At 37.4% G+C, this 115,343-nt stretch carries 96 protein-coding genes, 1 tRNA gene and 1 other RNA gene (2 of these 98 cut by a window edge); 67 read left to right on the top strand and 31 right to left on the bottom strand.

Annotated elements, in window-relative coordinates:
* From ABN217_RS07020 to lpxC, 18 genes are all read left to right on the top strand, one after another.
* Positions 1 to 776, top strand: the 3' end of a protein-coding gene (locus tag ABN217_RS07020; RefSeq protein WP_197268959.1) for an AMP-dependent synthetase/ligase. Its footprint begins 1,030 nt before the window's first position; only the last 776 of its 1,806 coding nucleotides appear in the window; its start codon lies off the left edge, out of view; the stop codon is at positions 774 to 776.
* A gap of 222 nt (positions 777 to 998) precedes the next feature.
* Positions 999 to 2,006 carry a catabolite repressor/activator gene (gene cra, locus ABN217_RS07015; RefSeq protein WP_072069275.1) on the top strand — a complete coding sequence of 336 codons (1,008 nt, stop codon included), beginning with the start codon at positions 999 to 1,001 and terminating at the stop codon, positions 2,004 to 2,006.
* Between the two features lie 684 nt (positions 2,007 to 2,690).
* Positions 2,691 to 3,149, top strand: coding sequence for a division/cell wall cluster transcriptional repressor MraZ (gene mraZ, locus ABN217_RS07010; protein ID WP_072069274.1), 459 nt, complete (start codon positions 2,691 to 2,693; stop codon positions 3,147 to 3,149).
* Between the two features lie 3 nt (positions 3,150 to 3,152).
* Positions 3,153 to 4,100 carry a 16S rRNA (cytosine(1402)-N(4))-methyltransferase RsmH gene (gene rsmH, locus ABN217_RS07005; RefSeq protein ID WP_082151796.1) on the top strand — a complete coding sequence of 316 codons (948 nt, stop codon included), beginning with the start codon at positions 3,153 to 3,155 and terminating at the stop codon, positions 4,098 to 4,100.
* Positions 4,101 to 4,418, top strand: coding sequence for a cell division protein FtsL (gene ftsL / locus ABN217_RS07000; RefSeq protein WP_082151795.1), 318 nt, complete (start codon positions 4,101 to 4,103; stop codon positions 4,416 to 4,418).
* Positions 4,419 to 4,429: 11 nt separating this feature from the next.
* A complete protein-coding gene (ftsI, locus tag ABN217_RS06995; RefSeq protein WP_196554003.1) occupies positions 4,430 to 6,226 on the top strand; it encodes a peptidoglycan DD-transpeptidase PBP3 in 1,797 nt (598 codons plus the stop codon).
* Entirely contained in the window at positions 6,213 to 7,700 is a 1,488-nt protein-coding gene (murE, locus tag ABN217_RS06990) for a UDP-N-acetylmuramoyl-L-alanyl-D-glutamate--2,6-diaminopimelate ligase (RefSeq protein WP_349439307.1), read from the top strand. The genes ftsI and murE overlap by 14 nt, the downstream gene beginning before the upstream one ends.
* Complete coding sequence (murF, locus tag ABN217_RS06985) at positions 7,697 to 9,079, top strand: UDP-N-acetylmuramoyl-tripeptide--D-alanyl-D-alanine ligase (RefSeq protein ID WP_349459247.1); 1,383 nt, start codon at positions 7,697 to 7,699, stop codon at positions 9,077 to 9,079. Before murE ends, murF begins: the two co-directional genes overlap by 4 nt.
* Positions 9,073 to 10,155, top strand: a complete 1,083-nt coding sequence (gene mraY / locus ABN217_RS06980) for a phospho-N-acetylmuramoyl-pentapeptide-transferase (RefSeq protein ID WP_023581493.1) — start codon at positions 9,073 to 9,075, stop codon at positions 10,153 to 10,155. The genes murF and mraY overlap by 7 nt, the downstream gene beginning before the upstream one ends.
* 1 nt (position 10,156) lies before the next feature.
* Positions 10,157 to 11,467: a UDP-N-acetylmuramoyl-L-alanine--D-glutamate ligase gene (murD, locus tag ABN217_RS06975; protein ID WP_349459246.1), complete on the top strand. Its 1,311-nt coding sequence runs from the start codon at positions 10,157 to 10,159 to the stop codon at positions 11,465 to 11,467.
* Positions 11,467 to 12,660, top strand: a complete 1,194-nt coding sequence (gene ftsW, locus ABN217_RS06970; protein WP_072069269.1) for a cell division protein FtsW — start codon at positions 11,467 to 11,469, stop codon at positions 12,658 to 12,660. The genes murD and ftsW overlap by 1 nt, the downstream gene beginning before the upstream one ends.
* Complete coding sequence (murG, locus tag ABN217_RS06965; protein WP_197268962.1) at positions 12,657 to 13,739, top strand: undecaprenyldiphospho-muramoylpentapeptide beta-N-acetylglucosaminyltransferase; 1,083 nt, start codon at positions 12,657 to 12,659, stop codon at positions 13,737 to 13,739. Before ftsW ends, murG begins: the two co-directional genes overlap by 4 nt.
* A gap of 41 nt (positions 13,740 to 13,780) precedes the next feature.
* Positions 13,781 to 15,244 carry a UDP-N-acetylmuramate--L-alanine ligase gene (gene murC / locus ABN217_RS06960; protein ID WP_072069267.1) on the top strand — a complete coding sequence of 488 codons (1,464 nt, stop codon included), beginning with the start codon at positions 13,781 to 13,783 and terminating at the stop codon, positions 15,242 to 15,244.
* Between the two features lie 5 nt (positions 15,245 to 15,249).
* Positions 15,250 to 15,606 (top strand): hypothetical protein, encoded by a 357-nt coding sequence (locus ABN217_RS06955; RefSeq protein WP_196554009.1) that lies wholly within the window; start codon positions 15,250 to 15,252, stop codon positions 15,604 to 15,606.
* A 1-nt stretch (position 15,607) separates the two neighbouring features.
* Positions 15,608 to 16,393, top strand: coding sequence for a cell division protein FtsQ (gene ftsQ / locus ABN217_RS06950; RefSeq protein ID WP_115350670.1), 786 nt, complete (start codon positions 15,608 to 15,610; stop codon positions 16,391 to 16,393).
* 45 nt (positions 16,394 to 16,438) lie between these two features.
* Positions 16,439 to 17,695 (top strand): cell division protein FtsA, encoded by a 1,257-nt coding sequence (gene ftsA, locus ABN217_RS06945; protein ID WP_006533748.1) that lies wholly within the window; start codon positions 16,439 to 16,441, stop codon positions 17,693 to 17,695.
* Between the two features lie 70 nt (positions 17,696 to 17,765).
* Positions 17,766 to 18,932 carry a cell division protein FtsZ gene (gene ftsZ, locus ABN217_RS06940; RefSeq protein ID WP_072069264.1) on the top strand — a complete coding sequence of 389 codons (1,167 nt, stop codon included), beginning with the start codon at positions 17,766 to 17,768 and terminating at the stop codon, positions 18,930 to 18,932.
* A gap of 98 nt (positions 18,933 to 19,030) precedes the next feature.
* On the top strand, positions 19,031 to 19,948 hold the full coding sequence (lpxC, locus tag ABN217_RS06935) for a UDP-3-O-acyl-N-acetylglucosamine deacetylase (RefSeq protein WP_036913397.1): 918 nt from the start codon (positions 19,031 to 19,033) through the stop codon (positions 19,946 to 19,948).
* 34 nt (positions 19,949 to 19,982) lie between these two features.
* On the opposite strand, the gene ABN217_RS06930 is transcribed toward lpxC, so the two are convergent.
* Positions 19,983 to 20,498, bottom strand: a complete 516-nt coding sequence (locus ABN217_RS06930) for a DUF721 domain-containing protein (RefSeq protein ID WP_196554010.1) — start codon at positions 20,496 to 20,498, stop codon at positions 19,983 to 19,985.
* A gap of 45 nt (positions 20,499 to 20,543) precedes the next feature.
* Here ABN217_RS06930 and secM point away from each other — a divergent pair, with 45 nt between their 5' ends.
* Positions 20,544 to 21,071 carry a secA translation cis-regulator SecM gene (secM, locus tag ABN217_RS06925; protein ID WP_115350669.1) on the top strand — a complete coding sequence of 176 codons (528 nt, stop codon included), beginning with the start codon at positions 20,544 to 20,546 and terminating at the stop codon, positions 21,069 to 21,071.
* 99 nt (positions 21,072 to 21,170) lie between these two features.
* Complete coding sequence (gene secA, locus ABN217_RS06920) at positions 21,171 to 23,879, top strand: preprotein translocase subunit SecA (protein WP_115350668.1); 2,709 nt, start codon at positions 21,171 to 21,173, stop codon at positions 23,877 to 23,879.
* A gap of 108 nt (positions 23,880 to 23,987) precedes the next feature.
* Here secA and cueR read toward each other — a convergent pair whose 3' ends face one another.
* The 4 genes from cueR to ABN217_RS06900 form a co-directional block, all read right to left on the bottom strand.
* The gene (cueR, locus tag ABN217_RS06915) at positions 23,988 to 24,437 is read right to left on the bottom strand and encodes a Cu(I)-responsive transcriptional regulator (protein ID WP_115350667.1); all 450 of its coding nucleotides are present in this window, start codon (positions 24,435 to 24,437) and stop codon (positions 23,988 to 23,990) included.
* Between the two features lie 110 nt (positions 24,438 to 24,547).
* Positions 24,548 to 27,037 (bottom strand): heavy metal translocating P-type ATPase, encoded by a 2,490-nt coding sequence (locus ABN217_RS06910; RefSeq protein ID WP_196554011.1) that lies wholly within the window; start codon positions 27,035 to 27,037, stop codon positions 24,548 to 24,550.
* A 277-nt stretch (positions 27,038 to 27,314) separates the two neighbouring features.
* The gene (gene hpmA, locus ABN217_RS06905; protein WP_349459245.1) at positions 27,315 to 32,048 is read right to left on the bottom strand and encodes a calcium-independent hemolysin HpmA; all 4,734 of its coding nucleotides are present in this window, start codon (positions 32,046 to 32,048) and stop codon (positions 27,315 to 27,317) included.
* A 33-nt stretch (positions 32,049 to 32,081) separates the two neighbouring features.
* Positions 32,082 to 33,767, bottom strand: coding sequence for a ShlB/FhaC/HecB family hemolysin secretion/activation protein (locus tag ABN217_RS06900; RefSeq protein WP_197268965.1), 1,686 nt, complete (start codon positions 33,765 to 33,767; stop codon positions 32,082 to 32,084).
* An 827-nt stretch (positions 33,768 to 34,594) separates the two neighbouring features.
* Here ABN217_RS06900 and tnaC point away from each other — a divergent pair.
* The 4 genes from tnaC to mutT all read left to right on the top strand — a co-directional run bounded on the left by tnaC (position 34,595) and on the right by mutT (position 38,049).
* On the top strand, positions 34,595 to 34,699 hold the full coding sequence (tnaC, locus tag ABN217_RS20645) for a tryptophanase leader peptide (RefSeq protein ID WP_071788547.1): 105 nt from the start codon (positions 34,595 to 34,597) through the stop codon (positions 34,697 to 34,699).
* Positions 34,700 to 34,814: 115 nt separating this feature from the next.
* Entirely contained in the window at positions 34,815 to 36,218 is a 1,404-nt protein-coding gene (locus ABN217_RS06895; RefSeq protein WP_072069257.1) for a tryptophanase, read from the top strand.
* Between the two features lie 72 nt (positions 36,219 to 36,290).
* Positions 36,291 to 37,541: an aromatic amino acid transporter gene (locus ABN217_RS06890; RefSeq protein WP_196554015.1), complete on the top strand. Its 1,251-nt coding sequence runs from the start codon at positions 36,291 to 36,293 to the stop codon at positions 37,539 to 37,541.
* 106 nt (positions 37,542 to 37,647) lie between these two features.
* The gene (mutT, locus tag ABN217_RS06885) at positions 37,648 to 38,049 is read left to right on the top strand and encodes an 8-oxo-dGTP diphosphatase MutT (RefSeq protein WP_196554016.1); all 402 of its coding nucleotides are present in this window, start codon (positions 37,648 to 37,650) and stop codon (positions 38,047 to 38,049) included.
* Positions 38,050 to 38,117: 68 nt separating this feature from the next.
* Here mutT and yacG read toward each other — a convergent pair whose 3' ends face one another.
* From yacG to ppdD, 6 genes are all read right to left on the bottom strand, one after another.
* The gene (yacG, locus tag ABN217_RS06880; RefSeq protein WP_196554017.1) at positions 38,118 to 38,330 is read right to left on the bottom strand and encodes a DNA gyrase inhibitor YacG; all 213 of its coding nucleotides are present in this window, start codon (positions 38,328 to 38,330) and stop codon (positions 38,118 to 38,120) included.
* Positions 38,331 to 38,384: 54 nt separating this feature from the next.
* Entirely contained in the window at positions 38,385 to 39,137 is a 753-nt protein-coding gene (zapD, locus tag ABN217_RS06875) for a cell division protein ZapD (protein WP_072069254.1), read from the bottom strand.
* The gene (gene coaE / locus ABN217_RS06870) at positions 39,130 to 39,753 is read right to left on the bottom strand and encodes a dephospho-CoA kinase (RefSeq protein WP_196554018.1); all 624 of its coding nucleotides are present in this window, start codon (positions 39,751 to 39,753) and stop codon (positions 39,130 to 39,132) included. The genes zapD and coaE overlap by 8 nt, the downstream gene beginning before the upstream one ends.
* A 233-nt stretch (positions 39,754 to 39,986) precedes the next feature.
* Complete coding sequence (locus tag ABN217_RS06865; protein ID WP_197268967.1) at positions 39,987 to 41,186, bottom strand: type II secretion system F family protein; 1,200 nt, start codon at positions 41,184 to 41,186, stop codon at positions 39,987 to 39,989.
* On the bottom strand, positions 41,183 to 42,283 hold the full coding sequence (locus tag ABN217_RS06860; protein WP_231619266.1) for an ATPase, T2SS/T4P/T4SS family: 1,101 nt from the start codon (positions 42,281 to 42,283) through the stop codon (positions 41,183 to 41,185). Before ABN217_RS06860 ends, ABN217_RS06865 begins: the two co-directional genes overlap by 4 nt.
* A gap of 84 nt (positions 42,284 to 42,367) precedes the next feature.
* Positions 42,368 to 42,811, bottom strand: coding sequence for a prepilin peptidase-dependent pilin (gene ppdD / locus ABN217_RS06855; protein ID WP_196554020.1), 444 nt, complete (start codon positions 42,809 to 42,811; stop codon positions 42,368 to 42,370).
* Positions 42,812 to 43,022: 211 nt separating this feature from the next.
* Between ppdD and ampD the strand changes: the two genes are divergently transcribed.
* From ampD to ABN217_RS06805, 10 genes are all read left to right on the top strand, one after another.
* Positions 43,023 to 43,565, top strand: a complete 543-nt coding sequence (ampD, locus tag ABN217_RS06850) for a 1,6-anhydro-N-acetylmuramyl-L-alanine amidase AmpD (RefSeq protein ID WP_072069249.1) — start codon at positions 43,023 to 43,025, stop codon at positions 43,563 to 43,565.
* A 325-nt stretch (positions 43,566 to 43,890) separates the two neighbouring features.
* On the top strand, positions 43,891 to 44,661 hold the full coding sequence (gene pdhR, locus ABN217_RS06845) for a pyruvate dehydrogenase complex transcriptional repressor PdhR (RefSeq protein WP_072069345.1): 771 nt from the start codon (positions 43,891 to 43,893) through the stop codon (positions 44,659 to 44,661).
* A 163-nt stretch (positions 44,662 to 44,824) separates the two neighbouring features.
* Positions 44,825 to 47,491 carry a pyruvate dehydrogenase (acetyl-transferring), homodimeric type gene (gene aceE, locus ABN217_RS06840; protein ID WP_072069248.1) on the top strand — a complete coding sequence of 889 codons (2,667 nt, stop codon included), beginning with the start codon at positions 44,825 to 44,827 and terminating at the stop codon, positions 47,489 to 47,491.
* Between the two features lie 12 nt (positions 47,492 to 47,503).
* Positions 47,504 to 49,369, top strand: coding sequence for a pyruvate dehydrogenase complex dihydrolipoyllysine-residue acetyltransferase (aceF, locus tag ABN217_RS06835; protein WP_197268968.1), 1,866 nt, complete (start codon positions 47,504 to 47,506; stop codon positions 49,367 to 49,369).
* A gap of 201 nt (positions 49,370 to 49,570) precedes the next feature.
* Positions 49,571 to 50,998 carry a dihydrolipoyl dehydrogenase gene (gene lpdA, locus ABN217_RS06830; RefSeq protein WP_072063363.1) on the top strand — a complete coding sequence of 476 codons (1,428 nt, stop codon included), beginning with the start codon at positions 49,571 to 49,573 and terminating at the stop codon, positions 50,996 to 50,998.
* A gap of 506 nt (positions 50,999 to 51,504) precedes the next feature.
* Positions 51,505 to 54,102, top strand: a complete 2,598-nt coding sequence (gene acnB / locus ABN217_RS06825; RefSeq protein WP_197268969.1) for a bifunctional aconitate hydratase 2/2-methylisocitrate dehydratase — start codon at positions 51,505 to 51,507, stop codon at positions 54,100 to 54,102.
* 135 nt (positions 54,103 to 54,237) lie between these two features.
* Positions 54,238 to 54,609 (top strand): YacL family protein, encoded by a 372-nt coding sequence (locus ABN217_RS06820; protein ID WP_196554023.1) that lies wholly within the window; start codon positions 54,238 to 54,240, stop codon positions 54,607 to 54,609.
* 92 nt (positions 54,610 to 54,701) lie between these two features.
* A complete protein-coding gene (gene mscS, locus ABN217_RS06815; protein ID WP_349459244.1) occupies positions 54,702 to 55,562 on the top strand; it encodes a small-conductance mechanosensitive channel MscS in 861 nt (286 codons plus the stop codon).
* A gap of 476 nt (positions 55,563 to 56,038) precedes the next feature.
* A complete protein-coding gene (argO, locus tag ABN217_RS06810; RefSeq protein ID WP_196554025.1) occupies positions 56,039 to 56,662 on the top strand; it encodes an arginine exporter ArgO in 624 nt (207 codons plus the stop codon).
* Positions 56,663 to 56,749: 87 nt separating this feature from the next.
* Positions 56,750 to 57,484, top strand: coding sequence for an oxidative stress defense protein (locus ABN217_RS06805; protein ID WP_072069241.1), 735 nt, complete (start codon positions 56,750 to 56,752; stop codon positions 57,482 to 57,484).
* Positions 57,485 to 57,555: 71 nt separating this feature from the next.
* Here the strand turns inward: ABN217_RS06805 and ABN217_RS06800 are convergent, their stop codons facing one another.
* Positions 57,556 to 58,455: a LysR family transcriptional regulator ArgP gene (locus ABN217_RS06800; RefSeq protein WP_109407438.1), complete on the bottom strand. Its 900-nt coding sequence runs from the start codon at positions 58,453 to 58,455 to the stop codon at positions 57,556 to 57,558.
* 161 nt (positions 58,456 to 58,616) lie between these two features.
* Here ABN217_RS06800 and rpiA point away from each other — a divergent pair, with 161 nt between their 5' ends.
* Together rpiA and serA are read left to right on the top strand one after the other, a co-directional pair.
* Positions 58,617 to 59,273, top strand: a complete 657-nt coding sequence (rpiA, locus tag ABN217_RS06795; RefSeq protein ID WP_072069239.1) for a ribose-5-phosphate isomerase RpiA — start codon at positions 58,617 to 58,619, stop codon at positions 59,271 to 59,273.
* Between the two features lie 272 nt (positions 59,274 to 59,545).
* A complete protein-coding gene (gene serA / locus ABN217_RS06790) occupies positions 59,546 to 60,796 on the top strand; it encodes a phosphoglycerate dehydrogenase (RefSeq protein WP_072069238.1) in 1,251 nt (416 codons plus the stop codon).
* A gap of 71 nt (positions 60,797 to 60,867) precedes the next feature.
* Here serA and ABN217_RS06785 read toward each other — a convergent pair whose 3' ends face one another.
* From ABN217_RS06785 to zapA, 6 genes are all read right to left on the bottom strand, one after another.
* The gene (locus ABN217_RS06785; protein ID WP_196554035.1) at positions 60,868 to 62,961 is read right to left on the bottom strand and encodes a type I secretion system permease/ATPase; all 2,094 of its coding nucleotides are present in this window, start codon (positions 62,959 to 62,961) and stop codon (positions 60,868 to 60,870) included.
* Between the two features lie 45 nt (positions 62,962 to 63,006).
* Complete coding sequence (locus tag ABN217_RS06780) at positions 63,007 to 64,368, bottom strand: HlyD family type I secretion periplasmic adaptor subunit (RefSeq protein ID WP_196554027.1); 1,362 nt, start codon at positions 64,366 to 64,368, stop codon at positions 63,007 to 63,009.
* A 2-nt stretch (positions 64,369 to 64,370) separates the two neighbouring features.
* The gene (locus ABN217_RS06775; protein ID WP_197268971.1) at positions 64,371 to 66,431 is read right to left on the bottom strand and encodes a peptidase domain-containing ABC transporter; all 2,061 of its coding nucleotides are present in this window, start codon (positions 66,429 to 66,431) and stop codon (positions 64,371 to 64,373) included.
* Between the two features lie 122 nt (positions 66,432 to 66,553).
* The gene (locus tag ABN217_RS06770; RefSeq protein WP_196554931.1) at positions 66,554 to 67,147 is read right to left on the bottom strand and encodes a 5-formyltetrahydrofolate cyclo-ligase; all 594 of its coding nucleotides are present in this window, start codon (positions 67,145 to 67,147) and stop codon (positions 66,554 to 66,556) included.
* A gap of 172 nt (positions 67,148 to 67,319) precedes the next feature.
* A non-coding RNA gene (gene ssrS / locus ABN217_RS06765) (6S RNA) lies at positions 67,320 to 67,503 on the bottom strand.
* 110 nt (positions 67,504 to 67,613) lie between these two features.
* Entirely contained in the window at positions 67,614 to 67,943 is a 330-nt protein-coding gene (gene zapA / locus ABN217_RS06760) for a cell division protein ZapA (RefSeq protein WP_036934918.1), read from the bottom strand.
* Between the two features lie 176 nt (positions 67,944 to 68,119).
* Here zapA and ABN217_RS06755 point away from each other — a divergent pair, with 176 nt between their 5' ends.
* The 7 genes from ABN217_RS06755 (at position 68,120) to gcvP (ending at position 77,624) form a co-directional block, all read left to right on the top strand.
* Entirely contained in the window at positions 68,120 to 68,698 is a 579-nt protein-coding gene (locus ABN217_RS06755) for a YecA/YgfB family protein (protein ID WP_072069235.1), read from the top strand.
* A 51-nt stretch (positions 68,699 to 68,749) separates the two neighbouring features.
* Positions 68,750 to 70,060, top strand: a complete 1,311-nt coding sequence (gene pepP, locus ABN217_RS06750; protein WP_109407432.1) for a Xaa-Pro aminopeptidase — start codon at positions 68,750 to 68,752, stop codon at positions 70,058 to 70,060.
* A gap of 13 nt (positions 70,061 to 70,073) precedes the next feature.
* A complete protein-coding gene (gene ubiH / locus ABN217_RS06745) occupies positions 70,074 to 71,246 on the top strand; it encodes a 2-octaprenyl-6-methoxyphenyl hydroxylase (RefSeq protein ID WP_197268972.1) in 1,173 nt (390 codons plus the stop codon).
* A gap of 201 nt (positions 71,247 to 71,447) precedes the next feature.
* Complete coding sequence (gene ubiI / locus ABN217_RS06740; RefSeq protein WP_196554929.1) at positions 71,448 to 72,683, top strand: FAD-dependent 2-octaprenylphenol hydroxylase; 1,236 nt, start codon at positions 71,448 to 71,450, stop codon at positions 72,681 to 72,683.
* Positions 72,684 to 73,097: 414 nt separating this feature from the next.
* Positions 73,098 to 74,192 (top strand): glycine cleavage system aminomethyltransferase GcvT, encoded by a 1,095-nt coding sequence (gene gcvT / locus ABN217_RS06735; protein WP_196554928.1) that lies wholly within the window; start codon positions 73,098 to 73,100, stop codon positions 74,190 to 74,192.
* Positions 74,193 to 74,226: 34 nt separating this feature from the next.
* Positions 74,227 to 74,619: a glycine cleavage system protein GcvH gene (gcvH, locus tag ABN217_RS06730; RefSeq protein ID WP_196554927.1), complete on the top strand. Its 393-nt coding sequence runs from the start codon at positions 74,227 to 74,229 to the stop codon at positions 74,617 to 74,619.
* A 128-nt stretch (positions 74,620 to 74,747) separates the two neighbouring features.
* On the top strand, positions 74,748 to 77,624 hold the full coding sequence (gene gcvP / locus ABN217_RS06725) for an aminomethyl-transferring glycine dehydrogenase (protein ID WP_196554926.1): 2,877 nt from the start codon (positions 74,748 to 74,750) through the stop codon (positions 77,622 to 77,624).
* A gap of 68 nt (positions 77,625 to 77,692) precedes the next feature.
* Here the strand turns inward: gcvP and ABN217_RS06720 are convergent, their stop codons facing one another.
* Both ABN217_RS06720 and ygfZ read right to left on the bottom strand, forming a co-directional pair.
* The gene (locus tag ABN217_RS06720; RefSeq protein WP_196554925.1) at positions 77,693 to 78,295 is read right to left on the bottom strand and encodes an HD domain-containing protein; all 603 of its coding nucleotides are present in this window, start codon (positions 78,293 to 78,295) and stop codon (positions 77,693 to 77,695) included.
* 27 nt (positions 78,296 to 78,322) lie between these two features.
* The gene (gene ygfZ / locus ABN217_RS06715) at positions 78,323 to 79,309 is read right to left on the bottom strand and encodes a tRNA-modifying protein YgfZ (RefSeq protein WP_196554924.1); all 987 of its coding nucleotides are present in this window, start codon (positions 79,307 to 79,309) and stop codon (positions 78,323 to 78,325) included.
* A 263-nt stretch (positions 79,310 to 79,572) separates the two neighbouring features.
* Here ygfZ and sdhE point away from each other — a divergent pair, with 263 nt between their 5' ends.
* Positions 79,573 to 79,848 (top strand): FAD assembly factor SdhE, encoded by a 276-nt coding sequence (sdhE, locus tag ABN217_RS06710; protein ID WP_036938885.1) that lies wholly within the window; start codon positions 79,573 to 79,575, stop codon positions 79,846 to 79,848.
* Positions 79,849 to 80,308: 460 nt separating this feature from the next.
* Entirely contained in the window at positions 80,309 to 80,716 is a 408-nt protein-coding gene (locus ABN217_RS06705) for a protein YgfX (protein WP_196554923.1), read from the top strand.
* Between the two features lie 16 nt (positions 80,717 to 80,732).
* Here the strand turns inward: ABN217_RS06705 and fldB are convergent, their stop codons facing one another.
* On the bottom strand, positions 80,733 to 81,251 hold the full coding sequence (gene fldB, locus ABN217_RS06700; RefSeq protein WP_196554922.1) for a flavodoxin FldB: 519 nt from the start codon (positions 81,249 to 81,251) through the stop codon (positions 80,733 to 80,735).
* 108 nt (positions 81,252 to 81,359) lie between these two features.
* Between fldB and xerD the strand changes: the two genes are divergently transcribed.
* From xerD to ABN217_RS06660, 8 genes are all read left to right on the top strand, one after another.
* Entirely contained in the window at positions 81,360 to 82,298 is a 939-nt protein-coding gene (gene xerD, locus ABN217_RS06695; RefSeq protein ID WP_115350651.1) for a site-specific tyrosine recombinase XerD, read from the top strand.
* A gap of 33 nt (positions 82,299 to 82,331) precedes the next feature.
* On the top strand, positions 82,332 to 83,039 hold the full coding sequence (gene dsbC / locus ABN217_RS06690) for a bifunctional protein-disulfide isomerase/oxidoreductase DsbC (protein WP_072069225.1): 708 nt from the start codon (positions 82,332 to 82,334) through the stop codon (positions 83,037 to 83,039).
* A 9-nt stretch (positions 83,040 to 83,048) separates the two neighbouring features.
* The gene (gene recJ, locus ABN217_RS06685; protein WP_349459243.1) at positions 83,049 to 84,782 is read left to right on the top strand and encodes a single-stranded-DNA-specific exonuclease RecJ; all 1,734 of its coding nucleotides are present in this window, start codon (positions 83,049 to 83,051) and stop codon (positions 84,780 to 84,782) included.
* 172 nt (positions 84,783 to 84,954) lie between these two features.
* Positions 84,955 to 86,053 (top strand): peptide chain release factor 2 gene (gene prfB / locus ABN217_RS06680; RefSeq protein ID WP_099074846.1). Its coding sequence is split into 2 segments (ribosomal slippage): positions 84,955 to 85,029 and positions 85,031 to 86,053, totalling 1,098 coding nucleotides; the frame shifts between segments, so codons are not numbered across the junction.
* An 8-nt stretch (positions 86,054 to 86,061) separates the two neighbouring features.
* Entirely contained in the window at positions 86,062 to 87,576 is a 1,515-nt protein-coding gene (lysS, locus tag ABN217_RS06675) for a lysine--tRNA ligase (RefSeq protein ID WP_072069223.1), read from the top strand.
* A 179-nt stretch (positions 87,577 to 87,755) separates the two neighbouring features.
* Positions 87,756 to 87,829 (top strand) — tRNA-Gly (locus ABN217_RS06670).
* Between the two features lie 112 nt (positions 87,830 to 87,941).
* Complete coding sequence (locus ABN217_RS06665) at positions 87,942 to 88,094, top strand: hypothetical protein (RefSeq protein ID WP_340893491.1); 153 nt, start codon at positions 87,942 to 87,944, stop codon at positions 88,092 to 88,094.
* A gap of 622 nt (positions 88,095 to 88,716) precedes the next feature.
* Positions 88,717 to 90,267 carry a methyl-accepting chemotaxis protein gene (locus tag ABN217_RS06660; protein ID WP_340893490.1) on the top strand — a complete coding sequence of 517 codons (1,551 nt, stop codon included), beginning with the start codon at positions 88,717 to 88,719 and terminating at the stop codon, positions 90,265 to 90,267.
* 425 nt (positions 90,268 to 90,692) lie between these two features.
* Here ABN217_RS06660 and ABN217_RS06655 read toward each other — a convergent pair whose 3' ends face one another.
* From ABN217_RS06655 to ABN217_RS06645, 3 genes are all read right to left on the bottom strand, one after another.
* Positions 90,693 to 90,896: a hypothetical protein gene (locus ABN217_RS06655; protein WP_115350648.1), complete on the bottom strand. Its 204-nt coding sequence runs from the start codon at positions 90,894 to 90,896 to the stop codon at positions 90,693 to 90,695.
* A gap of 296 nt (positions 90,897 to 91,192) precedes the next feature.
* Positions 91,193 to 91,402 carry a sigma-S stabilization anti-adapter protein IraP gene (locus tag ABN217_RS06650; protein WP_072069219.1) on the bottom strand — a complete coding sequence of 70 codons (210 nt, stop codon included), beginning with the start codon at positions 91,400 to 91,402 and terminating at the stop codon, positions 91,193 to 91,195.
* Between the two features lie 520 nt (positions 91,403 to 91,922).
* A complete protein-coding gene (locus tag ABN217_RS06645; RefSeq protein ID WP_340893489.1) occupies positions 91,923 to 92,471 on the bottom strand; it encodes an NADPH-dependent FMN reductase in 549 nt (182 codons plus the stop codon).
* A gap of 441 nt (positions 92,472 to 92,912) precedes the next feature.
* On the opposite strand from ABN217_RS06645, the gene ABN217_RS06640 reads away from it, so the two are divergent.
* Together ABN217_RS06640 and ABN217_RS06635 are read left to right on the top strand one after the other, a co-directional pair.
* Positions 92,913 to 93,410: a YuaE family lipoprotein gene (locus tag ABN217_RS06640; RefSeq protein WP_231619267.1), complete on the top strand. Its 498-nt coding sequence runs from the start codon at positions 92,913 to 92,915 to the stop codon at positions 93,408 to 93,410.
* Between the two features lie 5 nt (positions 93,411 to 93,415).
* Positions 93,416 to 96,232: a sugar transporter gene (locus ABN217_RS06635; protein WP_196554917.1), complete on the top strand. Its 2,817-nt coding sequence runs from the start codon at positions 93,416 to 93,418 to the stop codon at positions 96,230 to 96,232.
* A gap of 59 nt (positions 96,233 to 96,291) precedes the next feature.
* Here ABN217_RS06635 and ABN217_RS06630 read toward each other — a convergent pair whose 3' ends face one another.
* A complete protein-coding gene (locus tag ABN217_RS06630) occupies positions 96,292 to 97,152 on the bottom strand; it encodes a T3SS regulon anti-activator ExsD domain-containing protein (RefSeq protein ID WP_231619268.1) in 861 nt (286 codons plus the stop codon).
* Between the two features lie 84 nt (positions 97,153 to 97,236).
* Complete coding sequence (locus tag ABN217_RS06625) at positions 97,237 to 98,073, bottom strand: helix-turn-helix transcriptional regulator (protein ID WP_164526531.1); 837 nt, start codon at positions 98,071 to 98,073, stop codon at positions 97,237 to 97,239.
* Positions 98,074 to 99,245: 1,172 nt separating this feature from the next.
* Between ABN217_RS06625 and ABN217_RS06620 the strand changes: the two genes are divergently transcribed.
* Both ABN217_RS06620 and ABN217_RS06615 read left to right on the top strand, forming a co-directional pair.
* Positions 99,246 to 99,761, top strand: coding sequence for a bactofilin family protein (locus ABN217_RS06620; RefSeq protein ID WP_231619269.1), 516 nt, complete (start codon positions 99,246 to 99,248; stop codon positions 99,759 to 99,761).
* A gap of 79 nt (positions 99,762 to 99,840) precedes the next feature.
* Positions 99,841 to 100,398 carry a GNAT family N-acetyltransferase gene (locus tag ABN217_RS06615; RefSeq protein WP_196554914.1) on the top strand — a complete coding sequence of 186 codons (558 nt, stop codon included), beginning with the start codon at positions 99,841 to 99,843 and terminating at the stop codon, positions 100,396 to 100,398.
* Here the strand turns inward: ABN217_RS06615 and ABN217_RS06610 are convergent.
* Complete coding sequence (locus ABN217_RS06610) at positions 100,376 to 100,726, bottom strand: nitrous oxide-stimulated promoter family protein (protein ID WP_115350641.1); 351 nt, start codon at positions 100,724 to 100,726, stop codon at positions 100,376 to 100,378. The two genes, ABN217_RS06615 and ABN217_RS06610, sit on opposite strands and share 23 nt — an antisense overlap.
* A 180-nt stretch (positions 100,727 to 100,906) precedes the next feature.
* On the opposite strand from ABN217_RS06610, the gene ABN217_RS06605 reads away from it, so the two are divergent.
* Positions 100,907 to 101,152, top strand: coding sequence for a DinI-like family protein (locus ABN217_RS06605; RefSeq protein WP_072069210.1), 246 nt, complete (start codon positions 100,907 to 100,909; stop codon positions 101,150 to 101,152).
* Positions 101,153 to 101,271: 119 nt separating this feature from the next.
* Here ABN217_RS06605 and ABN217_RS06600 read toward each other — a convergent pair whose 3' ends face one another.
* Positions 101,272 to 101,511: a YecH family metal-binding protein gene (locus ABN217_RS06600; RefSeq protein ID WP_072069209.1), complete on the bottom strand. Its 240-nt coding sequence runs from the start codon at positions 101,509 to 101,511 to the stop codon at positions 101,272 to 101,274.
* A gap of 110 nt (positions 101,512 to 101,621) precedes the next feature.
* Positions 101,622 to 101,837, bottom strand: coding sequence for a DUF465 domain-containing protein (locus ABN217_RS06595; RefSeq protein ID WP_115350639.1), 216 nt, complete (start codon positions 101,835 to 101,837; stop codon positions 101,622 to 101,624).
* Positions 101,838 to 102,089: 252 nt separating this feature from the next.
* Between ABN217_RS06595 and eco the strand changes: the two genes are divergently transcribed.
* Positions 102,090 to 102,581, top strand: coding sequence for a serine protease inhibitor ecotin (gene eco / locus ABN217_RS06590; RefSeq protein ID WP_196554912.1), 492 nt, complete (start codon positions 102,090 to 102,092; stop codon positions 102,579 to 102,581).
* Positions 102,582 to 102,668: 87 nt separating this feature from the next.
* Here the strand turns inward: eco and ABN217_RS06585 are convergent, their stop codons facing one another.
* On the bottom strand, positions 102,669 to 103,106 hold the full coding sequence (locus ABN217_RS06585) for a universal stress protein (RefSeq protein WP_023581562.1): 438 nt from the start codon (positions 103,104 to 103,106) through the stop codon (positions 102,669 to 102,671).
* A 535-nt stretch (positions 103,107 to 103,641) separates the two neighbouring features.
* Here ABN217_RS06585 and ABN217_RS06580 point away from each other — a divergent pair.
* Positions 103,642 to 104,556, top strand: a complete 915-nt coding sequence (locus ABN217_RS06580) for a cation diffusion facilitator family transporter (protein WP_349459242.1) — start codon at positions 103,642 to 103,644, stop codon at positions 104,554 to 104,556.
* A gap of 76 nt (positions 104,557 to 104,632) precedes the next feature.
* Here ABN217_RS06580 and ghrB read toward each other — a convergent pair whose 3' ends face one another.
* Positions 104,633 to 105,592: a glyoxylate/hydroxypyruvate reductase GhrB gene (gene ghrB, locus ABN217_RS06575; protein WP_349459241.1), complete on the bottom strand. Its 960-nt coding sequence runs from the start codon at positions 105,590 to 105,592 to the stop codon at positions 104,633 to 104,635.
* Positions 105,593 to 106,153: 561 nt separating this feature from the next.
* Between ghrB and galE the strand changes: the two genes are divergently transcribed.
* From galE to ABN217_RS06540, 7 genes are all read left to right on the top strand, one after another.
* On the top strand, positions 106,154 to 107,170 hold the full coding sequence (gene galE / locus ABN217_RS06570) for a UDP-glucose 4-epimerase GalE (protein WP_196554909.1): 1,017 nt from the start codon (positions 106,154 to 106,156) through the stop codon (positions 107,168 to 107,170).
* Between the two features lie 45 nt (positions 107,171 to 107,215).
* A complete protein-coding gene (locus ABN217_RS06565; RefSeq protein WP_196554908.1) occupies positions 107,216 to 108,271 on the top strand; it encodes a UDP-glucose--hexose-1-phosphate uridylyltransferase in 1,056 nt (351 codons plus the stop codon).
* A 129-nt stretch (positions 108,272 to 108,400) separates the two neighbouring features.
* Positions 108,401 to 109,561, top strand: coding sequence for a galactokinase (gene galK, locus ABN217_RS06560; protein ID WP_196554907.1), 1,161 nt, complete (start codon positions 108,401 to 108,403; stop codon positions 109,559 to 109,561).
* Complete coding sequence (galM, locus tag ABN217_RS06555) at positions 109,561 to 110,631, top strand: galactose-1-epimerase (RefSeq protein ID WP_196554906.1); 1,071 nt, start codon at positions 109,561 to 109,563, stop codon at positions 110,629 to 110,631. Before galK ends, galM begins: the two co-directional genes overlap by 1 nt.
* 181 nt (positions 110,632 to 110,812) lie before the next feature.
* Positions 110,813 to 111,823, top strand: coding sequence for a substrate-binding domain-containing protein (locus ABN217_RS06550; RefSeq protein WP_072069342.1), 1,011 nt, complete (start codon positions 110,813 to 110,815; stop codon positions 111,821 to 111,823).
* 326 nt (positions 111,824 to 112,149) lie between these two features.
* The gene (locus ABN217_RS06545) at positions 112,150 to 113,784 is read left to right on the top strand and encodes a sodium/sugar symporter (RefSeq protein ID WP_115350634.1); all 1,635 of its coding nucleotides are present in this window, start codon (positions 112,150 to 112,152) and stop codon (positions 113,782 to 113,784) included.
* Positions 113,785 to 114,038: 254 nt separating this feature from the next.
* A protein-coding gene (locus tag ABN217_RS06540; RefSeq protein ID WP_196554905.1) for an IreA family TonB-dependent siderophore receptor crosses the window boundary here: on the top strand, positions 114,039 to 115,343 show its 5' portion. 732 nt of this gene lie beyond the right edge of the window; 1,305 of the gene's 2,037 nt are visible here — the first part of the coding sequence; it begins with the start codon at positions 114,039 to 114,041; the stop codon falls past the right edge of the window.

The raw sequence follows: 115,343 nt of genomic DNA, 5'->3' as shown, positions 1-115,343 counted from the left end.
TAGGTGGACGAGTTCGCTTTTTACCAGCAGCTGGTGCGCGTTTAGATGATGCTGTTATTCGTTTCTTTTTAGCAACAGGCATTAATATTAAATACGGTTATGGTATGACAGAAACCTGTGCCACCGTTTCATGCTGGGAAGAAAATAAATATAAATTAGGCTCTATTGGTACACCATTACCTGGTGTTGAAGTTCGTATTGGGGCTGAAAATGAAATTCAAGTCCGTGGTAGCATTGTCATGAAAGGATACTTCAATAAACCAGAAGATACTGCGGCTGCTTTTACAGAAGACGGTTGGTTACGTACTGGTGATGCTGGTGCTCTTGATAGTGATGGAGCACTATTTATCACTGAACGTTTAAAAGACTTAATGAAAACGTCGAATGGTAAATATATTGCACCACAAATGATTGAAGGTACTTTAGGGCAAGACCGTTTTATTGAGCATATTGCGGTGATTGCGGATACACGTAAATTTGTTTCTGCGTTGATTGTGCCTTGTTTTGATGCACTTGAAGAACATGCCCGTGTGTTAAATCTAAAATATCATGATCGCATCGAATTATTACGTCATACTAAAATTAAAGAGCTATTTGATGAGCGTTTACGAGAAATGCAAAAAAACTTTTCGAGTTTTCATCAGGTTAAGCGCTTTACATTGCTTGCTGAAGGTTTTTCAATGGAATCAGGTGAGTTAACACCGACATTAAAACTTCGCCGTAAAATTATTTCAGAACGTTATCGAAATGAAATTGAATTGATGTATCAAGATTAAATTTAAGCGAGAAAAAGCACCTTTAAGGTGCTTTTTTCTTGTGAAATGACTGATTAATAGATAATGATGATTGAAATAATTGATAAAAGGCATTAACGGAAACGTTGACGCATACGGTTTTATCAGTAAATTGTGTTAAAATGCAAAATCAGATCAGCATAATGACTGAAGTTCATAGCAATATGTAATAAATAACACATTTAATAATTAAAAGAGGCTAATGTGAAACTGGATGAAATCGCCCGCTTGGCTGGTGTTTCACGAACAACAGCAAGTTATGTCATTAATGGTAAGGCGAAACAGTACCGTGTAAGTGACAAGACTGTTGAAAAAGTGATGGCGGTGGTCAGAGAGCATAATTACCACCCGAACGCTGTTGCCGCGGGATTACGTGCTGGTCGTACGCGTTCTATTGGTTTGGTTATTCCTGATTTGGAAAACACCAGTTATACCAGGATCGCAAATTACCTTGAACGACAAGCACGCCAACGTGGTTATCAGTTGCTAATTGCGTGTTCAGAAGACCAACCTGACAACGAAATTCGTTGTGTTGAGCATTTATTACAACGTCAAGTTGATGCCATTATTGTTTCAACGGCATTGCCACCAGAACACCCTTTTTATCAGCGTTGGGCTAATCGCTCATTACCGATTATCGCGCTGGATAGGGCATTAGAAAGTGAGCATTTTATCAGCGTTGTTGGTGACGACTTAGAAGACGCCAAAATGTTGGCAACTGAACTGAAAGCTTTTCCTTCGCAATCTGTACTTTACTTAGGAGCCCTTCCTGAACTCTCTGTGAGTTTTTTACGTGAACAAGGTTTCCGTAGTGTTTGGAAAGATGATCCTCGTGAAGTAACCTACCTTTACGCTAATAGCTATGAACGAGAAGCCGCAGCTGCTGCTTTCTCAGAATGGCTAAACAATAATCCAATGCCAGATGCATTATTCACAACTTCGTTTGCTTTATTGCAAGGGGTTATGGATGTGACATTACAACGAAGTGGCCGTTTACCAACACAGTTGGTTATTGCGACTTTCGGTGATCATGAGTTATTGGATTTCCTTGAATGTCCTGTTTTATCTGTCGCTCAACGACATCGTGATATTGCAGAACGTGTATTAGAACTTGTTCTTGCCAGTCTTGAAGAAGAACAAAAACCGCAAGCGGGAATTACACGTATTCGTCGTGATTTATGTCGCCGAGGCAGTTTAGGACGCGCACGTTAATTTGATATTGCTTTGTCATAATTATCTGCATTTATACTCATCCCTGTTTTATTAAATTAAAACGGGGATGCTTTATTTGATTAAAGAATGTCGAATAGCTTAGAGAATATTAAATTTGAGATTAATCTTAAGCCTTTTTTTACTATTTCCCTCATTTTCATAAGTTTTTAGATTAAATTTTGACATGCATATAAGTGATATTGCTTAACTTTAATAAATAACAGATTTTACTTTAGAGAAAGTGAGAAGAAAATAAATAACTATCTGCATGATATTGAAATATTTTTTTAAGCCTTTCTATTTTTATTTATACAAAAGCACCCTCAAATGATTATGTTGGCTAAAGGTAAATGAACTGCAATAAATTAGTTTTTTATCATTAAAATTATCATTTACTCATTATGATTTCTTTATCTGGTTTTCTTCCTTGTAATCGTTATAAATAATTACTTTTCGTGATTAAAAATATAAAGTGAAAAATAACCGCTATTAATCATAGTGTTAATAATCCTTATTTCTTTTTTGTTGATAATTTAAACATTTCGGTGTGCTCATCATATTACTGTAAATATAAATAAAGCTTCCTACATCTGGCTTGACAACGTTTTCATACCATCCGTAAACTCTATTTGTGGGGATTTGTGGGATAATGTGGTGTAAATTATAAAGCTGAGGGTAATGAGGATGTTTCGTGGAGCAACACTCGTTAATCTTGACAGCAAAGGGCGAATAACAGTTCCTTCCCGTTATCGAACAACGCTGAGTGAGATTTCTGAAGGTCAAATGGTTTGTACCATTGATCTCAATCAGCCGTGTTTATTGCTTTATACACTTCCTGAATGGGAAAAGATTGAGTTAAAATTAGCGGCTTTGTCTTCCATGAACCCGGCCGAACGTCGAGTACAACGTCTGTTATTAGGACATGCCAGCGAATGCCAAATGGATAGTGCAGGACGTCTTTTGCTAGCTAGCACGCTAAGACAGCATGCGGGGCTAACCAAAGAGGTCATGTTAGTCGGTCAATTCAATAAATTTGAATTGTGGGATGAACAGGTCTGGTATAGCCAGATTGAAAAAGACATTGTTGCCGAGCAAACCTCACAGGAACCGTTATCGACACGACTATTGGATTTATCACTTTAAATAATGACAACAAATAATTTTAGCCATACCAGTGTACTACTGGATGAAGCAGTGAATGGCCTGAACATTAAGTCTTCAGGTATCTATATCGACGGAACATTTGGTCGCGGAGGCCACTCCCGTTTAATTTTATCGCAATTAGGTGAACAAGGTCGCTTGATAGCGATAGACAGAGATCCACAAGCTATTGCAGTTGCCAATGAAATAGATGATGCACGATTTTCTATCGTTCATGGACCTTTTTCAAATATTGAACAGTATGTCAATGAGTTAGGTTTAGCTGGGAAGATTGATGGTGTTTTGCTGGATTTGGGCGTTTCTTCTCCTCAGCTTGATGATCCTGAACGTGGTTTTTCTTTTATGCGAGACGGACCACTTGATATGCGTATGGATCCCACTTCAGGGCAATCTGCTGCGCAATGGCTAATGACAGCTGCAGAAGATGACATTACTTGGGTACTGAAAACATTTGGTGAAGAACGTTTCGCTAAACGTATTGCGCGTGCCATTGTTGCTCGTAATAAAACAGAAGAGCCGTTGACTCGAACTAAGCAGTTAGCTGATTTAATTAGTGAAGCAAGCCCAGTAAAAGAACGTCATAAGCATCCAGCAACACGAAGCTTTCAAGCAATTCGAATCTATATTAACAGCGAATTAGATGAAATTGAAAAAGCATTAAAAGGTGCAGTCTCCGTTTTAGCGCCAGAAGGGCGTTTATCTGTGATTAGCTTCCACTCATTAGAAGACCGATTAGTAAAACGGTTTATTCGTGATGAGAGCAAAGGGCCAGTTGTCCCTGCGGGTATTCCACTCACAGAAGCTCAGATAAAAGAGTTAGGAAGTGCTCGCTTATCAAGTATTCACAAGATGAAACCGACAGGTATAGAGGTGGAAGAGAACCCACGGGCACGAAGCTCTGTATTACGTGTAGCACAACGTATTGAGGAATAAATGTCTACAGAACGACACACACTACCTGGAGTTATAGGGCAGGATTTACTGCGTCATGGCAAGTTACCTGTATGTTTACTGATAGCCGTGATTATTTCTGCGGTGTATGTCGTGACGACAGCACACAAAACACGTTTATTGACAGCAGAAAAAGAGCGTTTAGTGCTGGAAAAAAATGTATTGGATATCGAATGGCGCAACCTCATTCTTGAAGAAAATGCACTGGCCGATCATAGCCGAGTAGAGCGTTTTTCAAGTGATAGTTTGGGGATGGTTCATGTTGATCCAACAAAAGAGAACATTGTGGTTACTAAATAATTAAGGCACGTATGAAATTTTCACGTTCGGCAAAAGCGAAAGCAAAGACCAAGTCAAATGCCAAACTGCGCAAGCCTGAAGAAAAAACAGGATTTGTGAGTTGGCGTTTTGCGTTGCTTTGCACAGGTATTGGTATCGCTTTAGCCGCGCTATTAATCCGTGTTGCCTATTTACAAATTATTAATCCAGATCCCCTTATTCGTGAAGGGGATATGCGTTCTTTACGTGTACAAAAAGTCCCAACTGCAAGAGGAATGATCAGCGATAGAATGGGAAGACCTCTTGCTGTCAGTGTGCCTGTGTATGCTATTTGGGCAGATCCTAAAGTTGTATTAGATGCCAATCCAGATATGACTGACTCTCGTTGGTTAGCGCTTGCTGACGCACTAAAAATCTCCGTCAGCCAAATCGAACAGAAAATTTCTACCGCACCTTCTGCTCGTTTTATCTATCTCGCTCGCCAAGTTAATCCTGAAATTAGTGATTATATTAGTAAATTGAAAATTACTGGGATTAACATGCGCCAAGAATCAAAACGTTATTATCCATCGGGTGAAGTAACTGCTCACATTATTGGTGTAACGAATATTGATGGTGATGGCATTGAAGGTGTCGAAAAAAGTTTTAACCAATGGCTAACCGGTGCTCCTGGTGAACGTGTCGTTCGTAAAGATGGCTTCAACCGTGTCATTGAAAATATTGCTCAAACAGATAGCCAAGCTGCTCATAACTTGATGTTAAGTATTGATGAACGCCTACAATCCGTGGTTTATCGAGAATTAACCAATGCCGTTATCAAGAATAAAGCAGAATCTGGAACTGCTGTTTTAGTTGACGTCAATACAGGCGAAGTATTAGCAATGGCGAATAGCCCATCTTATAACCCGAATAATTTAGCGGGAACGCCTAAAGATGCGATGCGTAATCGTGCTATCACCGATATTTTTGAACCAGGCTCTACAGTAAAACCAATGGTTGTGATGAGTGCACTGAACAATCATATCATTAAAGAAAATAGTGTTATTAATACAATTCCTTATCGCCTTAACGGACATCAAATAAAAGATGTAGCGCTATATCATGAGCTAACGATAACAGGAATATTACAGAAATCGAGTAACGTTGGTGTTTCAAGACTAGCGTTAGCGATGCCTGCATCTGAACTTGTGGATGTTTATTCACGTTTTGGATTCGGGAAGCCAACTAACTTGGGGCTAGTTGGTGAAAGTAGTGGCATATTTCCAATAAAAAAACAACGGTGGTCCGATCTTGAAAGGGCCACCTTCTCATTCGGATATGGGCTAATGGTAACGCCGTTACAACTAGCGCGTGTCTATGCAACGATTGGTAGTTTTGGTATTTACCGTCCTCTTTCAATTACAAAAGTTGATCCTCCTGTACCAGGAACGCGTGTCTTCCCTGAGCCAGTAATGAAAACCGTCGTGCATATGATGGAAAGTGTTGCATTGCCTGGTGGTGGTGGTGTAAGTGCGGCTATAAAAGGGTATCGCATTGCGATTAAAACAGGTACGGCGAAAAAAGTAGGGCCAGACGGAAAGTATATCAATCAATATATCTCTTATGCGGCGGGTGTTGCGCCTGCGAGTCGTCCACGTTTTGCGTTGGTTGTGATAATCAACGAACCTAAAGCGGGTAAATATTACGGGGGCGCAGTATCTGCACCGGTGTTTGGCACAATCATGGGCGCGGTTTTACGAACAATGAACGTAGAACCAGATGCATTGATGCCAGATGATAAAAATGAATTTGTAATTAAAAAAGAAGAGGATACAAGTGGCCGATCCTAACTTAAGTGACCTATTAGGGGCACTCGGGATACAAGCACCGTCATTGATGCTCAAAGACATGACACTCGACAGCCGAAAAGCGGCAAGCGGTGATCTTTTTATCGCCATTAAGGGTCATGAAACTGATGGTAGACGCTATATTCCTCAAGCAATTGCTCAAGGTGTTTCAGCGGTATTAGCGGAAGCACAAGATGTCGCAACGCATGGTGAAATTCGTGAAAGCCACGGCATACCTGTTATTTATATTGATAATCTCAATGCTGAGTTATCAAAATTAGCAGGATATTTTTATCATAAGCCTGCTGAAAAACTGAAATTAATTGGTGTTACTGGGACTAACGGAAAAACAACAACAACACAATTGTTAGCGCAGTGGGCACAAGGTTTAGGCGAAACCAGTGCTGTGATGGGAACGGTAGGTAACGGACTATTAGGTCACGTTGTTCCAGCCATGAACACCACAGGCTCTGCGGTTGATATTCAATTAGAGTTACAACAACTATTAAATAAAGGCGCGACATTTACAGCGATGGAAGTCTCTTCTCATGGCTTAGTGCAAGGTCGCGTTAGCGCTTTACCTTTTGTGGCGAGTGTGTTTACCAATTTAAGTCGTGATCATCTTGATTACCATGGTGATATGGCAAATTACGAAGAGGCAAAATGGTTACTGTTCTCCACACATCATAGTGGTGAAAAAATCATTAATGCTGATGATACTGTTGGTCAAAAATGGCTATCACGTTTGCCAGACGCTGTTGCAGTGACAATGGATAATAAATTGCCAGTAAATTGGCAAGGCCGCTTTGTTAAAACAACAGACATTAATTACCACGATGAAGGCGCGACTATTCGCTTTAGCTCAAGCTGGGGTGAAGGAGAAATTGAAAGTCCATTAATGGGGGCATTTAATGTCAGTAATCTATTATGTGCTTTAGCGACATTGTTAGCGCTGGAATATCCATTAGATGCTGTGATTAAGGCATCATCTGCACTCACTCCTGTTTGTGGTCGAATGGAAGTGTTTAGTGCTGATAATCGACCTACTGTTATTGTCGATTATGCTCATACTCCTGATGCGCTAGAAAAAGCACTCCAAGCCACTCGTTTACACTGCTCTGGTAAATTGTGGTGTGTGTTTGGTTGTGGTGGTGATAGAGATAAAGGTAAGCGCCCACTAATGGGTGCAGTTGCTGAAGAATTAGCAGATAAAGTTGTTATCACTGATGACAATCCACGTAGTGAAGAGCCACAAGCCATTATTCAAGATATTCTTTCTGGTTTAATGGATCCTGGTCGTGCAATTGCTATTGAAGGTCGAGCAGAAGCAGTGACTAACGTGATTATGCAAGCCGACGCTAATGATATGATTTTAGTCGCGGGTAAAGGGCATGAAGATTACCAGTTAGTCGGTTCACGTCGCCTTGATTATTCGGATAGATTAACCGTTGCACGGTTATTGGGGGTGATAGCATGATCCCTTTATCACTCGAAATCATTGCACAAGTCACTGATGGTAAGTTGAGTCATATTGCTCAAAGCCAAGCTAATCAGCTAACGATTAAGTCAATTTCCACAGATAGTCGCAATATCGATGAATATTGCCTCTTTATTGCATTAGCGGGTGAGCGTTTTGATGCGCATAACTTTATCGCTGATGTTAAAGAAAAAGGCGCTGTTGCTGTATTGGTCAGTCGTGAAATTGATATTGATTGTCCGCAAATCATTGTGAAAGACACTCGTTTGGCAATGGGGGCGGTTGCTACTCATATCCGTTCACTGAGCAATGCTAAAATTGTGGCATTAACAGGCTCTTCAGGAAAAACATCCGTCAAAGAAATGACGGCTTCAATTTTGCGTCATTGTGGTGAAACTTTATATACCCACGGTAATTTAAATAACGATATTGGTGTGCCACTAACACTGTTTCGTTTAACACCAGAGCATCGTTTTGCTGTTATTGAGCTAGGTGCAAACCATATTGGTGAAATTGCCTATACCGTGGATATGGTTAAACCAGATAGCGCCTTGGTAAATAATCTCTTTTCTGCTCATATTGAAGGTTTTGGCTCACTTGAAGGCATTGCCCAAGCAAAAGGCGAAATCTTTACTCATCTAAAAGAGCAAGGTACAGCCATTATTAATCTTGATAGTAATGGCTTACCTCTATGGAAACGCCATTTTAATGCGCGTCAAACGCAATGGTCTTTCTCTTTATCAGCTCAAAGCAATGCGGATTTTTATCCGACGGATATCGCTGTTAAGCAATTCACCACTAACTTCACCTTACATACACCAGAAGGTTGTGTTGAAGTCACTCTTCCATTGCCAGGGCGTCATAATATTGCCAATGCTTTAGCTGCCAGTGCACTGGCACTTTCAGCAGGTGCAACGCTTGATGCGGTTCGTCTTGGATTATCGACATTAAAAGCGGTACCAGGAAGATTGTACCCTGTGGAGTTAACCACAGGAAAAATGGTGCTAGATGATACTTATAATGCGAACGATGGTTCGATGATCGCGGGCTTACAAGTTTTATCACAATTGCCGGGATATAAGATTTTTGTTGCAGGAGATATGGCTGAGTTAGGTAAAGACTCAGAGAAATGTCACCGCGATGTGGGGCGTTTTGCACACAATGCAGGGATTGATAGTGTATTTACTGTAGGGGATCACAGTCACTTTATTAGTGATGAAAACCAAGGTGGTCAGCATTTTACATTTAAAGCCGACTTACTTGCTCAATTAATTCCATTATTACAGCAGCATGATGTTGTTTCAGTTTTAGTAAAAGGTTCACGAAGCTCCGCGATGGAAGATATCGTGAACGCATTAAAGGAGTGCTTTGAATGTTAGTTTGGCTAGCCGAATATTTGGTTAAATACCATACATTTTTTAATGTGTTTTCTTATCTGACATTCAGGGCGATTGTTGGTTTATTGACGGCATTAATTATTGCTTTGTGGATGGGGCCTCACCTCATCGCTTGGTTACAAAAAATGCAAATTGGGCAAGTGGTTCGTAGTGAAGGGCCAGAGTCTCACTTTAGCAAACGTGGTACACCAACAATGGGCGGGATTATGATCCTGTTCTCTATCTCCATTTCCACACTACTATGGGCAAGATTAGACAACCCCTATGTTTGGTGTGTGCTGCTGGTTTTAATTGGTTATGGCGTCATCGGCTTTGTTGATGATTATCGCAAAGTCGTTCGTAAAGATACCAAAGGCTTGATCGCACGTTGGAAATATTTCTGGCAATCCGTGTTGGCGTTAGTCGTTGCATTTAGTATGTATGCTATTGGTAAAGATACACCTGCAACACAGCTAGTCGTTCCATTCTTTAAAGATGTTATGCCTCAATTAGGCATGCTTTATATTTTATTGGCGTATTTTGTCATTGTAGGAACCAGTAACGCCGTTAACTTAACGGATGGTTTAGACGGCTTAGCTATAATGCCAACCGTTTTTGTGGCAGCCGGATTTGCTTTGGTTGCATGGGCGACTGGTAACGTTAATTTTGCAAGCTACTTGAAAATTCCTTATTTAATGCATGCTGGCGAATTAGTGATTGTCTGTACCGCCATCGTCGGTGCGGGTTTAGGTTTCCTTTGGTTTAATACTTACCCAGCGCAAGTCTTTATGGGAGATGTTGGTTCTCTCGCATTGGGTGGCGCGCTAGGTACGATTGCTGTGTTATTACGTCAAGAATTCTTATTAGTGATTATGGGCGGTGTGTTTGTTGTTGAAACACTCTCCGTTATTTTGCAAGTCGGTTCATTTAAATTACGTGGTCAACGTATTTTCCGCATGGCCCCAATTCATCACCATTATGAATTAAAAGGCTGGCCTGAACCTCGTGTTATTGTCCGCTTCTGGATTATTTCGCTGATGTTAGTACTTATTGGTCTGGCGACGTTAAAGGTACGTTAAGATGGCAAATTATCAGGGAAAAAAAGTTGTTGTTGTTGGGCTTGGAATAACAGGTCTTTCGTGCGTTGACTTTTTTATCCGTCAAGGTGTTACACCTAAAGTGATTGACACGCGCCAAAAACCAGGAGGCTTAGATAAGCTTCCTATTGATGTTGAATATCATACAGGCAGTTTTCACCAAGCATGGCTTAACGATGCAGATTTAATTATCTCAAGTCCTGGTATTGCCCTTTCAACACCTGAGCTTGTTGAAGCTGCAAGTTATGGTGTCGAAATTGTGGGGGATATTGAACTATTTTGCCGCGAAGCAAAAGCACCTATTGTGGCTATCACAGGCTCTAACGGTAAAAGCACAGTCACAATGCTTGTGGGTGAAATGGCAAAAGCGGATGGCATTCGTGTTGGTGTTGGGGGGAATATAGGTGTTCCTGCACTGACTTTACTAACTGAGCCTCATGATCTTTATGTATTAGAACTATCAAGTTTTCAACTAGAAACCACATATAGTTTAAAAGCGGCAGCGGCAACAGTCTTAAATATTAGCGAAGATCATATGAATCGCTATCCATTAGGATTGGAACAATACCGTGAAGCGAAATTACGTATCTATGATAATGCCAATACCTGCGTTTATAACCAAGATGACACACTCACATTACCTTTAGCGGGTAAAGATGGCCGTTGTGTCAGCTTTGGTGTAGGACAAGGCGATTATCAGCTTGATAACACGAACCGCGTCTTAAAAGTAAAAGGTGAAAAAGTTCTTTCAACGTCCGAAATGTATCTTTCAGGACAGCATAATTATACCAATGGACTTGCAGCATTGGCACTTGCTGATGCGGTAGGGATCACACGTAAAGCGGGATTGGGAGTACTGAAAAACTATCACGGCTTGGCTCACCGTTTTCAATTAGTTTATTCACATCAAAATGTACGTTGGATAAACGATTCTAAAGCAACTAATGTCGGTAGCACAGAAGCAGCCCTTCGTGGCTTAGACGTCGAAGGTACATTGCATCTTTTATTAGGAGGCGATGGAAAATCAGCCGATTTCACTGCTTTATTGCCTTATATCAGTGGCGGCAATATTCGTCTCTATTGCTTTGGACAAGACGGGCAAGCCCTAGCAAGTTTACGGCCAGATGTCTCTTTATTAACTGTGACAATGGAAGAGGCAATGCGTGCATTAGCCCCTACTGTTAAACCCGGGGATATGGTGTTGCTTTCACCTGCTTGCGCAAGTTTAGATCAATTTAAATGTTTTGAGCAACGTGGCGATGAATTTGCACGCTTGGCAAGGGAGCTTGGCTGATGAGCATATTCGCAATGCGAAGACTAAAACAGTGGTTAGTGGGCAGTTATCAAACTGAGAATACGGCGTTTGTACCGTATGATCGCACTTTGCTCTGGTTTACTTTCGGATTAGCGGTTATCGGTTTTGTCATGGTGACATCAGCTTCAATGCCAGTTGGTCAACGACTTGCAGAAGATCCTTTCTTATTTGCAAAGCGTGATGGGATTTACCTTATTGTGGCGTTTTGTATTGCGTTAGTCACTATGCGTATTCCTATGGCAATTTGGCAACGTTATAGCAGTTTAATGCTGTTTGGTTCAATACTACTTTTATTAGTGGTATTGGGCGTCGGAAGTTCGGTTAATGGTGCTTCACGTTGGATTGCTGTGGGTCCCTTAAACTTTCAACCTGCTGAATTATCAAAACTGGCTTTATTTTGTTACTTATCTAGCTACTTAGTTCGAAAAGTTGAAGAGGTCAGAAACAACTTTTGGGGTTTCTGTAAACCTATGGGTGTTATGTTAGTGCTGGCTGTTTTACTGTTATTGCAGCCAGACTTAGGTACCGTGGTCGTGTTGTTTGTTACCACATTGGCACTTTTATTTTTGGCGGGTGCTAAAATTTGGCAATTTTTAGCGATTATCGGCTCAGGTATTGCCGCTGTGGTTATGCTTATCATTGTTGAACCTTATCGTGTTCGCCGGATCACTTCTTTCTTAGAGCCTTGGGAAGATCCATTTGGTAGTGGTTATCAATTAACGCAATCTTTGATGGCATTTGGCCGAGGCGATTTGCTTGGGCAAGGTTTAGGAAACTCCGTACAAAAACTGGAATATTTACCAGAAGCACATACCGACTTTATTTTCTCCATTTTGGCAGAAGAACTTGGTTATATCGGTGTGGTTTTAGTGCTTTTAATGGTATTCTTCATCGCTTTTCGCGCGATGCAAATTGGGCGACGTGCATTGATGCTCGATCAACGCTTTTCAGGCTTTTTAGCGTGTTCAATCGGGATCTGGTTTACATTCCAATCATTGGTCAATGTAGGCGCGGCAGCAGGCATGTTACCAACGAAGGGATTAACTCTTCCTCTTATTAGTTACGGTGGTTCAAGTTTGATTATTATGTCAACAGCCATCGTGATGTTGTTACGAATAGATTATGAAACACGTCTAGCACAAGCTCAGGCGTTTGTAAGGAGCCCAAAATGAGCGAGCGTAGACGCCGTTTAATGGTAATGGCTGGTGGCACGGGCGGACACGTATTCCCCGGGCTAGCTGTTGCTCATTATCTACAATCCCAAGGTTGGGAAATCCGATGGTTAGGAACGGCGGATAGAATGGAAGCTGATTTAGTACCCAAACACGGTATTGATATTGAATTTATTCGCATTTCTGGCTTACGTGGTAAAGGTATTAAAGCATTAATAGCAGCGCCAATTCGTATTATTAAAGCTATTTTTCAGGCGCGTACCATTATGAAACGTTATCAACCTGATGCTGTACTTGGTATGGGCGGTTATGTTTCTGGCCCAGGTGGTGTAGCAGCTTGGATGTGTGGCATTCCTGTTATTTTACATGAACAAAATGGGATTGCTGGATTAACCAATCGTTGGCTATCCAAGATTGCTAAACGTGTATTGCAGGCTTTTCCTGGTGCATTTCCTAAAGCGCCTATTGTTGGGAATCCTGTACGTGAAGATGTGTTAGCGCTTGAAGCGCCATCGGTACGATTAAAAGAAAGATCCGGTCCCATTCGTGTGTTGATTATTGGTGGTAGCCAAGGCGCTCGAATTTTAAATCATACCTTGCCGGTGGTCGCTGGTTTGCTTGGTGAACATGTTACAATCTGGCATCAAGCTGGAAAAGGTGGCGAAAGTGATACAAAAACACGCTATCAGAATGAATTAGCAAAAAATTCAGTTAAATCTGAATATAAAGTTACTGAATTTATTGATGATATAGCGCAAGCTTACCAATGGGCTGATGTTGTTGTATGCCGTTCAGGTGCATTAACCGTCAGTGAAATTGCCGCTGCGGGATTACCCGCTATTTTTGTTCCCTTCCAGCACAAAGATAGGCAGCAATATTGGAATGCCCTGCCATTAGAAAAAGCAGGGGCTGCACGGATTATCGAGCAAAATGATTTAACTCCAGAAGTCATTGCACAAACCCTGAAGCAGTGGGATAGAGAAACATTGCTAGCGATGGCAGAAAAAGCAAAAAGTGTTGCGATTACGGATGCCACAGAGCGTGTAGCGAATGTGATAATCGAAGTGGCAAAAAAATAAACGTAACCTGTAACCATTAACTTAGAGTGAAGAAGTAAATAGTGAATACACAACAACTGGCAAAATTAAGATCGTTTGTGCCTGAAATGAGAAAAGTTAAGCATATTCACTTTATTGGCATCGGTGGTGCTGGTATGGGTGGGATTGCCGAAGTGCTAGCGAATGAAGGCTATGAAATCAGTGGTTCTGATTTAGCGCCGAATGCCGTTACACAACAGCTCGTTGCTTTGGGCGCAACTGTTTATTTTAATCACCGCCCTGAAAATATTCGTGGCGCTAGTGTTGTTGTGGTCTCGACTGCAATCAGTGCTGAGAATCCTGAAATTATTGCCGCGAGAGAGGCACGTATTCCAGTTATTCGTCGTGCTGAGATGTTGGCTGAATTAATGCGTTATCGTCATGGTGTGGCGATTGCAGGAACTCATGGTAAAACCACCACGACAGCAATGATTTCAAATATTTATGCACAAGCAGGATTAGATCCTACTTTTGTGAATGGCGGATTAGTTAAATCAGCAGGTACGCATGCTCGTTTAGGATGTAGCCGTTATTTAATCGCCGAAGCTGACGAAAGTGATGCGTCGTTTTTACATTTACAACCTATGGTGGCTGTCGTTACGAATATAGAAGCAGACCATATGGATACATATCACGGTAATTTTGACAATTTAAAAGAGACGTTTATTACCTTTTTGCACAATTTACCGTTTTATGGTCGTGCAGTGATGTGTCTTGATGATGATGTTATCCGTTCTATCATCCCTAAAGTTGGTCGTTATATTACGACTTACGGGTTTAGTGAAGATGCAGACGTTCGAATTACACATTATGAACAAAAAGGTGCTCAAGGCTTCTTCACTATTTCTCGTGAAGATATGCCTGATTTACAAGTTGTATTAAATGCGCCTGGTCGTCATAACGCATTAAATGCCACTGCAGCTGTGGCGGTTGCTACTGAAGAAGGTATTGCTGACGAACATATTTTAGCAGCATTACTTAACTTCCAAGGTACGGGGCGCCGTTTCGACTTCTTAGGTAATTACGGCCTTGAACATGTTAATGGTCAAGAAGGTGAGGTGATGTTAGTCGATGATTATGGCCATCACCCAACAGAAGTTGACGCAACGATTAAAGCAGCGAGAGCTGGTTGGCCAGATAAACGTCTAGTCATGATTTTCCAACCGCATCGTTATACGCGTACACGTGATTTGTATGAGGACTTTGCTACGGTTCTCAACCAAGTTGATATTTTATTATTAACAGATGTTTATTCTGCCGGAGAAACTCCGATTGCAGGTGCAGATAGTCGCTCACTTTGTCGAACAATTCGCCAGCGTGGCAAGCTAGATCCTATCTGGGTATCTGATGTCGATAATATTTCATCAATATTAGCGGGTGTATTAACAGATAATGATCTTGTTTTAGTTCAAGGTGCTGGAAATATTGGTAAAATAGCGCGTCGCTTAGCAGATACGAAACTACAGCCATCTTTAAGCGAGGATTAAGACGGATGTTTGAGCAAGTGAGCATCATTTATGGTGAAATAGGTAATCAACTCGCTGTAATGATGAGGTGTTATGAGAAAAATAGCACTGTATTGGCGAAAAAAATAAATGAGAATTCGCTTGCTCAAAACCATGTTGAGAAAAAATTTCAGTTAAAAAGTAAGAAAAATGCAGAAAAATTCGCAATTTCTTCTTTTAAAGTAAATAATTCTCAACAGATTGAACAATTTAGTGATTTAATTATCAAACCTAAAGGTGTTCATAAAGTATATATATGTAGGAAAAGTATTAATCGAAGGAACATCGGACAAAAGGATGGGCGATTCTCTGGTTTAAACGTTGCTCAGGAGTTAGTGGGTTAATATGTCACAAGCAGCGCTAAATATAAAAGAACACAAAGAGAAACAGCATTCTGACAGACCGAGTAATGGTACTTATTTATCAGGATTAATTTTTTTCTTATGTGTGATTGCCACTATTGTTTGGGGTGGAATACAAGTAGTTAACTGGATGAAAGATGCAAATCGTCTTCCTATCTCAAAACTTGTATTAACCGGTGAGAGGCATTACACAACAAATGATGATGTGCGTCAGGCGATTTTATCTTTAGGGCAGCCAGGCACATTTATGACACAGGATGTGAATATCATTCAGCAACAAATTGAGCGTATGCCATGGATTAGGCAAGTCACTGTGCGTAAACAGTGGCCTGATGAGCTTAAAATCCATCTGGTAGAGTATGTTCCCTTTACTCGCTGGAATGATACTTACTTTCTTGATAAAGAAGGGCGTGTTTTCAGCTTGCCAACGCAATTGGAAACCAAAGGTAATTACCCTTTGTTATATGGCCCTCAAGGAAGTGAAAAAATGGTGTTATCAGGTTATGTGGCAATGAGAGATCAACTTCTTGCAAGTAATCTGAATTTAAAAGCAGCGTCAATGTCTGCACGTCAAGGATGGCAATTAGTTTTAGACAATGATGTCCGATTGGAGTTAGGTCGTAAGGATAACGAAAAACGGATCGCTCGCTTTATTGAGTTGTATCCGATACTGCAACAAGAAACAGATAAACGAGTTGATTATGTTGATCTGCGTTATGACAGTGGTGGTGCAGTCGGATGGGCTCCTTTATTACTTGAGAATGAATAAACAAGACGTGGCAGATGACACGATGAAGGCGAAGGCAGAACAATAATGATCAAAGCGACGGACAGAAAATTAGTAGTTGGTCTTGAGATTGGTACGGCCAAAGTAGCCACCCTTGTCGGTGAGATCCTGCCTGATGGTGTTGTAAATATTATTGGGGTAGGAAGTTGTCCATCTCGAGGCATGGATAAAGGTGGCGTTAACGATCTTGAATCCGTCGTAAAATGTGTGCAACGGGCGGTAGATCAGGCTGAATTGATGGCTGACTGTCAAATATCTTCAGTATATTTGGCGTTATCAGGCAAGCATATCAGTTGCCAAAATGAGATTGGTATGGTGCCAATTTCAGAAGAAGAAGTGACTCAAGATGATGTTGATAGCGTGGTTCATACTGCGAAATCCGTCAAAGTAAAAGATGAACATCGGGTTTTACATGTTATACCGCAAGAGTATGCCATTGATTATCAAGAAGGGATCAAAAACCCTGTTGGATTGTCGGGTGTACGTATGCAAGCTAAAGTTCATTTAATTACCTGCCATAACGATATGGCAAAGAATATTGTAAAAGCAGTTGAACGCTGTGGATTAAAAGTGGATCAACTGATTTTTGCGGGACTAGCTTCAAGTTTCGCTGTATTGACAGAAGATGAACGTGAACTTGGTGTGTGTGTTGTTGATATTGGTGGCGGTACGATGGACATCGCCATTTATACTGGTGGAGCATTAAGACACACTCGCGTTATTCCTTATGCTGGCAATGTGGTAACAAGTGATATCGCTTATGCGTTTGGTACACCCCCAAATGACGCTGAAGCTATCAAAGTTCGCCATGGTTGTGCATTAGGCTCTTTAGTTGGTAAAGATGAAAATGTCGAAGTTCCTAGTGTCGGAGGCAGGCCACCAAGAAGTCTGCAACGACAAACTCTTGCTGAGGTGATTGAGCCTCGTTATACCGAATTGCTCAATCTTGTTAATGAAGAGATTTTAAAAGTTCAAGAACAATTACGCCAGCAAGGGATTAAGCATCATTTAGCTGCAGGTATTGTGCTAACAGGTGGTGCTGCACAGATTGATGGACTTGTTGAATGTGCTCAACGTGTTTTTCACACGCAAGTACGGATCGGTAAACCGTTAAATATTACCGGGCTAACAGATTATGCGCAGGATCCCTACTACTCAACAGCGGTTGGGCTTTTGCATTACGGTAAAGAATCCCACTTTGGTGAGGAAACAGAAACCGAAAAACGCTCTGCTGTCAGTGGTTTGTTTAAGAAACTTACCGGCTGGCTGAAAAGAGAGTTTTAATAATCAGACAAATTTAAAAAGAGGTCGTTTGAGCAAGCGACTCTGAGAAGGCACAAAACGGAGAGAAATTATGTTTGAACCTATGGAATTAACCAACGATGCGGTGATCAAAGTCATCGGCGTTGGTGGCGGCGGCGGTAATGCGGTTGAGCACATGGTTCGTGAACGTATTGAAGGCGTAGATTTCTTTGCAGTCAATACGGATGCTCAAGCGCTACGTAAAACAGCGGTCGGACAAACTATCCAAATTGGTAATGCCATTACGAAAGGCTTAGGTGCAGGTGCAAACCCTGAAGTGGGTCGTAATGCCGCAGAAGAAGACCGTGAAGCGTTGCGTGCAGCGCTTGAAGGTGCCGATATGGTCTTTATCGCAGCAGGTATGGGTGGTGGTACGGGTACAGGTGCCGCACCAGTTGTTGCTGAAGTTGCTAAAGAGTTAGGCATTTTGACCGTTGCTGTAGTAACTAAGCCTTTTAATTTTGAAGGCAAAAAACGTATGGCATTTGCGGAACAAGGTATTACTGAGCTATCAAAGCATGTTGACTCATTAATCACTATTCCTAATGACAAATTATTAAAAGTATTGGGTCGTGGAATTTCATTATTAGATGCGTTTGGCGCGGCTAATGATGTCTTAAAAGGTGCAGTTCAAGGTATCGCTGAGCTAATCACCCGCCCAGGTTTAATGAACGTTGACTTTGCTGACGTAAGAACCGTGATGTCTGAAATGGGTTATGCCATGATGGGCTCAGGTGCTGCTAAAGGTGAAGATCGCGCTGAAGAAGCTGCAGAAATGGCGATTTCAAGCCCATTATTGGAAGATATCGACCTGTCTGGTGCGCGTGGTGTGTTAGTCAACATTACCGCTGGCTTTGACTTGCGTCTTGATGAATTTGAAACAGTGGGTAATACCATTCGTGCATTTGCATCAGATAACGCGACTGTGGTTATTGGTACATCCCTTGACCCAGAAATGAATGATGAACTGCGTGTAACTGTCGTTGCAACAGGTATCGGCATGGACAAACGTCCAGAAATTACGCTGGTAACGAATAAGCAAAATCAGCAAAGCGCAATGGAGAATCGTTATCAGCAAATGCAAAATAGCATGTCTTCTTTTACTGCTGTAGAAGAAAGCAAGCCAGCAGCAAAAGCAGTTAACGAACAATCTACTCAGGCGAATAAAGAGCCCGATTATTTAGATATCCCTGCGTTCCTGAGAAAACAGGCTGATTAATCGCCAAAAAGATTGGCATCTCCGCTTTTTGTGCTAAACTGTCCTGCCAATTATAAGTATAATAATTGGTAGGACGGATAACATTGCGAGATAAAATGATGATCAAACAACGGACATTAAAACGAATTGTACAAGCAACTGGTGTGGGTCTTCACACGGGTAAAAAAGTTACGCTTACAATGCGTCCGGCGCCAGCAAATACTGGGGTCATCTACCGTCGTACTGATTTAAATCCACCGGTGGATTTTCCAGCAGACGCAAAATCAGTTCGTGACACTATGCTATGTACTTGCTTAGTTAACGAAGATGATGTGCGTATATCAACCGTTGAGCATTTAAACGCAGCACTGGCTGGTTTAGGCATTGATAATATCGTAATTGAAGTGAATGCACCTGAAATTCCAATTATGGATGGAAGTGCAGCACCTTTTGTTTTCTTGTTACTTGATGCGGGTATTGAAGAACTTCGTACTGCGAAGAAATTCATTCGTATCAAAGAAACAGTACGTGTAGAAGATGGTGATAAATGGGCAGAAATGCGTCCATACAATGGATTTAAATTAGATTTTACTATCGATTTTAATCATCCAGCCATTGATGCAAGTACACAGCGTTATAAATTAGATTTCTCTGCTGAATCCTTCATGAGCCAAATTAGTCGTGCTCGTACTTTTGGATTTATGCGTGATATTGAATATCTGCAATCTAAAGGATTGTGTTTAGGCGGAAGCTTCGATTGTGCGATTGTGGTTGATGACTATCGTGTTCTCAACGATGATGGACTGCGTTTTGAAGATGAATTTGTTCGTCACAAAATGTTGGATGCAATCGGTGATTTATTTATGTGTGGCTATAACATTATCGGTGAATTCACCGCGTTTAAATCAGGTCACGCATTAAACAATAAATTACTCCAAGCTGTATTAGCAAAAGAATCTGCATGGGAATTCGTCACATTTGAAGACGAAGCACAAATGCCAGTGGCATTTAAAGCTCCCTCAATGGTTTTTGCTTAATTTCAGCGATGGAAAGCACGTTAATTATCTCTAATTAACGTTCATCTTTGGTTGCACTTGTACTCTCTCCGGCAAGTGCAGCCAACCGCTCTAATTTCTCTCTTAACTTCTTCGGACTTTTCTGCGCCAAATACTTTAATGATTGAGCACTTTCTAAACTCAAGTGACGTTTCTTTGTAGGCTCTTGTTCTTTTAATGATGATATTAAAGATCTTTTTTCCGGTTTTATTCCTAAAGTCGGATTAATTTTGATGTCTATTGAGGATAAGGATGGTAAAATTTCTTGTCTTAATGCAGAAAGTAATGATGGAGTTTCATAACGTAATCGTGTTAACCAACTTGCGTTTGCTACTTCAATAATTAAAATAGCATTGCGATAATTTGCGACACGGCATTTATCTTGTAAAGGAACAGGCAAAAGAGCCATGACGGCGCGATTTAATTTTAGTAAAATCGTTGCACGCTGTTGTATGAGTTGTAATGTATTCTTATTGGAACCTTCAAGTTCTATGAAGATTTTTTCCAATGATTGTGGGTAACTATCCCGCATAGATTTTGACTCCACAAAATAAAAATTAATGAGCAACAAAGGTTAATGAGCATTATAAGTTTTTGGCGACAGTTTGGCAGGCGATATTTTTGGTCGCATCTGCTTTTAGGGATGGTAGCAGCAGGTATCGGAATACCTTCGCTGTTGTCTGCTCATGCCGAAAATCCACAGCAAACAGATACACCTTCTTCTCAAAATCGTCAAAGTCAGGCACTCATTGCGTTTGACAATTTATTCTTACGTCAAAGTGTACAGAATCCTGCCTCATCCTTCACCTTTAATTACTGGCAACAGCATGCAGTAAAAAATGTTATTAAACAGCTTTCTTTTGCGTTCACCATTAATTCTCCTGAATTGATGGTCAAAGCCAAAGATGAGCCGTCTCCGGTTTCCAATGTTGCAGAGGTCATGCTTGATACTCTGTATGCGTTATTAACAGACACATCATCAACCGCATTAACTCATTTGCCGCTTTCTGGCTATGCTTTAGCACAGAATACCACTTCTTATCATACCGGATTGTGGCTTGCACAAATCCGTGGGATCCGCGCTGGACCTTACCTAACCGCTTAATTGAGTCACTTAATCTAATAAGATTATGATTATCTCTGTGAATACATAAAACAGAGGCTTTTTTCGGCGTTTTCACGCCATAAATGAGAATAAAGATTTATGTTAGGTAAAATTGTAACCAAAATTTTTGGTAGCCGTAATGATCGTTCTATCCGCCGTATGCGCAAAGTCGTCGTTGAAATTAATAAACTAGAGCCTGAATTTGAAAAACTGACTGATGATGAGTTAAAAGCAAAAACAGATGAGTTTCGTGAGCGCTTAAAAAAGGGTGAAAAAGAGGAAGATATTTTACCCGAAGCGTTTGCAACTGTTCGTGAAGCAAGTAAACGTGTCTTTGGTATGCGCCATTTCGATGTGCAGCTAATCGGTGGCATGGTGCTAAATGAACGTTGTATTGCTGAGATGCGCACAGGTGAAGGTAAAACATTAACTGCAACATTACCGGCGTATTTAAATGCGTTATCAGGTAAAGGAGTTCACGTTGTTACCGTCAATGACTACTTGGCACAACGTGACGCTGAAAATAACCGTCCTTTATTTGAATTCTTAGGATTAAGCGTTGGCATCAACCTACCGAATATGGCACCACCAGTAAAACGTGAAGCCTATAACGCAGACATCACTTACGGTACTAACAACGAATTTGGTTTTGACTATCTACGTGACAACATGGCGTTTAGCCCACAAGAGCGTGTTCAACGTAAATTACACTACGCATTAGTGGATGAGGTTGACTCAATCTTAATCGATGAAGCGCGTACACCTCTGATCATTTCAGGCCCAGCAGAAGACAGCTCTGAGCTTTATATCCAAATGAACAAAGTGATCCCTCATTTGGTTTCTCAAGAAAAAGAAGATTCAGATACTTTCCAAGGCGAAGGTGATTACTCTGTTGATGAAAAAACGCGTCAAGTGAATATCACAGAACGTGGTTTGGTTAAGATTGAAGGATTATTAGCAGATGCGGGCATGATGAAAGAAGGCGAGTCTTTATACTCACCAGCTAATATTATGTTAATGCACCATGTGACAGCAGCATTGCGTGCTCATGCTCTGTTTACCAAAGACGTTGACTACATTGTTAAAGATGGTGAAGTTATCATTGTTGACGAACATACTGGTCGTACAATGCAAGGTCGTCGTTGGTCCGATGGTTTACACCAAGCGGTTGAAGCAAAAGAAGGTGTGAAGATCCAAAATGAGAACCAAACATTAGCATCAATCACATTCCAGAACTATTTCCGTTTATACGAAAAATTAGCAGGGATGACGGGTACTGCGGATACTGAAGCGTTTGAGTTTAACTCTATCTATCGTTTAGAAACGATTGTTATTCCAACTAACCGCCCAATGGTGCGTAAAGATCTACCTGACTTAGTTTATATGAATGAACAAGGTAAATTTGCAGCTATTATCGAAGATATTCGTGAGCGCACCAAGAATGGCCAACCTGTACTTGTTGGTACTATCTCAATTGAAAAGTCAGAAGAAATCTCTAATGCATTAACGAAGGCGAATGTTCACCATAACGTGCTGAATGCGAAATTCCACGCAATGGAAGCGGATATTATTGCTAACGCAGGTTTACCTTCAGCGGTAACTATCGCAACTAACATGGCAGGTCGTGGTACTGATATCGTGTTAGGGGGAAGCTGGCAAACTGAAGTGGCTAAACTTGAAGAGCCAACTGAAGAGCAAATTGAAGAAATCAAAGCCAAATGGAAAGAGCGCCATGACGCAGTATTAGCTTCAGGTGGTTTACATATCATTGGTACTGAACGTCACGAATCTCGTCGTATTGATAACCAGTTACGTGGTCGTGCGGGTCGTCAAGGTGATGAAGGTTCTTCTCGTTTCTATTTATCTATGGAAGACTCCTTAATGCGTATTTTTGCTTCAGATAAAGTATCTGGCATGATGCGTAAATTAGGTATGAATGAAACCGAAGCGATTGAGCATCCTTGGGTAACTAAAGCAATTGCAAATGCGCAACGTAAAGTAGAAAACCGCAACTTTGATATTCGTAAGCAATTGCTTGAATATGATGATGTAGCTAATGACCAACGTCGTGCAATCTACACTCAACGTAACGAATTACTGGATGTGGCAGACGTAAGCGAAACTATTGACAGCATTCGTCAAGATGTCTTCACTACAATGATCGACAACTACATTCCACCTCAATCATTGGAAGAAATGTGGGATATCGAAGGTTTAACGGCATGTCTACAAAAAGACTTTGATTTAAATTTACCAATCAAAGAATGGTTAGATAAAGAGCCTGAGTTACACGAAGAAACATTACGTGAACGTATTTTAGAAAAATCTATCGAAGTCTATAAAGCGAAAGAAGAAATCGTTAGTGCTGAAATGATGCGTAACTTTGAAAAAGGCGTGATGTTACAAACGCTAGATTCATTGTGGAAAGAACACTTGGCAGCGATGGATTACTTGCGTCAAGGTATCCACTTACGTGGTTATGCACAAAAAGATCCAAAACAAGAGTACAAACGTGAATCGTTCGCAATGTTTGCTAATATGCTGGAATCACTAAAATATGAAGTGATTAGCACACTAAGCAAAGTCCAAGTTCGTTTACCAGAAGAAGTTGAAGAGTTAGAACGTCGCCGTCGTGAAGAAGCAGAACGTCTGGCAAAACAACAGCAGTTAAGCCATGAAGTGACAAAAGAATCTCAAATGTCAGCGGTTGATGGTCAAGTGGCTGCAGGTAAAAAAGTGGGTCGTAATGAACCATGTCCTTGTGGATCAGGTAAGAAATTTAAACATTGTCATGGTCAATTAGGTTAATTGACGTATTGATAATAATAGCTATTTAATCTAGCTTTTAATAAGAAATCCCGCTGAGTTGGACTGGAGTAAGTTCATAATAAGCGGGATTTTTTTATCATAAATAAATTAGATTGAAGAACGAAGGTGAGAGAGATGGCTTTTGGTTGTGCCCTTTTCAGATGTCGCTTTGGGTGCTGCTAATCCTGCAATAATCGGGCAATCTGGATTATTGTCACCTTGGCAATCTTTTGCTAAATGTTCTAGTGTTTGTGTCATCTGCTGAAGTTCAGCTATTTTACGGTTAAGCTCTTCAATATGAGAAATGGCTATGGATTTCACATCTGCGCTAGCTCGTTCTCTGTTGTTCCATAAAACTAATAACGTTGATATTTGTTCGGTTGAAAAGCCAAGTGCCCGTGAATGGCGAATAAAACGAAAGCAAGCCACATCAGCTTCACTGTAATCTCGATAACCCGCATCAGTACGAATGGCTTTGGGAATTAAACCAATTTGTTCATAATAACGGATCATTTTGCTGGAAATACCGGATTTTTTTGCTGCTTGACCAATATTCATCATGTTTTCCTTATTAGAATAATGAAGCGTGCTTTTATAAGTAAAGGATAGTCGCTTTATATTATTGAGCCAGACTCGTATTGAGTCTGGCTATAGAGATAATCTATCTATTAATGATTTTTTATTGGTGCTTGAAAGCGTTTTAGTCTTAGTGCGTTACCTAATACAAACACACTGGAAAGTGCCATAGCACCGGCAGCAATAATTGGTGAAAGCAGCATGCCATTAATAGGGTAAAGCATGCCTGCTGCTACTGGAATTAATAATGCGTTATAGGCAAATGCCCAGAATAAATTTTGTTTGATATTACGAATGGTTGCTTGGCTTAAGGCAATGGCATCAACTACACCTCGTAAATCACCAGACATTAGCACCACATCAGCAGCTTCAATGGCAACATCGGTTCCTGTGCCAATTGCCAATCCAACGTCAGCTTGTGCTAGAGCAGGAGCATCATTGATACCATCACCAACAAAAGCAACTTTGGCACCTTTAAGACTAAATTGTTTTAATGCTTCCACTTTTCCATCAGGAAGCACTTCAGCGGCTATCTCATCAATATCTAACTGTTTTGCAATCGCTATTGCTGTTGCTTTATTATCACCGGTGATCATTGCGACTCTAAGGCCTAAGTCATGTAAGGCTTTAATGGCTTCTGGCGTTGTCTCTTTGATTGGGTCGGCAACGGCAATAATTGCAGCAAGGCGCCCATCAATCGCTGTATACAGCGGGCTTTTACCTTGTTCACCTAACTTTTGGGCTGATGAAATAAAGTGACTGACATCTAATCCAAGTTGCTTCATAAAACGATCAGCCCCTACAGATACCGTTCTTCCTCCCACTTTTGCACTGACACCAAAGCCAGGTACTGCTTCAAAGTTTTCAACTGTTTTGAGTGTTAACTCAGCCTCTTTAGCTGCATTTACAATCGCTTCTGCTATTGGATGTTCGGAATATGTTTCAATTGCTGCGACCAAACTTAAGACTTCGTTATATTCAAAACCTTCAGCTGGAATTAAATCTGTCAACTCAGGTTTGCCTTTGGTTAATGTGCCTGTTTTATCAAGTGCGACAACATTGACATCACGTAAGGCTTGTAAGGCTTCACCTTTACGGAAAAGAATACCCATTTCAGCCGCCCGACCTGTCCCAACCATAATGGATGTGGGGGTTGCTAAGCCCATTGCGCATGGACAGGCAATAATTAATACAGCAACGGCATTAATTAGCGCGAAAGTTAATGCAGGCTCTGGGCCAAAAGCTAACCAAATAAAGAATGTAATTGTGGCAATTAACATCACTGCAGGCACAAACCACATAGTGACTTTATCGACAAGTGCTTGAATAGGAAGTTTAGAACCTTGTGCTTCTTCCACTAAGCGAATAATTTGAGCCAAAACAGTATTTGAGCCAACTTTGGTTACTTTAAAACTAAAAGCACCTGTTTTATTAATCGTGCCACCAACAACGTCAGAGCCAATCTCTTTCGATACAGGAATGGGTTCACCAGTTATCATGCTTTCATCAACGTAAGAATTACCTTCAACAATTTCACCATCAACGGGTATTTTTTCTCCGGGGCGGACAAAAACGATATCACCCATTACAACCTGATCGAGTGGAATTTCTAAGGTTTGATTGTTACGAGATACACGCGCTGTTTTTGCTTGTAGACCCACTAAACGTTTAATTGCTTGGGAAGTATTTCCTTTTGCTTTAGCCTCAAGTGTACGACCTAATAAGATCAAGGTCACAATGACTACGGCTGCTTCAAAATAGATATTTGCTGTACCTGCGGGTAAAACTTGAGGAATAAAGGTTGATACCACAGAATATCCGTAAGCGGCTGCTGTACCGACAGATACCAATGAGTTCATATCTGGAGCACCACGTAATAATGCAGGTATTCCTTTTTGGAAAAAGCGTAAGCCGGGGCCAAACATAACAATGGTGGCAAGGATAAATTGAATATACCAATTTAATTGTTGGCCAAGTATTTGTGTCACCCAACCATGTACACCAGGAATAAAATGCGATCCCATTTCAATGATAAAAACGGGTAGGGTGAATATTGTGGCAATAAGTAATGCACGACGTAATGAGCGCTCTTCTTTTTGGCGACGCTCCTCACTGATATCACGAATATTATCTCGATTATCTGATAAACGACGTGGTTTATATCCAGCATGTACAACAGCGGCTTCTAAATCAGTGATAGATACTACACCAGATAAATGACGTACACGAGCACGCTCTGTGGCAAGATTAACGGTGGCTTCTAATACACCAGAAACTTGCGATAATGCTTTTTCAACACGACCAACACAAGAAGCGCAGGTCATTTCTTCAATCGCCAATTCGGTAATTTCTTCTGGTACTTTATAACCAGAATGCTCAATGGCAGTAACGGCAATGATAGGATTTGGCGTGTTAGTAAATGTGATATCAGCACGTTCAGTGGCTAGATTCACAACGGCATCTTGTATTTCAGGCACCGCTTTTAATGCTCGTTCAACACGACCAACACATGAAGCACATGTCATGCCTTCCACAGGTAAGCTCAGCCGATTGGCAGAGGATAACGTTGTCTTCGTATTCATTAAAATTCCCCTCTTAAATATGGTATGAAATAAAGCTTAGGCTTTACCATTAGGGGAAGGTCAAGGGTTGTATGTTAATTTGTTTTTTACAGTTTTGAACAATATTTTATTTTTAATTCAAATAATTATGTTTTCAAAGACTTTTGGAATATTAGAAAATGCAATTTTATAGGGGGAGAAAGGGCTAAAATGCAGAGAGATAAAAACCCCGCTTATTGTAATAACAAGCGGGGTTGGCTTACAAAAGAATAGGCATTACTCTTTTATCAGGTATCTATTACTTTTCAGAAATAGATGATTTTGTGTTTACAGTCTCATTGACTTTAACGGGGGATTTTAATGATAAGTCACCACCTGCAAGTTGTTTCACTAAATCAACGGCTGATGATTTAAGATCAAGATCTGCACCCGCTTCATAATGATGGCCTTCAATATTATTTAATTGAACGTTGCTACCACCTAAATCAACTTGTCCTTGCTCGCTTTTCACTTCAGCACCTGTAAGTTTAGTTGTGCCACTTACATTTAATGAAATGTCATTTTTGCTTGTTAAGGTTGAAGTTTGGGCAACTGCATCATTATCAATATGAGAAACTTTGATATCGGCATTAGCGGTATGACCTTCTGCGCCAGTAACGATATTTTTGATACTGTTACCTATTGTACCAACACCTTTATCAATTTTTTCTTTTGTCTCACCACTGATACCGGTTTTATCTGCAATAGTGGAAGAAAGAGAATTGTATTTATCAGAAATAACATCTGTTGCAGATTTAATTCCTGAATCAATAGTTTCTTTGATCGTATTTTCTAACAAGGATCCACCAGCTTTTGCTGTTTTATCAACTTGGCTAGATTTAGGATCATTGTTGTGGTTGTAACCCACATTTACATCAACATTAACATGACGGTTGCTATCTTTTTGGCTAGTCACTGTAAAGTCACCACCAATATTGCCCGTTACATTATCTGCAGAAACATTTGCACCAGAAAGAGCGAGGTTTTTATCGCTATTTACAGTTAATGTGCCTGTTTCTACGGAGGCATTTTGGTGAGTAGATTTTTGTTGATCTTCAACGTTTACTAAAACTTTGCCACCAATATCATGGATTGAGGTGGCTGGATTTTCTTCTGTCACTTCTTTTGGCGTGGTATTGGTTTGTTTACCATTTAAAGAAATATCAGTACCCCAATTGTTTTTGTAATCAGTTGATTGTGCTGATGTGAGTGTCGTATCTCCAGATTGAGACGTTAATTGTGTATCTTTGCTATTAACTTTAGTGCCTTGAAGACTAACTGAACTACCATTAACAGTTAAATTACCTTGGTTAGCGATTGTGCCACCTTCACGCGAGACGGTTTTTTCATCTTGCTTACCAATAGCAAATTCAGCGCCACCTAATCCATTGACAGAAGACGATTTTTCTTCCATTTTTTGGCCAAATCCTGCTTGTAATCCACCAGATAAGTTCTTACCTGTTTCAGTACGTTGAGATTCGGTAGCTTGGAAATCAACTTTGTTAGTTGCAGTCAGAGCAACATCATTTTCGCTGGTTAAATGAGTACCTTGTAAAGTCAGATTATGACCTGAATTTAACTCAATACCCTGAGAGCCATTTACTGAACCTGCTTTCGCTGTTGTCTGATCTTTTTGATGATTAGCACCACCTGCATTAAAGCCACCACCGTAATCTTTACTGTCTGGTGTTGTACCTACTTTCAGGTTTGCACTACCATTCACGTTATGTTGACTTTCAGAATGAGTATCTGTTGCTTGTGCAAGCGTTAAATCACCGCTAGCATTAATAACAGTTTTGCCATCTTGAGCATCAAACTTAGTGCCTTCATAATGTGCATCTTCGCGTACATTAATATTGATATTGCCAGCAGAGTTAAACTGGCTACCATCAGCTTTCGTTGTGGTTAGGCTTGTGTCAGAGGTTTTACCTTCACCTTTAATCGCTACGGTAATGTCGTTGCCAGTTTTTGTGCTGACGCCAACTTGACCTCCTCCCGTTGTTTCGTGGAAGGACTCTTGATGTTTATTTTGTGTCGCTTCACTGGTGTGAGTGTTAGCCGTTAGTGCAATATCACCTTGGGTAGATTGATAATGAGTTCCTTGATCATGTAACGTTTTATTGCTGTCAGTATTAATTTTACCCGCAGTAATTGATGTTGAAACCGCTTGGCTATCGTTTTGTGATTTTTGACTACCACCACCTTTAATACCGACTTCAACACCGACATTAGGTGCTTCTAAGTTACTTAAGTTAGCAAGATTACCAATGGCATCTTTAAAGGTAATTTTTTTATCTAAGTCGGTATTATTACCGGGTTTAGCTGTATCAATGCCATCTTCAACCGCTTTTTTAATTGGTTGAGTAACACCACTGTAATCAAGATTAACACCTACATCGACACCGATATTTAAGGTATCTGTTTTAGATGTTGCACTGTCATTTACAGCAAGGTGATTGATATTTTCACCTGATTCTTTATACACACCGTCAACTTTGTGTGATGCGCCTTGATGCGTCACATCATTATTTGCAGTAATGGTTAAATCACCTGCAACTTGAGTTTCGCTACCTTTATTTTTGGTGATCTCAGTTGTTGTATGCTGTTTATCATATTGGAAATCAGCTTTACTACCGATTTTATCAACACCACCAGTGTAGCTAAAACCACCTGAAATGGTTCTATCTGTACTGTCTGTTTCTTTTTTGTTTTCTGTTGAAACAAAAGCAATATTGTCACCAGAAACAGTGGCATTACCTGCAGTTGTTTTTAAATCAGAGCCTGCAAAAGTAACATCTTTATCTGCTTGAACTTTAACACTGCCACCACTAATAGTAGATCCTACTTGTTCAGTTTCAGTGCTGTTGTTTTTATTGGATGTATGAGTGATATGAAAACCTGCGCTATATTGCTTGTCTTCAACTTCTTTAGCATGACCGGTGATCTCTAATGATGTTTTTTCATCATTGATTTTTGTGATTTGCTGTGCAGATTTAACGTTGATGTCACCTAAAGACTCAATACCTAATTCATCGGCACTTTTAATTAAGCTACCAATTACATTAACATCTTTGCCACTGACCACAGTTAATTCTGCATCAGAAACTAATTCACTACCGGTTGAATGCTGTTGGTTAGTTTCATTCTTGTGGGAGTTTTTAGTGATGTTAAATGCAGTACCTGTACGTTCATCTGTTTTAGTGATGGTTTCGCTAATCGCATTATCAATAATAACATCACCTTGAGTCGTTTTAACAAAGGCACCTTGATTGCCCTTTACTTGACTACCTGTGACTTTGACACTGTTATCTGCTGCAAGTAACAGTTGTCCGTCAGCCGTTAATTGTGTTGAATGGCTGACTTCTTGTTTGTTGTTATTATTCTTATTATTACCACCGCCGATACCACCCCAAACAACATGATTGTCGGTTACTGTTTTATCATTGTTAGTCTTTTGAACATTAAGATTGATGTTCTCTTTAGCATTAACGACAACATTCTCATTAGAATGTAATTTTGCACCTTGAGCGGTAACTGAGCCTTCAGCATTTAAGCCTAGCGTTTTACCTGCGGTCAGTTCGCTGGCTTTTAAGGTTTCTGTTTGATGGCTATTGCTCCAACTACCTGTCTCTAGACGAGAAGTGTGGTTACGTTTATAACCATTTTCACTGCGATTTTCTTTTTCAACTAATCCATTGATATTAATATCTTTATTAGCATTAATTGCCAGAGTGTTACCTGCATTAACTTTTGCACCTTCAAGAGTGACATCACCTTGAGTTGCAGTTAGTGTGGCATTGTTCTTAGCATCAATATGGCTACCAGCTTGTTGTACCAATTCTTTTTCTTTAGTGACATCATACTGCCAAGAATAGAACCAGCGATTGTCGGTATCAGTCTCTTTTTGTTGTAGCTGTTTGCCATCAACAGTTAAATGAGCGCCTTGTAATAAAATATCATCACCCATTAAATCAGAGGCTTTGATTTGGTTTTTATTATCAGCAATTAATGTGATGTTTTTACCTTTTAACTCTGTTTTTGTCAGAGTTTGGCTTGAACCACTGTTATTAACTGCGATACCACCACGGTAATTTTGGTAGTTTTCACTGCCATCTTTGTCGAAATTATCGTAACGAACCTGACTATCCGTTTGAATATTATCAGCTTTTACGCTTAATTCATTATCAGAAACGAATTTACCTGTTAACTTAACACCACTTCCTTCTGCGGTATTAATAATACGAATACGACCAGATTGCATGCTTCCGAAGAAATAGCTATCTAGTGCAGAAGTTGGTTTTTGGGATGAAAGAATATCAAAACGTTGAGAGAAAGTATTTTGTCCTGTTAACGCTGAAATTTCAGCAGCAGTTATTTTTCCTTTACTATCAATACGTGGTGCAATTAAATCTAAAAGACCCGGAGCATATAAACCGTTTTTACCAATAGAAAGTAAATTGGTGTTATTAAGTGTGCTATATCCTTTTAACTCACCATTTTCAAATAGTGGATTACCCACGACTAAAGAAGAACGGCTTGTATTGATAAAACCACAACCATCACAAGTAATGCCATTTGGGTTAGATAAAACATATTCCGCAGCAATACCAAAGACTTCTTGCTGACCTAATAAGAATGATGGGTTACGACTAACAACCTCATTTAAAATTAAAGAAGCGGCTTGCCCATTTAAATTACTGTTGGCATTTAATTGCCCAGCAAGTTGTGATTGCCCAGCTTCTAAGGCGTTGTTAAATACTGCACCAGGTTTGCCTACATTAAAATCTTGATATTGGTTGTGAGAAATACCTTCACTATTTGGTGTAACGATATTAATGACTTGAGTACCACCATTGACTGATGAAACATTCGGTCCTTGAGTGCCCGAATCAGGAACAATACCGCCAGCATATGCATTTAATGATACGAAAATAATCGCTAAAGATGCAGCAAGCCTACCCGAAGGAGAGAGCTTGAAATTTTTTGAGTTCATAGAGTTTTCTCCGTTTATTGCTATGAGTGTGAATCAAAATAAATATGAAAATCTAACTAACACTTGAGTAGGGTCTTTGGTTTTATTGGAATTCGTTTGGTTGTAAAGCAAATGCCCCTTAGCGACTTCGATATCGAATTGTGCTTTTTGATATTGAAGATTTAAGCCTGAACTTAGTCCATAACCACTACGCCATCCTTCATAGTTGCCATGTTGTTGAACACGACCTGCATCTAGGCCAATTCGAGGGGTGATTGAAAAGGTATTTATTCGATAAGGATAAGAAAGGGTATTACGTAAATATCCTCCGTTATCACCAGAAAGTGTGCTTTGGTCAAAACCACGGATTGCATTTTTATCAGTTAAACTGAGCCATTCAACTCCGGGTAAGGTGTCAGGGCTGTATTGACCAATGAAAGCGCTATTGAATAAAAATGTAGGATCTGATAATGAAAAACGATGTTGCCAATTGGCAAAAAGCTTAACTTTTGTAAAGCGATAGTCATTACCACTCCCATTAGCAACATGAGGTGATCCGTCTGCACCAAACCAACCAATGGCTTTTTCTGCACTTAAATTCACACTCACAACGCCGTTGGAAATAATGTGTAAATGGTTGATGCCTAGCTCTACGGTAGTGAGTGCTGGGCTACTTAAATCTAAGCGGATTTGGCTGAAATAGTTACGTATTCGTTTATGTGTTACCTGCATGTTTAAGGTATCTATCTGTTTTTGACTACGATAAAAAGCGTAATCCCCCCTTAAACCTATTTGTGTGGTATTCCCGGATAAACGTACTGTACGTGTCTGTAATGATTGATGAAATTCGTACTCCGAATAGCTACCAAAAGTACTGAATGTCAATGCACCATAAGGTAAAGAATAGAGTAGGGTGTAAGCACGATTAAAACGTGTATTTGGGTTGTCTGTGGTGATGCTAGCATTTAAGCTGACAAAATCGGATAGCCCCAAGGGACTGTCTAAGCTTGCATTTGTTCGAACTAACCAGCGTCCTGAGTTTTTTTGCCCATAGTTATCACTTGAAATATTCAAGTGCCAAGGCGCTTGGCGCTGATTGGTGAGCTGAATAATTGAGCCACCTAATTGCCTACCCGGTAATATATCGAGTTTGACTTTATTGGATTGTAAACGGTTCGCTTGATCAAGCCCCTGATCAAGCTTTGACAGTTTTAACGGTTCTCCTTCAACATGAGGAAAAAGTAAAGCTGTGTTAACGCCTCGATCACTGCCCTGTATTTTTTCAATAAAGCCTTCAATAACATATAACCCAAGCTGTTGTTCTTCATTAGGTCGTAAAAATTGGATCCTAGCAGTGATATAGCCATGTTGAAGGTAGCGTTGAGTTAACTCTTTGACTAATCGGTTAACGTCAGCACTTTTTATACATTGCTCTGGTAATGGTGTTAATGAATCAAGATCTTTTTCATTGAGTAAGGTAATTCCTTGAACATAAACACCATTAATAGGCAAACAATGTTCTGATTCAGTAATAAATGTGGGGGTAGGTGAAACCTCTAATGCATTTTCTTGAAGTTGTTGATAGCGATTTTGTTCAATAAGTTGATTTATTTCACGTTGGCTATCTTGTAATGCGCGCCTCGATTCTCCCATCGAGCCTAAATAACCGGCGTCATTCGCTGTTAATCCACTGGTTGAAAATCCACTTAATAGTGTTAATAAAATAACTTTTTTTCTCATTTTACCTCAATATAAAGGTATTAATTCAAATATAAATAATATGACTTAAAAATAGTAAGATAATAATTAATGTTTTTATATTATCTTTAATTTAAAAATAATAAACACCACGCACTCTCAATATGAAAATAAATTTAAAATCGACGAAATAAAGATAAATTTTTATTTCTTCCAATATAAAATATCGACATAACTAATATGATTGATATCACCAAAAGAATTAATCAAACAAATGATTTAATTGAATGTTGTCTATGGTATTGATTTTCATGGTTATAATCTACCGTGTTATTTTTCTCTCTGTTTAACTTAACATCGATTTTTCTGTGTTAATTAATAAAATTTTATTTTTTCTTAAGAGATTATAAATAATGAGAGGATGTTCTAGTAAATGAAGTAATTTAAAGTAATCACTTTTCATTTGTTATTTTTAAGTTTATTAATGTTGCATTATGAAATAAAAATTCCATGAATTATTATTTCATTTTAATGAATAAAATAGGATTTATAAAAGTAAAGATATCATGTTTTTATTGTTAAATAATTAATCATGATTAAAAGTAAGGTTGTTGGGATTTTATTTTAATATTATGAAAGTGTAATATGAATACATGTATTACAACTTAATGATGCCAATAAAAATTTAAACTATAAAAAATAGTTTATTAAAATTTGAAGTAAGTGATAGTGATCACGTTAATATATTATTTGTCATAAATAGTGTGATAAATATCCAAAATATACTATTGTTATATTACTAATCGTGTTTAACTGTTATATAAATTAGCATGTAAATTGTACTATTTCCTGACTATAAGGGTTAAAGTATGTTCTCATCATTTAATGTTTTGATAATATTAAGAGGTTTCTTCAGATTGAAGAAATGGTTTAATATTGATTCTGAACTCGCCTTCTTCTTTCCTGAAAAATAATCCTTTTTTATATCCATATAAAATAATTTAATACTCTTTTTCCGTTTAATTTAAATGGGAAGATTATTTTATTTATTCGTAACTTTATAATTTAATATATATTAAAGGTATTATCATGGCTAAAAGAATTGTAGAACCATTCCGCATTAAAATGGTAGAAAAAATCCGTGTTCCTTCAAGAGAAGAACGTGAAGCTGCATTAAAAGAAGCTGGTTATAACCCATTCTTATTACCAAGTCATGCCGTTTATATAGATTTATTAACAGACTCTGGTACTAACGCAATGAGTGATCATCAATGGGCTGCGATGATAACAGGTGATGAAGCTTATGCCGGTTCAAGAAACTATTATGATTTAAAAGACAAAGCCAAAGAGCTATTTAATTACGATTATATTATTCCTGCTCACCAAGGTCGTGGTGCTGAAAATATTCTTTTCCCAGTATTATTAAAATATAAACAAAAAGATGGAAAAGCGAAAAATCCTGTTTTCATTTCTAACTTCCATTTTGACACAACAGCAGCTCACGTCGAATTAAATGGCTGTAAAGCAATTAATATTGTTACTGAAAAAGCATTTGATTCAGAAACCTATGATGATTGGAAAGGCAATTTTGATATTGCTAAATTAAAAGAAAATATTGCTAAGCATGGTGCTGATAACGTTGTTGCGATTGTTTCAACTGTAACTTGTAATAGTGCTGGTGGTCAGCCTGTTTCAATGGATAATTTAAAAGAAGTTTATGAAATCGCCAAACAACACGGTATTTTTGTTGTGATGGATTCAGCTCGTTACTGTGAAAATGCGTATTTTATTAAACAGCGTGATCCGAAATATAAAAATGCCACAATTAAAGAAATTATTTTAGACATGTATAAATATGCTGATGCATTAACCATGTCAGCGAAGAAAGATCCATTGTTAAATATCGGTGGTTTAGTCTCTATTCGTGATAATGAAGAAGTCTTTACATTAGCGAGACAGCGTTGTGTACCGATGGAAGGTTTTGTCACCTATGGTGGTTTAGCGGGTCGTGATATGGCTGCTATGGTACAAGGTTTAGAAGAGGGTACAGAGGAAGAATATCTGCACTATCGTATTGGTCAGGTACAATACTTGGGTGATCGTCTACGTGAAGCAGGTATTCCAATTCAATATCCTACTGGCGGACATGCTGTTTTCGTTGACTGTAAAAAGCTAGTACCGCATATCCCTGGTGACCAATTCCCTGCTCAAGCGGTCATTAATGCCCTTTATTTAGAATCTGGTGTTCGTGCAGTTGAAATTGGCTCATTCTTATTGGGTCGTGACCCTGCAACAGGTGAACAAAAACATGCAGATATGGAGTTTATGCGTTTAACCATTGCTCGTCGTGTCTATACTAACGACCATATGGATTATATTGCTGATGCACTTATTGGCTTAAAAGAGAAGTTTGCAACGCTTAAAGGTCTTGAGTTCGAATATGAACCACCTGTATTAAGACACTTTACTGCTAGATTAAAACCTATCAAATAAATAATACTCCACAATAATAATGGCTCTCGTGCAATGCGAGAGCCCTATCCTTATTTCAGTAAGGACTAAAAAATGGAAAATAAGTCGGTAAATAAAGAACCCTCAATTATTGTAGGGGGATTTGTGTTGGGCGGCGCTATGATCGGTGCGGGAATGTTTAGCCTCCCAACAATAATGTCTGGCGCTTGGTTTATTAACTCACTCTTTATATTGTTTATTGTTTGTTTTTTTATGTTTCACTCAGGAATATATATTCTTGAATGTATTTCAAAATATGGGGCGGGAACAAACTACTTTCATATATCAAAAGAGTTATTGCCAAAATGGGCCTGTTATCTTGCTAATGCATCTTTAATATTTGTATTATATATATTAATTTATGCTTATATTTCTGCTGCGGGTTCGATTATTTATGAGGCGTCATCATTATATGGCATTAATCTAAACCTGAGAGCAATATTTTTTGTATTTACTATCGTGCTTGGAGCAACAATATGGTGGGGAGGCGCTTGTGCGAGTCGCTTAACTTCCATTTTTTTATTCATTAAAATTGTTCTATTTGTATTGGCTTTTTCTGGATTGTTTTTTAAAGCAAGTGGCGACTTATTATTTAGCGCAACTTTTGAAGGGAAAAGCCAGTTATATCTTTATCCATTTATTTTTATCATTATTCCTTATGCGATAACTTCATTTGGATATCATGGAAATGTTTGTAGTCTTTATAAGCTTTATCATGAAAATGAAAGAAAGGTTGTTAAGAGTTGTGTGATTGGTTGTGTTTTAGCACTAGCCATTTATTTACTTTGGATGATTGGTACTATGGGGAATCTACCCCGTGAACAATTTATTACCATTATTCAAAAAGGCGGTAACTTAGATGCCTTTATTGATTCGTTATATACCGTCTTGAATAGTAAATATATTGAAGGTTTTTTATTATGGTTCTCAATTAGTGCCGTATTCTGTTCATTCTTAGGGGTAGCGATTGGTTTGTTTGACTATATTTTAGCATCACTAAAATTTGAAGATAACAAAACCGGACGCTTAAAGTCGGGTGTTTTATGTTTCACACCACCTTTATTGCTCTGTTTGCTTTTCCCTAATGGTTTTTTAATTGCAATTGCGTATGCAGGTACGGCGGCTTGTGTCTGGGCAATTATTTGTCCTGCAGTTATGGCACTGAAAGCGCGAGAAAAATTTCCCAACTCAGGTTTTAAAGTGTGGGGCGGTAAAGGGTTAATTTATTCTGTTATCGCTTTTGGTGCTGTAGGCATTATTTGCCAAACATTAGCACAGCTTGGTTTCTTGCCTATTTATCGTTAATTAATCGATATAATCAAGGAAAGAAAACCAGAGTAGCGCCATTGGATATACGTTATAATAACGTTAAGTTGTTATAATAACTGGACTATTCAATAGGTTGTCTATAATGGATAAAAAAAAGCTACATATTGCTGCGGGTATTATTTGTGATCAAAACAATAATGTCTTTATCACCCAACGCCCCCTAAAATCACATATGGGGGGATTTTGGGAATTTCCGGGAGGGAAATTAGAAGATGAAGAAACTCCTGAGCAGGCATTAGTGCGTGAGTTACAAGAGGAAATTGGTATTGATGTAACCCAGTGCTCGCTTTTTGAAACGGTAGAGCATGATTTTCCAGATAGACATATTACATTATCTTTTTTCTTAGTAACTCAATGGGATAATGAGCCATACGGTAAAGAAGGGCAAGATTCAAAATGGACTTCTATCGCATCATTAAATGCTGATGATTTTCCACCGGCTAACCGCACAATTGTGGCATTGTTACAAAATAAAAGTAGATAAACGAATATAGTAATAAATAAAATAGCCACTCCAATGAGTGGCTATTTTTTATATTCTTAATCGGAATATTAAAAATCTTTAATCTCAGGTTGTGGAGATTCACTCCAGTCGTCACTGTCATTAATATCGCTTTGGCTTGGAATACGTTTTGATTCGTCAGCCCATTCACCTAAATCAATAAGTTGGCAACGTTTGCTACAAAAAGGGCGATAAGGGCTACTTTCATTCCAAATAACTTCTGTTTGGCAGGTTGGACATTTCACAATTAATTCTTCGCTCATTATCTCTCCTAGATTTCATTGGCGCGATAGGTGTTCATGGTGATCAACACAATGTTAGCAACAAGCAATCTCAAAGGGTAGTTCTAGCGGTATTGTTCCATTTTCACTATCAAGTGGTAAGAATCGGATCGCGTAACGATTTTTATGGCCAGATACTTGAGGGTAGATCTGGTGGTCAATGGCGATTTTAAGACGTAGTAGTTCACCTTCTTCAGCACTATCTTGGTAAAAACCACGATGACTTAACGCGGGTTTAAAAGTATCTGATTGGCGAATAAGCGTTAGTAAGCTATTCAATGCATTTTGTAATGGTAACAAGCCTGTCATCCAGTTTTGTAATCTTTCATCACGGATGGTTTGAGGCAAACTTAACCATAAATGCAATGCAGGTACATCAAAATTACAGCATCCTCCTGGGATACTTAGGCGCTGTTTGACTAAACTTATTACTTTATCTTGTTTTAAATGCTGCCCAATTCGCGGAGCTTGACTTAATACCGATGCATTTTCGGCTAGTTCATTAATAATTTGTGTGACAATTTCTTTATCAACATTAGGGAATGATAGCCATTGTTGTAATTTTTTTTGTCTTTTTTCTAATTCTTTGAGTAATTCAGCACGAATTTCACCACGATCAAGCACTTCAATAAATTCTGATATCGCGCGGAAAAAAGAGAGTGCGGTGGGTAACGAATCGATTGTACGAAAACTATTAATTTGAATTAATGAGTTTTCAATTCTAAGCCATGAACGCATTTTTTCATTTAGGGGATGTTCGAAGATGATAGTTGTGATGTCATCACTCATGGCTGTTGTCCTGTAACGCTTGTTGAGCTAATTCTAAGTAATGCTGATGGAGTTGCTTAACTTTGCCAATTATATTTTGGCTATTATCGTGATTTTCAATAATATCATCAGCGGCGGCTAATCGTTCTTGTCTTTGAGCTTGTGCCTTTAAAATATTGAGCACTTGTTCTCGGCTTACGCCATCTCGTTTCATTGTTCTTGCTATTTGTTCTTCTTGTGTAACATCAACGACAAGAACACGAGAGGCTAAGTGAGTTAATTTATTTTCAATTAATAAAGGAACAACCCAAATAAAATAAGGGGTTTTAATTTGTTGTATTTGTCTTTGAGTCTCTTGCTGTATCAGGGGGTGAAGAAGATTATTGACCCAGTTTTTTTCTTCATCATGTTGAAAAATAATCTGGCGTAGCTGAGCTCGGTTTAATGAACCATCAGGCAATAAAATGCTGTCACCAAAATGTTGATGTAACGCATTTAGCCCAAAGGAATGAGGTTCTACCACTAATCGAGCAATAACATCAGCATCAACAAGAGGTACACCTAATGAGGCAAAAGCATTAGCAATAGTGGTTTTACCACTACCTATTCCGCCTGTAAGAGCAACCGTATAAGCCATTGTGTTTATCTATTTTTAATGAATTAAAATTTGCTATTAGTTTGGATATTCTAAAGCCTAATTTTGTTTTTATCACAAGATAATAACCGCAATATTTAGGTTTTATTCGGTTATTATGATAGGTGATTTTCTGCTACCCTAACATCCTACCTCATAATCAGTAATAGAATTATCATCAATCAATTACTTAGCGAGAAAGATCACAATAGCATATTACTCATAAAATTTGTGATTCATTGTATAGTATCACCTAACTGTAATATAGGAAGATACATAGCCATAATTAATGTACCAATAATCGATGCAATTATCGCCATTAACAGCGGCTCTAACCATGTACTGATAGTATTTAATTGTTCTTCAAGCTGATGATAAAACCAATCACTTAATTGCTGACAAAAATAGAGTAACTGTCCTGAGTTTTCTGCACAAATGATAAATTGGTGGCAAATAGGAGGAAAGTAAGATGCATTTTTCATAAATAAACTTAATGATTTTCCTTGCGTAATGTGTTCACTCATTTGTAATAGCTGACGTTTATAAATAGGATGTGTAAGTTGTTCTATAATAATCGTTAAGCCTTGTAATAATGGTAATCCAGCTTGTTGTGTAATACTTATTATTTGAAAAATAAGATAGAGTTGATGGTGTTTTAATAGCGTGCCGAAATAAGGTAGGTGAAGGAAAATAGTTTGTTCATAATAATAAAATAACGGCGAGTAATGGCGAATAAAATGATAAAGCAATATTAGCCCAATGAAGAAAATAAGTATTATAAAAATATAGTTAGAAAACCATTGGGAGAAAGCAATTAATGCTAAAGTTAAATCAGGAAGCTCGGTATTAAAGGCACTGTATAAGGATTGATATTCAGGTAAAACGTATAACAACATAATACTGGTAATAGAAAATAGAATAGCCAATAAAAAAAGTGGGTATTTAAAAGATTTTTTAATCTTATTAACTATTTCTTGTTGTTTTTTTAATTGTGTTATTTGAAGTGTTATGACTTCATTTAATTTTCCGCTTTCTTCACCAATAAAAATAAAGCGCACTAATGAAAGTGGAAAATAAACGGGATAACGGCTTAACTGTTTTGATAATGTGCCACCTTGCATTAAGTTAAAAATAATATCATCTAATACACATTGCCAATGAGTATAACGACATTCATTTTTTAATAACGTTAAAGCAGGTAAAAGAGCTAAACCTGAGTGAAGTAATAATGCGAGTTGTTCAAGTAATTGAATACGATATTTTTTATCACTTTCTTGAAATATCATGATTTTGTATAAACGTATTTTTATGGGGATTTTTTGTTGCTGTATTAATTTAATAAAGACATCATTATTTGATGATGCGAGAATGTTTCCTGAACACCATTCGCCTTGATAACTTAGTGCAACGTAACGATAAACTTGCTGTAATCTCATTCAATATCTCCCAGAGTTTGATAAACCTCTTCAAGTGTTGTTATTCCTTGTTTAATTAATAAAATACCTGAATGGAGTAAATTATAGGGAGATGCATGTGCTTGTTTTGTTGGTTCAAAACAGTCATAGATTGCCGTTCTTCCTTTATAACCGGAACTACATTGTTGGCAACCTATTGCTTGCCAGTTCGGCAATTCAATGATTTCTTCATTAATATTAATCTGTTTTTTATTGGGTAAGCAGGTTTTACAATGCGAGCATAAACAGCGCACTAATCGCTGTGAAATAATTAAGCTAATACAAGAGTGAATAAGATCTTTTGCAATACCTAAATTGTGTAGGCGCATTAAGGTGGTATTTGTGGAATTAGTGTGCAATGTGGATAAAACAAGATGTCCTGTTTGTGCTGTTTTCATTGCCATTTCAGCAGTGGAGGGATCTCGAATTTCACCCACCATTATAATATCAGGGTCTTGACGTAATAATGCGCGTAGTATTGTAGTAAATGTGATCCCTGCTTTTTCACAAATCTGAATTTGATTAATACCCTCTAATGGTAATTCAATGGGATCTTCAACACTATTTATATTACGGTTATCTTTATTTAAATAATGTAAGCAACTATATAAAGTTAGTGTTTTTCCACTACCTGTTGGGCCTGTGACTAAAATCATACCTTGCGGTAAAGTTAAATATTTTTTTAATAGTGTTAAATGAGATGGCTGAAATCCTAAATAGTTTAAATCTGGTTGTTGGAGGTTATTGATAAGGCGTAAAACGATTTTTTCACCATAAAGAGTGGGAAGTGTCGCTATTCTTATTGAATAATTTTTCTCATTATAAGACCAAGTAAATTGTCCATCCTGAGGTAATCGTTTTTCTGTAATATTTAAATTAGCCAATATCTTTAAACGTGTCACTATTTCTTCTGAGAATTCATTCGGAGGTGGAGAAAATAAATATAAATGGTTATCTATTCTGGCTCTAATTCTAAAGTTGAATTGTTGAGGTTCAATATGTAAATCAGAAACACGCATTAAAATGCTATGGCGTAATAGATGTTCAATAAATTCTGTTGCTGAGTGTGTAATATCCATTATTCACCTTTTTATATTTGTTTTATTTGTGTTGTTTTAATATAGGAACATTCAATACGAATGTTCCCCAATATCCATAATGCATTAATATGATTTGAATATTTCAGTACATTGCTTTTGTAACGTAGTATTAGCGGCAGAGCATAGTGTCCTCCATATGGGAAGATAATCACCCGCACTTTTTTCTAAAGACATGACAATGGTTAGGCCTTCAAGTTGTGCTTTCCCAGTTGCATTAATGACACCATTTAATACAGATACTTCAGAAAGGTATCGACTGCGAAATTGTGGGGGCATAAATGTTGAGTCGGAATCGCAATGGTGAAGTTCATTTTCATAACGACATAATTCAACAGCTGAACGATAAGGGGAGAGCGTTTGCAAAATATCGGTTAAAGCCGCTTTTTGGATATAGCCTTGATAAGCAGGAATAGCGACGGAGCTTAAAATAGAAATAATGGCTATGACAATCATAAGTTCCATAAGGGTAAAGCCATTTTCGGATGAGTGATAATTAAGTGCGTTCATCTAGTGTCCTCCTTGATTAATAGACACTAGAAGTATGAAAAAAAAGGACTTTATTGGCGAATAGATAAAATAAAATTTGAGTAAAATATCGAAAAGAAAACAGAGCTATACAAATTTAACCTTTATTATTGAGAGAAAGTTCGCATTTATTGATGAATATTAGTTAATAAAATTATTGATAATAGCTAAAACACAGTAGAAGAGGGTTGATGTGGAAATTAAACAAGGTTGGCTTATTGATGCAAGAAAAGTACCTTCACCAAACCATGATAAAAGGCCTGAAGGAGAAGTCCCCTCTTTACTGATTGTTCATAATATCAGTTTGCCACCAGGTCAATTTGGTGGGCCTTATATTGATAGGTTATTTACCAATACATTATCAGAGCAAGATCATCCTTTTTTTAGTGAAATAATCGGGTTAAGAGTATCTGCTCATTGCCTTATTCGGCGTGATGGTGAAATTGTTCAATATGTGCCTTTTACAGATAGAGCATGGCATGCGGGCGTATCTTTATATAAAGGTAGAGAAAAGTGCAATGATTTCTCTATTGGTATAGAGCTTGAGGGTACTGATAATTGTAATTTTACACTAAACCAATATCAGCAATTAGCCAAGATAACTCAATCACTTATTACGCTTTATCCTGCCATTAAAGAGAACATAACAGGGCATAGTGATGTTGCACCAAATCGAAAAACAGATCCAGGGCCTCACTTTGATTGGGACTATTTTCATAGTTTGTTAACGAAATAACAGGGTTGCGTGAGTTAATAGTCAATAAAAGTAAATGTTTATTCATTTTATTATTGCTGTCACGCTTCAGTTTGACTGTTTATGTGTTTAAAAAACGTTAAAAAATTTATTTTTAACGTTTCAGTATAATGCGATCCAGTTATCACTTTTGATGAATTTTTAAAATAATTTGTTAAAATTTGCAGGTTTTTATGATTTCGCTCAACAACTGTATGGACAGTTAGTGAATACTTTGTTACTTTATTATCCGTTATATTAAATTGGTATTACCAATTGACAACTCAATCACAAAGGTAATAGTTATCCAATAATGGCTTCCAGCAATATGGCTTATACAAAAATCCGTCAACCTAAGCTTTCTGATGTCATTGAGCAACAGCTTGAGCATCTGATTTTAGAAGGCACTCTGCGTCCAGGAGAGAAACTCTTACCTGAGCGTGAGCTGGCGAAGCAATTTGATGTATCTCGCCCTTCATTGCGTGAAGCTATCCAAAAATTAGAAGCTAAAGGCTTTTTACTTCGTCGCCAAGGTGGTGGAACATTTGTTCAGCATAATCTCTGGCAAAGTTTTAGTGATCCTTTAGCTCAACTGCTTAGCGGACATCCCGAATCTCAATTTGATCTCTTAGAAACGCGCCATGCCCTTGAAGGCATTGCTGCTTATTATGCAGCGTTACGCGGTACTGATGAAGATCTTGCTCGTATCAAAGCAAGCCATGATTGTATTTTGAAGGCCCATGAAAAGGGTGATTTGGTCGCTGAGTCTGAAGCTGTATTGCAATATCAATTAATTGTCACGGAAGCTGCTCATAATGTTGTTTTATTACATTTATTAAGATGCATGGTACCTATGCTTGAGCAGAATATCCGCCAGAATTTTGAGTTTCTTTACACTCGTAAAGAGATGTTAACTGCCGTAAGTGAGCATCGTAGTCAGATTTATCAGGCTATTATTAATAGAGAGCCAGAGGTAGCGCGTGAAGCTTCACATCGCCACTTAGCCTTTATTGAAGATGTTTTGTTGGATATGAGTCGTGAACATACTCGCCGTGAGCGCTCTTTGCGCCGGCTCCAACAACACCCTGATTTATTTTAGTAGCACAGATCCTGACCGCTGAGTCTGTACTACCTATCTCCCTGTGATTTTCAGGGATAGCGGTAATAACAGCAGGGTCTATCTTCCCGTCATATCAAATGGGTATAACGGGAAGATAGACTCCCATAACCATTAAAAACAGATAACAGATAAGGAATACACCATGTCAGATATGCTGAAAAATGACGTGGATCCGATCGAAACTCGCGACTGGTTACAAGCGATCGACTCGGTCATCCGTGAAGAAGGTGTTGAGCGTGCACAGTTCCTGATTGATCAGGTATTAAAACAAGCGCGTAATGGCGGTCTTAATATTGCTTTAGGCGGCTCTGTACACAGTGATTATATCAATACCATTCCTGCTGAAGATGAACCCGCTTACCCTGGCAATCTGGAATTAGAGCGTCGTATTCGTTCTGCTATTCGCTGGAACGCAGTAATGATGGTTCTGCGTGCATCCAAAAAAGATTTGGAACTCGGCGGACACATGGCGTCATTCCAATCTTCTGCAACGTTATATGAAGTGTGTTTTAACCACTTCTTCCGTGCTCAAAATGAAACTGATGGCGGCGATTTAGTTTACTTCCAAGGACATATCTCCCCAGGTATCTATGCTCGCGCATTCTTAGAAGGTCGTTTAACAGAAGAACAATTAAATAATTTCCGTCAAGAAATTGGTGGTAAAGGTTTATCTTCTTATCCTCACCCTAAATTAATGCCTGAATTCTGGCAGTTCCCAACTGTTTCTATGGGTCTGGGGCCTCTATCTGCAATTTATCAAGCTAAATTCCTGAAATATTTAAATCACCGTGGCTTAAAAGATACGACTAAACAAACTGTTTATGCGTTCTTAGGCGATGGCGAAATGGACGAACCAGAATCTAAAGGTGCAATCACCATCGCAGTTCGCGAAAAATTAGATAACCTGTGCTTCGTTGTTAACTGTAACTTACAACGTCTTGATGGCCCAGTTACAGGTAACGGCAAAATTGTTAACGAATTAGAAGGTATCTTTGCAGGTGCTGGCTGGAACGTTATCAAAGTAATGTGGGGCGATCGTTGGGATGAGCTTCTGCGTAAAGACACCTCTGGCAAACTCATTCAATTAATGAATGAAACTCTGGATGGTGATTACCAGACATTTAAATCTCGTGATGGCGCTTATGTTCGTGAGCACTTCTTCAATCGTTACCCAGAAACTGCTGCATTAGTTAAAGATATGACTGATGATGAAATCTGGGCATTAAACCGTGGTGGTCACGATCCGAAGAAAGTTTTTGCTGCATTCCAAAAAGCAAAAGACACTCAAAACAAACCAACTGTTATTTTAGCTCAAACCATTAAAGGCTATGGTATGGGTGAAACAGCAGAAGGTAAAAATATTGCTCACCAAGTTAAAAAAATGAATATGGATGGCGTTCACCATTTCCGTGATCGTTTCAATATTCCAGTTGCTGATGAGCAAATTAAAGACCTTCCTTATATTACTTTTGACAAAGAGTCAGAAGAATATAAATACCTGCACGCACGTCGTCAGGATTTAGGTGGTTACCTGCCAGCACGTCGTCCTCGTTTTGAAGAAAAACTGGATATTCCGACACTGGAAGATTTCAGCCAATTACTGGAAGAACAATCTAAAGAGATTTCTACAACTATCGCATTCGTTCGAGCACTGAATGTAATGTTGAAAAACAAATCTATCAAAGATCGTTTAGTTCCAATTATTGCTGACGAAGCACGTACTTTCGGTATGGAAGGTCTGTTCCGTCAAATCGGTATTTACAGCCCGAATGGTCAGCAATATACGCCTCAAGATCGTGAGCAAGTTGCTTACTATAAAGAAGACGTTAAAGGTCAAATTCTGCAAGAAGGTATCAACGAACTGGGTGCTGGCGCATCTTGGTTAGCAGCTGCAACATCTTACAGCACTAACAATTTGCCAATGATCCCATTCTATATCTACTACTCAATGTTTGGTTTCCAACGTATTGGCGACCTATGCTGGGCTGCAGGTGACCAACAAGCTCGTGGCTTCTTAGTGGGTGGTACTTCTGGCCGTACAACACTTAATGGTGAAGGTCTACAACACGAAGATGGTCATAGCCATATTCAATCGCTGACTATCCCTAACTGTATCTCTTATGATCCAGCCTTCGCTTATGAAGTTGCTGTTATCATGCAAGACGGTTTAGAACGTATGTATGGTGATAAACAAGAAAACGTTTATTACTACATCACTACACTCAACGAAAACTACCATATGCCAGCAATGCCAGCCGGTGTTGAAGAAGGTATCCGTAAAGGTATCTACAAACTGGAATCACTGGAAGGTGCGAAAGGTAAAGTTCAATTACTGGGTTCAGGTTCTATTTTGCGTCATGTACGTGAAGCAGCACAAATCCTGTCTACTGAATACGGTATTGGTTCTGATGTTTATAGCGTAACTTCATTCACTGAACTGGCTCGTGATGGTCAAGATTGTGAACGTTGGAACATGCTACACCCATCTGAAGCACCGCGTGTACCTTACATCGCTCAGATTATGAATGATGCACCAGCTGTAGCCTCTACTGATTATATGAAATTGTTCGCTGAACAAGTTCGTACATATGTACCAGCAGATGATTACCGCGTATTAGGTACAGATGGTTTCGGTCGTTCTGATAGCCGTGAAAACCTGCGTCACCACTTCGAAGTTGATACTTCTTATGTGATTGTTGCTGCATTAGGTGAATTAGCTAAACGTGGTGAGATTGATGTGAAGATTGTTGAAGAAGCAATCAATAAATACAACATCAACCCTGAAAAAGTAAACCCACGTCTGGCGTAAGAGGTAAAGTGAATGTCTATTGAAATTAAAGTCCCAGATATCGGTGCTGATGAAGTTGAAGTCACCGAAGTGATGGTGAAAGTGGGCGACCGTATTGAGGAAGAACAATCCTTAATTACTGTAGAAGGCGACAAAGCCTCTATGGAAGTCCCATCACCACAAGCGGGTGTAGTGAAAGAGATCAAAATTGCTGTGGGCGACAAAGTCCAAACAGGTTCTCTTATCATGATTTTTGAAGCAGAAGGTGCCGCGCAAGCTGCACCAGCTCAAGTAGCAGCTCCTGCACCAGCAGCTGCGCCTGCAACTGCAGAATTAAAAGAAGTTCATGTACCTGATATCGGCGGTGATGAAGTTGAAGTTACCGAAGTGATGGTGAAAGTGGGCGATAGCATTGCTGAAGAACAATCACTGATCACTGTAGAAGGCGATAAAGCTTCTATGGAAGTTCCAGCTCCATTTGCTGGCGTAGTAAAAGAAATCAAAATCGCAACTGGTGATAAAGTGAGCACTGGCTCTCTTATCATGGTATTTGAAGTTGCAGGTAGCGCACCTGTTGCTCAAGCAGCACCAGCTCCAGCAGCATCTGCACCAGCAACATCTGCTGTGAAAGAAGTGAATGTTCCAGATATCGGTGGTGACGAAGTTGAAGTTACTGAAGTAATGGTTAAAGTAGGTGATTCCATTTCTGAAGAACAATCACTTATCACCGTTGAAGGTGACAAAGCTTCTATGGAAGTTCCAGCACCATTTGCAGGTGTGGTTAAAGAGATCAAAATTGCAGTGGGCGACAAAGTGAAAACTGGCTCACTGATCATGACGTTTGAAGTTGCCGGTGCAGCACCTGTTGCTCAAGCACCAGCTCCAGCAGCAGTCGCGCCAGCAAGTTCTGCACCAGCAGCACCTGCAAAAGCACAAGCAACTGCACCAGTAGCAAAAGAAGAATTCGTTGAAAATGATGCTTACGTTCATGCAACACCTGTTATTCGTCGCTTAGCGCGTGAATTTGGTGTGAATTTAGCGAAAGTGAAAGGTACTGGTCGTAAAGGCCGTATCTTACGTGAAGACGTTCAGTCTTACGTGAAAGAGTTAATTAAACGTGCTGAATCAGCGCCAGCGAATGCAGGTGGTGGATTACCAGGCATGTTACCTTGGCCAAAAGTTGACTTCAGCAAGTTTGGTGAAATTGAAGAAGTTGAATTAAGCCGTATCCAGAAAATCTCTGGTGCTAACTTAAGCCGTAACTGGGTGATGATCCCTCACGTAAATCTGTTCGATGAAGCAGATATCACTGAGGTTGAAGAATTCCGTAAACAGCAAAATAAAGAAGCAGAGAAGAAAAAACTGGATGTTAAGATCACTCCGTTAGTCTTCGTGATGAAAGCTGCTGCAAAAGCACTGGCAGATATGCCACGCTTTAACAGTTCTATCTCTGAAGATGGACAGAAACTGATCCTGAAAAAATACATCAATATTGGTATTGCTGTAGATACACCTAACGGTTTAGTTGTTCCTGTTTTCAAAGATGTTAACAAAAAAGGCATTATTGAACTGTCTTATGAGTTAGCTGAAGTTTCTAAGAAGGCACGTGCAGGTAAATTGACCGCTGCGGATATGCAAGGTGGATGTTTCACAATTTCTAGCCTTGGTGGTATCGGTACTACCGGTTTTGCACCAATCGTTAACGCACCAGAAGTTGCGATTATGGGACTTTCCCGTTCTTCTATGAAACCTGTATGGAATGGTAAAGAGTTCGTACCACGCTTGATTCTACCAATGTCATTATCTTTCGATCACCGCGTGATCGATGGTGCTGACGGTGCTCGATTCATCACTCTGATTAATCAGTACATGAGCGATTTACGTCGTTTGGTAATGTAATTATTTAAACCGGTGCTTAGCACCGGTTTCTCTGATTACGATGATGGATTTTACAGTCATACATCTTAGGTTGTGAGATCCGTCATGTTAGAGCGCTTTTCAGTTTATTAACATTTCTGTAAACTGCATGCGGTATGTAAGTCTCGGTGTTAAATATGGATTTTCGTCTGACTCGCCGGACAAATAAATAATGAGGTCACGATGAGTACTGAAATTAAAGCACAGGTAGTGGTTCTCGGTGCAGGCCCTGCGGGTTATTCCGCAGCGTTCCGTTGCGCTGACTTAGGTTTAGAAACAGTTTTAGTTGAACGTCACTCTACATTAGGTGGTGTTTGTCTGAACGTGGGTTGTATCCCTTCTAAAGCGTTACTCCACGTTGCTAAAGTTATCGAAGAAGCGAAAGCATTATCTGAACACGGTGTTGTTTTTGATGCACCAAAAACAGATATCGACAAAATTCGCATCTGGAAAGACAAAGTTATTTCTCAATTAACCGGTGGCTTAGCGGGCATGGCTAAAGGCCGTAAAGTGACTGTTGTTAATGGCGAAGCACGATTCACTGGTTCTCACACATTGTCTGTTGAAGGTGGTGAAGGTACAACTACCATCACTTTTGAAAATGCAATCGTTGCTGCCGGCTCACGTCCAATCGAATTACCATTTATTCCACATGAAGACCCACGAGTATGGGATTCAACAGATGCACTGCAACTGAAAACCGTACCAGAGCGTTTACTGGTTATGGGTGGCGGTATCATCGGTCTGGAAATGGGAACGGTTTATCATTCTCTGGGTTCTCAGATTGACGTGGTTGAAATGTTTGATCAGGTTATTCCTGCTGCTGACAAAGACGTGGTTAAAGTATTTACCAAACGTATCAGCAAGAAATTTAACCTGATGCTAGAAACCAAAGTTACTGCGGTTGAAGCAAAAGAAGATGGCATCTACGTAACGATGGAAGGCAAAAAAGCCCCAGCAGAACCACAACGTTACGATGCAGTATTAGTTGCTATCGGTCGTGTGCCTAACGGTAAATTACTAGACGCAGGTAAAGCGGGCATCGAAGTTGATGATCGTGGCTTTATCCATGTTGACAAACAAATGCGCACTAATGTACCTCACATCTTTGCTATTGGAGACATTGTTGGTCAACCAATGCTGGCTCATAAAGGTGTTCATGAAGGTCATGTTGCAGCAGAAGTTATTTCTGGTAAAAAACATTACTTCGATCCTAAAGTTATCCCATCAATCGCTTATACTGAACCAGAAGTTGCATGGGTTGGTATGACAGAAAAAGAAGCGAAAGAGAAAGGCGTTAGCTATGAAGTGGCTTCTTTCCCATGGGCGGCATCAGGCCGTGCAATCGCATCAGATTGTGCTGATGGTATGACTAAACTGATTTTCGACAAAGAAACTAACCGTGTTATCGGTGGTGCAATTGTTGGTTCTAACGGTGGTGAACTGTTAGGTGAAATTGGTCTGGCAATCGAAATGGGTTGTGATGCTGAAGATATCGCATTAACTATCCACGCTCACCCAACGTTATACGAATCAATTGGTATGGCTGCGGAAGTATTTGAAGGTAGCATCACTGACCTGCCAAATCCAAAAGCGAAAAAGAAAAAATAAGCGACTTTTTTACTGGAAACAGTTTTGCTGAAAATAGCTTTACTGAAAGCAGTTTACTAAAGTAGTTTAAATGATAAGGGCTAAGTTCTTTATGGAACTTGGCTCTTTTTTTATTGAAAAGCTGATTGTCTTCTGTCGTGTGATGCGGGTTATTTAGTGTGAATGATGTTTATTTGACCGTAAATTTTACTTTAGTGCTAATTCGGGTGTGAAAAAAACTATAAAAAGTGTGGTTATTAACCAAAATCTTGGTTAAAAGTCTCTGTTATATATTTTGTTTAAGTGTTTTAATCTGAATAAGTGGATATTTGAATCTGATTAATGTTACTTTTATGTGAACGAATTAACATCGTGTTGAAGATTTGCTATGCTGATAGCCCTTAGCTGGGCATAATTTCACAACCTCTTATGTTTTATGCGAGCAAAAGATCCTCTGACCTGGCACCTTATTAACAAGGTGCAGACAGCCGGGTTATACAAAATGACAAAGAAGCGAGGAGACAGTCGTGCTAGAAGAATACCGTAAGCACGTAGCAGAGCGTGCAGCTGAAGGTGTCGTTCCAAAACCTCTCGATGCCACACAAACAGCCGCACTTGTTGAGCTATTAAAAACCCCCCCTAAAGGTGAAGAAGAATTTCTTCTTGATTTAATTGTTAACCGTGTTCCACCCGGAGTTGATGAAGCTGCCTATGTTAAGGCGGGTTTTTTAACTGCCCTCGCGAAAGGCGAAACCACATCACCCCTTATCTCGCCAGAAAAAGCCGTTGAATTATTAGGTACCATGCAAGGTGGCTATAATATTCATGCTTTAATTGAATCTCTGGATAACAATAAATTAGCCCCAATTGCAGCTAAAGCGCTTTCACATACCTTATTGATGTTTGATAACTTCTATGATGTTGAAGAAAAAGCCAAAGCAGGCAATGAGTATGCTAAACAAATTATGCAATCTTGGGCTGATGCAACATGGTTTACTGAACGTCCAGAATTAGCAGAAAAAATAACTGTTACCGTATTTAAAGTCACTGGTGAAACTAATACCGATGACTTATCTCCAGCACCAGATGCTTGGTCTCGCCCAGATATTCCATTACATGCTTTAGCCATGTTAAAAAATGCGCGCGAAGGGATTGAACCTGATCAGCCGGGTAGTGTGGGTCCTATTAAACAAATTGAAGCATTAAATAAAAAAGGCTTTCCACTAGCTTATGTTGGTGACGTTGTAGGGACGGGTTCTTCTCGTAAATCAGCGACAAACTCCGTACTTTGGTTTATGGGAGATGATATCCCATTCGTTCCTAATAAACGCGGTGGTGGCGTTGTTCTCGGTGGTAAAATTGCACCTATCTTCTTTAACACTATGGAAGATGCAGGGGCATTGCCTATCGAAGTTGATGTTTCTAAATTAAATATGGGTGATGTTATTGATATTTACCCATATAAAGGTGAAATTCGTAACCATGAAACGAATGAGTTACTAGAAACCTTTGAGCTGAAAACAGAAGTATTAATTGATGAAGTTCGTGCTGGTGGTCGTATTCCATTGATCATTGGTCGTGGGTTAACGTCAAAAGCACGTGAATCACTAGGCTTACCAGTTAGCACACTATTCCGTCATGCTAAACCTGTTAAAGAAAGTAACCGCGGTTTCTCACTAGCTCAGAAAATGGTAGGCCGTGCTTGTGGCCGTACAGGTATTCGCCCTGGCGAATATTGTGAGCCAAAAATGACCTCTGTCGGTTCACAAGATACAACGGGTCCCATGACACGTGATGAGTTAAAAGACTTAGCTTGCCTTGGTTTCTCTGCTGATTTAGTGATGCAATCATTCTGCCATACTGCGGCTTATCCAAAACCGGTAGACGTTACAACACATCATACTTTGCCTGACTTTATTATGAACCGTGGTGGTGTTTCACTGCGTCCGGGCGATGGTATTATCCACTCATGGTTAAACCGTATGTTATTACCTGATACTGTTGGTACAGGTGGTGACTCGCATACTCGTTTCCCTATTGGTATCTCATTCCCAGCAGGTTCTGGCCTAGTGGCTTTTGCTGCTGCAACTGGGGTTATGCCATTAGATATGCCAGAATCTGTTCTGGTACGTTTTAAAGGCGAAATGCAACCGGGTGTGACACTGCGTGATTTAGTTCATGCTATTCCTTATTACGCGATCCAAGATGGTTTACTGACAGTTGAGAAAAAAGGTAAGAAGAACATTTTCTCTGGTCGTATTCTTGAGATTGAAGGTTTACCAGAACTAAAAGTAGAACAAGCATTTGAGCTTGCTGATGCATCAGCAGAACGTTCAGCGGCAGGTTGTACCATTAAACTGGATAAAGCGCCTATCATTGAGTACCTGCAATCTAACATCATCTTATTGAAATGGATGATATCTGAAGGTTATGGCGATCGTCGTACTATTGAGCGTCGTATTACTTCAATGGAAAATTGGCTGAAAGATCCGCAATTACTTGAAGCGGATGCTGATGCAGAATATGCCGCAGTGATCGAAATTGATTTAAATGAGATCAAAGAGCCAATTCTATGTGCCCCTAACGATCCAGATGATGCTCGCCTGTTATCTGAAGTAGCAAACAGCAAAATTGATGAAGTATTCATTGGTTCTTGCATGACTAACATTGGGCACTTCCGTGCAGCGGGTAAACTGCTTGATCAACATAAAGGTCAATTACCAACACGTTTATGGGTTGCTCCACCAACAAAAATGGATGCTGCACAATTAACGGAAGAGGGCTATTATAGCGTCTTTGGTAAGAGTGGAGCACGTATCGAAGTACCTGGTTGTTCACTATGTATGGGGAACCAAGCGCGTGTTGCTGATGGTGCAACTGTTGTTTCAACCTCGACACGAAACTTCCCCAACCGTTTAGGTACAGGTGCAAATGTGTATCTTGCTTCAGCAGAACTTGCGGCAGTTGCTTCATTATTAGGTCGTTTACCTGAACCACAAGAGTATCTCGATTTTATGAATAAAGTCGATGAAACTGCAGAAGATACTTATCGCTATCTGAACTTTGATCAACTTGCCCAATATACAGATAAAGCAGACCAAGTTATTTTCCAAACAACGGTATAACGATTAATTTATTGCTTTAAACGTATTTAATATGAACAAACGGGAGGCTAATGCCTCCCGTTTTTTGTTATTTTTGTCATAATAAGAATAAGGTATTTTTATTAAAAAGCGAAAGCTTAATAAGGGGCGTACACCATGGATTATGAATTTCAGCGAGATCTTACTGGCGGTATACTAGCCCGATTTTCGATGGATCATGAAGCAATAGGTTATTGGTTGAATGATGAAATTCAGGGCGATATTAATCTTATAGACCAAATTCTTGAAGAAATGGAAGGCATTAAAGGTAGCGAAAGACAATGGGAACTCATCGGTAAAGAATATAGCCTTTCGATTGATGATGAAGAAGTGATGGTCAGAGCGAATACACTCCATTTTGAAACAGATGAAATGGAAGAGGGCATGAGCTATTACGATAACGAAAGCATTGCTTTTTGTGGTTTAGACGATTTTGCTACCATGCTACAGAAATATCGGTTATTTATTCTGGAAAATAGAAGGAATTAACAATTCCTATTTATTTATGAAATAAATATGCCACAATATACTATTGAACAGCTATTCTTCTTATTACATTTTTAAGTCTTAAAGGTGGTCTAATGAATGAATTACCCGCGAGTTTAGATGAAGCAACAGGTTGGTTTGTTGCGAATCAAGATCTCTTTATTCAATATGCTGTGAATATTGTTGCCGCATTTTTGATCCTATTTATTGGTCTTTTTGTCGCAAAAATGATTGGTAAAGGTGTCGCAAGAGTTCTTACATTGCGCCATATTGATGCTACTGTTGTGACATTTTTATCTGTTTTAGTTCGTTATACTGTTGTTGCTTTTACCTTAATTGCTGTATTAGGACGATTAGGTGTACAAACAGCCTCCGTTATCGCAGTATTAGGTGCTGCAGGTTTAGCGGTAGGCTTAGCATTACAAGGTTCACTGTCTAACTTTGCAGCAGGAGTATTAATTGTTATTTTCCGCCCAATTCGTACTGATGAATATGTGATGATTGGTGCAGTTGAAGGTACGGTGAAAGATGTACAAATTTTCTCAACCACACTACGTTCAGCGGATGACAGAATTATTGTTATTCCAAATAGCAAAATTATCAGTAGTGAAGTCATTAACTTAAGTCGTGAGCCAAATCGTCGTACACAAATTATTGTCGGTGTGGCTTACGATGCGGATATTGATAAAGTAAAACAAGTGTTAGGTGATGTTGTTGCTAAAGACAAACGCATTCAACATGATAAAGACGTGACTATCCGTTTACATGAAATGGCGCCATCTTCATTAAACTTTGTGGTACGTGTTTGGACAACCAATGGTGATGCATGGCCTGTTTATTGGGATCTAATGGAAGATTTTAAACGTGCATTAGATGCAAACAATATTGGAATTCCATTCCCACAAATGGATGTTTATATGCATCAAACACAAAGTGCGACAGCGAAAGCAGAATAGTCTCACAAGAATAGATGACACAGAGCCACGTTAATAACGTGGCTTTTTTGTATGATGAGAAAGGAAGCATAATGAGATAACACAGATTAGAAAGGGATTGGGTATTAAAGATGGAGATAATCTTAAGGAGTTTCTTTTTTGTTTTTCATTATGTTGAGGGCTATCTTGTTTTCTCTTTGGCTCTATTATTATTGTGGTATTCACATAAAGCAGCTAAAAAACGAACATGTATTATCTTATTTATTACCGCATTAATTGTGGTAATGCCTCATATTGTTATCTGGTCTAATTTTATTTTTATGTTATTAATGAATATGGTTATTTCATCTTATTAATCTTAGTGAGATTTTTATTTTTTCCATATTTTATGATCATTAGTTTTTCTTATTAGCAATAAGAATGATTCATTTCCTCTAATATCAAAATCCTTCTATTATTCAGCTAGTTCCTGACGAATAATTATTAAGGTATTTTGCATGTTTACAACTTTTATTCAGGGTTTTTTATTAAGTGCAGCCATGATTTTACCGATAGGTGCACAGAATGCTTTTGTTTTACAGCAAGGGAGCAAAAAACAATTTCATTTAATGAGTGCTTTTTTATGCGCTTTAAGTGATGTTGTATTGATAACTGCAGGTGTTTTTGGAGGTAGTGCATTACTTAGCCAATCAGAAACACTTTTATTCTTGATCACATGGGGAGGAGTGGCATTTTTACTTTGGTATGGTTGGAATGCATTTAAAACCGCTTTTTCAAAAGATATTGAATTATCACAAAGTGAAAATCAGGTAAAAAGTCGTTGGCGTGTGATTGTGACATTAATTGCCGTAACTTGGCTTAATCCTCATGTTTATTTAGATACTTTTGTTGTGATAGGTAGTATTGGAGGACAATTAACCTCAGATCTTCGACCTTGGTTTACAATTGGTGCGGTATTTGCCTCTATAAGTTGGTTTTTTGCATTATCACTACTTGCTGCTTGGTTTTCTCCCATATTAAGCAAAACACGCTCTCAACGTATGATTAATTTGTTTGTAGGATGTGTGATGTGGTTTATTGCTGTTCAATTAGCTGCGCAAGGATGGAAAACTCTCTTTTAATCTTAAAGAACTTTACATCATATATGCTAATGTTCTTCTTAGTCCTAAAAACAGGGCATTAAAATTAATCTTGTCAGGGGGTTTTTTGTGAAATTAAGAGCGATTGTATTAGCATCCGTGTTTACGCTGGGATTACCTTCCATTGCACTAGCCGCTTCGGAGCCAGAAGGACCACATATTACAACATCGGGTAATGCGACAATTAAAGCGGCTCCTGATATGGCGACATTAAATATTCAGGTTAATGAAAGAGCAAAAGATGCAGCTCAGGCTAAGAAACTAGTCGATGAGCGTGTTGCAAAATATTTTGCCTTCTTAAAAGAAAATGGTGTTGTGAAGGAAGATATCGACGCCGCCAATATCCGTACTCAACCAAACTATGAGTATGATAAAAAAGCAGAGCGTTCGGTGATTAATGGTTATACAGCAACACGTACTGTGAATGTCAAAATTAAGAAATTAGAACAGCTTAATACGTTACTTGATGGCGCATTAGCTGCGGGTTTAAATGAAATTAATAACGTTGAGTTTGGCGTAAATAATCCAGAACAATACAAAGTAAAAGCACGAGAAGTGGCCATTAAAAATGCCATTGATCAAGCAACTTCTGTTGCAAAAGGTTTTGGTGCAGATTTAGGTGCAGTCTATAGCGTAAGCTATCGTGCGCCAGAGGCGACACCTTATCCAATCGCACAAGTACGTATGGATGCAATGGCATTAAAAGCCCAAGCTCCAGCGGCAGTGCAAGAAACTTATGAACAACAAAGTATCGAATTTAAAGATTATGTGGATGTTGTTTTTGAACTAAAACGCACTAAATAATCATGTTACGGTAAAAAAATAGGCTTCCTAGAGAAGCCTATTTTTTGTATTAAAAGATGATAATAATCGTGTTACTCTTCACCTTGTTTTAAAACCTTACGGCCAAAATCAATCAGTGCATCTGTCACTTTTCTCATCGTTCTACTTTCTGGTGCAAAACGGTGCCAATAAAGCATACGTCGCTGGCAAAGTCCCGGAGTTAAATCAACCAACTCTCCACTCTTTAGCTCATTAGCAATTTGCAGATGAGGGATCATGCAACATGTTGAACCTTGTTTTGCTAATTGCACAAATGCTTCAGAAGAATTAACAATATGGCAAGGCACGCTACCTGGAGATAAACCAAAGTTTTGCTGTAAAAATGCCTGATGCATATCATCAAGATGGTCAAATGCAACTGCAGGGGCTTTTAATAATGACGACTTAGTTACGCCATTCGCAAAATAACGCTGAGCAAAATCAGGAGAGGCCACAAATAGATAATCAAGAGCGCCTAATTGATCAACAAGGCAACTTGGTAATGCTTGTGGCTGAATACTGATTGCACCAACTACTTCGCCTCGTCTTAAGCGTTCTTGTGTTCGCGTTTCATCTTCAACTTGTATATTAAGCCGAATAGGCAGTTGTGTTAAAACTGGATGCAAAGCAGGTAATAACCACGTTGCCAAACTATCAGCATTTACCGCCAAAGAGAGTAAAAGCGGTGTGGAGCCACTATTTTCATCACCTAACCATTGTTCTTCAAGTAATTCTACTTGATGCAATAATGCCAATAGTTTTTGCCCTTGCTCTGTGGGTTGAGGGGGAACAGTACGCACTAATAGTGGTTGGCCGAATAAGTTTTCTAATTGTTTAATACGCTGTGAAACGGCAGATTGTGTAATACATAACTTTTGTGCTGCTCTTTCAAAACCACGTTCGCGAATGACGGCATCAAGGGCTTGTAATGCTCGATAATCAGGGCGTTTCATTAACAGACTCTCTTTGATTTTATATTCTGTTGCTTACTATGCCATATTTTTTGTAGTAATGAGTTAAAATGTTGCTTCTCAGTTTTTGATGTGTCTCGTGCTAGTTTTGAATGCAATATGCTATTCTTAGTCCATTAACGTGATAAATAAGGTTTTTTTAAATGACTCAGGATGAATTGAAAAAAGCAGTAGGTTGGGCGGCGCTTGAATATGTAAAACCCGGTACTATCGTGGGAGTTGGAACAGGTTCCACAGCTTCTCATTTTATTGACGCATTAGCGACAATGAAAGGTCAAATTGAAGGTACGGTTTCAAGTTCAGAAGCATCAACAGCAAAACTAAAAAGTTACGGCATTCCTGTTTTTGACTGCAATGAGGTCGATTCTTTAGATATCTATGTTGATGGTGCTGATGAAATCAACCACCAGATGCAAATGATCAAAGGTGGCGGTGCTGCATTAACGCGAGAAAAAATTATTGCAGGTGTGGCAAAAACATTTATCTGTATTGTTGATGAATCTAAACAAGTCGATGTATTAGGTAAATTCCCACTGCCTGTTGAAGTTATTCCGATGGCGCGCTCTTATGTAGCTCGTGAATTAGTTAAATTGGGTGGCTTGCCTGAATATCGTGAGAACGTGGTAACAGATAATGGAAACGTTATTTTAGATGTTCATAACTTAACAATTCTTAACCCTATTGAACTGGAAAATAAAATTAACAGTATTCCTGGTGTAGTTACAGTAGGATTATTTGCTAATCGTGGTGCAAACGTTGTTTTAATGGGAACGTCTGAAGGCGTTAAAACGATTAAGTAAGATGACTAAAAAGAGGTGGCTATGGCGACCTCTTTTTAAAATTATTTTAGAAACTGCAAATTCAGTGATATATATCACACCATAGTTATATCTCTCTTTAAAATCCTGCCTTTTTCAAAGTCAAAATCATTTTACTCGGTAGAAAATCGCTTTCTTTATTGCTTATTCTGTCATCACTGCAATCGGTTGTATTGCCACAAACTCTATTTTTGTTATGTTGTTGAGACAGGATTTTGTTTTTCATTAAATGTAACAACGATAGGGCAGGGTAAATGGTCAAAGTATCTTTGGAAAAAGAAAAGATAAAGTTTCTACTCCTTGAAGGTGTGCACCAAAGTGCAGTAGAAAATTTAAGAGCGGCGGGTTATACCAATATTGAATATCACAAAGGTGCGTTATCGGACGAAGAATTAAAAGAAGCTATCCGTGATGCACGTTTTGTTGGTCTTCGTTCCCGCACTCATTTAACAGAAGAAATTTTTGCAGCCGCTGAAAAATTAGTTGCTGTAGGATGCTTCTGTATTGGGACCAATCAGGTTGATTTAGATGCGGCCTCTCGTCGCGGTATCCCTGTTTTCAATGCGCCTTTCTCAAACACTCGTTCCGTGGCTGAGATGGTGCTAGGTGAATTACTGTTATTACTGCGCCGTATTCCGGAAGCAAACGCGAAAGCCCATCGTGGTGTTTGGGATAAGCAAGCTAAAGGCTGTTTTGAAGCGCGTGGTAAAAAACTGGGTATTATTGGTTATGGTCATATTGGTACACAGTTAGGTATTTTGGCTGAAAGCGTGGGTTTAGATGTTTATTTCTATGATATTGAAAACAAACTGCCACTGGGTAATGCAACACAAATTCGTCATTTGTCTGAACTATTGAATATGTGTGACATTGTCAGCTTACATGTACCAGAAACACCATCAACAAAGAATATGATCGGTCATGAAGAAATTCAGCGCATGAAACCAGGTTCAATTCTTATCAATGCCTCTCGCGGTACTGTGGTTGATATTCCTGCATTAGCACAAGCGTTAGAATCAAAACATTTATCTGGTGCTGCCGTTGACGTGTTCCCATCAGAGCCTGGTGCAAATAACGATCCTAACGATCCGTTTGTCTCTGAACTTATTAAATTCGATAATGTGATATTAACGCCACATATCGGTGGTTCAACACAAGAAGCGCAAGAAAATATTGGTTATGAAGTTGCAGGTAAATTAGCTAAATATTCAGATAATGGCTCAACGCTATCTGCGGTTAACTTCCCTGAAGTTTCATTACCAAGCCACGGCGATGATGTAAACCGTTTACTGCATATTCATGAAAACCGCCCTGGTATGATGAATAGTATCAATAATGTGTTTACTGAACAAAACATCAACGTGGCAGCACAATTTCTGCGAACTTCAGGCAATGTAGGTTATGTTGTGATTGATATTACAACTCAAACCAAGGCTCAAGCAGAGTTAGTATTACAACAAATCAAAGCATTACCAGGTACTATTCGTGCTCGTATGCTGTACTAATTATTGATGTAATTATCAGTAACATATTGAAGGCTCGATATTTCGAGCCTTTTTTGTTTCTTTAAACATTATTATTGAACTTGCTGTTTCCATAATTGGTAATAAAGCGCTCTATTTTCAAGCAAATCCGAATGAGTTCCTTCTTCCAATACTCGTCCTTTATCTATGACATAAATATAATCTGTATACACTAATGTATTGAGACGGTGTGCAATGCTAATTACAGTTCTATTTTTACAAATCCGAGGTAAACTTGCCAAAACTTGTGCTTCAGAGATGTAATCTAATGCTGATGTGGCTTCATCTAAAATAAGAATACGTGGATTTGTTAATAAAGCTCTTGCCAGTGCAATACGTTGGCGTTGGCCTCCTGATAAGTTAGACCCTCTCTCTCCGACTTGAGTGTTAAATCCCAAAGGAAGTTGCTCAATAAACTCTAGAGCACCTGCAAGTTGGCATGCTTCTATTAATTCTTTTTCACTTGCATTGGGTTTTGATAAACGAATATTTTCGACAATAGAACCACTAAATAAAAAACTTTCTTGTAGAACAATGCTAATACTTTGGCGTAATGAGAGAGGATCGGCGATAGCCAAATCCATGCCATCAATATAAATTTGTCCTTGTTGAGGAGTATAGAGACGTTGAATTAAACGCGTAACGGTACTTTTTCCTGAGCCAGAGCGACCTGTAATACCAATAAATTGGCCTGCAGGAATAGAGAACGAGAGTGATTCAATAACATCTGGCGTATGGCAGGTATAACGAAAATAGACATTTGAAAAATCAATATGACCTATGATTTTGGGCACTGTTACTAATCCATTATATTGGTGTTCTGTCGGTGTATTTAAAATCTCACCAATACGACGTAGAGAAATCGTTGCTTGTTGAAAATCTTGCCAGCATTGCGCTAAACGTAAAATAGGCTGTGTGATATGTGCAGTAAAGAGATTAAATGCAATAAGTTCACCCACTGTTATTTGTGTATTAATAATTAAATTAACACCTTGCCACAAAATAATCGCTGTTGTGATTTTATGAATGATAAATATAAGTTGTTGAGCTAATAAATTTTTTTTAGTTGCTGAAAATCGTTTGTTAATCTGATCGGCAATTTTATATTGCCATTTATCGATAAAAAGATTTTCTGTTGCTGTAATTTTTATGGTTTCAATACCAGTAATTGTTTCGGTTAATAAACTGGTAGTATCAGCATTAGCTTGATATTCCTGCTCAACCCAATAACGAATAATAGGGCCAAGGATCAGCCAAAGTGTAAAATAAAGAACTAATGCACCTAACGTTATCCAAGTTAGTGGTACAGAATAAGTAAACATCACAGAAATAAATACAATAATAAAAATTAGGTCGAGCACTAACATCAATGCGGAACCAGTAATAAATTGACGAATATGTGAAAGCTCTTGAATACGGGCAATTATTTGGCCTGACTGTCGCTGGTTAAAAAAAGAACTCGGTAAGCGAATAAGATGTTGATAAATTTTACCTGAAAAATCAGCACTAAATTGGCAAGAAATAAATGTATACAATTTGTCTCGTAGAAAAAGATAAACAGGTTCAGTGATTGCAATTAAGAGTAATAAATAACCTAATAAATGTAAGTTTGATAAATTTCTTCCAGTTAATACCTTATCGATTAATGTCTCAAAAATTAAAGGATTCACTAATGCGAAGAGTTGGCTACAACTTGATAAAATAAAAACTAGTAAGAGTGATTTTTTTTGTTTTAAAATAGAAGAAAAAAACCAATTAATATTAAATTTATTACGCAATGATATGTGTTCTTTATTGGTTATGAATACTGTGCTTAATTTTTGTTTTTTATCTATTTTATACTCTATGGTGATATTTCTTTTAATATCAAATATTATTAAAAATTCTTCTTTTTTTTCTTTTAAAATATACCATTGATTGTTTATTTCAATAAGAGTATCAATAAGGTGATGTTTTTTATCCTCATAATCAAAAATATCGAATTTACATTTTAAATTAAGTAATTGAGCAGCTTCTATAACATTCCATTTATTAAATGAATTATCCTTTCCAAGAAAGTGAAAAACATTCTCACTTTTTATATTTCCATTGTTTTTTTTAGAAAAATAAATTAATCCATCAATAATGGAGTAATTGTATTTTTTCATTTTTATAATATTATTTATATATTTCATGAGATTAAATACCTGATCTTATTTTTCAGTCAGTGCGTTATGTCGATAAACTTCTATTGGGCTTAAAACATAATCAATAACACGGCGTTTATCCGTAATTATCTCGGCGACTAAAGACATTCCTGGGGTAAGCTGATAGTACTGATTATTTTTTTCAATGGTTTGTTTATTTAATCTAATTGTAGCAGGGTAAACTAAACCTAATTGTTCATGTTGAACAGAATCTTTAGCGATATTAATAATTTCACCTTCAATTGTACCGTAACGAGTATAAGGAAAGGCATCTATTTTTATCATTGCTTTTTGCCCTATGTGAATAAAACCGATATCTCTATTGAGAAGATTAACCTCTGCAAAATTCTCTTGATGTTCGGGAACTATCGTCATGACACTTTGTGAAGGTTGCAATACACTACCGAGTGTATAAATAGAAATTTGTTGTACTGTTCCTGTGATGGGTGAACGTACGATTTTGAGTTGCTGTCGCTTTTGGAGGTGATTAAAATTTTGAGTATAAATTAATAACTCGCTCTCATATTTTTTATATTTATCATGCCATTCTAGTTTTTTTTGTTTTTCTAATTGTTTTAAGTTTTCATGTAATTGTTTTTCTTGGTTTTTAATAATATAAAATTCTGAATTTTTTATTATTATTGAACGATTTATTTCTAATAGCTCTTTTTCACTTTCAAGATATTCCATTTTGCTAATTATTTTTTTATTAAAAAGATCTTCTTTAATAATAAATCGTTGCTTTATATTGTTTTGTATCTTTTTTAAAGACAGTAGATCATTGTAAGTTAGTGTTTGATTTTTATTATTTACTTCAATTTCGGTTTCTAATACATTTATGTTGCTATCGAATTCATCTTTTTCTTTCTGATAACCTAACAAGATTGATTTTTTTGTTTTATTATCTAATTTATTAAAATGATAAAGATTTTTAGGTGATACTTCTTGGCTCAAGGCTTGATAGCGAATTTTAAGTAATAGTAGATCCTCCCTTTTTTTTCTTATTCCTTTAATTTCTTCATCAACACCCAATATATCAAGTGTCAATAAAGCATCACCTTGATTAACTTTTTGCCCATCTTTTACATGAAGAATAGCCAATCGGCTAGGTTCATGTATTTGAATTATTTGGGAGCGACCAGTAACTACAAGCTTACCCGTTGCAGGGGATTGCACATCTAACTTCCCAAAATAAATCCACAAAATAAAAGCCACAATACTGAGTGAAATGGTAGAAGCAATGTAACGGCTATAAGGGGTTAATGGTTTTTCTATAAGGGCTATATGATTAGGATAAAAATCATAGTGGAACGGCTTTTTATTAAGTCGAAAGATAGTCAATAATAAGTGTTTTATATTTAATTTCATGCTCAACATCCTTGCTGAATTTGCCAAAGTTTTTTGTAATCACCGTTATTTTTAATTAAAGCTTCGTGTTTCCCTTCCTCCACAATTTGCCCCTTATTTAACACAATAATACGATGACAATCTCGTATTGTTGACAGACGATGGGCAATGATAATTACGGTTTTATTTTTTGTGATAAGTGGAAGGTTATTTTGAATAATTGCTTGAGAATCATCATCTAAAGCGCTGGTAGCTTCATCAAAAATCAAAATCTTAGGTGATGTTAATAAAGCTCTAGCAATAGCAATACGTTGACGTTGCCCTCCTGATAAGGAGGTTCCTCCTTCAGTGATCAAGGTGTCATATCCTAACGGTAATTTTAAGATAAACTCATGTGCGCCTGCGATTTTTGCAACATCAATAACCTCTTCTAAAGAAGCTTGTGGATGCATTAATTTAATATTGTCAAAGATCGTTAAGTGAAATAAAAAATTTTCTTGTAGTACGAAACCAATTTGTTGGCGTACATACTTTAAATGAAGTTGTGATAGTGGAATATTATCAAATTTTATACAGCCTGATTGTGGTATATACAGGCCCGAGATTAGACGTGCCAAGGTACTTTTCCCCGAACCTGAAGTTCCTACAATGCCAATAACTTCATGTTTTTTTATCTGTAATGAAATATTACGTAAAATAAGCGGTGTATTATTTTGATAACAGAAACTTACGTTATCAAACGTAATGTCTCCTTGAAGTTTGGTGTTTGATCCTTTGATATTTTGCTCGTTAGGTAGATTAAGAATATCTTGTAAATTATAAATGGCTGTTTTTGTTCTGATGTATTTTCCCCAAATATCAATAGCGATTGCTAAAGGTTGTAGGCAATATCCTAGTAGCATAATAAAGGCAATCAGTTGACCAATTGTCATTGAGTGTGAAATCACTTCATAAGCACCTAGCCATAGCAGTAATGCTGTTGTTGTTTTATTGATAAATAGCACAATGAAGCGGGAGAGTGAGTCTATACCCTGAAGTGTTAAATTTTTATAGGTAAGCTTATGAATTTGTGTATGCCATTGTTGTGTAAATCGAGGCTCCAGAGAAAGGCTTTTAATGGTTTCGATGCCACTTAAACTTTCGGTAAGAAATGCCGTATTGGTCGCTATTTTTTGATAAAGCTGCTGAACGGATAATTCTATCTTTGGAGCAAGTAATTTAGCTAAAATAAAATAAAGGGGAATGGTTGCCATAAAAAAGAATGTTAGCTTTATGGATAAAATTGACATAACAAAGATAAATATGAAGATAAAAGATAAATCTATAAATAACATTAATAACGTATTGGTAATAAAGTCTCTAATAATATCTAACTCTTTTACTCGAGTTACAATGATCCCTGTTTGTCGAGACTTAAAGTAACTTATGGGTAGTTTTAATAAATGGTTAGCCATTTTTAAACTTAAGTTTATATCAATTTTATTTGCGGTATGATGATACATATATTCTCTAATACCTTTCAAAACTCCTTCTGAAATAGCAATAAAGATTAATCCAATCACTAATACATCAAGTGTTGATAATGCTTGATATATAATTACTTTATCCATAATAATTTGAGTAACTAAAGGGCTAGCCAAAGATAATAGTTGTAAGATTAATGAATAGAATAAAATACGATAAAAAATAGCTTTATATCGTATAAATGCAGGAAAAAACCATCTGATATCAAAATGATGCTGTGTTTTAAAATCAAGGTAATAAACATGATTTTTACTTATCTTAATGATTTTATCTTTATTAACTTCCTCTATTTTATGAGTTTGATAATTATAAATAAGAAAATTATTATCGCTTTGTTTTAATAATATGAATAAATTTTCATTTTTGTCATAAAAAATAATTTTATGATTAAGTTGTTTTTTAAATATAATTGATGGTTTTATTTTTTTTAATTTAAATTCATATTCTTTTTCTAAAGATTTTATGGTGTGGTTTTTTTTTATTTCTATTTCTTTGTTTTTAGTTAGGTTGATAATAATATTGATGCATTTTATAAGATGAACATCTTTTTCATTTTTCATTTAAATAAAAATACCTTTAGATTGATTTTGGATATAAAAAGGTATTTAAAATTCTTTCTAAAATAAAAAATATAAAAAAACACAGATATTATTCGGTGTTTTAAAATGAGTTGTTCAGAATATTAAAAATTCCATATTTTTTCTGGGGTGATGATCTCAGGTAATGGAACATCCCAATTTGCAATAGGAAGATGTTCAACTTGTTGGCAAGTATGAGCAAGCCCTATTGGATAAAATGATTTTTGTTGCCAATTTTCTAACGTTCTATCGTAAAAACCGCCTCCCATACCTAATCGTTGGCCTTGAGCATCAAAAGCCACTAATGGTGTAAAAATAATATCGATGTCATTTGGAGGAATAACTGCATTTACATTTAAAGGTGGTTCTGAAATCGCAAAGCGATTTTTCACTAAAATAGTGGTTGGTGTATAACGTAAAAAAAGAAGATGATAGCGATGAAAAGGGTGTAAAACGGGCAAACAAATCTGTTTCTTCATTTTCCATAATTGTGAAATCAAAGGCGATGTATCAATTTCACCATCAAAAGAGAGAAATAAGGCAAGAGTGTGTGCATGTTGAACTTTGGGGTGACTAAGAACGCGTTCACATAATTGATGAGCGGCTTGCTGCTGCTGTTGTGATGTGAGTAAACGTCGTTTTTGGCGAATTGCTTTGCGTATCTCATCTCTTTGTTGAAACAGTGACTTCTGAGTCATTCTTCAATCCATCAATCAGTGGTGATCATTAAGTTGGAATTATCATTTTAGTCAATTTATCACACTTTAGAGGTAAGAAAGCGAAGAAGTTGAAGAATTAAGGAATTAGAGGCATAAAAAAAGTTTTAAATGTTAGGTATTTATAAAATACTTAGCATTTAAAACTTTAGTAGAGGTCTCCAAGATGCCGCCGTAGGCTGTAACCCTTGAACCCATGGTCCAAGGTGAACATAGTGTTGTTACCATTAGGCTGCCTGAACGAATCAGGTATGCTCACAAGTGACAGATCACCACATTCTATGTGTTTCGAATATCGGCTCAGGGGACTGGCCCACTGGCAAACATCTCAGAGAAATTTGGTGGATGCTGTTAAGCACCTTATCTATGAACTATTGTATTATTTTAATTGTAGAAAGCAACCTATTATCTGTGAATTTCGTGGCGTACGCATGCTTTCTGAACAAATCTACTTCGCAGTTGAAAAAGTGCGATCATGGTGCTTGCCTTGATCGTGTAAAGCTTGTTCAATAGATTGTTGTAGCATTTTTATCTTCTCTTCCATGTTGTAGGCATAGTCTCTAGTTTTTAACTTTTCTTCTGCCAACTCATGACTCATATTTAATGCCACGATAAAAATTAAGTGCTCTGTATTGGAAACACCACTGCGTTCTTTGAGATCTTGTAATCGTTGTTCAAGTTCAGCAGCAGAAGCCAGTAAAGCATCTTTTTGTTCTGGTGGGCAATTGACACGTAATGAGCGCCCAAAAATTTGAAGTTCAACGGGTTGTGCGGACATGATTCCTTCCTGACATAAAATCTGTGCTACGTGTTGAGTAGTGTATACGGTTATAACGCTGTATTAAACGCTATTACTACAAAAATTCCAATGATTAACATGGCTTAACTGGTACAGCGACTTCTATTGATGGTAGCATATCTTGAACTATTCCCCTAAATGCGACGTTTATTCTTATGTCAAAACAAAACACATTACCAAATTATCAATCTATAGATGCATTATTACAGCAACATACTGTGCCTTTAACGGCAGCTGAAATGCACGGATTGATTACAGGATTTATTTGTGGCGCTGTGCGCGACAGTAGTTGGAAAACCTTATTGCATGATTTAACCAATGAAGGTTTAGCTTTTCCTAAAACATTATCAGACTCACTCGAAGCACTTTATCACATTACTTACGAACAACTTGATGACAGTGTATTTAACTTCTCGATGTTAGTTCCTGACGAATCCGAGTCCGTTTTTCTAAGAGCCGATGCCCTTGCTGGGTGGGTTAATCATTTTCTTTTAGGTTTGGGTGTTGCACAACCTAAATTATCTGAGCATAAAGAGTTGACTGAAGTTATCACCGATTTGCGTAATATTGGTGCGCTAGGTTATGAAGAAGATGAAAACCAAGAAGAACTTGAAGATGCGCTAGAAGAAGTCAGCGAATATGTGAAAGTATCTGTTCAACTTTGTTATATCACTTTTGTCGCACCAAAAGACAAAGAAAATAGTGAACAGAATGAGCAACGTATACTACATTAGTTTCATCATTCATTAGATAAACATAAAGATAAACGAAAGACAGGAGTGGGTATGAATAAGCAAGAATTTTTATCCCGTCGTCAGGCATTATTAGCTCAAATGAAGCCTGCGAGTGCAGCTATCTTTTTTGCAGCACCACCAGCGCAACGTAATGCGGATAGTGAGTATCCTTATCGCCAGCATAGTGATTTCCTTTATCTAACTGGTTTCAGCGAGCCTGAGGCCATCCTTGTGCTGATTAAGAGTGATGAAACACATAACCATAGTGTGCTCTTTAATCGCGTAAGAGATTTAACGGCTGAAATCTGGTTTGGTCGTCGCCTTGGACAAGAAGCTGCGCCTGAAAAATTAGGTGTTGATAAGGCACTTCCTTATGAGGATGTTGGTGAGCAACTTTACCAATTATTAAACGGATTAGATGTTGTTTATCATGCTCAAGGCGAATATGCATTTGCTGATGAAATCGTTTTTAATGCATTAGAAACTTTAAGAAAAGGCTCTCGCCGGAATTTAAAAGCACCTCAAACTATTATTGATTGGCGTCCTCTCGTTCATGAGCAACGTTTATTTAAATCTGACTTTGAACTTGAATTACTGCGTAAGGCAGGAAAAATTACAGCGTTAGCACATACTCGAGCGATGCAAAAATGTCAGCCGGGTATGTATGAATATCAGCTTCAAGGTGAAATAGAACATGAGTTTGTTTCTCATGGTGCTCGCTTCCCTTCATATAATAGTATTGTAGGTAGTGGTGAAAATGGTTGTATTCTTCACTATACCGAAAATGAAACCAAAATGCGTGATGGGGATTTAGTACTCATTGATGCAGGCTGTGAATATGAAGGTTATGCAGGTGATATCACCCGTACTTTTCCTGTTAATGGTAAGTTTAGCCGTCAACAACGTGAAATTTATGACATTGTCTTAAAATCCATCAATGTGTCTTTGGAATTGTACAAACCTGGTACAAGCATCAAAGAAGTCACTGAGCATGTCGTGTATATCATGGTCGAAGGATTGGTTAAACTCGGCATTATGCACGGTGAAATTGAACATCTTATTGAAACAAAAGCCTATCAGCGTTTCTTTATGCATAGCCTAAGCCATTGGTTAGGTCTTGATGTTCATGATGTGGGACATTATGGCACAGATCGTGATCGTATTTTAGAACCAGGCATGGTACTGACTATCGAGCCTGGGTTATATATCGCGCCAGATGCCGATGTACCACAAGAGTATCGCGGTATTGGTATTCGTATTGAAGATGATATTGTTATCACTGAAACTGGCAATGAGAACTTAACGGCTTCTGTCGTTAAAGATCCGGATGAAATTGAAGCTCTGATGGCAGGAAAAATTTAAGGCTAAAATCAGTATGAATGTGATTATTGTGGGTGGTGGAATGGCGGGTGCAACATTAGCACTAGCACTTTCTGCATTAAACAAAGGCAATATTTCAATTTCGTTAATTGAAGCAAGAGAGCCTGATAATGGGCATCCTGGATTTGATGCAAGAGCGATTGCATTAGCCCATGGAACAGCAAAGCGGTTATCGCAAATTGGGCTTTGGTCAATATTAAAACCTTTTGTTACCCCCATTAATCACGTTCATGTCTCAGATAAAGGCCATTGTGGTTTTGTTAATATTCATGCACAAGACTATGATATATCGGCACTGGGTTATGTGATTGAGTTACATGACGCAGGGCGACAACTTTTTGCCAAGTTAAAAAAGCAATCTAATATCACGCTTTATTGCCCAGCTACAGTTGAACAAGTTCAGCGTAATATAGACTGCGTTGAAGTAACGCTTGATAATGGTATGCAATTAACAGGTGATTTACTGATTGCAGCAGATGGTACAAACTCGCCGATAGGCCACCAATGCCATATTCAATGGCAACGTGAGCCTTATCACCAAGTCGCCGTAATTGCTAATGTCAAAACAGAAATAAACCCAGAGGGAAAAGCCTTTGAGCGTTTTACTGAATTTGGCCCATTAGCCATGTTACCGATGAGCGAAGGGCGTAGTTCATTAGTGTGGTGTCACCCGATTGAAAAATGGGATGATATTTCACAGTGGGATGATGAAACAACCATCGCACATTTACAACGTGACTTTGGCTGGCGTTTAGGAAAAATAGAGCATATTGGTAAGCGAAATTGCTATCCTTTAGCGTTACAAAAAGCCAATCAAATTATTAGTCACCGTTTAGCCTTAGTAGGTAATGCATCACAAACACTCCATCCTATTGCAGGACAAGGCTTTAATCTTGGTTTACGTGATGTTATGGCGCTCGCCAATACGCTCACTCAAGCGATTAATACTAATACTGATATTGGTAGTTACCGAGTGCTCTCTCAATATCAACAACTTCGCCAACAAGATAGAGAAAAAACAATCTCTATTACTGATGGGTTGGTGAAAGTGTTTGCAAATCGTTGTGTGCCACTGGTTGTTTCTCGCAACTTAGGGTTAATGACGATGGAGTTGCTCCCAATGATGAGAGATAAATTGGCGCATCAAACACTGGGCTGGACAGACTAGAGCGTGTTGATTTTTAATGGTCAATTTTCATCCGAATCTATAGGGCTGTTTTTAACGTCTATTTTTATTTTAAGAGGTCATTGTTAATATTAATCAATACCTAAAATAGTAAATAGTTTGCTTTATAAATTTTTTTTGTTGTAAAAACGAGCAGAAAAGAACAGCGCGCTCTAAAAAAAACGCTTTTTAGGATATTTTATTATGAAATCATTTGATGTTGTTATTGCTGGTGGTGGAATGGTTGGGCTTGCATTAGCCAGCGGATTACACGGGTGTGGATTACGTATAGCGATAATAGAAAATCACCCAGTAACAAAACATTTTCACCCGCAAGATGATTTTTCATTACGGGTATCCGCTATTAATACTGCCAGTGAAATGTTGCTGAAAAAATTAGGTGTTTGGGAAAACTTAAATGCTTTACGAGCAACGCCTTACCAAGGTATGGAAGTCTGGGATCAAGATAGTTTTGGTCGTATTGAATTTTCGGCACAAAAAGAAGGGTTCAGCCATTTAGGCTCTATTATCGAAAATAACCTCATTCGAGAAGTGCTTTGGCAAAAATGTGAAAGCCACAGTGATATAACCTTCTATTCATCGACACAAATTGAACGTGTTGTTTGGGGTGAAAATGATGCATTTATTACCCTTAATGATGGTGAAATGTTGACGGCAAGATTAGTTGTCGGAGCTGATGGTGCTAATTCATGGTTACGCAAACATGCCGATATTCCTCTGACTTTTTGGGATTATGAACATTATGCATTAGTTGCTACTATTCGTACTGAACAACCCCACGACAATGTTGCTCGCCAAGTCTTTCATGGTGAAGGTATTTTAGCATTTCTACCTCTTTCTGATCCTCATACTTGCTCTATTGTTTGGTCTTTACCAAGCCATCTAGCTGAACGCTACAAAAATGCAGATAAAACCTTATTTGAGCGCACATTAGGTGTGACATTTGATATGCGTTTGGGTCAATGTGAATTAATAAGTGATCGCATGACAATACCATTAACTGGTCGCTATGCACGCCAATTTGCAGCGCCTCGTTTAGCGTTATTAGGTGATGCGGCACATACTATTCACCCTTTAGCTGGACAAGGCGTTAACCTTGGTTTTATGGATGTTGCAGAGTTAATTGGTGAGATCCGCCGCTTAAAAGCAGAAGGGAAAGATTTTGGTGAATATCTTTATTTGAGACGATTTGAGCGTCGTCGCAAACATGCGGCCGCTGTAATGTTAGCCAGTATGCAGGGATTTCGTGAACTTTTTGCCGGAAATAATCCTGTCAAAAAATGGGTTCGAGATATCGGCCTTTCGTTAGCGGATAGTTTACCGGGCGTAAAACCAAAGTTACTTGAACAAGCAATGGGTCTTTCTGATTTACCTGAATGGTTAAGTGATAAAAATTTCACTTCAGTTGAAAAAATCTAATTCCTCCCTTATTTCACATTACTTTTATTTATATCTGACTGAAGAAATAGAACTAAAAAAATCTATTTTTTCAGTCTATTCTTTGCACTAATTCCTTTTTTACAGGAATTCCTCGCTAAAAATGAGCGCTGATACGCATAATTGCAATCATTAGTTCTGCATACTCATATCTCTCTATTATGATTGAGAGACACAATACCCTATTTTAACTTATGGTTTATTTTTTCTGGCAATGCTAAGTTCAAGAGGATGGTATCGTTTGCGTTGTACGTTAATTGCTCGTATTTGTTAAATCCATGTTTAAAAATAAACTTAAACTCGTGATTAATACACTGATTTCTAATCAAGTTTAATTTTATATTTAACAAATTGCGTTCTCTGAATAATCTAAAGTAAAAGTAGAAAGAGGGAAGAATGGCAAAACAGACTCCGTTGTATGATGAGCACGTAGCCTGCGGTGCTCGTATGGTCGATTTTCATGGTTGGATGATGCCGTTGCATTATGGCTCTCAAATAGATGAACATCACAATGTACGCAGTGATGCAGGTATGTTTGATGTTTCTCATATGACCATTGTTGATTTACATGGCTCGCAAGTTAAAGATTTCCTACGTTATTTATTAGCGAATGATGTCGCTAAACTCACCGAAAAAGGTAAGGCGCTTTATACCGGTATGCTTAATGCATCAGGTGGTGTAATTGATGATCTTATCGTCTATTACTTTGATGATTCTTTCTATCGCCTTGTGGTGAACTCCGCTACTCGTGAAAAAGATCTGGCATGGGTTGAACAACATGCTTCAGATTACGTGGTTGATATTACTGTTCGTGATGACTTGGCTTTAATCGCGGTTCAAGGCCCTCACGCACAAGAAAAGGTTCAACGATTATTGACTGAACAGCAACGCCAAGTTGTTTCAACTATGAAGCCTTTTTATGGTGTAGAACTTGATGACTTATTTATCGCAACAACAGGCTATACCGGTGAAGCGGGTTATGAAATTGCGATGCCAAAAGAGCAAGCAGTCGATTTCTGGAAAAAATTATTAGCGGTAGGTGTTAAACCTGCCGGATTAGGTGCAAGAGATACATTACGCTTAGAAGCTGGAATGAATCTTTATAGCCAAGAGATGGATGAAACTATTAATCCGCTTGAAGCTAATATGGGGTGGACGATTGCGTGGGCACCTGAAGATCGTCAATTTATTGGTCGAGAAGCATTAGAAAAATTACGCGCAACAGGCACAGATAAACTTGTCGGCCTTGTTATGCGAGAGAAAGGTGTGTTACGTGCAGGTACTGCCGTACACTTTACTGATGATTTGGGTGAATTAAGAGAAGGTGTGATTACAAGCGGTACTTTCTCGCCCACATTAGGCTTTAGTATTGCATTAGCAAGAGTTCCCGCAGGTATTAAAGATAGCGCAATTGTATTAATGCGTAATCGTGAAATGCCAGTAGAAGTTGTTAAACCTGGTTTTGTTCGTTCAGGTAAAGCATTGGTATAACACGCACAATTATTTTAAATGGAGAGTAAGGTCAATGAGTCAAATACCTAGTGAATTAAAATACGCGCAGTCTCATGAGTGGGTCCGTTCAGAAGGCAATGGTGAATACACTATCGGTATTACTGAACATGCACAGGAATTATTAGGTGACATGGTGTTTGTTGATCTACCTGAAGTGGGTAGAGAAGTAGCAGCCGGTGATGATTGTGCAGTAGCGGAATCAGTAAAAGCTGCATCAGATATTTATTCACCATTATCGGGTGAAATTATCGCAGTAAATGAAGAGTTAGATGGTTCTCCAGAGCTGGTAAACAGCGCACCTTACGGAGAAGGTTGGCTATTTCGCATTAAAGCAAATAATGAAAGCGAATTAGATGACCTACTTGATGCTACTGGTTATCAAGAGTTGGTAGATAGCGAAGAATAAAACTAAGCGCCCCGTCAAATCATACCGGGGCGTTTTTATTTATTAGCTTGTTATTTGTTGCTATCACTACGTTCTTAAGCCATGGCTATTACCTATCCATTCATCGTGAATTCAGGAAATTACTTGCAATGACACAGAGTTTAAATCAGTTAGAGTATCGTGATGAATTTATTCGTCGCCATATTGGTTCATCACCAGAACAGATTAAAGAGATGCTCAGTGCTGTTGGCGTCTCCTCATTAAATGAATTAACCCAAAAAATTGTTCCAGATAATATCCAACTAGATACTCCACCAAATGTGGGTGCTGGAGCAACAGAGCAAGAAGCCTTGGCTGAACTTAAAGCCATTGCCAGCCAAAATAAGCGTTTTACTTCTTATATTGGTATGGGTTATGCGCCTTCTGTATTGCCTCCCGTGATTTTACGTAATTTATTAGAAAATCCAGGCTGGTATACCGCTTATACACCGTATCAGCCAGAAGTGTCTCAAGGCCGCCTTGAATCACTGCTGAATTTCCAACAAGTCACTATTGATTATACGGGAATGGATCTCGCTTCTGCGTCGTTACTCGATGAAGCAACGGCTGCCGCTGAAGCAATGGCGATGGCAAAACGTGTAAGCAAACTAAAAAATGCAGATCGTTTCTTTGTCGCTGATGATATTCATCCCCAAACCCTAGATGTGGTAAAAACACGCGCAGATACCTTTGGTTTTGAGGTTGTTGTTGATAAAGCGGAAAAGGTATTAGAGCTTGAAGGTGTTTTTGGTGTGCTATTACAACAAGTTGGCACAACAGGTGAAGTTCATGATTACAGTAAGTTATTGGCTGAACTGAAAGAACGCAAAATTATTACGAGTGTTGCTGCCGATTTAATGGCGCTGGTGGTATTAACAGCGCCAGGTCATCAAGGTGCTGATATCGTATTAGGTTCAGCACAACGTTTTGGTGTACCAATGGGATACGGTGGCCCTCATGCGGCATTCTTTGCTTGTCGTGATGAATATAAGCGAGCAATGCCTGGTCGTATCATTGGTGTGTCTCGTGATGCAGCAGGTAATCGTGCATTACGTATGGCAATGCAAACACGAGAACAGCATATTCGTCGTGAAAAAGCCAACTCCAATATTTGTACATCTCAAGTTTTACTTGCCAACATTGCTGCTATGTATGCGGTTTATCATGGGCCTGAAGGGTTAAAAACCATCGCTCAACGTATTCATCGTTTAACTGATATTTTGGCTGCGGGTTTACAACAAAATGGCATGACCTTACGCCATCAAACTTGGTTTGATACCTTAACGGTTGAAACAGCAGATAAAGCCGCTGTATTACAACGTGCAAAAGACGCTGAAATTAACTTGCGCACGGATATTGTGGGTGCCGTTGGTGTCACATTAAGTGAAATAACAACTCGTGAAGATGTATTAAAGCTTATTGAGATCCTTAGTGGTAAAGCATTAGTAGGTGATATTGATACACTTGATAAACAAGTCGTTTCATCTTCAGCATCTATTCCCGCGTCTATGCTACGTAAAGACACTGTGTTAACACATGAAAATTTTCATCATTATCACAGTGAAACTGAAATGATGCGTTATATGCATCGTTTAGAAAATAAAGACTTAGCTTTAAATCAAGCAATGATCCCATTAGGTTCATGCACGATGAAACTAAATGCGGCTGCTGAAATGATCCCAATTACATGGCCTGAGTTTACAGAGCTACATCCATTCTGCCCAGCCTATCAAGCGAAAGGCTATCAGGTGATGATTGGACAATTGGCTAATTGGCTTGCTGCATTAACCGGTTATGATGCAATGTGTATGCAACCAAACTCTGGGGCTCAAGGGGAATATGCGGGTCTATTAGCAATCCGCCGTTATCACCAAAGTCGTGGTGATAATGCACGTCATATCTGTTTAATTCCAAGCTCTGCACATGGTACTAACCCTGCGTCTGCACATATGGCAGGCATGACTGTGGTGGTTGTTGGTTGTGATGACAATGGCAACATTGATATTGCAGACTTAAAAGCCAAAGCAGAAAAACATCAAGCTGAACTCTCTTGCGTAATGGTGACATATCCATCAACACATGGTGTTTACGAAGAAGGTATTCGTGAAGTTTGCGAGATTATTCATCAATATGGCGGACAAGTTTATCTTGATGGTGCCAATATGAATGCGCAAGTAGGGATAACTACACCAGGCTTTATTGGCTCTGATGTTTCTCACTTAAACTTGCATAAAACCTTCTGTATCCCCCATGGTGGTGGTGGTCCTGGTATGGGGCCTATTGGTGTGAAATCACACTTAGCACCATTTGTACCGGGGCATTCTGTTGTTGAAATGGAAAATGTCACCACACAAGGTGCAGTTTCTGCTGCCCAGTTCGGTAGTGCTTCAATATTACCAATTAGTTGGATGTATATTCGTATGATGGGGTCGCAAGGGCTTAAACAAGCAAGCCAAGTGGCAATCTTAAATGCGAACTATATTGCACAACGTTTGAAAAATGACTATGACATTCTTTATGCTGGCGCTGATGGTTATGTCGCACATGAATGTATTATCGATATTCGCCCATTAAAAGCGAATTATGGTATCAGTGAAATGGATGTGGCTAAGCGTTTAATTGATTATGGATTCCACGCTCCAACCATGTCCTTTCCTGTTGCGGGTACATTGATGATTGAGCCGACAGAATCAGAAAGTAAAGTAGAAATTGACCGCTTTATTGAAGCGCTGCTTTCTATCCGAGCTGAAATTGCACAGGTAGATAAAGGCGTATGGCCAATTGGTGACAATCCATTAGTTAATGCACCTCATACACAATATGAATTAGTACAAGAGTGGTCACACAGTTATAGCCGAGAATGTGCTGTGTTTCCAAGTGAAGCAACGAAACAAAGCAAATATTGGCCAGCGGTTAAACGTCTTGATGATGTATATGGCGATCGTCATTTACATTGTTCATGTGCGCCAATTAGTGATTACGAATAAGCTTTAATCTAACAATATTTCTAAATTAAATACCGATGGTTAAGTTAGCCATCGGTATTTTTTTGTTGTTACTTCAACCAGCCTTTTTTCTGCGCCTCTAATAATTGAGGGTAGAGATATTGCCAAAACTCTGGCCACTGTTTTTCAATAAACAGGTTGCGCGCTAATACTTGTTCTAAGCGGATATTATTTTCCACCCAACTTTGACCTTCATTATGTAAGTTCATCAGCATTGGCATGGCGCGATCAAGAATATTAGCAAACTGAGATTCAGGTGTTTCAGCAGCATCATATTCCAGCCATAAATTGAGGAAATATTCACTTTGTGGGGATGGTAATAAAGCAAAAATGCGTCTTGCGGCTTTTTGCTCGTGTTCTTTGATTGCTTCACGAGCAGCAACGTCATACACCATAACGTCACCAGCGTCGATCTCAACGATATCGTGGACTAAAGCTAATTGAATAGCACGTCCCATATCAATATTGCCTGCATAAGGTTGGAAACTCATTGCGGCAACCGCAAAATGCCAGCTATGTTCTGCCGTATTTTCAGAACGGCTATTGTCTAACACATTATTTTTACGATAAACACGTTTAAGTTTATCTAATTCCATAATGAAATTAATAGTCTCTGAAAAGGGGCCAAAAGCCCCATTAGGTTGTTGTGTCATAAAAATCCATTCTGATTTAAATAAGAGTTACTCTTCTTCTAAAGAATAAGGAAGAGGTTTAATGGATAAGCGACTGATGTTGTCGCCTTGGACACGAAATACGCTGTCAGCTTCCATGTCGTTATTCATAATAACTTCTGTAAGGATAGTATTGTCAGCCATACGTACAGCACTTAATACAGTGCCCGTTTTACGCCATTTATCTTCACCCAATTGCCACTCAATACTACCGCCAATTTCTGGTAACTCAGTACTACCACCAGATAATAGATACATAGCACGTTTATTGGCACCTCTGAACTTCGCACGAGAGACCATTTCTTGACCAGTATAACAGCCTTTTTTAAAGCAGATGCTCAGAGGTAATGCTTGTAGGTTTGTTGCTTGAGGTAAGAACTGTTCGATATTTGGGGTATCAATAATAGGGTATCCAGCTTCAATATCTAAAGCTAACCATTGTTCACTATCACTTGTTTCAGCTTTTAATGTCGTGGCTAGATTTTTTGCTGTTTCTTCGTCAGTGACAATTAAGAAGCGCTCAGTAGGTAAAGGTAATTGAAGAATATAAGTATTATCGTGATTAACGACTTCATTCGCTTTGCGAGGAATATTAGGAAAATAGTCAGCTAAAGCCTGAGCTGCGCCTTGCCCTGCTAATCCTAATAATACGGCTTGTGTATTTTCGGCTAGGGTTATTTTTGAAAATACTGCGTATTTCTTTAATTCAGTCAGTTGTTTTTGTGCGACATTCTTACGCAAAATATAAGCAAAACCGTCTTGCATATGGAAAAAGCGTAATGTGCTCCACATTTTTCCTTTTGCTTCACAGTGTGCTGATAGTGTATGCGTGGTTGCAGGAAGTGCTGTAATATCGGTTGTTAATTGGCCTTGTAGATATTTTTCACTGTCAGCACCGGTTGCTGTTATCAGTGACCATTCATCTAAAGAAATCAGTGTTAACGGTAAATTGATTGCCGCATGAGGGCGTTTAGCCTGAGTCGAATTTTGAGTCATGATGTCACCAGCGATTAAATTAATCAGATACATCAGTTATGGTAAAAGAGTCACGAGACAATGCAAGTCATTATTATTTATAACGCACAGAAAATGAACCTGACAGATGACCATTAAGAGTGTATTCAATATGGTGTCTATGAGACGAAACCTGCAAACTGTGATCATTTTGATGTTAAAAATTTCGTGATAAGACTATCATCGAGGTAGGAAGAAATCGTAGTATTTCTTGATTTGAACAATGTAAAGAGCAGAGTATGACTATCGATATAGAGAATAAAGCACGAATTAACTGGGCATGTCGCCGTGGAATGCGCGAGCTGGATATTTCTATCATGCCTTTTTTCGAAAATGAGTACGATACGTTATCTGATAACGATAAAGCGCTTTTTGTTCGTTTACTCGAATGTGCAGATCCTGATTTATTTAACTGGTTAATGAATCATGGTCGTCCTGACGATGAATCGCTCTATTATATGGTGAAGTTAATCCAAGAGCGTAATCGGGCGAGAATGGCAGAGATCGTTGATAAATATTAATAAAAAAAACGTATAAAATCAGCGATAGGCTAAATAATAATTTTTATTGGTTATAAAGACGCCTTTATTATCTAATAAAGGCGTTTTTTATTTTTATATAAAAATAATATTAGTTATGTTCTAAAATGTGATGAAATAAAAAACAGGTTTGCGATAAAAATGCGTGTTATCTCTATAAATCATCGTTTAAATGATCTTTTTTCATGATTATCTTCTGAGTATTTAGTAAATCAGGTATGCTCATTTTATTAAAACAGCAATTTAAAAAGAATAAAGATTACGTACTTATTATTAAATTGTTTTTTTGATTAAGTATAAAATAGTCATAAATAATAAAAAATTAAATCTAAAATGTAAGGTAAACTATTTACAAGGTTAAAAAAGAAGTTACATTATAAATAGGTTATTCTTTAACGTTATTTATATCGGTATAGAACTAAAGCAGGAGTTAATATAACTCGTGATCTTATGGAAATCGCATCTTACAGTGTCATGGTTTACACAACTCTTTTCAACGGCAATCTATGTTGCTTTTGAAATAGGCTTATTGCTATATCCATGGCCTCCCGATTTTATTTATATTTGGGTGCCTTTGTTACTATTTTTGATTGGAAGCTGGTATTTTACGCAAAAAAATATTAGTCGAATCAAAGGTGATTTTGCTTTACTGAATGGTAATCGAGTGCAATGGAAACTTCATGAGTGGCAAATTACAAAGCGTCCCTGGATTAGTCGATTTGGTACTCAAATAACGTTGACCTCTATTTTGAATAAAAAACAAATCACGTTATGGGTCGCTTTTGATAGCATGACTGAAAATGAATGGCGTAATTTTTCGCAACTGTTAATGCAATACCCAGATATTTAATCTCTGGGCATTCTATTTATAAATTTTCTTCTATTTCACGTAAAATTTGCATACACCATTGTGATAAACGTTCATCAGTTTCTTCAAATTGATTAACGTCATCTAATGCAAGGCCAACAAAATGCTTACCATCATCTGATAATGGTTTTGGACTGACAAACTCATATCCATCAACAGGCCAGAACCCAATAAATTTAACGCCACTTGGCAATAAATGATGGTAAAGCATACCTAGTGCATCAAGAAACCATTCGCTGTAATCGACTTGGTCACCCATTCCATACATCGCAATAAGTTTGTTTTTTAAATTTAATGTTGGCAATGTTTCCCAAATGTTGAGCCAATCTTCTTGGATTTCGCCAAAATCCCAAGTGGGAATACCTAAAATAAGAATGTCATATTGCTCCATAAGCGTGATATCACACTCTTGAACATTATGAAGATCAACGAACTCTTCACCGAGAATATCACGAATTTTTTCTGCCGCCATTTCGGTGTAACAGGTGCTAGAACCGTAAAATAGACCAATTTTCATAAAGATTTTTAGGATATTTTTGCCAATAAAGGTCACTATTGTATCAGAAAAAAAGTTTTATAAGGCATAATGTAAAGGCAATAAACTAAAGAGCAGGAGAGTAAGACTGTGCCACAAACCAAATTATCGATAAAAAAAACAACGCAGACTCATGAAGATACAGATATTATCATTGAGCAATTTCTCGACAATATTTGGTTAGAACAAGGATTATCAGCCAATACACTCAGTTCTTATCGCTTAGATTTACAAGCATTAGGTCAATGGCTTATACATCATCAATCGGATTGGTTATCTGTGACCACCTTGGATTTACAATCTTTTCTCGCGACGCGTCTTGATGAAGGCTATAAAGCCAGTAGTGCTGCTCGTTTGCTCAGTACAATGCGTCGATTATTTCAATATCTTTATCGTGAAAAATTACGCTTAGATGATCCTAGTGCATTACTCTCAACCCCAAAATTGCCAAAACGTTTACCTAAAGATTTAAGTGAACGGCAAGTGGATGATTTACTTAATGCGCCTTGTATTGATGAGCCATTAGAATTACGTGATAAAGCAATGCTTGAAGTGCTTTATGCCTGTGGACTTCGGGTTTCTGAATTAGTGGGATTATCTCTTTCTGATATCAGCTTACGGCAAGGTGTATTAAGAGTGATCGGTAAGGGTGATAAAGAACGATTAGTCCCTTTAGGGGAAGAGGCTATTTACTGGTTAGAACAATATCTGCAATATGGAAGACCCACTTTAATGCAAGGAAAAACAGATGATATCGTTTTTCCTAGCCTAAGAGGGCAAAAAATGACACGACAAACTTTCTGGCATCGGATAAAACATTATGCTGTGATTGCTGGAATTGATACTGAAAAGTTATCACCCCATGTGTTGCGCCATGCATTTGCAACACATCTTTTAAATCATGGAGCAGACTTGCGTGTTGTACAGATGTTATTGGGGCACAGTGACCTCTCTACAACACAGATTTATACCCATGTTGCAACAGAGCGCTTGAAAGTGCTTCATCAGCAACATCATCCAAGGGGATAGCCACCAACACGCTGGCATTAAATAGGAATTTAAATGAAAAAGAAATTACTCTGGTTGCCAATACTATTAAGTATGGTGTCAATGCCTGTGCTTGCTGACAATGCTTCTATTGAAGCACAACTGGCTAAAATGCAAATTAAAGCAGAAAGCATTCAACCAACCCCGATTGTTGGATTAAATGCAGTGTTATCAGATAAAGGTATTTTTTATATAACTGACGATGGTAAATACCTAACAGCAGGCCCTATTTATAATATCAGCAGTGGTGAACCTGTTAGTATTGCCAATCAAGTTATTATGAAAAAAGTAGATTCACTTAAAAATGAAATGATCGTTTATAAAGCGCGTAATGAACGCCATGTGATCACCATTTTTACTGATATTAGTTGTCCTTACTGTCAAAAACTTCACCAAGAAGTACCTGAGTTAAATAAACAGGGGATAACAGTACGTTATTTAGCATTTCCTCGTAATGGTGTTGGCAATAATATAGTGAGTAAAGAAATGAATGCTGTGTGGTGTAGCGGCTTCCCTAATAAATCATTAGACAGTGCATTTAAAGGTGACAAAATTATTCCCATTGATGAATGTAAAAAAATTAATATTAATGAACATTTTAAATTAGGTACCATGATGGGAATTCAAGGTACACCTGCTATTGTGTTACCTAATGCGAGTATTTATGGCGGGTATATTTCTGCTCAAAACCTTATTGAATTATTAGATAAAAAAGAGAAGTAATCACGTTTTATGGTCACTATTGAACCGACACTACGTCGTCGAATTGCACAGGCAACCCAATTGCCGGATCACTTAGATCCTTTATTACGACAGATTTATGCTAATCGTGGAATAACATCCGAAGTTCAACTAGAACGCTCGTTAAAAGGCTTACTTCATTATCAAGCATTAACTGGAATTGAAACAGCACTTACATTGCTCATTGAGGCCTTAAAACAGCAATCTCGTATCGTGATTGTCGGTGACTTTGATGCCGATGGTGCAACCAGTACAGCACTGGCCATCAAAGCATTACGCCAAATGGGATTTAAACAAGTAAGCTATCATATTCCCAATCGCTTTGATGATGGTTATGGCTTAAGCTCTCAAGTTGTTCATGATGTTGCAAAAAAAGGGGTTGATCTCATTATCACTGTTGATAATGGCATTTCATCTTTTGAAGGTGTGGAGACTGCCCATGAATGCGGTATTCGAGTCCTAGTAACAGACCACCATTTGCCGGGGCAAACATTACCAGCTGCTGATGCGATTATTAATCCTAATTTGGCTGATTGTGATTTCTTATCTAAATCATTAGCTGGTGTTGGTGTTACTTTCTATTTAATGACGGCATTACGAGCTGAATTAGAAAAATTAGGTTGGTTTGAGCAACACAATTTAGCACGTCCAAATATGGCTGATTTTCTCGATTTAGTTGCATTAGGAACCGTGGCAGACGTCGTTCCTCTTGATGAGAATAACCGCATTTTTGTTTATGAGGGATTACGTCGTATTCGAGCTGGTCGCTGTTGTGTAGGGATAAAAGCACTTACTGAAGTTTCTCGTAAGGAGCTATCTCAGCTGGTAAGCAGTGACTTAGGTTTTTCTTTAGGGCCACGTTTAAATGCTGCGGGGCGTCTTGATGACATGTCAGTAGGCGTTGCTCTGCTTCTAACGGATAATATTGGCTCTGCGCGTGAAATTGCTAATGAACTTGATGGTTTAAATCAAACGCGTCGTGAAATTGAAGCGGGTATGCAAGAAGAAGCCTCCTCTATTTTCCGCCAATTTATGGGCACTCAACATGACTTGCCGAATGGCTTAGCGATTTATCATCCTGAATGGCATCAAGGTGTTGTGGGTATTTTAGCGTCTCGTATTAAAGAAAAATTACATCGTCCTGTTATTGCTTTTGCACCTAGCGGTGATGGTCTATTAAAAGGTTCCGGTCGTTCAATCAGTGGTGTACATCTTAGGGATGCACTAGAACGATTAAATACTTTAAACCCTGGATTAATGCTTAAGTTTGGTGGGCATGCAATGGCGGCAGGACTTTCACTTGAAGAAGATAAATTCCCGCTATTTCAGCGTCATTTTTCGTCTTTAATGTCTGAATTGGTTTCTGACGAGCAGTTGCAAGGTGTTATTTTATCTGATGGTGAACTAACAGAAAATCAATTATCGCTACCTATTGCTGAAATGCTAAGAGAAGCAGGCCCATGGGGGCAAGCTTTCCCTGAGCCATTATTTGACGGCAAATTTATGTTGTTGCAACAGCGTATTGTAGGGAGTAAGCATTTAAAAATGATGCTTCAGCCTGTAAATAGTCATCTGATGATTGATGCCATTGCATTTAATGTTGATATCAATATTTGGCCTGATAACAGTATTAAAACAGTTGAATTAGCTTATCGATTAGATGTGAATGAATTTAGAGGGCAAAGAAATGCACAATTACTTGTTGAGCACATTTGGCCTTGTTAATTCGAATAATTTAAGCAATTTATTGTGATATAAAGTAAAAGCGTTGTTATGGCAACAACTATTGAGTAGACAATTGTATATAAATGCTATAAACCCGTGGATATATCCGTTACAATATGCGGTTCAAAATTTATTCCAATTGTTTTTGAAAACAACATAAAGACGAAAAAGCATGTTTGAAATCAACCCAGTAAAACACCAAATTGAAGAAGTCTCTGAAAGAACAAATGTTCTCAGGGGGTATCTTTGACTATGATGCCAAGAAAGAGCGTTTAGAAGAAGTTAACGCTGAATTAGAACAACCTGATGTGTGGAATGAGCCAGAAAGGGCGCAAGCATTGGGAAAAGAGCGTTCATCTCTTGAGGCTATCGTAGAAACTATCGACCAATTAGACCAAGGACTAGAAGACGTTTCTGGTTTACTTGAACTAGCGGTTGAAGCTGATGATGAAGAGACATTTAACGAAGCCATTGCTGAATTAGATGTGTTAAATAAAAAGCTTGAGCAATTAGAATTCCGTCGCATGTTCTCTGGTGAATATGACAGTGCGGATTGCTACCTTGATTTGCAAGCAGGCTCTGGTGGTACAGAAGCGCAAGATTGGGCAAGTATGCTGATGCGCATGTACTTACGCTGGGCTGAATCAAGAGGCTTTAAAACGGAAATTATTGAAGAATCTGACGGTGATGTTGCAGGATTAAAATCAGCGACTATCAAAATTATTGGTGAGTACGCTTATGGTTGGTTGCGTACAGAAACAGGTGTTCACCGCCTAGTTCGCAAAAGCCCATTTGACTCAGGTGGCCGTCGCCATACCTCATTTAGCTCTGCCTTTATTTACCCAGAAGTTGATGACAATATTGATATTGAAATCAATCCAGCTGATTTACGTATTGATGTTTATCGTGCTTCAGGTGCGGGTGGGCAGCACGTTAACAAAACAGAATCTGCGGTACGTATAACCCACGTTCCTACAGGTCTTGTCACTCAATGCCAAAATGATCGCTCTCAGCATAAGAACAAAGATCAGGCAATGAAGCAGATGAAAGCGAAGTTATACGAGCTAGAAATGCAGAAGAAAAATGCAGACAAGCAAGTAATGGAAGATAATAAATCCGATATTGGCTGGGGTAGTCAAATTCGTTCTTATGTTCTTGATGATTCACGTATTAAAGATTTACGTACTGGTGTGGAAACACGCAATACACAAGCAGTGTTAGACGGTGATCTTGATAAATTTATTGAAGCTAGCTTAAAAGCGGGCCTGTGAGGAAAAACATGTCGCAACAGCAACAAGGTGCGGAGCAGGCACCTGATTTAAATAACGAACTGCAAACACGCCGCGAAAAATTATCCGCTTTACGTGATAATGGTAACGCATTCCCAAATGATTTCCGCAGAGATGCATTATCTGACGAATTACATCAAAAGTATGATGCAATGAGTGCAGAAGAGTTAGAAGCAGCGAATGTGGAAGTTGCTATTGCAGGTCGTATGATGACTCGCCGTATTATGGGCAAGGCATCTTTCGCTACATTGCAAGACATGGGTGGTCGTATTCAGCTTTATGTTTCTCGTGATGATTTACCAGAAGGTATCTACAACGAGCAATTTAAAAAATGGGATCTTGGCGATATCTTAGGTGCTCGTGGTCGTGTTTTCAAAACGAAAACAGGTGAATTAAGTGTTCACTGTACAGAAGTGCGTTTATTAACTAAAGCACTGCGCCCGTTACCGGATAAATTCCACGGTTTAGCTGACCAAGAAATGCGTTATCGTCAGCGTTATTTAGACCTGATTTCTAACGAAGAATCACGTAAAACTTTCCAAATTCGTTCACAAGTTATGGCGGGTATCCGTCAATTTATGGTGAACAAAGGTTTTATGGAAGTTGAAACGCCAATGATGCAAACCATTCCTGGTGGAGCAAGTGCACGTCCGTTTATTACTCATCATAATGCGTTAGATATTGATATGTATCTGCGTATTGCACCTGAGTTATATTTAAAACGTTTAGTTGTGGGTGGGTTTGATCGCGTATTCGAAATCAACCGTAACTTCCGTAATGAAGGGGTATCACCGCGTCATAACCCAGAGTTCACTATGATGGAACTCTATATGGCGTATGCAGATTACCGTGACTTGATTGAATTAACGGAAGAATTATTCCGTACATTAACTGAAAATGTACTGGGCTCTTCGTTAGTGAAATACGGTGACCAAGAATTTGATTTTGGCAAACCATTTGCCAAATTAACCATGAAAGAAGCTATCTGCAAATATCGTCCAGAAACTGTTATGGCTGATCTTGATGATATGGATAAAGCAGTTGCTATTGCTCAATCTATTGGTATTAAGATTGAGAAAAGCTGGGGTTTAGGCCGTGTTCAGTGTGAAATTTTTGAAGAAGTTGCAGAAAGTCACTTAATTCAACCTACATTTATCATTGAATACCCGGCAGAAGTTTCACCATTAGCTCGTCGTAACGACGATAATCCATTTATCACTGACCGTTTCGAATTCTTTATTGGTGGTCGTGAGATTGGTAATGGTTTCTCTGAGCTTAATGATGCACAAGACCAAGCAGAGCGTTTTGAAGATCAAGTTCGCCAAAAAGAAGCAGGTGATGCTGAAGCGATGTTCTTTGACCACGACTATATTACGGCATTAGAACATGGTTTACCGCCAACAGCTGGCTTAGGGATTGGTATTGACCGTATGGTAATGTTATTTACTGACAGCCACACTATCCGTGATGTCATTTTATTCCCGGCAATGCGTCCTAATAAATAATTATTATTTTAAATAAATCATTTATTTAACAAAAAATAAGTTATTGATAAAGCCACCGAAAGGTGGCTTTTTTACTTTTAATAACAAAACATTATATTTTTTATGATGACAAAATAATCATTTGAATAAGAAGGGGATTGCTGTTCAATAAAGGGGGCGTATAATCAGCAAAATCAAGTGCGGGCGTAGTTCAATGGTAGAACGAGAGCTTCCCAAGCTCTATACGAGGGTTCGATTCCCTTCGCCCGCTCCAACTTTTCATCGTGAATTTTCTTGATCCCATAAATTCGATTGCTTAATCTGTATACAACATTAAGTTGATATTTTACATACCTAATATACCAATCTTAACGCAGGAGGTTAAAATGGCTATTACAAGTAGTACGTTCGGTCGTACCATCCTGACGGGAAAAGATGCAGAACAAATGCTTAAGCAAATAAAGAACTCTAAACCTAATACTAAACATTCTTCAGAAAATGCACGCCAGGATCGCCAAGAAACATCAAAAAATGCATAGTTTAAATTTAGGCTAGGTTATTGAACTAAAATGGAATTATTACAACCTAACCTAATCATTCTTCCTTTAAATCAATATCATAGACATAAAAAATTTTAGTAGTGGTTCAAAAGAATATCAACCGCTAAAGTCTTTCATTCAAAAAGATGCCTTATTATTCCAAGATGGTTGTATCGCTCAAACATATATTGTAGTTGATGACAATATGCGAGAAGTCAAAAATAAGCCTATTGACATTTTTCCTTTCAAAGTACTAGGGTATATTACATTAACTTGTAGTTAGGTTATCCTTGCTCTACTTTTAGCTAATTAAGAATATTCTAAACCTTATCTTTCCCTTCAATTATCCTTTTATCTCTTTAATACTTCTTATTTGTTTTTCAAGTCGCTAATTTTATAGTTTGTTGATTTTAAATGATTTTTTTTGTTTTTTATTTAAGGTTATAAAAAATGATACATAAGTAACGTTTTTGCTTATCTTAACTAACCCTTTTTATGTATAGAAAACAAAAAATCAATTTATAAAAAAAATTAGTAAAAAATTAAAATAAATTGAAAAGATGTCGATAAAAGTACATTACGCCCTATTGGGATTACTTTATCTTGCTAGTTGAGAAATTCGATGCAGAAACTTCGTAACATTACTATTCGTATGATGATGATAGTAATACTGGGTACTTTATGTGTGTTATTTGGCGGTGTAAGTCTTTATAGCGCATGGTCACTATCACAAATATCTGAAGGCAATCAGGCTGATAATCAAATAATAAAGCAAATGGCCGCACTTAGTCAGGGAAATGACCAATACTTTCGTTTTACTTCACGGCTTAATCGTTTGGTAGAACAAAAAGCAGAGGGTAAAGAAGTTGACTTTGCACAAGCTCAAATCGCAATGGAGAACATGGAAAAACAGATCGAATATATGAAATCGGTTTCTCCAGGGCCTATGGATGCAAATACCTCTCAAGAATTGATGGAGATTTGGTTAGCTCTTTTTGAACAAGGAGTTAAAAAACAAATGGCACTCGCATTAAATGGCACTATTGAAGAATATGAGCAACATGCTAGAAATGTCACTCCTGCATTAAGTCGCGAATTTGGTGACATTACTGAAAAATTTAATCAAATTGCAAATATAAAAATTGATAGAACGATAGAAGAGGTTGATGAACTTATTGAAATAACTCAAATTGTTATTTTTATTAGCGCAATTTTAGGTGGGATTATTCTTATTCTCACCGACCGTTACTTGGTGTCCATGTTACAAAAACCATTAGAAAGTATTCGCCAGCATTTTGTAAAAATTACAGAGGGTGATCTTAGTCAACCACTAGAGCATTTTGGTAATAACTGTGCAGGGCGATTAATACCATTATTAAATGGAATGCAAAATAGCTTACATGAGGCAGTGAGCACTATCCGTCAGGGAAGTGACAGCATTTATCGAGGTGCATCTGAAATTGCGAAAGGGAATAATGATTTGGCATCTCGTACTGAAGAACAAGCGACGGCATTAGAGCAAACAGCCGCAAGTATGGAAGAAATTACCGCTGCGGTTAATCAAAATATGGAGCATGCTTACCAAGCAAGAGAATTAGCTGAAGTGGCGTCAGTCACTGTTGAAAAAGGTAATGAGTTAGCTGAATCTGTCGTCACAACGATGGATGGGATCTCTGATAGTTCAAGCAAAATTGCTGATATTATTAATGTTATCAATAATATAGCGTTTCAAACAAATATACTTGCACTAAATGCATCGGTAGAAGCGGCTAGGGCTGGCGCTCATGGTCGAGGTTTTATGGTAGTGGCAAATGAAGTGCGCAATTTAGCGGGAGATAGCGCAAAAGCCGCTAAAGAGATTGAAGTACTTATTGCTGACTCAACGACACGAGTGAAAAAAGGTGCCTGTTTAGTGAGTGATATGGAAAAAACAATGGAAGATATTTTGACAGGAGTAAAACAGGTTACTTCAATAATGAAAGAAATCACTATTGCATCAGAGGAACAAAGTAAAGGTATTGGTCAAGTAAGTGTTGCTATTACTCAAATGGACAGTGTGACGCAACAAAATGCCTCTTTGGTTGAACAGGTCTCAGCAGCGGCCATTTCATTAGAAAGACAGACCGAAGAATTACAATTATCAGTACAAAAATTCAATCTTGTGCATCATTAATATCGAGATACTTCCATAAGTCATGTGTCTAAGGTGGTAAGTTTTTACTCGTTAGACGCATAGATAAAATAAAAAAGATATATATAATTCTATATTTATTCAATATTGATAAACATTTACTCAATCAGTTAACCAATCATTGACTGAGTATCAATATGATAATAATTTTTCTAAATCCATTAAAAAAATAAAAAAATTTTATAAAAAACAGACTATTTATAAAGAGTAAACTCATTTATTTTATTTTATTTTATTTTATTTTTAATAAATTGTAGAATATTTTCTATTTTGTTTCTTATAGTCAATCAATCATTGATTATGTTTTCTTTAAGATGATTTTAATTTTCTAAAGGCGCTAATATAATTTACCTCAAGATAAATAATAATAATAAAAAGAGGTGTGTGGATGATATAGCGCCAGATTTTTAGATCATTTTTTTTATATATTGTTCTGTTTTGCTTATAACATCTTTGTATTGAGGATGATTAATGTAGGCATCATTGACGGTTTTGTTTATATCTTGAATTGCGACTTCTTTTTGTTTGTCTGTTAAAGTCAATAACAATGCTTTTAATACTACTTTTAATGCTGCGATTTCATACTCTATATTGACAACTTTTTTTTCCATATGCCCCTCAAAAACAATGCTACATTACTGTGTGATTAACTATTTTTTATATTAATTAATTGCTTAAGTAAAACCAAGGAAAAAATAAATCAGCCAAAAGGAGCAATAGTTTTATGATGATTTTATTGAAAAATAAAATTGGGAATATTTGAGCTAGGAAATAATAACTTAATGAATTTCACTTAAGATTGCATTAATGGGAAGAAATTAATGCATATCCTATATAACAAAAGAAGTAGGATGCAATATGCACCCTATAATATTTTGGTAAACATAAAATTGAATAACTTTCTTCACTAAGCTTGAGTGAGTTTTTTTACATATTGCTCTGTTAAGTTAATAACTTCATTAAGCTGAGGATATCGATTTGATGTGTCTTCAATTACAATAGATATATTGCCTAGCATATCTCTTCTTTGTTTATCACTTAGCGTGGAAAGTAAAGATTTGATAACAATTTTTAGTGCCGCAATTTCGCACTCAATTTCTTTTAAATTTTTATCCATGATTTACCTGCCAGTATTTAATGGATGAGTAATATAGGTAATTTTTTTGTTTATCACAATTATTGAAGTATATTATTTAGAGATGTATCGCACATTATGCCTAATATTCTAATCTAATATAAAATATTAGAAATAATTACTAATTTCTAAATTCTACCAATAAATATTGATATAGCTTTATTGATACTTTCCAACTTTTAGATGACTGAGCGATGTGGTGCATTTTGATCTTGTATCTGTTTTTATTTAAAACACTTAACTTTTGCTTATATAATAAGCATTTTAATTATAATTGTAATAAGCATCTTTTAAAGATGGTCTAAATTAGTCTTAATGTGTTGTTTAATATTTAAATGAGGAGTTATATTATTCAGTGTTATTCAGCAAATATTAAAACTTTTATCAGTAGCGATTTATTATTAGATGAAAAACAGAATACTTTATTTTTTTGATAGTCAAAAAATGAAAATAAAAAAAGAGCAATGTATTAAAAACACAAAGCTCTTTTTAGAGGTATAGATTATTGATTATTTTGTTTTACAAAAGCGACATAAGCATCAACCCAATTTTGCATAAAACGTGCTGTTTTTTCAGAAAATTCTCCATCTTCGACCATTTCATCATACCACTTCAGGTAACACTCAGGCTGATTTAAGGTCGGCATATTTAAGAAAGATAACGAGTTACGTAGATGCTGTTGTGCTATAGCTGTACTAATATTACCGATTGAAACCCCGATAATACCAGCAGGAATTTTATCCCAAGCATTCATTCCATAGGGGCGGGATGCTTGGTCTAGCGCATTTTTGAGGACACCAGGAATAGAACGATTATATTCTGGAGTGACAAAAATAATGCCTTGGCACTCTTTTACACGTTGCTTGAAACTGATAACAGTAGGAGGTGTATGATTATCATCATCTTGGTTATAGAGAGGAAGGTTACCGATATCGATAAATTCGTAAGTAAACTCTTTAGGGAATAACTTAACTAATGCATTTGCGGTTTGTTTGTTATACGACTCTTTTCTTAAACTACCGACAACAATACCTATTTTAAAATGATTCATCTTACTTCTCCTATATTGAAGGATAGAAAAAATATCAGTGACAATATCTAATACTCATTTCTTGATTTTATCTTAGTCGTTAAAGAACGAAAACAAAATATAAGCTTAATTATCACACGTAAATGGTGTAAACAAATGATAAAATTAGTATTATTATTTTTATTATTATCTGGTATTATTTTACTGAAATAAAAAATAACCATTTTATATGACAACATTTTTACTAAATAAATCCGACATTCAAAAAATGACATCTTTAGTGTGATGTAGGTAGTGTTTCAAGAAAAAATAAATGAAATGATAGGAGCACTCATTGCAACCTTGAGTGTTAGCCTATTTATTTAGTATGCAGTAGGTAATAGAAAATTATAATAAAATGGCTTAAAATGCGACAACTCATATGCTCTTATTTTTAAGTCTGATCGGGATTAAGGAAAAATGATGTCCTTATTACAAAATAAAAAGAATGTCCTTGCTGTATTTATAACAACCAGCATTCTCGCTTTATCTGGGTGTGTTTGGTCAGATCAAACACGTCCAGTTGAGACGCCAGCACCGGTGCAAGCTCAAGCAACACAGCCCGTTGCTATGACTCAGCCAGTAGCAACAGCACAACCGATTTCTATGACACCTACAGCAGGATCTGTTGATAGTGGTGTAGATGCAAGAAAATTAGGATTAGCACCACAAAGCGCTTGTATTAAACAACTTGATTCTCTAAAAACTTTTTCTCCATCGGACTATCAATCTATGATGAGTTCATTTAAAGAAATTAGTGAAATTAATGCGATGTACCGTAGTGTTCAAGACACGGCAAGTAAAGATAGCTTAGATTTACTAAAAATGAGTATTGAATCAAAAACAGAAGTTTTGTGTGCAAAAGTTCGCTATCTGTCGATTATGTCTGTTAATTCGACATTGAAAAAACTAGGTGAATAATTACTATGAAATTAAAGCAGAGTGTTTGTCTCGCTTTTATGCTGTTTCCAACACTGTCGTTTGCCAATAATGAGTTTAATTCTGTTATTGAAGATTTTGACCGTTATTTTGAAACGCAAGAGCCAATTAAAATTGAGCCTAAAACATCTGCTACAATTTCATCGTCAACGAGAACCGGTCAGGCTAATCGTGGAGTAAACCGCACAACAACGGTATCTCAACAAAACAAGCCAGAGCAACGAGTTAAGCCTTCTGTACAAATAAAAAAAGATAATCAGGTGGTCGAGTCAGTAGAGACACCTGATATCACGCTGGCTGAAAATTGCCCAATATTACCTGCGGATTATTCTAAATTTAAGAGTGATAATACTCGCTATTTGACTCCCTTACTTTCATTTGTTCCGATTAAACCTCAGTTTACACCTGAAGATCTTAATCGATATCAGTATAGAAATAATGCTACGGTCTATAACCCGTTAGCGCTTTATTCGAAAGAAAACTATTCAAAACCTCAACAAAATGAAAATTTCTTATTAGATATTATTCCAGGCACATTTTATTCTGTGACTGCAATTCCTTTCCATTTTGCATATCAATTTAATCGCTCTGTGCTTGATCATAAACAACCTCTTTTTAATAAAATGTTGTTGAATCGTTTAGCCGACACAAGAAATAAATATCAAACTCTGTATCAGAAATATACAGAGCAAACAGTAGCGTTAAAGGAACATTTAGAAAAACTTCAAAATGCGAATAACCAAATTAAGCAATTGGAACTATCGCTGGCTGAAACAGAAGAAAAATTAGCGACTGCAAATAACTTACTCAATGATGATACATTGAAACAAGCTGTTGCCAAGCTACAAACAGACCTGGAAGAAACAAAAGAAGAACGTGATTTATTAATTAAGCAATTAGCAGATAAAGAAAATGTGTTAAGTGCAACAACTGCAAAAAACACAGAACTAGCAAAACAACAGCAAGATTTTGAAAAACAATCAGAAACACTTAAAAATTTAGAAGTAAAGTTTACTCAACTTGAGCAAGAAAAAGAGCAATTACAATCCCAGTATTTGCAGGCTCAAGCACTACTGAAAGATGATAGTGCTAAAAAAGAACTTGATAAGTTACAAAACTCACTTGAGAGTACGAAAGCCGAACAAGAAAAACTGTTAAGTCAATTAAATGAAAAACAAACATTATTGACTAAAGTCGAGCAAGAAAAAGAAAATGTTCAGGCTCAATATGCACAGGCTGAACAATTACTCCAAGGTAGTCGTGAGCAAAAAGAACAAGAGTTAGCCAAGCTAGAAGCTGTAAAAAATAAAGAAATAGCAGTATTGGAAAAATCGTTATCGACAATAACCAATGAACAAACTAATTTGGCCAAGCAACTGGCTGATGTACATAGCCAATTAGCAACTATCAAAAAAGAAAAAGAAGATATTCAATCCCAGTTTGTGCAGGCACAACTATTATTACAAGATAACACTGCGAAAAAAGAGATAGAGAAACTACAAAGTACATTATTGAAAATCACATCAGAACGTGAAGATTTATCTAAAGAGCTTGCATTAAAAGTAGTAGAAGCAGAAAAACAACAAGATGCTAATAACAAACTTGTTGATGAACAACGTCAAGAAATAGCACAATTAAAAATACAAGTTGAAAAAAATAACCAAGAACAAACTCAACTAAACAAGTCACTTTTAGCTGTTCAACAACAAAAAGAGCAGGCTGATGAAAAGCTGAAAGCTATACCAGAATTAAAATTACAGTTAGAGAATAAAATAACAGAATTAGCTGACTTGAAAAAAAGCTTATCTGCAGGTGAGAAAGCAGTTGATAATTTAATTACAGATAAAAATAATTTGATTGCTAAATTAGAAAAAGCGCAGAATGAGTTGTCGGCTAAATATCAGGCATTAGATACTCAATTTAAAGAAAGTAATATTGCATTAGCACAACTAACGGTGAGTCAAACAGAAAGTGCCAAGGCTTCTGCATTATTGGAAAAGCAACTTACTGAAAAGCAAAATGTTGTTGATAAATTAAGTAATCAATTAGCTGATGTAAAAGCACAATTAGAAAAACAAAATATAGAAAGTACACAGCAAATTAGTGCGTTAAAGCAACAGCAAACAGAAGCGATTGGACAATCAAAACAGCAAGAAAAGACATTGGCTGACACCCAAAAAGAGATGCGTGATATCACCAAACAGCTTGAAACTCAACGTGCATTAACTCTGTCTTTGGAAGAAAAGAGTACGCAATTAAACGAGCAAATTAAGGCAAAAGAAGCTGAATTAGTGAAAGCTAATACTGAAACAAGCAATGCATTAAAAGAAAATAAAACATTAAAAGAGCAGCTTGAGAAAATAGCAGGTGAAGGGCAAATGATCGCGGGACAACTTGCTTATGCATATTCAATTATTGGTAAAGATAATGCTCAACGCAATAAATCTATTCTATCTGAAATTCAAAAACAAAATTATATACAGTATGACGATAATACCTATTTTAAAATTTTAAAACAGGGTAAACCTGTTGATTCAATTACAGGTAAAACGGTTATATTTACGATGCATGAAGAGTTAACCGACGGGACTGTAACGCTTAATTATGATAAAGCTAAGCCACTTACTTTACCTTATCGTCAATTACCATTACCACTGAATACCTTTATTGCTAAAGCTGGTATCAATGGTAAAGCTAAAATTTATATAAAACCAGGTGGCGGTTATGGGAAAAATGGTGTTCCTGGACAAGTACCACCGGAATCAATGTCTATCGTGACAATTGAAATTTTAGATGTTAAATAAAAATGATTAAATGATAGTATCAGCTCTTTTTTTCCGTTAAAAGAAGAGCTGGTTTTTATTTATTTCCATAAGAATAGATCATTCTTTAAGCAAAGATCCCTTTCTAATAACCAATCTTTTAGTTTCTGACAATTTTCAGGATACTCTGGGATACTATTCAAAATTTTCCATAAAGGTTTTAATAATTCAGAACTCGGTGTCACTTCCCGTATATAATCTAGTGTATTTGTGATCTCAATATTAAAAGCAGGTTCGGTTTCCCAATGTTCTAAGAGTGACTGAATGCTTTTTTGTAATAAATCATCAATAACAATCAATCTAACATTATCTGTACTAAGTTTAATATTGATATCATCTAAAGATAAAAAAGAGTCTTTTGTATTTGATAGTTGTTTTTCTGCAAATGACTTAATGTTTTCACACTGCATAATTTGAAACTCAAGTTCTTTTTTTGTTTCATAAAGGGTGAATAATTGAGGTGTAATATGTTGAACCCACCAAACAAAAAGTGGTTTTATAATGGCTTGAATTAAGCGCATATGCTCATTGATATTAACGGTTGCTTTTAATGACTGATCCCAATCCATTACTGTAAAAATAGAATATGACTGCGGTGTATGAAAAGAATGGGAAATCTCAATGATGTTACGAATATCCTCTTTAGTAATAGCGATAAGGCAATGTTTTTTCCGTAAAAACCAAGTAGATTGTAATAAGCTATCTAAATTTTCACGGCATAGTATGCGAGATAATATTTTTATCTGTTGCTCATTGACATTGCTTCTATTGGTATGCAAAGAAAACTGTAGGTTAAATAGTCTATCTACAGTTTTTTTATCATTGCTAACCATCATTTTTTTTAGTAACGCTAAGTAGCCATAATAATGAGGTTGGGTAGGGCATCTATTTTCTTTTATCACGATATACAACTCACTCATAAGAATAAATTCTAAGTATTCTAACGATGAATGGCTTTTTTATATTATGATAATCGACCAGATTTTTTATAATTTTAATCTAAGGTTTCTCGCTTTGCTCGGTGTCATATTGAAACGACGATGGTAGCTTTGTGTAAAGTAAGATTGACTTGAAAAACCTGATTCCATTGAGATATCAACGATACTCATCTCTGTGGTAAGTAGTAATTGATGTGCATAAATGATCCTTCTTTCGCAGATCCATGTTCTTGGTGAAGTTCCATAAACATGGTTAAAAAGCTCTTTAAATGTTGTTAACCCCATACCAAATTCACGAGCAAATTGTTTGAGCTTCCAATTTTTTAAGTGATTTTTTTCCATAAACAGTTTTAAACGATCTATTTGGCGATGACTGAGTTGGCGCAATAATGCCATTAAGTCTGAGCCTTGTTCTGTTGAAAGCAGAAGGATTAAAAGTTCTTCAATTCGTAACTGTGTAAATGTCTCAGGGCAAGAGTGAATAGTTATATACTCAAAACCATTGCTACAAAATTGTATAAGAGGCGAATTTTGAAAACAGATAAATGCGCTCGAAAAATCCTGATCTCTTTCTATTCGACTTAGAATATCATTGTATTTTGATATGAAATCTCTTAAAAAATCATCAGAGAGAGGTATGTAAATAATCTCTGTTGGCTCTGTAGCGGGTGTTTTTATTGTGTAATTACCTTGCTGTAAAAAAATAACCTGATCTTGATTAACCGTTACTGTATCTGTGCAGTTTTGTAAAATAAGTGCATTTTTTCGTATGATAAAGAGTGCTTTTTGCTCATTTTCTAGTATTTGGTATTGTGGATAAAAATAAGATTTCTTTTGAATTAAGCAATCATATTGGTTTTTATTATCACATGGTATGGTATTCATTTTTCGCCCAAAAAATCATTATATAAGTATCATTGTATTTTTATAAAAATAAAATAATAGTATTTATAAAAACACTTCTTTATTATTAAAACGCTATTAAAAGTAAAAAGAAGAATATTTTCTTTAATTTGATGCGGTTTTTTTTTAGATATTAGACATTGAGTTTCTATTGCTGATTTAAGATAAGTAAGTTTGTCAATTTTAAGATGTTATTAATGAATTGCAAAAGAAAATTTAAAAAAGGAAAGATTTTATCAGTAGTAATAAAGGATGCTAAGTATATTTATGTAATAAATATTTTACACTTTGTTTTTTTATTATTAAATTATATTGTATAACAAATAGTTGGGTTTATTGTTTTCCCTTTACAGTGTAAAAAAAAGTGAATACATTTAAAATGTAAATATACTCTTTATTTTTTAATTGTGATTTATTTGATATCAGTTTGTTGATGTTATTTTAGTTTATTGAGAATTTTATGTGTAAGAAAATTTAATACTAAAATTTAACTAATTTAATTTCACTTAATTTAAATAACTTAACGTGATTATAACCTGCGTTTTTATGGGTTTCTATAAAATGAAAAATTTGTTTGTTCTTTATGAAGAAGAAGCAGTTTTTTCTCTCATTATTTTTTATTTATGCGACTGTAGTCTCAGAATTTTATGGGAAATAAATAGAGTAGAGCCGTTAAGTTTAAAATTTTTTAAATAAAATTCCCAAATAAAAAGATAAGTATGTACATATAATGTTAATTTGCATTAAAAAATATTTATCCAAAAAACTAAGATTTTTACAAATTGATTACATTGTGGTTGGGTTATTTAAATAAATAGCTTTATAGTTTTATTCTATTTAATGCAATTTATTTTAAGGAGCAAATCAATAAAGTAAAAGGTAATAATAGTCTTATTACTGGCATTATGCTTGGCATAAATTTATTAAAATAATGAATGCATAAGTGTATTTATTGTCAGGGAGGTAGGGTATAGCTAATTATGGAGAATAAGCGGACACTGCGAAATATTATATTTAGTGGGATATGGATAATTTGGACTCTTGCATTAATTGCCTTTTGGCGTTCCCAAATGGCTGGAGAGTTTTTGATTATCTTAATCCTAATTTTTAGCATTATTATTTATTCCATGACTTTGAGGTTAAAAAAAACCGCTATGTTTAGTCGTAAAACTGAAACACCAAAAGTAGCAGATCCTGTTACGCCAGTTATAACAGAAGAGAAAAAACCGATGCCAGAGCAGAAACTGTATACTATTATTGCGAAAGGAACGGTATTTCAAGGTGATATTAATGTCGATGGCGATATCCAAATTTGGGGTAAAGTATCGGGAAATATTAATGTCAAAGATGGTGTCATTCGTGTTATGCATGCAGGACAAGTTGAAGGTGAATTAACGGCTCCTGATATTATTATTGATGGTTTTGTTAAAGGCATTTGCGCTGCAAACAATCTAGATATTTTAGAGCATGGGGAGTTACGTGGTACTAGTCGTTGTGGAAGTATGTCTATTAAGCGTGGTGGTATTTTTACAGGGCAATCAGAGCAAGTTGAACATCAAGCTAAATCAGTTGCTCAACAACGAGTGGTTTCAATCAAAGAAAGTGCTAATGTAAATAAAGATAAAGTAACGGCACCTGTAGAAAACCAACTAAAAGAAAATAAAAAATAAGTCTTCTTTTCTTTTCATTATTTTTTGCTTGTCCTATTTTATCGATATTACCTTAGTTTTGTATAAATAGAGAATAACGATGAATTTAGAGACTCCTAGACTACACTTACGAGAATGGCGTGAAAGTGATAAAGCGCCATTTTTTTATGAAGTTAACTCCTCATCTGAAGTAATGCGCTACTTTCCGCGTACTTTATCTCAATTAGAAAGCGATAAAATGGTTGAGACTATCCGTGAAAAATTTATTCAACAAAATGGATGGGGAATGTGGGCGGTTGAATTAAAAGAAAACCAAGAGTTTATTGGCTTTGTTGGGTTAAATATTCCAGTAGCCTCTTTACCTTTTAGTCCCTGTGTAGAGATTGGCTGGCGTATAGGACAAAAGCATTGGCGTAAGGGATATACTTATGAGGCCGCATTAGCCGTATTTAGATTTGCTTTTAAAACGTTGGAACTTGATGAAGTTGTCGCTTTTACCGCGGTTTCAAACCTTCCATCTCAAGGTGTGATGCAAAAATTAGGTATGCATCAATCTGATAACTTCTTTCATCCCGCATTAGATAAAACCCACCCTTTAGCGGAACATGTTTTATATCGATTGAAGAAATCTGACTTCATTTTTCAGTTGAACGAATAGTACGCTTTTTTTCAGGAAGCGGAGGTACCGGTTTTTTATCATCAATAAGATGACGTATTGCCAAAATTGGATGATAAATCAGCATCCGTGGACCAGCCCAACGCATGATTTGTTTCATGGTTTCTCTTTTTATAGGTTGGTAACAATGGATGGGACACTGTTTACAGGCGGGTTTATCTTCACCATAGCGACATTTATCTAATCGGTTGTAGGCGTAATCGATTAATTTTTGATAATAATCTGAGTCGGTCTCAGGGTGTGATTTTGCATAAAGAGAAACCATTTTTTGAATAGTTTCTTTTTCACGAGAAATTCTTTTTCCTGACATATCCTTCTCTCTTAGTAATATGTTGCATTTATTATGCATCTTATCATTAAGCCTATAGAGACGCTAAAAAATTATTTAATGAACTATGATGAAAAAAATTTAGTAAAAAGGCTTTTCTTTTTTCCTAGAATATAATACTGTGTTTATATACAGTTTATTTGCCTTTAAATGGTGAAACCAATGCGTGTGGAAATTTTATTTAATAAACAATCTAAGATAACCGACTCATTATTTCCGCTTTTAGAACACGAATTAAGAAAAAAGATCATTCCAGAATACCCCGATATGCAGTTTCGTATCGCCTTCAGTAGCATGAACTCAATTCAAGTTACAGGCATAAAAGATGAAACTAAACACGAACACATTATGGAACTTATTCAAAGTGTTTGGGAAGATGATTCTTGGTTACAAACAGATGAAGATTAAAGTTCAATAAATAAAGTCCTTACGATTGCCAGAAATAATGGTCTTTTATTTTTTAAAGTTAAAAGCACATTAACTAGAAACGGAAATCACTGGCAATCGAATTTTAAACAGTATATTTATCAATGACGACAAATTTTATTTTCACTTGTCGTAAAGCCACCTTCAGCAGGAATAAATTTTCCTTTCTTTTCTAAGAAATCAACTAATTCAGTTGCTGTCATATTTTCAGCTGAACAAGTATGAAATCGAGAGTCATTGCCAAATTTCTGATGAATAGCATCAATAAGTGACGCTTTGGTAAAAGCAATGTCTGAAGAAAGGATCATTTGTAAAACTTCATGACCGTGAATTGATGACATGTTGAACCCCTAAAAAACAAAAGATACATTAATTATGCATCTTTATGGGGTGATATCTTTGTTTTTAATCATAAAAAGCGATGACATTAATCATCGCTTTAAAAAGATCATTATTTTTCACTTCGTTGAAGTATTTTTTGCATTTCATCTTTGAGATGAAGTTTTTCTTTTTTTAGTTTGACCACTTCATCATTATAGCCTGCTCCATTAGGGCCTTCTAATTTTGCAATTTCTTGATTGAGTCGATGATGTTTATCGTAGAGAGCCTGAAAGCGAGGATCACTGTTTCTTAGTTGAGAAACAAGCGCTTGTTGATTTGAGAACATATAACCTCCTATGAAAAGAAATTGGGTCTCTATTTCAGTATAATCATAGATTGGATATCTGCATGGTGATGTATCACAAATTTACATTTCATAAAAAAACATGATTTTTCTTTTTAAAACATTCGGAATTATCCTCTCATAGTGATATTTACTAAGATGTTAGCATTCAAGCACTAAAAATATTAGTATTCAGATAATGAGTAATAAAAATATCTGACTAATTTTATTAACAGCGAAGTGTTCGCTGTAAAAATGGAGAAAGTGATGAACAAAGTAATATTATCTTTAGTTGCAGCAATGTCTTTATCTGCATGTGCTCAAGCTACCGACAGTTTAGATAAAGTTGCGCCTTATCCTAAAGCTCAAGAAAATCAAGTTCGTCATGTTATCGAGTTAGAACAAAAAGATAATGAAGGTAATTACCAAGTTGAGTTAATCGTTGGTAAAGAGCTAAAAGTAGATTGTAATCATCAGTGGTTTGGTGCTGAACTAGATGAAAAGAATTTAGAAGGTTGGGGTTATAGCTATTATGTTGTTGGTGATTTAAATGGCCCAATGTCTACTATGATGGGTTGTGCGGATAATACGAAAAAAGATGCTTTTGTTCAGGCCAATATGGGCTCTGATGCCTTCATCCGTTATAACAGCAAATTACCTATTGTTATTTATGCACCAAAAGACGTTGATGTGAAATACCGTGTTTGGTCTGCTGCTGATACTATCCAAGATTCAGTTAAAAAATAACAGATAACCTTATTTAGGACGACCTTAGTTTACTAAAAAGCCCTTTGTTGTTGAAACAAAGGGCTTTGTTATTATTGAAGTTAAAGATTAACGGATAACTAAAACTGACATTTTTGCATGACGTACAATAGATGATGCTGTTGAACCTAATAAATAGGATGAAACATTAGGTCGATGTGAAGCAATTGCAATTAAATCAGCATCAATGTGGCGGGCATATTCTAAAATTTCATCTTTTGCATTACCAACACCCACATTACATATAATTTGTTCATCAGGAATTTTAGCGTCTTTGATCATTTCTTGTAATGCGACAAAAGCAAGACGAGTACGCTCTGATGAATCTTTGAATTTTTCAGGAATAGCCGCAAATTCAATACCAAAAAAAAGTTCGGCGTTAGGAATAACGGTGAGGAAGTGGATCTCAGGTTTACCCACCTTTGCAATTTGTTCAATGTGAGCGATCAGTTCCTGAGAAAGTTCATCTTCTAAAATATCAATAGGAACTAGGATTTTCTTATACATTACAAACCTCACTTAGCGTTAGTTTAAAATATTTACTATTATTACATAATAGTGAAAAATAGCTGTGATCTGTGTTTTAAATAAGAGTGAGAATGATTATTTACTGCTTTACATTATAAATCATAAAAAAGTAAATAATGGCTGAAATAATCTCAAAAATATAATTAAAATAAGTTATACACCTTAACTTACTGACAGAAAAGCAATTAATAATATCGTATTAAAAATAAAAATTCTTTACCTTGCACTCAAAGAGAAAATGCATAAAAGAATGATTATCAATTATATTATTGTTCTGTATCTATAAGATTTTATTGGTAAAAATAAGAGACATAAAGAATTAAATATGGCATATTAATAGGTAATGACATCTCAATATGATGTCTGGACAGCAATCTTAGTCCCTAAACTGGATTGTTATTCAGAGTCGTCCTTTATCCTCACCAATGAGTTATGGAACCTGAAATAACCTATGGAACTCTATTTGGCTATTATAAATAGAGTAGGCTATTTAAAACCAAATAAGATTATTATTATGACACATAATCACATTGATGATATTGAGTTGGATCGGACTAGTAATACGCAGTCTGAAAAGTTTAAAGCAGCTAAAAAAAGCACGCTAGTGAGCGTTTTTGTTAATATTTTCTTATCCATTTGGCAAATTACCGTAGGCTTTTTCTCACACTCTCAAGGCTTAATTGCGGATGGTATTCACTCACTTTCTGATCTTATTGCTGATTTTGTTGTTTTAATTGCTAATAAAGGCAGTCAGAAACAACCCGATGCAGATCACCCTTATGGTCATCTGCGTTATGAAAACGCAGCTTCACTTATCCTTGGAACTATTTTATTAATTGTCGGTTTAGGTATGGTGGTTTCTGCAATTCATAAAGTTTTAGATCCTTCAACTATTCCTGAAGTTCATCGCGTTGCATTGTATGTTGCTTTATTAGCATTAGCAGCTAAAGAAGGGCTCTTTCGTTACATGCTTGGTGTCGCTAAAAGAGTGGATTCTAATATGCTAGTTGCAAATGCATGGCATGCGCGCTCAGATGCCGCCTCTTCATTAGTTGTTGCTATTGGTATTCTTGGTAGTCTTGCTGGATTTAAGTTCTTCGATCCTCTTGCAGCATTAATTGTAGGTTTATTTGTTGGTCGTATGGGGTGGCGTTTTACTTATCAAGCTTTGCAAGATTTAATGGACAGAGGGGCAGATGAAGAAACCTTGAAAGAAATTAAACAGAAGCTGATTACAACTCCAGGTGTGCAAGGTGTGCATGATTTAAAAACCCGCCGTTCAGGTGATTATTTATTGGTAGATGTACATCTTGAAATAAAAGGGGATCTCACTGTTAGTGAAAGCCATGAGATTGTCGTCAGCGCTCGTAATAATGTTTTACAAAATAAGCAGATATTAAGTGTAATGGCACACGTAGATCCTGCCTAAATTAAAAATAGAATAAAAAGGTAATGGTTGATTTCCATTACCTTTTTTTGTTCCTCAAAAAGATCTATTTACTACTTTAGAAATTAACGCAGTTTTCTTTTACGTTATCACTCAATGCTGCAATCAGATTATCTACCGCGCATTCAGCCATTGCGTAGCGAGTTTCTTTTGTCGCAGAGCCAATATGTGGGACGGCAACTACATTTTTCATGCTCAATAAAGGTGATGATGGCGACAGTGGCTCTGTTTCAAAAACATCAAGTCCAGCACCTGCAATTTCTTTTTGTTCTAGTGCATTAATTAATGCTTTTTCATCAACGACAGCCCCTCTACCTGCATTAATTAAATAAGCATCGGGCTTCATCATTGAAAACTGATTTTGGCTTATTAAATGATGTGTTTCTGGTGTTAATGGTAAGGTGATACACACAAAATCAGATTGCTGTAGTAGCGTATTTAAATCACAATACTCAGCATCAAAACGGTCATTTACATCAGTATATTCTGTCCGTGAATGATAAAGAATATTCATATTAAAACCAAAATGAGCGCGTTGTGCCAATGCTTTACCAATTCGACCCATACCAAGAATACCCATGGTTTTATGATGAACATCAGTACCGTACCAATCAGGTGTGATACCTTTAACCCATAAGCCTTGTTTAATATTATCTGCAAGTTCTGGGATACGTCTTGATACAGCAAGCACTAATGCCATCATAGTGTCAGCAACGGTGTCTGTTAATACCGTTGGTGTGTGCATTAGCTTTATATTACGCTTAGTGAGTGCATTAACATCGACATTATCATAGCCAACCGAAACTGTTGAAACAGCTTTTAAATGAGGAGCGTGGTCTATAAAGTTTTTATCAATATTGCCTCCAGCGCCGAGTAATCCAGAAGCATTGGCAAGTGCTGAACAAAAATCATTAGAGTCTAAAGAGAGCGTGTCAAATTGTTTGATATCAGCAAAACTAGACAATTTTTTGTACAGTGTTTCGGGAAGGCTTTGGTAGAGCAAGACAGTCGGTTTCATTATGTTCTCCATTTAATACTCGTCATACTTCAAACCACAGCTACGTTTATTCGCACTAGTCACATACTAATGTATGCTCCTAGCGACTCATTTACTTGTCGCCTAGCTGTGATTTGAATTATTTAGAGTATTTATACAATAAAGTACTTATAAAATTGTATCTATTCAATTAAAGCATCTTATGAACTGTAAGTAATTTATTAAGGGGATCCTTACTCCGCTTAAACATATTAGCAGGGAACTTAATAAGGTATGATAAAACGTGTTGAATGTCAGTTTTATCATGTAATTAACTGATTAATTAGGATGTAATCGTTTACTTTGAGTGAGTGTTTTTTTAGTGGCGAAGAGATGGGGCGTATTACATGTTTTATTAACTTACTGTAATACAATTCTAAATTAAGGTTTTTATAAAATATTAGTGAGCACGAAAAGAGTGTAAACGTTTACACTAAATGTCGGTTTGATCACGAAATTATTTTGTTGATCTTGCTAAACTCTGTGTCAGTGAACAGAAACCGACTTGCTCTTTTCCGTTGAATTGAATCAAAAGAGGTGAATGTGGAAATATTAGTGACAGGTGGTATGGGATATATTGGTAGTCATACTTGCGTTCAAATGATTGAAGCTGGTATGACCCCAATTATTTTAGATAACCTTAGCAATGCGAATGAAGAAGTGCTTAACCGCGTTGAAGCATTAACTGGTAAACGCCCATTGTTCTACAACGGCGATATTCGTAATGATCAATTATTAGCATCAATTTTTGCTAAACATACAATTCAATCTGTTATTCATTTTGCGGGATTGAAAGCAGTAGGTGAATCTGTTCAAAAGCCAATTGAATATTATGACAACAATGTTAATGGTACATTGGTGTTAGTGCGTTGCATGCGAGATGCTGGTATTAAAAGTATTATTTTTAGCTCGTCAGCGACGGTTTATGGGGACCCTCAATCTGTACCTATTAGTGAAGACTCACCGGTTGGTGGTACAACCAATCCTTATGGCACCAGTAAATATATGGTTGAGCGTATATTATCTGATTTATATGTTGCTGATGAAAGCTGGTCTATCAGTTTACTACGCTACTTTAATCCTGTTGGTGCCCATCCATCAGGCACGATGGGAGAAGATCCTAAAGGTATTCCAAACAATTTAACGCCATATATTTCTCAAGTCGCTATTGGTCGTCGTGAGCACGTTGCTGTGTTTGGTAATGATTACCCAACAAAAGACGGTACAGGCGTTCGTGATTACATTCATGTTATGGATCTGGCGGATGGCCATATCGCTGCGTTAAATGCATTAGGTAAAAAAGCAGGTCTACATATTTATAATTTAGGAACGGGTAACGGCACGAGCGTGATTGAAATGATTGAAGCATTTCGTAAAGCCAGTGGTAAACCGATCCCTTATCAACTACAGGCTCGCCGCCCTGGTGATATCGCTGAATGTTGGTCAAGCCCCGCAAAAGCAGAGAAAGATTTGCATTGGAAAGCCATTCGTTCAATTGATGATATGGCCGCTGATGCTTGGCGTTGGCAGTCACAAAACCCAAATGGTTATCTGAAATAAGATTTACAGTATTTAGATAATCTTGAATAAATAAGAGAGAAGGTTATGTCAAAACTGATTTTTGATCCTGTTGAACATCCTCATCGTCGCTATAATCCACTCACTGATCAGTGGATTTTGGTTTCACCTCATAGAGCGAAACGACCTTGGAATGGTAAAGATGAAAAACCTCAGATTGCGACTCTTCCCTCTTATGATCCACATTGTTATTTGTGTCCAAATAATACGCGTGTTTCTGGTGATAAAAATCCAGATTACACCGGAACATATGTCTTTAATAACGATCACTCTGCGTTATTACAAGATGAATATGATGTTGATCCTTCATTAAATCCTTTATTTCAAACTCAAGCTGTAAGAGGAATTAGTCGCGTTATCTGTTTTTCGCCCGATCATGGAAAAACAATACCTGAATTGCCTTTAAATAGCTTACGTAAAATTGTCGATACTTGGGATAACCAGATAGAAGAGCTCAGTAAAGAGTACCTTTGGGTTCAAGTGTTCGAGAATAAAGGTGAAACTATGGGATGTTCCCAACCGCATCCTCATGGGCAAATTTGGGCGAGTGACTTCTTACCTAATGAATTAGCGAGAAAAGATACACATTTAAAAGCGTATTTTGAAAAATACGGGCGTAATTTATTAATTGATTATGTTGATGCTGAATGTAAAGACGCAAGTCGAACCGTTGTTGAAACTGAACATTGGCTGGCAATAGTACCTTATTGGGCTGCTTGGCCTTATGAAACAATGTTATTACCTAAGACGCATATTCGTCGAATGAGTGAGTTAAATAGCGTTCAACGCGATGACCTAGCTATTGCAATGAAAAAGTTAACCAGCCGTTATGATAATTTATTTCATTGCTCTTTCCCTTATTCAATGGGGTGGCATTTTGCGCCATCTTTTAAAGACGGTAGAAATACCGATCATTGGCAATTACATGCACTTTATTATCCGCCATTATTACGTTCAGCCACTGTACGTAAATATATGGTGGGGTATGAAATGTTAGCAGAATCGCAAAGAGACTTAACACCAGAACAAGCGGCAAATAATTTACGCCAAGTAAGCGACATTCATTATAAAGAGCAACGTTAATGACCTTCAATATGGAAAGGTATTTTAGTTAATCAGCCTTTTGTACCAAATAAATTAAACCAGACATCTCATTATTTACATAATGATGTGGTGGGATTTTATTACTTAATTTTAAGCTAAGGATTTATTATGCAGGCACTTATTAATAATGTGACTCGTTCGTTTACATCTATTTTTGGTTATTCGCCTACACATTTTATTCAAGCGCCAGGAAGAGTAAATCTTATTGGTGAACACACTGATTATAATGATGGTTTTGTTTTACCTTGTGCTATTAATTATCAAATGGTCGTCGCAGCAGCAAAACGAGAAGATAATACTATTCGAGTGATTGCAGTGGATTATCAAAATGAGGTTGATGAATTTAGCTTTGATAACACCATTGAGTTTTTACCTAATAAAATGTGGGCTAATTACGTTCGTGGTGTTATTCATTTTCTACAAAAAGATAACTATTCTTTTCATGGTATGGATATCGCAATATCAGGAAATGTTCCTCAAGGTGCAGGGCTAAGTTCTTCTGCCGCATTAGAAGTGGCTATTGGCCAAACGCTTAAAACACTTTATCAATTACCTATTAGCCAAAAAGAGATTGCGTTAAACGGTCAAAAAGCTGAAAACCAATTTGTTGGTTGTAACTGTGGCATTATGGATCAATTGATTTCTGCTTGTGGTGAAGAAAATCATGCCTTATTAATTGATTGTCGCTCTTTAGATACATTTTCGGTGACAATGCCTGAAAACATGGTTGTGATGATAATTAACTCCAATAAAAAACGCGGATTAGTTGATAGCGAATACAATACCCGTCGTCAGCAATGTGAAGAAGCCGCAAGAATTTTAAATGTCACGGCATTAAGAGATGCGACATTAGCGGATCTGCAAGCTAAAAAAACATTAATGAGTGAGGTGGTTTATCGTCGTGCTCGTCATGTGATCACCGAAAATAATCGCACACTGAAGGCGGCAGAGGCTCTGCGTCATGGTGATTTAATCACATTAAGCCAACTTATGATGCAATCACATCATTCAATGCGTGATGATTTTGAAATTACCGTCAAAGAAGTTGACACCTTAGTTGAAATAGTGAAGTCAGTCTTAGGTGATCGTGGTGGAGTAAGAATGACAGGTGGTGGATTTGGTGGTTGTGTCGTAGCATTAGTGACACCTGATTTAGTTGATCAAGTCGTTGACTCTGTTAAAGCGCAATATGAGGCCTTAACAGGGTTGAAAGAAACTATTTATGTCTGCTCTGCAAGCCAAGGGGCGGGCTATTCGGAGGCAAAATAATGGCGACGAATGAAATCCGATTTCTAGAGCCAGAACAAATGACTGCACAACCCGCATCGGACGGAAATCCTGCACAAGTGGTCGTGCTTAAAAATCGTTTTGGTATGTCGATTTCTTTAATGGATATTGGAGCGACCTGGTTAACTTGTATTGTACCTGTTAATGGATACCGTCGAGATGTACTGTTAGGCTCTGCAAATATGAATACCCACAAACAGCAAACAGCTTATTTGGGGGCAACAGTAGGGCGTTTTGCCAATCGTATTGCTGGTGCAAAATTCGTATTAGAAGGTCAAGAATATCAAATCAGTGCTAATGAAGGTAAAAACACTTTACATGGCGGTAAACAAAACTTTAGTCATCGTCGTTGGGGGATCACGGCACAATCATCTCAATCGGTGACCTTTTCATTGATCTCAAATGAGGGTGACCAAGGCTTTCCCGGTACACTCAAGGCTAGTGTGACTTATACACTCACCGATAATAATGAAGTCTGTATCGATTATCAGGCAATAAGTGATAAAACTACGCCTCTCAGTTTAACTAACCATGCCTATTTTAATCTTGCAGGTGAGCACACTGAACGCACAGCACTTGAGCACGATTTAAAAATTTGCGCTTCTCATTATTTGAAAAATGGTGAAGGCAATATTCCTACCGGAGAGTTTGTGAACGTCGTAGGAACAGGGTTTGATTTTCGTAAGTTAAAGCGCATCGGTCTTGATTTTATGGTTGATGAGTGCCAAAAAGCAGCGAGTGGTTATGATCATGCATTTATTTTAGATAAACAGGCTATCGACGACAAAGCACCTATTGCAACGGTCATTGCACCCGAAGGTGAACTCAAAATGGATGTTTTTACTACTTTGCCTTCTGTTCAATTCTATACAGGTAACTTTTTAGCTGGTACAAAAGGAAAAAGTCGCCATTATGGTAATTATTCAGGGTTAGCTTTAGAGACACAATACTTTCCTGATGGGCCTAATCATCCTGAATGGCATGAAAATCAAGGTATTTTACCTGCCAATACGCCATGGAATAGCCAAACTATCTATAAGTTTTACTCTTAACAATAAAAGGAAAGTGTAAACGCTTTCCTTTTCACTATTTATTTGATCTTTTTACTTTTTAAATTTCACTTCTTCGCTGATAATCAAGCCACTTAAATTTTATTATTTCCTTTTTTCTTTATTCTTAGATTAACAACTTGTTATTTTTTGATGATGAATAAAGGCGATCCATGAGGTGGATATGGCGACTATCAAAGATGTAGCAAAAGAAGCGGGAGTTTCTGTTGCTACGGTGTCAAGAGTCATTAATAACTCGCCGAAAGCAAGTAAGACATCAATAGAAACAGTTAATGCAGCAATGCAAAAACTAGGTTATCGACCTAATGCAGCGGCTAGAGCACTGGTCAGCCAAAGTACACAAACTTTAGGTGTCTTAGTCCATGATGTTTCTGATCCCTTTTTTGGCACATTAGTGAAAGCTGTTGATAATGTGGCAAGACAAGCAGGAAAGCATATTTTGGTGTGTAATGGCTATCATGATGCACAAGACGAACGTCAATCTATAGAGTTGTTAATTAATAGTCGTTGTGATGGTTTAGTGATCCACTCAAAAGCACTCTCTGATGAAGAATTACTCGCTTATGCTCATGAAGTCAAAAGCATGGTACTGATCAACCGCTTTATTCCTGAGATTGCGGAACGCTGTGTCGCTTTAGATAATTACAAAGGGGCATGGATGGCAACAGAACATCTTATTCGTCAAGGGCACACCAAGATTGCTTATATCTCTTCCACGCATAATATCGAGGACACCACTCAACGCCTTGCGGGTTATAAAGCTGCTCTTGACGCCAATAACATCATATTACCCGAAAGTTATATTGAATATGGTGAGCCTGAAGGTGAAGGTGGTGAAAAGGCAATGATGCATTTGTTAACGAAATCAATCGATTTTACAGCCGTAGTGACTTACAACGATTTTATGGCTGCTGGTGCTTTGTCTGTTCTCGATGAAAATGAGATCCCTGTACCTGAAAAAATCTCTGTTATCGGTTTTGATGATGTATTAATTGCCCGTTATATTCATCCTCGTTTAACAACCGTGCGTTATCCAGTACAAATGATGGCCGAACAGGCGGCTATGCTGGCGATTAGACTGTCTAAAGGTGAAATCCTTGAACAAAAACAACGTATTTTTTCGCCTACTTTAGTGCAGCGTAATTCTGTCTTTAATCTTAGTCATCTCTCTTAACCACACCACTTATTTTTATAATATTATCGATCCTCTTAATGGGGATCATCATCACCTTAAAGGCCATTCTTACCTAACTTGTGTAATCGTTATCATTTTGATATTTTTTTAATTTTATTTTAGGGCAGTTTCTTCTTTGGTGAATTTTAAAAAGAGGATTTTTGGCGTGAATTTGACTTTACTCTTCAGGGTAATCGTTTGTTTTTTATTTTTAGATGCATTTACGTAACATAAGCGACAAAATTGTGAAGGGAGTAACGGAAAAAGAGTGTGAAAACGTTTACATTAAAGGTCTATTCTCTCTATGGGTCTGAAAGGAAAATATTATGCATACAGAAGGTGTTGGATTAAGCACAATAGACTATGCAATTTTTGCCCTCTATGTCGTCATTATTATTAGTCTAGGATTATGGGTTTCTCGTTCAAAGGATGGCGAGAAAAAAGGAACAAAGGACTATTTCTTAGCAGGTAAAACCCTACCTTGGTGGGCAATTGGCTCTTCGCTTATTGCCGCTAATATTTCAGCAGAACAATTTATTGGTATGTCAGGTTCTGGTTTCTCCATTGGTCTTGCTATCGCCTCTTATGAATGGATGGCTGCACTGACACTGATTATTGTGGCGAAGTATTTTTTACCTGTATTTATCGAAAAAGGTATTTATACCATTCCTGAATTTGTTGAGAACCGATTTAAAAGCCGTAACCTAAAAACGATCCTTGCGGTATTTTGGCTCGCATTATTTATCTTTGTTAACTTAACCTCTGTACTTTATTTAGGTTCATTGGCATTAGAAACCATCCTTGGTGTACCAATGATGTATGCCATTATTGGTTTAGCATTATTTGCTGTTATCTATTCACTCTATGGTGGACTCTCGGCTGTTGCGTGGACAGATGTGGTACAAGTATTCTTCCTTATCCTTGGTGGTTTATTTACTACCGTATTAGCAGTTAGCTATATCGGTGGAGATGGTGGGATCATGGAAGGTTTGAGCAAAATGACACAAGCCGCACCAGATCACTTTAAAATGATCTTAGAAAAAGATAATCCGCAGTTTATGAACTTACCGGGTATCGCTGTGCTAATTGGTGGTTTATGGGTTGCTAACCTTTATTATTGGGGTTTTAACCAATACATTATTCAGCGCGCTTTAGCTGCTAAATCTATCAATGAAGCACAAAAAGGGCTAGTGTTTGCCGCATTTTTAAAATTAATTGTTCCTGTTCTTGTGGTTGTACCAGGTATTGCAGCATTTGTGATCACGACAAACCCAGAATTAATGGCGGGATTAGGCACAATGGCACCAGAGCATATCCCAACATTATCACAAGCAGATAAAGCCTATCCTTGGTTAACTCAATTCTTACCAGTTGGAGCCAAAGGGATTGTTTTTGCTGCACTTGCTGCTGCTATTGTTTCGTCTTTAGCATCCATGCTTAACTCTATCGCGACTATTTTCACGATGGATATTTATAAAGAATATGTTGGGCCTAAAGCTTCTGAAACACGTTTAGTGAATGTGGGGCGTATAAGTGCGGTTGTTGCTCTGATTATCGCTTGTTTTATCGCACCATTATTAGGTGGAATCGATCAGGCATTCCAATATATTCAAGAATATACTGGCTTAGTAAGCCCAGGAATTTTAGCGGTATTCTTATTAGGCTTATTCTGGAAAAAAACAAACGCAAAAGGCGCAATTATTGGTGTGGTCTTATCTATACCGTTTGCTTTATTCCTAAAATTAATGCCACTAGGTATGCCATTCCTTGATCAAATGATGTACACCTTTATGTTTACAACTGTTGTGATTGGTTTAGTGAGTTTAACCTCGACTAAAACTGATGACAGCGCAGGGGCGATTGTATTAACAGATAAAACCTTTAAAACACAAAGTGGATTCAATATTGCTTCCTACGCCATTATGATCATCTTGTGTGTGCTTTATGCCGTGTTCTGGTAATAACATTGTAATTTGTTAATTTTCTAAATCTAAAAATACTCTACAAAACAATACAAAGCAGATGGTTATGCCATCTGCTTTTTTTACGTCTGAAATTGTTTACAAAATGGGTTAGAGAAAATGGTATTGATTTACTTTGATACAGATTAAAAAAAAACACTAAATATGAAAAGAAAATCATTCTCATGAATATTTGATTAAGATAATATTAATCATTCTCATTACTATAACTGTTATTAATTCAGGGAATTGCTATGAACTTTAAAATGGGTGTTTTAACAGCCTGTATTTTATCTGCCTCTTACCCGCTGTATGCACAAGAAAATAAAGAAGAAAAACTTGTTGTGTCAGCATCAGGGTTTGCTCAACAAATTACAGATGCACCAGCAAGCATCACCGTGATCAGCAAAGAACAACTTGCAAAGAAACCGGTTCATGATTTAGCCGATGCCGTAAAAGGTGTTGAAGGTGTTAGCATTAACGGTAATGCCAACAAACAAGAAATCACGATGCGTGGTTTACCGGGGGAATACACGCTTATTTTAGTTGATGGTCGTCGTCAAAATAGCCGTGAGTCGCGCCCGAATGGGAGTGGTGGTTATGAAGGGGGCTTTATTCCACCAGCAGATGCGATCGAGCGCATAGAAGTTATCCGCGGACCAATGTCATCACTATATGGCTCTGATGCAATGGGCGGCGTTATCAATATCATCACTAAACCAGTAACAAAAGAGTGGCATGGCTCTGTTGCACTTGGCGGCACGTTGCAACATAACCGTGATGCTGGTGATTCTATTAATGGTGATTTTTATCTTTCAGGGCCTTTAATTGAAGATAAATTAGGCTTACAACTTTACGGCAGTAGCTACTTACGTGCAGAAGACAAAATCACTTATGGCCAAGGTCGTAATGACAATAAAAACATTACGGCGAAATTGGCATTCACACCAACTGATAATCAAACTATTTTATTAGAAGCGGGGCGCAATACGTTACAACGTACAACGACTCCAGGTAAATCGATGAGTGAGTTTACTATCCGCGGTGGCAAAGCGGATGAAAATAAAATGTTAGAAACCAATAATGACCGTAATCACTGGGCATTAACTTATAAAAATCAGTTTGATATTCTGCATTCAGAATTAAGTGTGTATCAAGAACAAACTAAGCGTATTACCAAAACAGAAATGATTGATAAAACGACGAAGGAGCGTGAAAAATATTACGAAGATCGTCGTCCTGAAATCACTAATACCGTTTTTGATGCGAAATTTACTGCGTTTTTACCTGATAACGTGATGACCTTTGGTGGTCAATATCAATACTCACGCTTAAAAGATGAATCATCTACTGGCTCTGGCATTAAGCAATCCACTATTACTGCGGATCAAAAAGCGTTATTCCTTGAAGATGAATATAGCGTAACAGACAATCTCGCATTAACCGGCGGTGTGCGTCTTGATGATCACGAATATTACGGTAATCACTGGAGCCCAAGAGCGTATGCCGTTTATCACTTAACCGATGAATTCACTTTAAAAGGCGGTGTTGCTAAAGCC

The organism is Proteus sp. fly-1067 (genome assembly GCF_040139345.1).
GTDB classification, from domain to species: domain Bacteria; phylum Pseudomonadota; class Gammaproteobacteria; order Enterobacterales; family Enterobacteriaceae; genus Proteus; species Proteus vulgaris_B.
This window is presented reverse-complemented; position numbering and strand designations above follow the sequence as displayed.

What these genes read in the sequence shown, in the direction of transcription:
- mraZ (WP_072069274.1), top strand. Translation starts at nt 2,691, where the DNA reads ATGTTTCGTGGAGCAACACTCGTTAATCTTGACAGCAAAGGGCGAATA.
- rsmH (WP_082151796.1), top strand. Translation starts at nt 3,153, where the DNA reads ATGACAACAAATAATTTTAGCCATACCAGTGTACTACTGGATGAAGCA.
- ftsL (WP_082151795.1), top strand. Translation starts at nt 4,101, where the DNA reads ATGTCTACAGAACGACACACACTACCTGGAGTTATAGGGCAGGATTTA.
- ftsI (WP_196554003.1), top strand. Translation starts at nt 4,430, where the DNA reads ATGAAATTTTCACGTTCGGCAAAAGCGAAAGCAAAGACCAAGTCAAAT.
- murF (WP_349459247.1), top strand. Translation starts at nt 7,697, where the DNA reads ATGATCCCTTTATCACTCGAAATCATTGCACAAGTCACTGATGGTAAG.
- mraY (WP_023581493.1), top strand. Translation starts at nt 9,073, where the DNA reads ATGTTAGTTTGGCTAGCCGAATATTTGGTTAAATACCATACATTTTTT.
- murD (WP_349459246.1), top strand. Translation starts at nt 10,157, where the DNA reads ATGGCAAATTATCAGGGAAAAAAAGTTGTTGTTGTTGGGCTTGGAATA.
- ftsW (WP_072069269.1), top strand. Translation starts at nt 11,467, where the DNA reads ATGAGCATATTCGCAATGCGAAGACTAAAACAGTGGTTAGTGGGCAGT.
- murG (WP_197268962.1), top strand. Translation starts at nt 12,657, where the DNA reads ATGAGCGAGCGTAGACGCCGTTTAATGGTAATGGCTGGTGGCACGGGC.
- ABN217_RS06955 (WP_196554009.1), top strand. Translation starts at nt 15,250, where the DNA reads ATGTTTGAGCAAGTGAGCATCATTTATGGTGAAATAGGTAATCAACTC.
- ftsQ (WP_115350670.1), top strand. Translation starts at nt 15,608, where the DNA reads ATGTCACAAGCAGCGCTAAATATAAAAGAACACAAAGAGAAACAGCAT.
- ftsA (WP_006533748.1), top strand. Translation starts at nt 16,439, where the DNA reads ATGATCAAAGCGACGGACAGAAAATTAGTAGTTGGTCTTGAGATTGGT.
- ftsZ (WP_072069264.1), top strand. Translation starts at nt 17,766, where the DNA reads ATGTTTGAACCTATGGAATTAACCAACGATGCGGTGATCAAAGTCATC.
- lpxC (WP_036913397.1), top strand. Translation starts at nt 19,031, where the DNA reads ATGATCAAACAACGGACATTAAAACGAATTGTACAAGCAACTGGTGTG.
- ABN217_RS06930 (WP_196554010.1), bottom strand. Translation starts at nt 20,498, where the DNA reads ATGCGGGATAGTTACCCACAATCATTGGAAAAAATCTTCATAGAACTT.
- secM (WP_115350669.1), top strand. Translation starts at nt 20,544, where the DNA reads ATGAGCATTATAAGTTTTTGGCGACAGTTTGGCAGGCGATATTTTTGG.
- secA (WP_115350668.1), top strand. Translation starts at nt 21,171, where the DNA reads ATGTTAGGTAAAATTGTAACCAAAATTTTTGGTAGCCGTAATGATCGT.
- cueR (WP_115350667.1), bottom strand. Translation starts at nt 24,437, where the DNA reads ATGAATATTGGTCAAGCAGCAAAAAAATCCGGTATTTCCAGCAAAATG.
- ABN217_RS06910 (WP_196554011.1), bottom strand. Translation starts at nt 27,037, where the DNA reads ATGAATACGAAGACAACGTTATCCTCTGCCAATCGGCTGAGCTTACCT.
- hpmA (WP_349459245.1), bottom strand. Translation starts at nt 32,048, where the DNA reads ATGAACTCAAAAAATTTCAAGCTCTCTCCTTCGGGTAGGCTTGCTGCA.
- ABN217_RS06900 (WP_197268965.1), bottom strand. Translation starts at nt 33,767, where the DNA reads ATGAGAAAAAAAGTTATTTTATTAACACTATTAAGTGGATTTTCAACC.
- tnaC (WP_071788547.1), top strand. Translation starts at nt 34,595, where the DNA reads ATGTTCTCATCATTTAATGTTTTGATAATATTAAGAGGTTTCTTCAGA.
- ABN217_RS06895 (WP_072069257.1), top strand. Translation starts at nt 34,815, where the DNA reads ATGGCTAAAAGAATTGTAGAACCATTCCGCATTAAAATGGTAGAAAAA.
- ABN217_RS06890 (WP_196554015.1), top strand. Translation starts at nt 36,291, where the DNA reads ATGGAAAATAAGTCGGTAAATAAAGAACCCTCAATTATTGTAGGGGGA.
- mutT (WP_196554016.1), top strand. Translation starts at nt 37,648, where the DNA reads ATGGATAAAAAAAAGCTACATATTGCTGCGGGTATTATTTGTGATCAA.
- yacG (WP_196554017.1), bottom strand. Translation starts at nt 38,330, where the DNA reads ATGAGCGAAGAATTAATTGTGAAATGTCCAACCTGCCAAACAGAAGTT.
- zapD (WP_072069254.1), bottom strand. Translation starts at nt 39,137, where the DNA reads ATGAGTGATGACATCACAACTATCATCTTCGAACATCCCCTAAATGAA.
- coaE (WP_196554018.1), bottom strand. Translation starts at nt 39,753, where the DNA reads ATGGCTTATACGGTTGCTCTTACAGGCGGAATAGGTAGTGGTAAAACC.
- ABN217_RS06865 (WP_197268967.1), bottom strand. Translation starts at nt 41,186, where the DNA reads ATGAGATTACAGCAAGTTTATCGTTACGTTGCACTAAGTTATCAAGGC.
- ABN217_RS06860 (WP_231619266.1), bottom strand. Translation starts at nt 42,283, where the DNA reads ATGGATATTACACACTCAGCAACAGAATTTATTGAACATCTATTACGC.
- ppdD (WP_196554020.1), bottom strand. Translation starts at nt 42,811, where the DNA reads ATGAACGCACTTAATTATCACTCATCCGAAAATGGCTTTACCCTTATG.
- pdhR (WP_072069345.1), top strand. Translation starts at nt 43,891, where the DNA reads ATGGCTTATACAAAAATCCGTCAACCTAAGCTTTCTGATGTCATTGAG.
- aceE (WP_072069248.1), top strand. Translation starts at nt 44,825, where the DNA reads ATGTCAGATATGCTGAAAAATGACGTGGATCCGATCGAAACTCGCGAC.
- aceF (WP_197268968.1), top strand. Translation starts at nt 47,504, where the DNA reads ATGTCTATTGAAATTAAAGTCCCAGATATCGGTGCTGATGAAGTTGAA.
- lpdA (WP_072063363.1), top strand. Translation starts at nt 49,571, where the DNA reads ATGAGTACTGAAATTAAAGCACAGGTAGTGGTTCTCGGTGCAGGCCCT.
- ABN217_RS06820 (WP_196554023.1), top strand. Translation starts at nt 54,238, where the DNA reads ATGGATTATGAATTTCAGCGAGATCTTACTGGCGGTATACTAGCCCGA.
- mscS (WP_349459244.1), top strand. Translation starts at nt 54,702, where the DNA reads ATGAATGAATTACCCGCGAGTTTAGATGAAGCAACAGGTTGGTTTGTT.
- argO (WP_196554025.1), top strand. Translation starts at nt 56,039, where the DNA reads ATGTTTACAACTTTTATTCAGGGTTTTTTATTAAGTGCAGCCATGATT.
- ABN217_RS06800 (WP_109407438.1), bottom strand. Translation starts at nt 58,455, where the DNA reads ATGAAACGCCCTGATTATCGAGCATTACAAGCCCTTGATGCCGTCATT.
- rpiA (WP_072069239.1), top strand. Translation starts at nt 58,617, where the DNA reads ATGACTCAGGATGAATTGAAAAAAGCAGTAGGTTGGGCGGCGCTTGAA.
- serA (WP_072069238.1), top strand. Translation starts at nt 59,546, where the DNA reads ATGGTCAAAGTATCTTTGGAAAAAGAAAAGATAAAGTTTCTACTCCTT.
- ABN217_RS06785 (WP_196554035.1), bottom strand. Translation starts at nt 62,961, where the DNA reads ATGAAAAAATACAATTACTCCATTATTGATGGATTAATTTATTTTTCT.
- ABN217_RS06780 (WP_196554027.1), bottom strand. Translation starts at nt 64,368, where the DNA reads ATGAAATTAAATATAAAACACTTATTATTGACTATCTTTCGACTTAAT.
- ABN217_RS06775 (WP_197268971.1), bottom strand. Translation starts at nt 66,431, where the DNA reads ATGAAAAATGAAAAAGATGTTCATCTTATAAAATGCATCAATATTATT.
- ABN217_RS06770 (WP_196554931.1), bottom strand. Translation starts at nt 67,147, where the DNA reads ATGACTCAGAAGTCACTGTTTCAACAAAGAGATGAGATACGCAAAGCA.
- zapA (WP_036934918.1), bottom strand. Translation starts at nt 67,943, where the DNA reads ATGTCCGCACAACCCGTTGAACTTCAAATTTTTGGGCGCTCATTACGT.
- ABN217_RS06755 (WP_072069235.1), top strand. Translation starts at nt 68,120, where the DNA reads ATGTCAAAACAAAACACATTACCAAATTATCAATCTATAGATGCATTA.
- pepP (WP_109407432.1), top strand. Translation starts at nt 68,750, where the DNA reads ATGAATAAGCAAGAATTTTTATCCCGTCGTCAGGCATTATTAGCTCAA.
- ubiH (WP_197268972.1), top strand. Translation starts at nt 70,074, where the DNA reads ATGAATGTGATTATTGTGGGTGGTGGAATGGCGGGTGCAACATTAGCA.
- ubiI (WP_196554929.1), top strand. Translation starts at nt 71,448, where the DNA reads ATGAAATCATTTGATGTTGTTATTGCTGGTGGTGGAATGGTTGGGCTT.
- gcvT (WP_196554928.1), top strand. Translation starts at nt 73,098, where the DNA reads ATGGCAAAACAGACTCCGTTGTATGATGAGCACGTAGCCTGCGGTGCT.
- gcvH (WP_196554927.1), top strand. Translation starts at nt 74,227, where the DNA reads ATGAGTCAAATACCTAGTGAATTAAAATACGCGCAGTCTCATGAGTGG.
- gcvP (WP_196554926.1), top strand. Translation starts at nt 74,748, where the DNA reads ATGACACAGAGTTTAAATCAGTTAGAGTATCGTGATGAATTTATTCGT.
- ABN217_RS06720 (WP_196554925.1), bottom strand. Translation starts at nt 78,295, where the DNA reads ATGACACAACAACCTAATGGGGCTTTTGGCCCCTTTTCAGAGACTATT.
- ygfZ (WP_196554924.1), bottom strand. Translation starts at nt 79,309, where the DNA reads ATGACTCAAAATTCGACTCAGGCTAAACGCCCTCATGCGGCAATCAAT.
- fldB (WP_196554922.1), bottom strand. Translation starts at nt 81,251, where the DNA reads ATGAAAATTGGTCTATTTTACGGTTCTAGCACCTGTTACACCGAAATG.
- dsbC (WP_072069225.1), top strand. Translation starts at nt 82,332, where the DNA reads ATGAAAAAGAAATTACTCTGGTTGCCAATACTATTAAGTATGGTGTCA.
- recJ (WP_349459243.1), top strand. Translation starts at nt 83,049, where the DNA reads ATGGTCACTATTGAACCGACACTACGTCGTCGAATTGCACAGGCAACC.
- lysS (WP_072069223.1), top strand. Translation starts at nt 86,062, where the DNA reads ATGTCGCAACAGCAACAAGGTGCGGAGCAGGCACCTGATTTAAATAAC.
- ABN217_RS06665 (WP_340893491.1), top strand. Translation starts at nt 87,942, where the DNA reads ATGGCTATTACAAGTAGTACGTTCGGTCGTACCATCCTGACGGGAAAA.
- ABN217_RS06660 (WP_340893490.1), top strand. Translation starts at nt 88,717, where the DNA reads ATGCAGAAACTTCGTAACATTACTATTCGTATGATGATGATAGTAATA.
- ABN217_RS06655 (WP_115350648.1), bottom strand. Translation starts at nt 90,896, where the DNA reads ATGGAAAAAAAAGTTGTCAATATAGAGTATGAAATCGCAGCATTAAAA.
- ABN217_RS06650 (WP_072069219.1), bottom strand. Translation starts at nt 91,402, where the DNA reads ATGGATAAAAATTTAAAAGAAATTGAGTGCGAAATTGCGGCACTAAAA.
- ABN217_RS06645 (WP_340893489.1), bottom strand. Translation starts at nt 92,471, where the DNA reads ATGAATCATTTTAAAATAGGTATTGTTGTCGGTAGTTTAAGAAAAGAG.
- ABN217_RS06640 (WP_231619267.1), top strand. Translation starts at nt 92,913, where the DNA reads ATGTCCTTATTACAAAATAAAAAGAATGTCCTTGCTGTATTTATAACA.
- ABN217_RS06635 (WP_196554917.1), top strand. Translation starts at nt 93,416, where the DNA reads ATGAAATTAAAGCAGAGTGTTTGTCTCGCTTTTATGCTGTTTCCAACA.
- ABN217_RS06625 (WP_164526531.1), bottom strand. Translation starts at nt 98,073, where the DNA reads ATGAATACCATACCATGTGATAATAAAAACCAATATGATTGCTTAATT.
- ABN217_RS06620 (WP_231619269.1), top strand. Translation starts at nt 99,246, where the DNA reads ATGTTTAGTCGTAAAACTGAAACACCAAAAGTAGCAGATCCTGTTACG.
- ABN217_RS06615 (WP_196554914.1), top strand. Translation starts at nt 99,841, where the DNA reads ATGAATTTAGAGACTCCTAGACTACACTTACGAGAATGGCGTGAAAGT.
- ABN217_RS06610 (WP_115350641.1), bottom strand. Translation starts at nt 100,726, where the DNA reads ATGTCAGGAAAAAGAATTTCTCGTGAAAAAGAAACTATTCAAAAAATG.
- ABN217_RS06605 (WP_072069210.1), top strand. Translation starts at nt 100,907, where the DNA reads ATGCGTGTGGAAATTTTATTTAATAAACAATCTAAGATAACCGACTCA.
- ABN217_RS06600 (WP_072069209.1), bottom strand. Translation starts at nt 101,511, where the DNA reads ATGTCATCAATTCACGGTCATGAAGTTTTACAAATGATCCTTTCTTCA.
- ABN217_RS06595 (WP_115350639.1), bottom strand. Translation starts at nt 101,837, where the DNA reads ATGTTCTCAAATCAACAAGCGCTTGTTTCTCAACTAAGAAACAGTGAT.
- eco (WP_196554912.1), top strand. Translation starts at nt 102,090, where the DNA reads ATGGAGAAAGTGATGAACAAAGTAATATTATCTTTAGTTGCAGCAATG.
- ABN217_RS06585 (WP_023581562.1), bottom strand. Translation starts at nt 103,106, where the DNA reads ATGTATAAGAAAATCCTAGTTCCTATTGATATTTTAGAAGATGAACTT.
- ABN217_RS06580 (WP_349459242.1), top strand. Translation starts at nt 103,642, where the DNA reads ATGACACATAATCACATTGATGATATTGAGTTGGATCGGACTAGTAAT.
- ghrB (WP_349459241.1), bottom strand. Translation starts at nt 105,592, where the DNA reads ATGAAACCGACTGTCTTGCTCTACCAAAGCCTTCCCGAAACACTGTAC.
- ABN217_RS06565 (WP_196554908.1), top strand. Translation starts at nt 107,216, where the DNA reads ATGTCAAAACTGATTTTTGATCCTGTTGAACATCCTCATCGTCGCTAT.
- galK (WP_196554907.1), top strand. Translation starts at nt 108,401, where the DNA reads ATGCAGGCACTTATTAATAATGTGACTCGTTCGTTTACATCTATTTTT.
- galM (WP_196554906.1), top strand. Translation starts at nt 109,561, where the DNA reads ATGGCGACGAATGAAATCCGATTTCTAGAGCCAGAACAAATGACTGCA.
- ABN217_RS06550 (WP_072069342.1), top strand. Translation starts at nt 110,813, where the DNA reads ATGGCGACTATCAAAGATGTAGCAAAAGAAGCGGGAGTTTCTGTTGCT.
- ABN217_RS06545 (WP_115350634.1), top strand. Translation starts at nt 112,150, where the DNA reads ATGCATACAGAAGGTGTTGGATTAAGCACAATAGACTATGCAATTTTT.